This is a genomic window from Mariprofundus aestuarium (assembly GCF_002795805.1).
In the GTDB taxonomy this organism is placed as follows: domain Bacteria; phylum Pseudomonadota; class Zetaproteobacteria; order Mariprofundales; family Mariprofundaceae; genus Mariprofundus; species Mariprofundus aestuarium.
In genome coordinates, this window is record NZ_CP018799.1 from 826,374 (window position 1) to 941,716 (window position 115,343).

Genomic DNA, 115,343 nt, shown 5'->3' on the forward strand with positions numbered 1-115,343 from the left:
AGATAGGTCATGGCTTGGGCCCGGCGATTGCCGCTGGAAAGTTCACACTCAGCTTGCTTCTACCTATTCTGACAACACTGGGAACCTTTCTTCTTCTTTTTATATTGTTGAATAAGGCTTTCTGTGGTTGGCTCTGTCCACTGGGCTTCTTCCAGGAAGTCTTGGGTATGATCGGTCAGAAACTGCGGTTGAATCGCACCGAATCAATGGATCCAAAATTGGTAGATCGCATAAGGCCTGCCAAATGGCTGATGCTGGGTTTACTCGTCATTCTCCTTCCACTTGCTTCAGGCATGGGTTTTGTTGGTCATGAACTGGGTGATCCATTCTGCCAAATCTGTCCGAGCCGGATATTAACATCACTTTTTGCAGGCCAGCTCAATCAGCTCTATATCGACACCTCATCAACGGGTTATATGATTCTTTCCATTATTGCCGATCTGTTGTTTGGTTTGATTCTGGTGCTATCACTGACTATGCGTCAGCCCTTCTGTCGTATCTGCCCATTGCTGGCGATGCATGCACTGTTTAAGAAGGTTGGTCTGGTTAAGCTTGTGAAGAACTATACAAGTCGCTGTGATAAGTGCGGTCTTTGCGCCAAAGCCTGCCCAATGGATATTCGTGAGATTCATACATCCAAAGAGAAGGATATCCTCTTCTCAGACTGCACCCTCTGTGGACGTTGTGTGGAGTTCTGCCCGGATAAGGGTGTGATGGCACTGAAGTATGCGGTCATTCCAATTAAGGTTTCTGATCCGCAATATTTCAAAGAGCGCAACAAAGCACAGAAGAAGTGGGAGGGTAAACAGAAACCATCCCGCCGTGTCAAAAAGGAGTCGTAGTGGAGTTTCTACTCTCCGCTATGCTGACAACATTCATCATCGGCCTCTCATTTGGGGCCGGTGCATGTATGTTTACCTGTATCCCGACACTCGGTGTGATGCTGCTGGCTCAGGATATCGGTGCCAAAGAGACCTCATTGCAGACACTGCGTTTTAATCTCGGCCGTATGGCGGCCTATGCACTGCTTGCTGCTGTTTCAGGATTGGTTGGTGCTTCACTAGTGGGGCTGCTCGATATGAGTCACGCTAATCTGATCTTTGCTGCCATGTTGCTCTTCTCTGCTGTTTTGCTGTGGCGAAAGGGAAAGGTGGCAGGCTGCTCCTCTTCAGGGCAGACAAAGAGGCTCAGGGCAGGACTGTTCGGAATGGGTTTTGCGATGGGACTTCGTCCATGTGCACCGTTGGCTGGTGTGATGGCTGCAGCTGCCACGACGGGCTCGGGAGCTTATGGACTGCTGCTAGGTCTCTCCTTTGGTGCCGGTGCCATTGTCATCCCCCAGCTTGTCTTCGGTTATGGTCTGGGAAAAGCAGGTGGTGAAATACGCTCGCAACTTAGAGGCAGGCAGCAGCAGTTGGCCAGAATCGGCGCTTCAGTACTGGCCTTTGTTGGCATTAGCGTTGGTATGGGGTGGCTGTCGCTTTAATTCCACACCAACTGAGTCTGACTCCATTGGTTCGGCAACCTAACCTAATCTGGGGGCACAACTTGAACCTAGTCAATAACCTTCCAGTTTACTGATCATTGGTTCCAGCTGTTTTTCGAATTTTTGCCATACATTAGAACTGCCCTGATACATCTTTTTTCTGACCTGTTCATTAGAGGCTGTTGCAACGGCGCGACCGGAAAGGTGGAAGTCCATGCACTGCTCTTCCCAATCCAGACCGCAGTAGTCGAGCAGTTTACGTGTCTCATCTTCCTGAGCCTCGGTCAGAGTCTCGTAATTGATGTGATGGATGCGACCAGGGAAACGCTGTTCCCAGAAATCCATTAGACCCACATAGAGCTTGTAATACTCACTTACGTCATTGAGATCACAGGAGAAGCTGAGAGCGTCGCCACCAAAGAAGTGCTTGTAAGCGGACCAGCAGGTGGCTATCGCATCACGCTTGATATGGACGATGCGAGCTTCCGGCATGGCTTGCAGGATAAAGCCGATCCACCTGAAATTGATGGTGGTCTTGTCGATAATATAGCGCTCACTGACATTCAGGCTTTCCATCCAGGAGAGGTAGTGGTCGCGCAGGTTCTGTAACTGACCTGAGTCGACTCCGTATTCGTTCCAGTTAATGCTATTGATGCCGTGGTCCAGGGTGGCGACCTCGCCGGCGCCATAGACTTTGGAATGACTGGAGAGGATCTGCTCTACCAGTGTGGTACCTGAGCGTGGCATGCCGAGAATAAATAGCGGTGTGGATGCGTTATCCGTTTCGGGGCTCAGCTGTTGCGGCCTGCTCATCGAGAAGGCTGATTTGATCTGTCTGAACAGATCGCGGTCTTCGTCGAGTGAGTAGCCGGAGAGTACTTTGCGTAGCTGGTTTCCCTCCTTTAGATAGTCGAAGGATTGATCGATATTGCTCAGGTCTTCCTCAGCTTTAGCCAGACCAAAACAGAGGTGCATGCGTTGCGAATCTGTTAGTTCCTCGCATTCGTACAATTTGTTCATCTCGGCATATAAAAAAGCATCGCCCGATGCAAACGATACCAACTCTGCAAGTTGACGATGCGCCTCGGTGCTGTGGGGGCTGAGTTCGATCGTGCGGCTGAAGCTGGCGATGGCATCCTGTTTTCGACCGGTATCCAGCAGTGCACCGCCCAGATTATTATGGGCCTCAGCATAGTCGGGGTTCAAGGTGATGGCGGAATTGAGATTTGCAATGGCCTCCTCATAGCGGCCCAGTTCGATCAGTGCGCAGCCGAGGTTGTTGTAGGCTTTGATATAGTCGGATTTTATTTCAAGGGCTATGGTGAAGCTGTCTGCCGCCTCCTCATGTCGCTGAAGCTTGAGCAGGAATGCGCCCAGATTGTTGTAGCCTTCAGCAAAATCAGGGGAGATCAGCACCGCCTGACGGTAGCTATTCAGGGCCGCTTCATCTTCGCCAAGATTGGCTAGCGCATTACCCTGATTGAGGAATGCTTTAGCATAGTCGGGTTGGATTTGGATAGCACGTTCAGCGCAGTCCACCGCAGCGTGATAATCGCCGATAGTGTTGTAGGCAACAGAAAGGATGTTGTGAATCTGTGCGGTTTTCGGAAACTGTCTGGCCAGTTCGCTACCTTTTTTGATCAACTCATTCAGCTCTCCGTGGGCAAACAGCTGGGTTAGTTGTTGAATTTGTTCAGGGGATGGTTGTTTGAGTTTTGAGAAAAACATGGGGTAACTATAGCACTGGTTTTGATGGTGAGACTAGTGGCTATGTGTGGCATGAAATAAAAATAGTTGCAGGGTGTACGAGCGTACACCATACTGCGTGCATGGTGAATAAAGACCCTTTCTATCTCGGACGACTACAGGATTATTATGCGCTGCACAGGCTGATTCCCTCTTATGCGGAGATCGCCGCAATGGTGGGTGTGAGCAAGCAGGGGGCAGTGAAGTTTATCGACCGTATGATCTTTGCCGGTTACATCAATAAGGCTCCCGGTGGTCGCCTCTCTCCTGCCAATATGTTTTTCGCCCGCCCGCATGTCGGATGCGCACCTGCCGGTTTTGCCAGTCCGGCAACAGAGATTTTAGGTGATGCGATCACCATTGATGACTATCTGGTCGAACATCCATCGCAGACCGTGCTGGTTGAAGTCAGTGGTGAATCGATGATCAATGCCGGTATTCATGATGGCGATTTCCTGATTGTCGAGCGCAACACCAACCCGAATCTTGGCAAAATTGTTGTGGCCATTGTCGATGGTGATTTTACGATCAAATACCTGCGTTCGGGCAAGGAGGGGATGTACCTCGAACCTGCCAATGCCGACTTTCCGAATATCTATCCTGAAATGTCGCTCGATATCTATGGTGAGGTCGTCGGTCAGTTTCGTAAATTCTAACTAACTGTTCAGTTCGCAACTGACTTGTTCTCGAATAAATCAGCGGCAATCTGAACAGTTTCTTTCCATAAGGTTTAATCGTAAATGAAAATGGTGACCAACTGGCCCAACGCTATTGCACATATCGACTGCGATGCCTTTTACGCTTCCTGTGAGGCGGCGCGCAGGCCTGACTTGAAGGGAAGGCCGATCTGCGTGCTCTCCAGTCAGAATGCCATTGTCGTGGCGAAATCCTACGATGCCAAGGCACTTGGAATCACCACAGGTATGCCGGTGTGGGAGGCAAAAAAACTTGCTCCGCAGGCGGAGTTCCTCGCTGCTGATTTCCGTTATTATGGGCAGCTCTCGCATAAGCTGTTCTCCATTCTCAGGCGCTACAGTCCCGATATCGAGGTCTACTCGATTGATGAGGGGTTCATCGATATGAATGGTATCCGAACCCTGTGGCGCAAGCCGTTTCGCCAGCTTGCTGATGAGATCCGCCAGAGCGTTGAGCGTGAAGTAGGCATTACCGTTTCGGTTGGTATCAGTGTGACGCGTATACTGGCCAAGATGGCTTCGGAATCGAATAAGCCCAATGGAAGTACGGTGATTCCGGGCAAACGGATCGAACGATTTCTGGCTGATATTGCAGTCTCTGATATTCCGGGTATCGGCAGGAACCGTGCCGCTCTGCTGCATAAATTTAACATTCACACTGCGCTGCAGTTTATCCATATTGAAGAGAGTTTGATGCAGCGGCTTTTGGGCAGACATGGCTTGATTCTCAAGCAGGAGTTATCAGGAATCGCTGTGATGGGGTTGGAGGTCAATCCGCCACTACCGAAAAGCATTGCCCGTACTGCATCGATGGGAGAGGTGACGAAGTCTCGTCAGCTTGTGACCGCACATCTGAGTTATCACACTATGCGGCTGGTATCGGAACTGGTGGCGAAACAGCTGTTTACCCGCCGCATCCATGTTTTCCTGACCCTTTCTACGTTTGAAAAGCGTGGTGCCGATATCCGCCTTGATCTTCCGAGCAGCAGTTTGAGGCGGATTGCGGCAGCAGTGAAAGAGGGGTTTATAACGCTGTTCAGGGTAGACGAGAGCTACCGAGGCTGTGGCATCGTGGCGACCCATATCAGCCGCGCAGCCTCGGCTACGCCCGATCTCTTCGGGTTATCAAAGGAGGATAGCCGTCAGACCGAGTTGATGCTGACGGTCAACCGTATCAATAAACGTTACGGTGACTGCACAGTCTCTCTTGCCACTATCCAGACGGTAAAAGAGAAGAAACGCAGGGTTCGATTCTGCTATCCTTTATTTATTGCCTCTTGAGCAATCGTTCGACATTCAGAGCTGTGTTCTGCATCCATGTATATCCACTGTGTCATTTTAAGTGCCCATATAAGCCGACAGATAGATGGCTCGGCCTAAATAACTGAAAGATGCTATAATGAAAAAAATAGTTCTCCGAAACAGGGCTTACAGGAGGTCTCCTATGCATAAATTATTGTTTGTTTCCCTCTCTGCGCTACTGATGCTTGGCGTGAATTCCACTGTAATCGATCTGGCGCATGCCGGCATAACATCGGTTACACACAAAGTTGTGCGCAGCGACGGCTCTAAGGCCACGAAGGATGACAAGCACGAGTTCAACGGCGGAAGCAGTAATTTCTTTGAGCGCATCAACGAACCCAGCACCATGCTTGGGTGGGTGGAAAATGTGACGGAATCTGAGACCTACCAGGAGGCTTGGATTCGCCTCTATCTCGACTGGCCGGTTACAGTCAGGTCCATTGTTCTGCACAAGGCGAGCACCGGCTCCAAGAAGATCGGCGACGGCTGGGTCAAGCTTGAGGTGCAGACACTGAAGGGCAAATGGGTTGCTGTATTTGATCGCCAAGGAGCGGATGTGAAGAGTCCTGTGACGATCAGTAAGGAGCTGAGCGGTATTGGTCCCGTCAAGGGCGCACGGATCATGTTCCGGGCACCGACGATGATGACGGTCGGGCCGATCGACCTGAACTTCTAAGCTCTGCTTTATACGATTCTCAGCAAAGCTGGCGATGCCAGCTATCTGTTCGGCAAAGATTATCACTTGCGCTTTGGCGAACGCGTTTTACCATAACAGCCCGTTAACTCAGGAGGGGATTATGAGCGTTGCAGACGTGGTTGTGCAGATCAAAGAGGGGAAAATCCAGGCGGAAGCCAGCTTAACCGGTCTCAATTTTTCTAATCAGGATCTCTCCGGTGCCGATCTTTCCGGCGCTAACCTGCACGGTTGCAAGTTCAATGGGGCTACGCTGCATAATGTGAATTTCACTGGCGCCGATCTCGGGCATTGTAATTTTAGTGGTTCCGACATGAGCGGCTCTGACATCACCGGTGCAAATCTGGATGGTGCTGAGATGATTAATGTGAAGCAGGTTGGGGTCCGTATTGATCGCGATCGACTGATCGCCCGTGTCCGCAGTGGCTGGACGCTGGATGGTGTCGATCTTTCAGGTATGAATCTGGCAGGTGAGGATCTCCGTAACGCCAAGATCACCTACGCCAATATGCAGGGGTGTGATCTCGAAGGAGCAGATTTGCGTGGTGCTGTGCTCTATGAGACAGACCTCTCCTATGCAAACCTTAATGATGCAGACCTGCGCGGTGCGAGCCTGAAGCGGGCCAACCTGACAAAGGCCAGCCGAACGGGTGCAAAGATCAATATACGGGCGCTGAAAAAGGCCTTTATTGCGGGTAAAACTGCGTATCTGGATTAACTGGAAACATACCTTCAAAATATAATTGGGCGACGAGTGGTTCCTGAAGCCAAGAGGCTGCAGGGGTAGGGCGCCATTTCAATCTTTTTAAGCTATTGAAAGGGTAATGTTTGCAATTCTGCAGGTAGATCTGCTATTTGAGAATTGACTTGGCTTAAGAGGCTTAGGGCTAAGCGTAAGCAACAGAAGTCAATGACCATCTGGAAAAGCTGAAAGTGTGCTTGCTATTTCATGCTCTTTTCGCTAGAAACCGCGCCCGCTCGGAAGAGCAAATTCGCACACCGACCCAACTATTGTGCCCGCAAGGGTGAGGGACGGTGGAAGAAAATAACAATTGGAGAACTTAAATGTCTCAGTTTACTATGAAGCAACTGCTTGAAGCAGGCGTTCACTTTGGCCATCAGACCCGCCGTTGGAATCCAAAAATGGCACCGTATATTTTCGGTCAGCGTAATGGCATCCACATTATTGATCTGCAGAAAACTCTGCGTCTGGCCAACGAGGCCTACTCCTTCATGAACGCACTGGCAGCAGCCGGTGGCCGCGTACTGTTTGTCGGTACCAAGCGTCAGGCTCGTGATGCTGTGAAAGAAGAGTCACTGCGTGCTGGTCAGTTCTTTGTGAATCACCGCTGGCTGGGTGGTACGCTGACCAACTTCGCAACCGTTCAGCAGTCTGTTCGCAAGATGAAAGATCTGCAGCGTCAGAAGGAAGAGGGCGTGTTTGAGCTGTTGACCAAGAAAGAGGCCCTGGGACTGCAGCGTTCACTGGACAAGCTGGAGCGCTCACTCGGTGGTATCAAGGATATGGTTGAGCTGCCTGACTGCCTGTTTGTGGTTGATGTTCGTAAGGAAGAGCTGGCTGTGAAAGAAGCACAGAAGCTGGGTATCCCTGTTGTTGCTGTGGTAGATACCAACTGTAATCCGACCGGTATCGACTATGTTGTTCCGGGTAACGATGATGCAATCCGTGCTGTGCGCCTGTTCTGCAGCAAGATTGCCGATGCACTTCTTGAAGGTGCCGAGTCATGGCAGCTGGAAAACGCAGAAGATGGTGATGATGTTGTTGAGGCGATGGCTGTTGCTGCTGAAACAACTGCGGATGACGCAGCTGCGGCACAAGCATAATTAACTAAAAGATACGGAGATTATAGAATGGCTATTACCGCTGCAGATGTAAAAAAACTGCGTGATTTGAGCGGCGCAGGTATGATGGACTGCAAGAAAGCATTGACCGAAACCGATGGTGACATTGATGCTGCAGTTGATTTTCTGCGCAAGAAAGGTTTGGGCGCTGCCTCTAAAAAAGCTGGTCGTGTTGCTGCCGAAGGTATTGTGGTGTCGATTTCTGAAGGCAACGTAGGTGTTGTTCTGGAAGTAAATGCTGAGACTGACTTTGTAAGCAAAAACGATCAGTTTGTTGGTTTTGTGAGTGCTGTTGCCAAGCTGATTCTCGATAATAACCCGGCAGACCTAGATGCTTTGAAAGCTGCTGAGTATGATGGTGAGCACACTGTTGAGCAGGCGCTGTCGCAGCTGATTGCAACCATTGGTGAAAACATGAGTATTCGCCGCTTTGAGCGTGTCGAAGTCGACGGCATTGCTGCTGCGTATGTTCACGGTATCGGTAAGATTGGTGTGCTTCTGGGAATTGAGGGCGATGTTGATGCCGCTCTTGCTCGCGGTGTTGCGATGCATGTTGCAGCTGCCAATCCGCAGTTTATCTCCCGTGATGATGTCGATGCAGAGACTGTTGAACGTGAGCGTGCGGTACTGAGCGAACGCGCTATTGCCAGTGGTAAGCCTGAAGCGATTGTTGATAAGATCGTTGCCGGTCAGCTGAATAAGTTCTATTCAGACATCTGCCTGCTTGAGCAGGATTTCGTTATGGATACCGACCAGAAGGTTGGCAAGGCGCTAGGTGATGCCAAGGTTGTATCCATGGCACGCTTTGCACTTGGTGAAGGCATCGAGAAGAAAGAAGAAGACTTCGCTGCAGAAGTGGCTGCACAGATTCAAGGATAATTGATTGATGAGTGATACAAGTCGCGAAAGCATTAAGCATCACCCCTATAAACGGGTGATGCTTAAGCTTTCCGGCGAAGTATTGATGGGAAGTACGGCATTCGGCGTCGACCCTGACACCATCAACAGGTTGGCCAGAGAGATTATAGACGTTCAGAAGACCGGCGTTGAGCTTGCTATCGTGATCGGTGGCGGCAATATCTTTCGTGGCATGAGCGGTACGGCATCCGGTATGGATCGTGCCAGTGCTGACTACATGGGCATGCTGGCTACAGTGATGAACTCCATTGCCCTGCAGGATGCTATTGAGCGTAACGGCGCTACCGTGCGTGTTATCTCTGCGCTGCATATCCGTGAAATTGCCGAACCTTATATTCGCCGTCGTGCTGTTCGTCATCTTGAGAAAGGGCGAGTTCTTATCTTTGCTGCAGGTACGGGAAATCCATATTTCACCACTGATACGGCGGCCAGTCTTCGTGCTATGGAGATTCAGGCTGATGCAGTGCTCAAGGGTACTAAAGTGGATGGGGTTTACACATCCGATCCGGCTAAAGATCCTGATGCCAAACGTTACGATACACTTACATTTACTGAAGCATTGAACAAACGCCTTGGCGTAATGGATGCGACTGCCATGTCACTTTGTCGCGACAATCAAATGCCGATTGTAGTGTTTGATGTGACAAAGTCAGGTCAAATGCTGAAAGCTGTCTCCGGTGAGCCTGTAGGCACACTGGTTCAGGAGGGGTGAGCATGTTCAAAGATCTCGAAAGCAAAATGCAGAAATCGATTGTTGCGCTTAAGTCCGAGCTAGCAACAATTCGTACAGGGCGTGCTAATGCTTCTCTGCTCGATCATGTAAGGGTCTCCTATTATGGCTCTGAAGTACCGATGAGTCAGGTGGGTAACCTTTCTGTGCCTGAGCCGCGGATGCTGATGATCTCACCGTGGGATAAATCCCAGATCGCAGTCATTGAGAAGGCGATTCTGAAGTCCGATCTGGGGCTTACACCATCAAGTGATGGTGAAGTAGTTCGTATCATGTTACCTGAGTTGACTGAAGACCGTCGCAGGGATCTGGTGAAACAGGTGAAGACAGTTGGTGAGAAGGCGAAGGTTTCCGTTCGCAGCATTCGTCGTGCTGCCAATGATGATGTTAAACATCAGGTCAAGGATGAGGGACTGCCTGAAGACGAAAGTAAACGTCTGCAGGACCGGGTTCAGAAGATTACCGACAAATATATCGCAGAAGTTGATGAGATTATCGAGCACAAAGAAACTGAAATTCTGACTGTCTGATGTCTACATTCAAGCCGGTGACTAAGCCTGGGATTCCATACCATGTCGGCGTTGTCATGGACGGCAATGGTCGCTGGGCTAAATCCCATGGAAAGCCGCGCCTTGAAGGTCACCAGAAGGGTGCAGAGGTTGCCCGCAATATTGTGAAGTGGGCAAAAGAGCTGGGTGTTCGCCAGATCTCCCTTTATGCCTTTTCAACTGAAAACTGGAGTCGTCCAAAGCTGGAAGTACGCGGCCTTATGAGCCTCTTGGCAATGATGCTTCCGAGAAGTATTCCCGATATGATGGAGAATGGTGTTCGCTTTCTGGTGCTGGGGGATATTACACCTTTTCCAAAACGCGCTCGGAAAGCTGTTGAGAAAGCCTGCTCTGAGACAAAAAATAACACAGAGATAGACCTGATTCTTTGTCTTAACTATGGCGGTCAGCAGGAAGTTGTTGCCGGTGTTAAAGAGACAATAAAATGGCTTGCTACTCAGGTTGATGCTGAAAAAGCATTGGCCGAATTAACACCTGAAATATTCCGTTCGATGCTGTGGCGCCATGATCTGGCTCCGGTCGATCTTCTGATTCGCACTGGCGGAGAGCGCCGGATTTCAAACTTTCATCTCTGGGATGCAGCGTACGCTGAGCTCTACTTCTCAGATGTATTCTGGCCCGATTTCAGTAAACAGGATTTGCAGGCTGCGCTGGATGATTATGCTGTTCGTGAGCGGCGCTATGGTAAGACCAGCGAGCAGGTGACCCAATGAGTGAGTTGAGTAAACGTGTGGTTACGGCGCTTGTGCTGGTGGTGCTGGTGTGGGGCTGGTATTTCAATCTTCCTTCGCCATGGTTTGAAACAGTACTGGCTTTGATCGGTTGGGGTGCTACCTGTGAACTGATCCTGATGATGAAGCTGCGCTCTTCCTCAGTGTATATGGTCTCATCTCTGGTTGTATGGGTCGTTTTTCTGAAATCACCTCAAATCGCATGGCTGCTTCTGGCCTCTCTATTCTGGTTTGCAACATTTGTTACGGTATCTCGAAACCGGGAGGTTTCATTCGGTCACTTCTTTGCCTTTATCTGGCTTTTTTCATGGATCTACCTCTTTGCTCTGGCCATTTCCAATACGCATGACTCTGCAATCGGACAAGGGCTGGTGATCGGCGCCTGCCTTGCTGTCTGGGTGTCAGATAGTGCGGCATATTTTGTTGGTCGCGCGATTGGTAAGCGCAAACTGTGCCCTGCAATCAGTCCTGGAAAATCGATTGAGGGGCTTGTGGGCGGGTTGGTTTTTGCTGTTCCCGTTGCACTGATATGCTGGCTGACATGGGACGTATTGCCATTTGCTCTGGCTGGACTGCTTGCCATTGTTACTGTGCTTGCTGGCGTGCTTGGCGATCTCTCTGAGTCGGCTGTTAAGCGGCTGGCTGGAGTCAAGGATAGTGGACGATGGCTTCCGGGGCATGGAGGCATTCTTGATCGTATTGATGCAATTATCATGGCTGTGCCAGTTGCATGGTTGCTCTGGGGGGTGATGGCGTGAAGATGACCGTGCTTGGTGCCACTGGCTCCATAGGATGCAGTACGGCTGATGTGATGCTTCAGCATCCGGATAAGTTTTCCGCTTTTGCACTGGTAGGGCATCAAAACGATGAGAAAATGCTGCAACTGGCTGAATCGTTGCGCCCTGAGTGGGTGGTGATGACCGATGCAGCTGCGGCAGAACGGCTGAAAGGCCGTCTTCACGCCGGGGTGCGACTTGAAGCAGGAATGGATGCGGCAACTGAACTCGCTGCTGCACCTGAAACCGATATGGTGATGGCAGCCATGGTTGGGTCAGCAGGCCTGCCTGCAACACTGGCGGCCGTGCAAGCGGGTAAAAGAGTTGGTCTTGCCAATAAAGAGTGTCTAGTCACCGCGGGTAGAATCTTTATGGACGCTGCTCGGGTCTCAGGCGCAGAAGTAGTGCCGGTTGATTCGGAGCATGCTGCAGTGCACCAGTGTATGCAGGGCCATGATCACGGTTCTATCTCTCAGGTGATCCTTACCGCTTCCGGTGGTCCATTCAGGGACCGTGACCCTGCAACATTGCACAGCGTGACGCCGGAAGAGGCGATCGCGCACCCGAACTGGGATATGGGCGCGAAGATAAGTGTCGATTCTGCGACGATGATGAATAAGGCACTGGAACTGATTGAGGCGAGATGGTTGTTCAATCTGCCGCCGGAAAAGCTCTCCGCGATTATTCACCCGGAGAGTATCATTCATGCGATGGTGGAGTACCGTGATGGTTCAGTGCTGGCACAGTTAGCGATGCCTGATATGCGGATGCCAATCGCCTATGCGATGCAGGCCGAACCAAGACTCTCCTCAGGCATCCCTTGGCTTGACCTAGCGAAAAGCGGCAGCCTCCATTTTCAAGCCGTCGATTGTGAGCGCTTTCCTGCCATGCGACTGGTAAACGAAGTTATGCAAGGCGAGAACTCACTCTCTATTGCGCTTAACGCTGCCAATGAGGTGGCTAATGCCGCTTTTCGGGAGCGCCGCATCGGTTTTACCGATATTGTTACTACTGTCGAAAAGGTTCTTGATCGGGTGGAAAATATACCCGTGGGGCTATTGAGTGATGTATGGTTACATGATGAGTATGCCAGAAGAGTGGCAAATGAGGTGATCTCCTGATGGCAGAAATTCTGCATACAACGCTGGCTTTTGTTGTGGCGATTGCGCTGCTGATTGCAGTGCACGAGTACGGCCATTTCTCCATTGCCCGCAGGCTTGGCATCAAGGTGGAGAAGTTTTCCATCGGTTTTGGTCCCGCACTAATTTCCTGGCGCAGTCGTGATGGCGAGGTGCTTTATGTGGTTGCTGCCATTCCACTGGGCGGTTATGTGAAGATGCTGGGTGAGAATCCGGATGAGCCGGGAGATTTGTCGGAGGCCGATAGTGCAAGGGCATTTAACCGGCAGCCTATCTGGAAACGTGCAGCTGTCGCGGCAGCAGGGCCTGCCTATAACTTCGTGTTTGCAATTTTTGCCTACATGCTGGTGGCCTGGCTTGGCCAATCAGTGCTTCCACCTGTGGTTGGTTATGTAACACCGGCCTCAATTGCCGAGCAGGCCGGCTTACAGTCGGGTGATCGGGTTGTGAAGATAGGGAGTCGCGAAGTTCATTCGTGGCAGCAGATGGAGGAGTTGCTCAAGGGCCATGTCGGCGATTCGGTTACACTGAATGTAATCCGGAATGAGAGGGCTTTACCCCTTAATGTAAATATGCCCATCCAGAAGAAAGATGCACTACTGATTGATGTTGCCGATGAGGTGCTAGGCTTTAACCCGGGGCTGATTATTTCAATCGACGAGGTGATGAATTCGTCTGCAGCAGAGCGGGCCGGATTGCAGAAAGGCGACATTATTCAGCAAATTAACGGTATCACGATAGGTAATGTGAACCAGTTTATAACCCAGGTACAGGCGCATGCCGATGAAGATGTAAGTCTGGTTGTGAAACGAGATAGAACGGTGATGAGCCTCACCGTGATTCCAACTGCTGATTCGGAACAGAAGGGGCGCTTGGGCGTCCGCCTGGCATCAGAGTCGCTACATGGGACTGAACTCTATCGTATGGGTGTCTTTAAAGGGGTGCAGTATGGTTTTGTCAGGACTTGGGAGATGACGGCATTAACCCTTGGCGTGTTTGCCAAGATGGTGACATCAGCGATATCACCGGATAACCTCGGCGGACCGATAGCTATCGCCCAACTGGCAGGAAAAACTGCTGATCTGGGATTGGTCTACTTCTTGAGCTTTCTGGCTTTGATTTCAGTGAATCTCGGGGTATTAAATTTGTTGCCAATCCCTATTCTGGATGGTGGTCTTCTGGTGTACTTGGGGTTGGAGAAATTGAGGGGGAAGCCGCTATCATCACGTTTTCTGGAGATGACGCAGATAGTAGGGCTGGCACTGATCATTTCATTGATGGTGTTTGCGTTTTATAACGATCTTTCTCGTCTATTCAGGGGATAATATGTTTGGCATAAGGCAATTATTGTTGGGTTTAGGGCTGCTGCTGTCTGTTTTTTCAGTGACGGGTTTTGCTTTGGCTGATGAGGCCAATGGTCTCTCCTCTGTTGCAACAATTCTCTCCATTGATGTTCAGGGCAATCGTTTTGTGGAAAAGGAGATGGTGCTCTCCAAGATGAAAACCAGGAAGGGGCAAAGCCTGAATCGGAAGCAGTTGAGCCGCGATGTGCGGACTCTTCATAAATCCGGATATTTCTCTGATGTGAGTTTTAGTGGAACCAGAACAGAGAGGGGCATCCATCTGATTTGTCATGTAAAAGAATATCCATTGATTGCCAATCTGGCAATGGAGGGCAATGAAGAGCATACGACCAAAGACTTGCAACTTCGTATGAAGTTGAGGCCAGGCCGACTTTTTAGTCCCTTCAACAAGGAGTCGGACCTTAATACTCTTCGCAAAGGTTATTTGAAAGATGGTTTCTATCAGGTAGATGTAAAATTTATCGCGACACCACGGGATGATGGTCGCGTCGATGTGCTTATCAAAGTTCATGAGGGGGAGGTAACCCATATTCAGCGGATCCGTTTTGTCGGCAATAAGGTATTTAGTGATAACCGGTTGAGAAGTGAGATATCCTCCAGAGAATCAAGTGTTCGTAGCTGGATCAGTGATAGCGATGTGTTTGACCAGAAACGCTTTGGAGCCGATGCTCAGTTACTGCAACAGTTTTACCTGAATAACGGTTATCTTGATTTTCGGACTGAATCGACACAGCTCAATATGAGTGCCGATAAGAAGTCTTTCAACCTAGCCTTTAATGTCCATGAGGGTAAGCAGTACGCGACATCCAGCGTGGATATTCAGGGCGATCTGATGCCTGATAAAGAGACCCTTCTTGAGTTGCTTCAGATCGAGGCTGGCGAGATCTACTCCCACGAGGATATGCTGGCGACGATTGCAGCACTGACAGACAGAGTTGGTGATGAAGGGTATGCATTTGCGACGGTTACCCCTTTAATGAACCGCAAGCTTGATGAGAGTACGGTCTCTATTATCTTCGATGTTGAGAAAGGTGAAGAGGTATATGTTGAGCGGGTTGAAATTGTCGGGAATGAAAAAACTGAAGATGTGGTTGTACGCCGATTGTTAAAGCAGCACGAGGGAGCCAGATATTCAGGCTCACAGGTGCAGAAGAGTAAAGAAGGGGTGTTACGATCTAGTTTAGTTGAGGATGTTCGTGTCTCTTTTCCAAAAGGGGAATCCACAGGAAAGGTGAATATGAAGGTGGATCTGAAAGAGAAGAGAACTGGCTCGATCTCTGGTGGTATTGGTTACTCGCAACAGGAGAAGGTGATTTTCACTGCAAAGGTGGCTGAGCAGAATCTGTTTGGCAAGGGTTATCAGGCAAACCTGAATGGTACATACGGAAAAATAACTCAGAATATTACAGCAAGCCTTACTGATCCTTATCTGTTTGGGGATAATATATCGGGCTCAATTAATGCCCATAAAACTGCAACGGACCCTCTTACTACTACTACCTATAAAACCAGCAGTTTTGGTACAGGTGTCGGACTAGGGGTTCCACTGCTGGATCACCTGTCGTACGGGATAAGTTATCAGTATACTCAGACCGATCTTACTATTGTAGATCCAACTCTGGTAACCTCACTGCTTGTACAGGCACAGCAGGGAAAACAGACGACCGGAATGGTAACCCAGAGACTTACCTGGGATAATAGGGACAGGATGTTGGCTCCAACCGAAGGGCATTTGGAGCAGCTATCCGTCGGTGTCGCTGGCCTTGGTGGTCTTGATAAGTTTTATGAGGCATCCTTTGAAAGTCGCGCATATTTCTCTTTTGGTGATAAAAACCGTGTGACATTGAATCCTAATTTTACAGCAGGTATGATCAGTGGTTACTCGAATAGTGAGGTTCCTCTACAGCGCCGTTACTCATTGGGAGGCATGGGAACCGTACGAGGTTTTGATTCATTGGGAATATCACTGCGTGACCCGGTAACAGGTGAGGCCGTTGGCGGTGATAAGAAGGTTGTAGCATCGTTGAATATGTTTTTCCCACTCCCTCTGGTTGACACAACAGCCGGAGTTCGGGGTGTGGCTTTTGTGGACGCAGGAACTGTTTGGGGTTCTGTTTCTGCAACAGTTGGAGCTGCCACTGTGAATGTTACAGAACCATTTTCTTTATCACGGGTTCGTTCTTCGGCAGGGTTTGGTTTTGAATGGATGTCACCGGTTGGCCCGATAGGTATGGTCTGGGGTTTTCCTGTTCGTAAAAGAGCAGGTGATATTAAAAAAAGCTTTGAGTTTGTGTTAGGTGGATCTTTCTAGTTGAATATGAGGATGATAATTAAGGAGTTTTCAATGTGTAAAAAGGTAAATGTGCGGTCATTGCTGGTATCGATGGGAGCCGTATTTATTTTTGGTGTTTCCACGGCACAGGCTGAAGGCTTGAAGCTGGGTTATGTCGACGTGAAAAGTGCTATGGAAAACACGACTGATTATCAGCGCGGCATGAAGAGTTTGAAGGCTATGCAGGACCAGAAGGTGAAGGAACTGCAGACACTGGGCGGCAAGATTAGTCAGCAGGAGAAGGACCTTCTGGGGCAGTCGATGGCTATGTCGCCGGATCGATTGGCGCAGAAGCAGCAGGAGCTTAAGCTTATGCGTACAGAGTTTCAGCGTAAGCAGCAGGATGCTCAGGAAGCACTCTCTACAGAGCAGAACCGTATCCAAATGAATATCGGTGCAAAGTTCGAGAAGGTTGTGAAGAGTTATGGAAAGAAAGGCGCTTACGACATGATTATGCCAAGGCCGATGTTCCTCTATGTTGATCCAAAGCACGATATTACTGCTGATATCACCAAGCTTCTGGATGCGGAAAAGTAAGAGGCTATTTTGAAATCGATTAGCCTCTCTGATGCAGCCACGATTGTTGGTGGTGTGCTCAGTGGCCCGATCAAAGAGATGCCTGATCATCTGATCACCGGTGTAAATACGCTTTCGGATGCCTCTGCCGATGAAGCTTCATTCTTGTCGAACAAACGCTACAAGGGTGAACTTGATTCTACAGCCGCCGCTGCCGTACTTTTATCCTCCGATCAGGATGCTCCAGAGAACCTGGGTGTTATTCTTGTAAAGGATCCGTATCTTGCTTTTGCCAAGTTGCAGCGTTTTTTTCATCCTCGGGCAAAAGCCACGGGGCAGCGCCATGCTTCCGCAGTAATTGATGCAACATCGCAACTTGCTGCCGACGTGGATGTAGGTCCCAATGCTGTTATCGGGGCAGGTGTGAGTATCGGGGCAGGAACCATCATCGCTGCCGGTTGTGTGGTTGGTGACAATACAGAGATCGGGTCTGCCTGCACCCTTAATGCCAACAGTGTCGTTGCACATAACTGTATCCTCGGGAACAAGGTTATTCTGCAGCCAGGCGCAATTATCGGGGCCGATGGTTTTGGTTACGCATGGGCTGGAGACCAGTTCCTGAAAATCCCTCAGGTAGGACGGGTTATTCTTGGGGATGATGTTGAAATCGGTGCCAACGCCACGGTTGATCGCGGAGCTATAGGTGACACTGTGATAGAGCGTGGGGTGAAGCTTGATAATATGGTCCAGATTGCCCATAACGTTCACGTAGGCGCCTATACCGTCATGGCTAGTCAGGTTGGAATTTCTGGCTCCACAAAGGTTGGTAAAGGGTGTCAGTTTGGTGGTCAGAGTGGCTCTGCCGGTCACCTGGAAATCGGTGATGGCTGTAAGCTGGCCGGACAAAGTGGTGTGATTGGGGATCTTGAGGCGGGCGGTGTCTATGCAGGTACGCCAGCTATTCCGCATCGTTTATGGTTAAAGGCTTCAGCCCTGATGATCAAGCTTCCTAAGATTTGGAAGGCGCAGCAGAAATAAGCCCCCCCGTAGAGGGAGCAGTAAGTTATATTTTGGAGAGTGAAATGCCGGAATTAAATATTGAAGAAATCATGCAGCATCTGCCGCATCGGTACCCATTCCTGCTTATCGATCGTATTCTTGATTTCGAGAAAGAGAAGAGTATTCGCGCCCTGAAAAATGTGACGATCAATGAGCCCCAATTCACCGGTCACTTCCCAAATCATCCGGTCATGCCGGGCGTACTCCTCGTTGAAGCGATGGCGCAGGCTGGTGGCATGCTTGCTTTTCAGTCCGTTGAGGATGATCGCGAGTATCTGGTCTACTTCACCGGTATCGACGGTGTGAAATTCCGCAAACCAGTGCGCCCTGGCGATCAGGTGATTTTTGAACTGACCTGCCTGAGGCGCCGTGGTTTTCTGTGGAAGCTGCATGGTGAGGCCTTTGTTGACGGAAAACTCGTGTGCGAAGGCGATCTTACGGCAACACTGGTGCCGCAAGATAACGCATGAGCCCCGTGATTCATCCTACCGCGATCGTTGATGCCGGAGCGGAGCTGGGAGAAGGGGTTAGCATCGGACCTTATTCGATAGTTGGCCCGAACGTTAAGCTCGGAGATCACTGCGAGTTGATAAGCCATGCTGTCGTCACTGGAAACACCACAATGGGATCGGGTAATCGTGTGTTCTCATTCTCATCCATTGGCCAGATTCCTCAGGACTTGAAATTCCACGGTGAGCCTTCTGAGGTCATCATTGGTGACAACAATCAGATTCGTGAAAATGTGACCATCAATGCTGGCACTGAAGGTGGTGGCATGGTCACCCGTATCGGCAGCAATAACATGCTGATGGCTTACACTCATGTGGCTCACGACTGCATTCTCGGTAATAACATAGTACTGGCCAACTGCGCCACACTGGCAGGTCATGTTGAAGTGGACGATCAGGCGATCATTGGCGGGCTTTCCGCGATTCAGCAGTTTGTCCGTATTGGTAAGCTGGCTATGATCGGTGGGATGAGCGGTGTGACCAAGGATGTCGCTCCCTACTGCCTGCTGGCTGGTGGCTACCGTGCAAGCCTTTCCGGCCTGAATATTGTTGGTCTTAAGCGAAAGGGTTTTAATGCGACGCAGGTCAGCCGTCTGAAAGAGGTTTATCGTATTCTCCTTCAGGAGGGTGGTAAGCGAGATGAGCGACTGGCAGAGGCTGAGTTGCTGCTTGAAGATGGCGATGATGTGGCACGCGAGATTATCGACTTTGTGCGCACAGCCAAACGTGGGCTGATGACCCACGGCCGCGATTCTGAATAAGCGCCCTGTTTTAAAACGATGAAGAAGATCGGTCTGATCGCCGGATACGGTCACTTTCCACTGGAGCTTGCCCAGGCGCTGAGCCAGGCCGGGTATGAAGTACACACCGTTGCTGCACGCGAGGAAACCTTTCCTGAAATAGAAAAACTGACTGCTTCAACCTGCTGGCTTCATGTCGGCCAGATTGGCGGCATGATCAAGGCATTCAAGCGTGCCGGTGTAACGCAGGTGGTGATGGCGGGTAAGGTTCGCAAGCTACACCTGTTTCGCAATTTCCGACCTGACCTTACCGCGATGAAGGGGTTGATGCGCCTTAAAGACAAGCGTGATGACTCCATCCTTAATACAATTGCCGATCTTCTGCATGAAGGCGGACTAACCCTGATTGATCAGACCCAGTATGCAGGTCAGATGCTGGCCGGGGTTGGTCATCTGGCTGGACCGGTAGCGAAGAAACGGATGTCAGATATCGAGTTTGGATTCACGCAGGCCAAGGGTGTTGCGGGATTGGATATCGGTCAGACGATTGTGGTGCAGAAGCAGGCCGTACTGGCGGTTGAGGCGATTGAAGGAACCGATGAAGCGATTAAGCGTGGAGGATCTCTAGGCAGTGGTGAGGCGGCTGTCATCAAGGTGGCCAAGCCGAACCAGGACCTGCGCTTTGATGTGCCTGCTGTTGGTCCGGATACCCTGGAAACCATGAAAGCCTCAGGCTGTAATCTGCTGGCGGTTGAGGCAGGAAAAACCCTGATGATTGAGCGGCTGCGCTTTTTCGAGTTGGCCAGACAGTATGGTATCTCCGTCTATGGATACTCAGAAGATTGATCCTCCACACCTCGCTTCGAGTGTGATCTTGTGACCCAATGCTTTATCAGTGCTGGTGAAACATCGGGTGACCTGCATGCTGCGACCGTTGTTAAGGCCCTTAAAGCCCGCTTTCCAGATGTAGCTATTCATGGCGTAGCAGGTCCCCAGATGATTGCTCAGGGGTGTAAGCCGCTGCGTCACATGAGTGAGCTTAATGTGATGGGATTGGGTGATGTGCTGCGCTCACTTTCCAGAATCAAAGCGATAGAGACCTCTGTTCTGGATTGGTGCAGGGAACAGAAGCCCGATGTCGCCATATTGGTCGACTTTTCCAGTTTTCATATGCGACTGGGTCGCAAGCTTCGGGCACTCGGTATCCCTGTCGTCCATTTTATTGCTCCCAAGCTATGGGCGTGGGGCGGCTGGCGAGTCAGGAAACTGAAAAAATCACAGGACAGGCTGGCCTGTATCCTGCCATTTGAACCGGAGTGGTTTGAGACTCATGGTGTCGGTGATGTTCGCTATGTTGGTAATCCAAGTGCGGTGGGTTGTGCTGGTGGCTGGTCGATGGCAGAGCTTAAAGCAAAGCTCGAAGTCGGGGAGGGGCAACCGCTTCTTGCCCTGCTGCCGGGAAGTCGTCCACAGGAGCTGAGAATCCATGTTCCGATTCTGGCCGAGCTGCTGCAGCGTATTCGCAATGAAACCCCTCATGTAACCTGTGTGGTCCCGGTTGCACCCGGTGTAGATAGGGAGGTGCTTGAACCTCTCTTGCAGTTGGGGGCGAAACAGGTTGATCGCACTGCTGAGGGGTATGCGATGCGAGCTGACGCGGCTGTAGCCGTTTCGGGAACAGCTACGCTGGAGCTTGGCCTCTGGAATACGCCTACGGTGCTGGTTTATCGAGGTTCACCAATAATGGTCTTTCTGGCAAGAAAGCTTGTCAGCCTTCGCTGTGCGGGTCTGGCCAACATCATTCTCGGTGATCGTTTCGTGATGCCCGAACTGATTCAGGAACATTGTACCGTTGATAATATTATGGCCGAGCTTATGCCGCTTCTGCGCGATGAGCCTGCTGCCCAAAAACAGCGTGAGGCGTTCTCCGAGCTTCGCCGCATTTTAGGCGATAAACACGCCGCATCCGGTGTGGTCGAAATGGTAGAAGAGCTGCTCTGATTGTTTTTGCGCAGTTTATTTGGGCTGTGCCTGATATCTCTTTGTTAAATCTGCATCTGCCTGAATTTTGTTCTATAATGTCAATATAGGCACCTTCTAATGCTGGAGGGATATTGATACAGAAACGTACGCTTTTAGTGATTACAGTGGCTGCAGTAGCGGTCGCAGCCACAGTGTGGGTTTCGTTTCTGCAAAAAGAGCAGAAGCCTGAAGCACTAAATCTTGTCCTGGGGGTGGAGCTTAGTCTTCTCACCGCACCCGTATGGATAGCTGAATACAATGGGTACTTTCAGAAAAACAATCTGAACCTGGAAATTCGCGGATTCACTTCTGGAAAAGCATCACTGGCCGCAATGCTCAAAGGGGAGAGGCTGGATGTAATCACGGTTGCCCAGACCCCCATCATGTTTAACAGCTTCAAAACAGATAGCTTTGCAATTGTTGCAACCATGGTCACCTCCTATTCGGATATGAAGCTCATCGTAAATAGTGATAGCGGTATAAACAGCACCTTGGATCTTAAGGGAAAGAAGGTAGGGCTGACTAATGGTTCGACTGGCGAGTACTTCTTCTCACTGGTTCTGCTGGACTCAGCAGTGGAGCCATCAACAGTAGAGGTCATAGACATTGCACCATCAGGATTGCCACTTGCTCTGAAGGAGGGTCTTGTCGATGCAATTTGCACTTGGGAACCCCACGCCATCAACGCAAAAAGGCTTATTGGAGACAAGGCATCCGCACTGAAAACCTCGGACAAGCTCTATCGTGAGGACTTCTACTTCGTTGCCAACAAGCATGTTCTGGAAGTCTCGCCGCAAGCGTTCATCCGGTTTCTGAGTGCAATCGAAGAGGCTGAGGCATTCATCCACAGTAATAGGGAGGAAGCCAAGGGTATTGTATCCAAACGCCTGAATCTGGACAGGGTCTTTGTGGATGCCCTGTGGGATGAATTCAACTATCAACTCAGTCTGGATCAGACTGTTTTCCTCACATTAGAAGATGAGGCGAGGTGGGCTATTGCAAATGGGTTGACCGATGCCACTCAAATACCCAACTATCTCAATTATATTAATACGGGTCCCCTGAAGAAGGCGAATCCGGGTGCTGTTAAGATCTATTAACAAAACAGTACCACTTACTACCAGCTTCAGCTGGGGATGCGGACCTTTGGCATGCGCTCGAGGATGAGTTCCGTTTTCTCGTACATCCAGTCGGTACGGCGTCCATCATAGTAACGCGGGTTGGGTAGTATCGCGGCAAGGCGTGCAGCCTGCCATGGGGATAACATTGAAGCGGGAACGCCGTAGTGATGACGGGCGGCCGCTTCGGCACCATAGATGCCATTGCCCCATTCGGCATAATTAAGATAGAGCTCAAGAATACGATGTTTGGAGAGGGTGGCCTCTAACATTACCGTGATAATCGTCTCTTCAGCTTTGCGGAGCAGGGAGCGTTCACTGGAGAGAAACAGGTTCTTGGCAAGTTGCTGTGAAATCGTCGATCCACCAGCGGCAAAACGTCCTTTCTCAATGTTTTTCTCCAGCGCAAGCTGGATGCCCTCCCAGTCGAACCCACTGTGGTCTACAAAGGCGGCGTCTTCAGCGGCGATTACCGCGCGTTTGAGGTAAGGGGAGATACGGTTGTAAGCAACAGGTCGATGATTAAGAGATGCCTTCGGGTTCTTTGCTTGTTGGGTCTTCAGTGTTTGCTGCATGAATGCACTTGTCTCTGGGTTTTGACTTCGCCAATCAAGTAGCTGAGAGAATACCCAGAGATTCCAGCCAGCAAACAGGAATAGTACGGTAAGTAGCACGCGTTTTATCCAGCGGCGTTTGCTGGTGGAAGGGGGTAGAAGAGGTGCGGCTCTTTCCGGGGTGATCTGATCCTTCATGGTTGGTGAGATGTCCATCATGTCGGGTACTCTTCCTGTTTTTTACTATCTTCCTATGAGATGTGTCACAGTTTAAGCGTCCTGAGTAAGGAGCTGTACTTATAATATATGTAGAGCAATGAAATAAGGCCGGCTGTAAAGCCGGCCTTATAGTGGTGGATTCTCAGTAATTCTATATAAATCAGGCCTTCTTGATCCACATCTCATACATTGAAACGACCCACATGAAAGCGAATGCGATGGCCATGCCTGCGCCACCGATCATGACCAGCCAGGCAAAGGCCGGATCAAACTTAGTAAGCCACCATGAGGCAATATCAAGTACCTGTGAAACATAAGGCATGGCAATTGCGGATGCTTTTAGCCAGGTAGGAATTCCGGTTGTAAATGAAAAGATCAGGCCGACAAACATGAAGATGAAGGCGATACCGAAGAGGTGAATATGGGATACGCGAGTCAGCGATGCAAAGCTTGCCCCGTTGTCGGTTTCCGAAATATGTTTTACACTTTCATAGGTATTGAATTCGGGTAGTCCCATCTCTGCATTATGACAGGCGCTGCAAGTGTTTTCGAAGATAGGTTTGATGCTGTTGTTGAATGTTTCCTCATCCGCACCTTCGCGAGCCCACTTAATGATCTTGAATCGCTCCTCATCGGAGGCATTTTCCTTCATGGAGCCATTGAGTTTGTTTTCAATCAGAGAGCCGTTGCGATTGCCATAGTAGCTGTAGACGATGTCATCTACCGACAGGCCAATTTTTCCATCGGCCATGCCGTGGGTGAACAGAATCTGAGTGAATGCCATCATATAGCCGATACCGATAACGATCATGTAGCTGGTGAATAGCACCTTGACTGACGTGCTGATGTTCGTGAATTTCCAATTCTGCATGTGTTTGCTCCTTTTGCTGAAGGCGAGGATTTTAATTCCGACGACATAATATATGGTATTATAATATTAGCAATACATGAAATAATGAATAAAAAAATCGCAGGAGTGTTACTTTGCAGGAAGGGGCCTGTGGGAAGTGGGGTGGCTGGCTGATCTGTAACGTGTGGCCATGAAAAAACGAGGCAAGAGTTCAAATGTTTGTGAATAGTGGTGCTTGACCGGCTACCGCCATTATTGATAATGCGCGCCTGCTTTAAATCGTCTGGAGGTAAGCATGCAGCGACAATGGTTCGTGACATTGCAGAATCTTCCGGCGGCAGGCAGGGCCTGGGACGTCGAGGTGCCGAAAAAGTTGTTGCAGGACAGCGACTTCGGCGTGGTTGATGTGGTAGCCGGTTTGTGCGGAGATGTGTACTGGAGCCTGTTGCTTGAGCGCCAGGGTGATCTGTTTCACCTGACTGGTCAGTGGCGGGCAGAGATGCCGCGCCAGTGTTCCCGTTGTAATGCGGCGTTCAATTGGCAGGTAATCGGCCAGACTGAGCGTCAGTTTCAGCTTGGTCCGGAACCGGTTAATGAAGAGGGTGATAGTGGCTGTGAGTATATCGCAGCGCCCGGCGAGGTTAACCTGGTGGATGTGCTGCGTGAGGATATCTGGCTGGCATGGAAGGCCGATGTGATATGCAGTGAAACCTGCAAAGGCTTGTGTCAGGGTTGTGGAAACAATCTCAACACAGGTGTCTGCAAGTGTGAGCAGGATGATAGTGATCACCCGTTTGCCGCACTTCGCAATTTAAAGCTTGATGGTTAATTTTTCACCACTGGTGAAAGGAGAGTAAGATATGGCAGTTCCAAAGAGAAAAACAAGTACGTCCAAGCGTAATATGCGTCGTGCACACGACTTTATCGTTCCCGCTGGCATGAGTGTATGTCCTGAGTGCGGCGAAATGACTCGTCCACACCATGCATGCCCTCACTGCGGCACTTACAAAGGCCGCGAAGTAAAGACCTCCAGCGAAGACTAATAGACTCTTTTGTCAGCTATCAGCAGACCAAGTAGTTCCTTTGCCTGAACCTGATCACACGACCAGTGAAGGTGATCGGGATATTCGTATTCTGGTTGACGGTCATGGTGGTGACTCTGCACCCACCATGGTGCTCGATGCGTTGGAGATGGTTTTGTCTCCAAAATTCGCAGCGCAGTTTTCTGCTTCACTGGCGTTTGGCGTTGTTGGACAGGAGGAGGTGCTATCTCCTCTTTTGCGCGAGCGCGGCATAGAGAACCGGATATCCCTGGTTGCAGCGACTGATGTGATTGAGATGTGCGATTCACCATCGCATGCCCTGCGTCGCAAAAAGGATTCCTCGATTCATGTTGGTGCACGCTTGGTGCGCGACGGCTCTTGGGATGCGCTGGTATCCGCCGGTAATACCGGTGCTCTGATGGCGATCTCCAAGGTTGTTCTTAAAACACTTCCAGGTATTGACCGTCCGGCAATTGCTTCGATGATCCCTGCCGTGAATGACGGCTGTACGCTGATGCTTGATGCCGGTGCCAACTCTGAATGCACCTCCGACCACCTTATCCAGTTCGCAATCATGGGTTCCTGTTACATGCAGGCGACCGAAGGTTTGAGTGCTCCGCGTGTTGGACTGCTCAATATCGGCAGTGAAGATATCAAGGGGACCGATGTCATTAAGCTGACCTCAACCAAGCTTGCTGAGACTGATCTCAACTATATCGGCAATGTCGAAGGCACTGACCTGTTCGGCAACGATGTCGATGTGGTGGTCTGCGACGGCTTTGTGGGCAATGTGGCACTGAAGACTATGGAAGGCACAGCCCGTTTTCTGGCCAGTAGCATGAGAAAGGAGCTGACCAGCTCTCTGGTGTCCAAGGCCGGCGCACTGCTGGCGCGAAGTGCCCTGAACCGTTTCAAGGATCGAGTGAATCCGGGCAAGTACAACGGTGCACCATTGCTTGGCCTTAACGGAATTGTGGTGAAGAGCCATGGTGGCGCTGATGCTGAGGCCTTTGTCAGTGCGATTGCTGTGGCATGTAAAGAGGTTGATGCAAATCTTACCGATCGTATTACCCAGTCCGTACAGGAGATGGTTGAGGCATGAGTAATCCTTCTGTTCATATTACCGGCATCGGCGGTTATCTGCCTGAACGTATCATGACCAATGCCGATCTTGAAAAAATGGTGGATACCACGGACGAGTGGATCGCCGAGCGTACTGGCATTCGCCAGCGCCATATTATCGCAGAAGACCAGATGACCTCGGACCTTGCAGTCGAGGCAGCTAAAATCGCGCTGGCTGATGCAGGCATCACCATTGATGAGATTGATGCGCTGATTGTTGCGACTACTACACCTGACCTTATTTTTCCTTCTACGGCGACCGTGGTGCAGTCCAAGCTGGGTGGCAAGGATTTTCCGGCATGGGATATTCAGGCGGTATGCTCAGGTTTCGTTTACGGATTGGCCCAGGCCGAAGGTATGATGCGCGGTGGTATGTTCAAGCGTGTGTTGCTGATTGGTGCTGAGTCAATGTCCCGCATTGTAGACTGGACCGATCGTGGCACATGTATCCTATTCGGTGATGGTGCTGGTGCGGTAGTGCTTGAAGCGGGTGAGTCTGATGATGCTAATGGTTTGATCGGCTCGGTGCTGCATGCTGACGGCTCCTATCGCGACCTGTTAAAGGCGCATCACCCCCACGCTCCGATGACCCCTGAGATGCATCATGAGCCTGTCGATTTCAGGATTGATTCTGCTGGTGCTGCGGCAGTTGAGATGAAAGGCAACGAAGTCTTTCGTGTAGCAGTGACTAAGCTCGGCAGCGTGGTGAATGAGATTCTGGCGAAACACGAACTGAAAGATTCCGATATTGACTGGCTGGTTCCGCATCAGGCCAACATTCGCATTATTCAGGCGACGGCGAAGAAACTGAAGATGGATCTGAATCGTGTGGCACTGACGGTTGAAAAACACGGTAATACATCTTCTGCCAGTGTGCCTATGGCGCTGAATGATTTGTATGTTTCCGGTCGCCTTGAAAAAGGGCAGCTGATCCTGCTTGAGGCATTTGCAGGCGGTTTCGCCTGGGGCGCGAACCTCCTTCGCTGGTCAAAATAATTTTCTCTTAGGATTTTAACATGGCTGATTTTGTACTTCTTTTTCCCGGTCAGGGCTCTCAATCCAAAGGTATGCTCGATGCGTTTGACGGTATCGATATTGTAAAGCAGACCCTGGAAGAGGCATCCGATGCGCTTGGTTATGATATGGCTGCGCTGATTTGTGATGATGCCGAGAATAAGCTTGGTCAGACCGAATTTACCCAGCCAGCTCTTCTGACTGCCTCTACTGCCATGCTGCGACTATGGCGTGAGAAGGGTGGTGCAGAGCCAACGCAGGTGGCAGGCCACTCCCTTGGTGAGTACTCCGCACTGGTAGCAGCCGGTGTAATCGATTTCTCCGATGCAGTTCAGCTGGTTGCTTTCCGTGGCAGGGCAATGACTCAGGCAGTGCCTGCCGGTGTTGGCAGTATGGCTGCTATTCTTGGTCTAGCTGATGAGGTGATCGAGGAGCTCTGTCTCAACGCTTCAGATGAGAGCGACAAGGTATGGGCTGCGAACTACAACTGTCCGGGTCAGCTGGTGGTAGCAGGACATTCTGCTGCAGTTGATCGCCTGATGGTATTGGCCAAGGAGGCGGGTGCCAAACGTGCGCTGCCACTGGCAGTAAGTGCGCCATCACATACGCCGTTGATGCAACCTGCTGCCGATTCTATGGCAAAGCGTTTGCAGGAAGTTTCATTTAATGTGCCTGCCTGTCCGGTATGGGGCAATGCCAGTGCAACAACTGAAGTTGATGTGGAGAAGATCAGGGCAGCACTGGTTGCACAGTTGATCTCGCCTGTACGCTGGACAGAGACAGTTCAGAAACTGGCGGAAAATGGTATTACACGCGGCGTCGAAATGGGGCCGGGCAAGGTGCTGGCAGGGCTCGTCAAACGCATCGAACGTGATATGATTGTTGGAGTAACCGTGGGGCCGGATCAGATCGAAACCAGCATCAACCTGATTGCAGGGGAGTGAGGGAATCATGAGTGATAATAAAATTGCACTGGTAACAGGTGCCAGTCGTGGCATCGGTAATGTGGTTGCCAAACAGCTTGCAGCAGCCGGTTTTAATCTGGCGATCTGTGGTACGACGCAGGCTACTATCGACAAAGCCGCTGAAGAGATTCGTGCTGCAAGTGGCGTGGAGGTTCTGGCTAAGGCTGTCGATGTTTCCGATCGTGATCAGATGCAGGGTTTTGTGCAGGAAGCGGCCAAACATTTCGGCAGGCTCGATGTGTTGGTCAACAATGCCGGTATCACCAGAGACAACCTCTCCATGCGGATGAAGCCGGACGACTGGAGTGCAGTGATCGACACCAATCTCTCATCTGTATTCAATGCCATGCAGGCGGCACTCAAGCCGATGATGCGCGCGCGCGCTGGACGTATTATCAATATCTCATCCGTTGTGGCGGGTATGGGTAATCCGGGTCAGCTGAACTACTGTGCCAGTAAGGGTGGTGTAGAGGCGATGACCCGTTCACTGGCTCGCGAAGTGGGTTCGCGTGGCATTACGGTTAATGCTGTTGCACCGGGATTTATTGCTACCGATATGACCGCTGACCTGGGCGATGATGCGCATGCCAAGCTTACCGGGCAGATTCCACTGGGGCGCCTCGGACAACCGGAAGATATTGCTGCTGCAGTTGCTTTTTTAGCCAGCGATGCGGCCGGTTACATCACCGGTCAGGTGCTGCATGTAAATGGTGGCATGTACATGTAAATTTCTCTATCTTATGCAATAGCAGAGGGTAGAAAGGGGTTCAGACTTGTGCGGCTATGAACCTTATGATAGAAGCCGCATCTATTTTTTCGGGAGGACTTTATGTCTGCAGAAATCGAAGCTAAAATCATTAAAATCGTTTCCGATCAGCTGAATGTTGATGAGGAAGAAATCAACCCTGATTCATCATTCGTTGATGATCTGGGCGCTGACTCACTGGATACAGTAGAGCTGGTTATGGCATTTGAAGAAGAGTTCGGTGTTGAAATTCCAGACGAAGATGCTGAAGGCATCCAGAGTGTTCAGAACGCAATCGATTATATCGCTGCCAAAGCAGAATAAGATCCTATGACCAGACGCGTAGTCGTCACTGGTGTTGGGCTGGTTACTCCGCTCGGCACTGGTACTGATGTAACATGGAATAATCTTACTGCCGGTAAATCTGGCATCCGTCGTATCTCGCATTTCGATGCTGAAGCGACGGGTATGGCTTGTACCATTGCAGGTGAGGTTCCAGACTTCAATGTTGAAGCCTTCATCAACCGCAAGGATGCACGCAAAATGGATAAATTTATCCAGTTTGGCGTAGCCGCATCATTGATGGCGCTTGAGCAGTCGGGCTTGACCATTGATGAAACCAATGCTGAACGTGTCGGTGTCGCTGTCGGCGCTGGAATGGGCGGCTTGGTGACCATTGAGAATACCATGCGGGCCTATGAGGCCGGTGGAGCTCGCAAGATCTCCCCGTTCTTTATTCCGCAGACTATCATCAATATGACATCCGGCTGGGTGTCGATGTTGACCGGTGCCAAGGGTCCTAATACTGCAGCTGTAACGGCCTGTGCTACAGGAACACATGCTGTCGGTGATGCCTTTGAGATCATTGCACGCGGCGATGCCGATGCGATGGTAGCTGGTGGTACCGAAGCGGTAGTGTGTGAGCTGGCTATTGGTGGTTTCTCCGCTGCCCGGGCACTCTCCACACGTAATGACGAGCCAGAGCGTGCATCCCGTCCATGGGATAAGGATCGCGATGGTTTCGTGATGGGTGAGGGTGCAGGCGTGCTTGTACTCGAAGAGCTTGAGTCAGCCAAAGCACGCGGTGCTGTGATCCTTGCTGAAGTGATCGGTTATGGCATGAGTGGCGATGCTTACCATATGACCTCTCCATCTCCGGGTGGTGAAGGTGGCGGCCGTTGTATGAAGGCTGCGTTGAGCCGTGCCGGTATTAATCCGGAAGATGTGGATTATATCAATGCGCATGGCACATCCACACCTGCAGGTGACGTGGCTGAAACACAGGGGATCAAATCGGTGTTCGGCGATCATGCCAAAAAGCTGATGGTTTCTTCATCGAAATCGATGACAGGGCATCTGCTCGGTGCTGCCGGTGGTATTGAGGCTGCGTTCTCGGTGCTCGCTGTACATAACGGTGTGGTTCCACCAACGATTAACTTGGACAATCCTGATCCTGAATGTGATCTGGATTATGTGCCGCATGAAGCAAGAGACGCTAACATCAAGGTGGCTGTTTCCAACTCGTTCGGTTTCGGTGGCACCAACGCAACTGTAATCGTACGTAAGTTCGACTAAGTAGTTCAAGAGAATATCGACGTGATTTTCCGCGTCATATTGAATCAGGGCCGTAAGCTTTCAGCTTACGGCCTTTTTTCTGCATTTCCGGAACAATTCTCAGCTGTGCTTGAAGATCCTTCCGGTGTGGGCAGACAGTTCCTCGTTTCACAACACGGGCGATCCGTATCACTGGATCAGGGTGCTACTCCAGAACATGTGGATATGTTTTTTGACAGCTGGAAGCGGGTGGTTTCTGGAGCGCATGAAAACTCACCAGCCATCCAATGTCTTGTCTATGCTGCCTACGAAGCAGGCAGCCTGATTGAAGATCTTCCAGTCCCTAAAACAGATGTTCCAGGCCCGGTACTGTGGACACTCTACCCTACGTTCTCACTCTGCTTTGATGATGAGTTAATCTATTTGGCAGCCAGGGATGAATTAGCAGTGCAGTCGGTCCTGATGATGCTGGATGAAGTGGAAGGCTCACTTGCTTCGTTTGCCTCGCTGCAGATTTTGAAAAAACCCGCTGTAACTTCTTCACTCTCATATAAACAGGCTGTTGAACAGGTGAAAGAGTATATCGGGGCAGGCGATATCTTTCAGGCCAATATTGCCCGCTTCTGGTCCATGCCGTTTGAGCAGATAGATCTGGTCAGCCTCTACGATCAACTGCGCCGGGTGAACCCAGCACCATTCTCCTCGTTTGTCCGTATCGGCAGTGGGCGTGATGCGTTAACGCTGGTTTCGGCCTCGCCGGAGCGCTTGTTTCGCACATTTGCTGATGGTGAGGTGGATACAAGGCCCATTGCAGGCACCAGAAGGCGTGCTGAGGGCGATATGGACGAGTCGCTAAGGGCAGAGTTACTGTTGTCGGAAAAAGAGCGTGCAGAGCACATCATGCTCGTTGACCTGGAGCGTAACGATTTGGGGCGTGTCTGCGCCCCTGGCAGTGTTGAGGTGAATGAGCGCATGGTGATTGAGCAGTACGCCACTGTGCAGCATATCGTATCCAATGTGCGCGGTTTTCTGGAAGAGGGGAACGATGTCGTTGACCTGTTCAGGGCGATGTTTCCCGGTGGCACGATCACCGGTTGCCCCAAGGTGCGTTGCATGGAGATCATCCATGAACTGGAGAGCAATGCCCGAGGCCCTTACACAGGTGGGCTGGGTTATGTGGCATGGGATGGTTCATCCGATATGAACATCCTGATCCGCACCTTCTGGCACTATCAGGGCAAACTTAACTGGGCGGCTGGTGCTGGTATCGTCGCCGATTCTGATCCCGAACATGAACTGATCGAAACCGAACACAAAGCTGAAGGGTTGCTCAGGGCACTATCAGCTTAATAAACCTGTAAGAAATAGGGGGCATATGGCCCCAATCATGCTTATCTCTCTAGAATATTAATTTAATGTGAGAAACAGTGGAGACGCTGTTGTTGAGGTGTGCATGTGGAGTCCTTTTAAGCGAAAAATATCGGGCCCGGAACTGACCTTTTTGCCATCAGGGAAGAAGGTGACGGTTTTACCGGGTACGTCAGTGCTTGAAGCTGCCACACTCCATAAGGTGGACTTGAATCACTCCTGTGATGGAAATCTTGCCTGCAGTAGCTGTCATATCTATGTCCACGCCGGAGCGGAAAGTGCAATGCCACCATCTGGTGATGAAGATGAAATGCTTGATGCTGCTGAAGATGTGTTGCCGAACTCCCGACTGGGCTGCCAACTCAAGGTATATGAAAATATGACTGTAGAAATTCCGCCATCATCATGATCAAGGGGGTTAGAAAACAGAAAGCTTTGCTCCATTAAGACCATCCACTTTAAAGCAACGTAGATGTTGAAAGAAGCGGGTTAGTCGTCGAAACCGGCTGAGGCGTGGTTTTCGAAGCGGGTGTAGCGATGCACAAAGGTAAGCTTTACATCACCAATCGGACCTTGACGCTGCTTGGCGATAATGATTTCTGCTAGCCCCTCGTTCTCAGGTTTCTTGTTATAAACCTCATCACGATAGATGAACATGATCACGTCGGCATCCTGCTCGATCGCACCGGATTCACGCAGGTCGGACATCACAGGACGTTTGTCGGCACGTTGCTCAAGAGAGCGATTTAGCTGGGAGAGGGCGATGACTGCCACGTCCAGCTCCTTGGCAAGGCCCTTCAGTGATCGGGATATCTCGGAGACTTCCTGTGCTCTGTTCTCTGAATTGGAACGGCCGCTCATCAGCTGTATATAGTCAATCAGCACCATATCGAGGCCTTTGTTCTCGCGTTTAAGACGGCGGCATTTGGAGCGCAGCTCCATCACCGAGATGGCCGGGGTATCATCGATAAAGATCTTCGATTCTGCCAGTGAGCCACTTGCCGCAGCCAGCTTGCGCCAGTCATCCGAGGAGAAACGCCCTGTTCTTAAATGTTGCATGTCTACGCGAGCTTCACAGGCGAGCATACGCATGGCGATCTGCTGGCAGGACATTTCCAGCGAGAATACAGCGACCACGCCGGAGTTTTTGTCGCTCGAACGCATTGCAGCATTCTGGGCGAGGTTCATTGAGAAGGCGGTTTTACCCATACTTGGGCGGCCGGCGACAATAATCAGGTCGCCGCGCTGCATGCCTGAGGTTCTCTCGTCCAGATCATCAAACCCGGTTGAAACACCTGTGACCAACTGCTTGTTGGCATAACGCTCTTCAAGTTCTTTGTAGCTCTGTAGCATCAGGTCGCTCATGTTGCTGAAGGCAGGGCGTGAGCGGTTAAATTTCTCGGCAATGGCAAGGATGTTCTTTTCTGCACTATCGAGGTGTTCGTTGACCGCCAGTCCCGTCTCTTCATAAACGTCGCGGGAAACAGTGCTGCAGACAGAGAGAAGCTCGCGAAGCACAGAGCGTTCACGAACGAGATCGGCATAATGTTTTACATTGGCAGAAGTAGGCACGGCCATGACCAGATCGGCCAAGTAGGCTTCGCCACCACATGAGGCGAGTTCATCGCGCTGTTCGAGCTGATCCTTGATCGTCAACGCATCGACCGGCTGGCCGCGCGCTGATAACTCCTGAATTACATGAAAGACCCGTGCATTGGCATCAACATAGAAGTGTTCTGGCTGCAGTGTGCCTTCCAGACGCTCAAGTGCCTCGGGATCAAGCATAATTCCCCCGAGCACCGCCCGCTCAGCGTCATAGGCGTGAGGCGGGATGCGCTCTCTGAGCGTATCGGTGCGCAGGGGAATGGCTTGACTCAATGCTGTTCTGAAGTGACCTTGATAGTGAGCTCAGCAGTGACATCCGGGTGCAGACGTACACGGAACTGATGATCGCCAACTACCTTGATCTGGTCGTCCAGCAGGATGTTACGACGCTCAACAGGGGAGCCGCTTTCTGTCAGCAGTTCAGCCAGGTCATGGGTGCTGACGGAGCCGTACAGGTGCTTACCATCAGAGGTGGCACGTACGATTTCCAGAGTCAGAACAGAGAGCTTCTCAGCATCAGTCTTGGCAGTTGCCAGAACTTCATCCTGTTTTTTCTCGAGCTGTGCGCGGCGGCGCTCAAAAACACTGCGGTTTCCAGCAGTGGCAAGAGAAGCCTTACCATTAGGGATCAGGTAGTTGCGGCCATAACCAGGACGAACATTTACTTCATCGCCAACATTTCCCAGACCTTCTACACGTTCTAAAAGAATCAATTGCATTTTATCCTCCAGCAGCCGGAAATCTCCGGCGAAAATCAAACCAAATATCCATCAGGCCAACAATCACGAATGGTACGATCATTGCAGACCAGATGAGTAACATCAAATACATCAGGCCGATCGAGAAAGTCAGTCCTTTCGCTTTCAGCCAGCTGTGGGCAACTGCCACGCCCTGCGCCGCCAACAGACCGCCGGTAACGATCGCGGCATTGGCAACAAGGTATAACAGATCACCTGTAACAATAGACATTAACAGTATCAAAACGCTAAACAGATACGCCAATGTTTTGTCAAAACTCAGGGTGAGAAAATCTTCCTCATCACCCCGGTAAAAACCGTACTTTTTCGCCAAACGGCGGGCTAAACCTACATTACCCCACCAGGTCATCCACAGTGATAGTGCCAACAGGCCCGGTAACACTGCTACCATCGACTCCCTGAATAGCTGCATTGCCTGCATCTGTTCAGCCGGAATCGATGCCATATCCGCAAACAGCGGCTCCAGAAGCAGGTTAACCCAATCTCTAAGTCCTGCATCCTGTGTGCCCGCAGCTAGCAGTAATCCGAGAACCACCGCTATGCCAGTGCCGATGGCCACATACTGGGCACTTCGGCGTACGCCTTGGAGCTGCATCAAAACCGTTGCCGAAAGTGCTGGCAGCAGGCCGTAAAGCAACATGGTCACTAAACCTGCCGAAAGTGAAAAACCACTCAGGGCAGTGACTGCAATTGAAGCAATGGCTGCAACATGCAGAGCAAATCTCAATCCTCCGCCAAAGGTAATCAGTGCTACCAGTGCCGGAGTCATTAGATGCAGTGCCATACCCATCGTCATAACCAGCAGGGTTATGACTGGATGCAATCCCGGTATAACAACCGGAAACCACATTCCAAGCAGCATGATGGTCATCACTGCTGCACAGGAGAGCCGCCGGGTCAGAATGAAGCTGACCAGTGGCGGCATAGCCTGCGGGGTAGGTGGCTGATTATCCATCAGATCACCTTACGACCGACAATATCAATCGTGGTGTAGCGGGGTGAATGCCACCAGAGCCAGAATACGTGCGCGTTTGATCGCAGTAGTCAGGCTACGCTGATGCTTGGCACATGTACCTGTCACACGTGATGGCAGGATTTTGCAACGCTCGGTAATAAAGCCGCGCAGCATATCCGGGTCCTTGTGATCGATATTCAGGCTCGTGTCTGCACAGAACTTGCAGAATTTACGACGGCTCTGAAAACGGCCCTGTGGACGTGCACCCTGTGGGCGGCGCGGACGGTCGCCCTGCGGACGAGCTGGGCGGTCACCCTGTGGACGTTCAGTGCGCTGCGGGCGGTCGCCCTGAGCTGGTGCAGCAGTTGTTTTTACTTCTTCACTCATTGTTTTCTCCTAAATCTCTATCTCAGGTACTACTCTGTGATCTCTGTTGATTGTTCTACCAATCGACATGAATCCACCCAAAGTTCAACCTGTCCCCAGCAAGGTTCACCGTCCCTGCTGTAAAATCGTCTGCGTAAACCGCCTTCAACAACAATATGCTTGCCTTCAAGAGCCGAGATAATATTGCATATCTCTCCGGTTGCTCGAAGTGGCATGGGTTGTTGATCCTGAACCCCTGCACGGACCGGGCCCAGTTGCGGACGTGATGTTACCACTTCTGCAATCAGAGCCAGAGAACCATCCGGTGTCCAGCGTTTACGCAAATTGCGTAGCCGGCCCGAAACTCGGGCGCGGTTAAACTCAGGCGCTTGCGTCTGCTCCATCAGCAGGTGTGGCCTCAGCAACTTTCTCTTCAGCAACAGCTTCAACTACAGCCTCTTCAGCAGGGGCAGCAGCAGCGGCTTCTGCAGCAACGACTGCAGCAGCTTCAGCTTCAGCTTTCTCTTCAGCTGCAACTTCTTCACGCTTGGCAGCAGCCTGTGCGCGGCGCAGCAGTGGGGATGGGTTGTCAGAAAGTTCAGTCAGCGACGTGGTCAGGGAGCGGATAATGCGCTCCTCCAGGCTGATTGCATGTTCCAGAGTCTTGATTGCTTCGGCACTGCCGTCGGTTACCAGCAGCATGTAGTTTCCACGTTTACGGTTGGCAATAGTGTATGACAACGGACGTGAACCCCAGTTTTCGCGTTTAACGATGCGGCCACCGACTTTTTCGATTTTTTCGACCAGTGAGTCGGTCAGTGCTTCGGTGTTTTCCTGAGAGATATCAGGATTAACGATAAAAATAGTTTCGTAATACAAAACGGCGCTCCTCTCGGTGTACAAACGTACGCCCCGGTACGATAAGCGCGTCCGGAGCAAGGTATGTAGTTTGCATAGTTGCCCATGCAGTGGCGCCGCATCATAATCAGTCAAATCCCGATTGCAAGCATGTGTTGGCTGAAACGCATCTGCTGCGATATGCTGGCTTCTGTTTACTGGAGGTAGTAATGATGAACCTACTGATATTTCTTGTTATTGGTGCCACTGCAGGCTGGATTGCTGGCCAATTGATGAAAGGGGGCGGTTACGGCCTGATCAGCAATATGGTTATCGGCGTGCTCGGCGCTTTTCTCGGGAAGTTTCTGTTCGGTTATCTCGGCTTCTCTTTTGAGGGTCTGATCGGCACGCTGATTTCGGCTGTGCTTGGTGCTGTGATTCTTGTCTTTATTGTCAGTCTGATTAAAAAACGCTAAATCGTATAATCTAGCCACTCCTAGTAATTACCTGTAAAGCAAAGTGGAAGAGAAGGTATGCGCGAGCGAGGTTGCCATTCCATCGCTGCTCAAAGGCTGCTTGATGACATGCTTTCTCCTGAGTCTGACCCTCCCGCTCATGAATAATAACTGTGAGACTCCATCTTAATAGGTATCGGTATGCTATAATCACAATAGATACAGTTTATAACGATTTGAGATTCTTATTTACGGTTTCTGGGTAGAGGTAATTCAGACTGATCATTCAGGAGGTATGAATGAAATATATCCGCTTTTTTGAAGAGCTGGGCTTATCCGATGTCGCCATGGTTGGAGGAAAAAACGCCTCGCTGGGTGAGATGTACTGCCAGCTGACTGAGAAGGGGATAAAAATCCCCAATGGCTTCGCCACTACCGCCGATGCCTACTGGCACTATATTGAACATAATAATCTGACCGATGAAATTGCAACAACACTGAACGGACTTGATACGCATGATATGAAGAAACTGGCGGCATGCGGCCACCACCTTCGCTCTATCATTGCCCATGCTGAAATGCCGGACGACCTAGAGGCTGAAATTATTGAGGCCTATCAACGGCTGGCAAAGCAGTACAGTGAGCAGCCGCTGGCGGTCTCGGTGCGTTCATCGGCCACAGCCGAGGATCTTCCCGAAGCCTCCTTTGCCGGCCAGCAGGAGAGTTACCTCAATGTGCGCGGTTCAGCACATGTAGTAGAGCATGTTAAACAGGTCTATGCCTCACTGTTTACCAATCGCGCCATTTCCTATCGGGTCGATAAAAATTTCGACCATATGAAGGTGGCACTTTCAGCCGGCATTCAGAAGATGGTACGCAGCGATCTGGCATCGGCCGGTGTGATGTTCTCTATCGATACGGAAACCGGCTTTAACAATGCCGTGTTCATCACCGGTTCTTATGGGCTGGGTGAGAATGTGGTACAGGGTACGGTGCGCCCTGACGAGGCCTATGTCTTCAAACCACTGCTGAAGGAGGGGTACAGAGCGCTGCTTGGTCGCACACTGGGCGAGAAGGCGCAGAAGATGGTCTACTCCGAGTCGCTGAAACATCCGACCAAAAATGTGCATGTGCCGCTTGAGGATCAGCGTGTTTACTGCCTGACAGAGGATGAGCTGCTCACTTTGGCGAGATATGCGGTAATCATCGAGGAGCACTACTCGGAGTTGGCTGGGCATCTGCAACCGATGGATATTGAGTGGGCCAAGGATGGCAACACCGGTGAACTGTTTATTGTGCAGGCGAGGCCGGAAACCGTGCATTCCCAGCGTGACTACCATGTGATTGAGTTCTACAAGCTGAAAGAGATCTCCGCGATTCTTGCGCAGGGCAAAAGCGTGGGCGGCAAGATCGCCACAGGACGAGCACGCATCATCAAGGATGTATCCCAGATTGAGGAGCTGGAACCGGGTGAGGTACTGATTACCGATATGACCGATCCGGACTGGGAACCGATCATGAAGAGTGCGGCAGCAATCGTGACCAATCGGGGGGGGCGCACCTGCCATGCCGCTATCATCTCCCGCGAGCTGGGGTTGCCCGCTGTGGTAGGTACCGGCAGTGGTACTGAAACCATTACTGATGGTGACATGGTGACCGTCTCTTGTGCCGAAGGTGAGTGCGGCTATGTCTATGCGGGTGAACTTAAATTCAAGCTCAAGACTGTGAATGTGGGTGAAATGGCCCGACCAAAGACCAAGATTATGATGAATGTGGCGAGCCCTGATCGCGCCTTTGCCTTCAGTGCTACCCCCAATGATGGTGTGGGGCTTGCGCGACTGGAGTTCATTATCAACAACAGTATCGGCATCCACCCCAATACGGTTCTGGGGTTCGACAAGCTCATTGATGCCAAACTCAAACGGGAGATACGCAGCCGATCATCAGGTTACGATTCGCCGCTTGAGTTTTATGTGAAGAAGCTGGCTGAAGGCATTGCGACGATCGCGGCTGCCTTTTACCCCTCCAAGGTGATCTTCCGCATGTCGGATTTCAAATCAAATGAGTATGCCAACTTGCTTGGCGGCAAGGCATTCGAGCCTGTGGAGGAGAACCCGATGATCGGCTTCCGCGGGGCATCCCGCTACTATTCCGATGCCTTCAGGGATGCCTTTGTGCTGGAGTGCAGGGCTATGCGCCTGGTGCGCGACGAGAAGGGGCTGAAGAACGTCTGCCTGATGATTCCGTTTACCCGGACACCAGCCGAGGGGCAGAAGGTGCTCGATCTGATGGCTGAGCACGGGCTCAAGCGGGGGGAGGATGGATTGCAGATCTATATGATGTGCGAGATCCCGGCCAATGTGATTGCTGCCGATGCGTTCCTCGATATCTTCGACGGCTTCTCGATCGGCTCCAATGACCTGACCCAGCTCACCCTGGGCGTGGACCGCGACTCCGCACTGGTCGCCCATATTTTTGATGAGCGCGAGCCGGCCATCCTTGAGATGCTCAAAATGGCGATCGCCGCCTGCAAGCGGCGTGGCAAGTATATCGGCATCTGCGGGCAGGCACCGTCAGATTATCCTGAGATTGCAGATTTCCTTGTGCGCGAGGGAATCGAGTCGATGTCACTCAATCCCGATTCAGTGCTTGAAACGACGCTGCGTATCCTGGAGCTGGAGAAAAACCTGGGTCGCTAGCGGTCTGATCTGAGAACTGTATTATGACAGATATCGAAAATCCAATGGTTGAAGCGTGCAGGGCTGATGTCCCTGCGGAGCTGCTCAAACGTATCCATGAGGTTCCGACCGAAGAGGTGCTTGAGCAGCTGAGTACTTCTGAGCAGGGGCTCGATAACACCGAGGTGCGGGCTCGGCGCAAATGTTATGGCATCAACCGGTTGAGTGAAAAAAAGGAGATGCTTATTCTGCTGCAGTTTCTACTGCAGTTTCACAATCTCTTCTCCTACCTATTGCTGGCCGGCGCAGTACTCTCTTTTGTCAGTGAGCAGCTGGTGCAGGGTGAAGGCTCGCTCTATATCGCCTGGGCACTATTGGCTGTCACCCTGCTCAATGCCATCTTTACCTTTTTTCAGGAGCAGAAAGCTAAAAAGGCGATGAAGGCATTCAGAAACCTGATGACATCACAGGCTGTGGTTCTGAGGGGTGGCGAGCGTATGCAGATTGAATCCGAGCACCTTGTGCCGGGCGATATCGTGCTACTTGCCGAAGGCGATAGAGTAACCGCCGACGCACGCTTGATAGAGCAGAGCATGCTGAAGGTGGATCACTCCGCCCTTACCGGTGAGAGCGAACCGCAATTGAGAAGTCTCAAGGCTACCAGTGGCAATGTGTTGCGTAGCCGTAACATGGTTTTCAGCGGCACGCTGGTGCAGTCAGGTACAGGAACGGCGGTGGTCGTGGCAACAGGTGACCATACCCAGATCGGTAAAATTGCACGTGAGACCGGCGAGGTTGAGCAGAGTGCATCGCATCTGCAACGGCAGATTGCTCATTTTATCCGCACCATCTCCTATATCGCCATTAGTCTTGGTGTATCGTTCTTTCTGCTCGATTACCTGATGGCCCGCAATCCGTTGTGGGTCGATCTTGTGTTTGCCATCGGTATTATTGTTGCCAACGTACCGGAGGGGCTGCTGCCGACGGTAACCCTGACGCTCTCGCTTGCTGCCCAGCGCATGGCGAAGCTCAATGTCCTAGTGAAAAATATCGATGCGATCGAAACACTCGGCAGTCTCACTGTGATCTGTTCGGACAAGACCGGCACATTGACCGAAAACAATCTTCATGTACATGGCGTTTGCCTTAATGGCAGCTGGTACGATTTTGAGCGCAAGCAGGGTCTATTGTCGCTGGAACAGAAGCATGTGCACCTGCGCGATATTCCTGGCATGCAGGACTTTAATGACATTCTGGTACTCTGTAATAACAGTACACTCAACCGGGAAAAAAGCTTTGGTGATGCGACCGAACTTTGCTTAAAGGACTTTGTCGGTGCTTTCAGCAATGTCGGATATATTGAGGGGAATCAGCCGAGACTCCACGAGATTCCCTTCTCATCAGAGAGTCGTTTTATGGTGACGGTCCACAGCTATAATGACCACGCCCGTGCCTACCTCAAGGGGGCGAGTGAGGTGGTTCTGCAGATGTGTACACACTACTTCGAGGCGGGAGAGTCGCTTGAGCTGACTGATGATCTGCGTAGGCGACTGCTGGATCAGGATATAAGTTATGCTGCCCAGGGGTTCCGGGTGCTCGGTTGCGCGCTTAAAACGGTGGCCGATGAGCATGATGATCTTGAAAGAGGATTTTGCTATTACGGATTAGTGGTGATGCAGGATCCGCCGCGTCCGGAGGTGGCTGAGTCGGTGCGACTCTGCAAAGAGGCGGGCATCAGGGTGGTCGTGATTTCCGGAGATCAGGAGTCTACAGTCGAGCATATCGCGCGGCAGACCGGTATTGTCGAAGGAGAATCACCGGTAGTGGTGAATGGCACCGATCTTCCGGATATCAGTGATGAGAAGCTCAAGGAGATACTGCAGAGCCCTGAATTGATCTTTGCCCGCACGCTGCCGCGCGACAAGCTGCGTGTTGTTTCTCTGCTTAAGGAGATGGGAGAGGTGGTGGCTGTGACCGGCGATGGCGTGAATGATGCGCCGGCACTACGCAGGGCCGATGTCGGCATTGCTATGGGCCTTAGTGGCACCGAGGTGGCCAAAGAGGCTGCAGATATTGTGCTGCTGGATGATAATTTCACTTCAATCGTCAGCGCGATCAAGGCAGGGCGTGCGGCTTACGACAACATCAAGAGCTTTATTACCTATATCCTCACTAGTAACACCCCTGAGATCGTGCCATTTCTTCTCTTTATCCTGCTCGACTGGCCGCTGGCGCTGCCGGTGTTGCTGATTCTGGCGATTGATCTGGGTACGGACATGCTCCCGGCTATTGGATTGGGTATGGAAAAACCGGAGTCAGATATCATGCAGCGTCCTCCGCGTGATCCCTCTGCAAAGTTGCTGACATGGCGTATGATCGCCCGCTCCTACGGTTTTATCGGCCCCTTGCAGACTGCCTTCTCCTACCTGATCTTCTTCGATATCCTCTTCGCAGGCGGATGGGATTGGGGCGTTGATATTGCGGTCAACAGCCCGCTCTACATGCAGGCCATCACCGGTTTTTTCGCCACGATCATTATCACCCAGATGTTCAATGTTTTTGCCTGTCGCACCAGTAAGCTCTCTTCTTTCAGCAAGGGGCTGTTCAGCAACCGGGTGATTCTGATCGGTATTGCCAGTGAGGCTATGCTACTGGCAGTTATCGCGCTAACACCGGTCGGACAGAGAGTGTTTGGCACCGCACCGTTTGATCTGGCTTACCTACCAGTGATGGTGCTGTTTGGTGCTATCATTCTGGCCTGCGAGGAGCTGCGAAAATACCTGTATCGAACCCGTGGTCTCTTCGGGCTGGAGTAGCACTGCTGCATGTTAACAAATTTTAGAGGATAGATAGGCTGGCATTCTGACCATTATTTGAGGGAGTCTCGAATGAAAATTATCGAAACGGAGAGGGTGGAGCCTGAAGGGCTGTCGCATGATCCGAATATTATGAAGCGGATTTTATTCCATGAAGGTGAACTTCCGGGCTCCGTCCGGTTTTCCCATGCTCTCTTCAAGCCGGGCCAGAGAGCATCTGCACACCTTCACGAGGACCTGCATGAGATATTCTATATCCTGGTGGGTAGTGGGACGATAGTGATCAATGGTGAGCGCCATGGAATTAAAGGGGGCAGCTGCATTCGCATCGACCCGGGTGAAGAGCATGAGCTTATCAATTCAGGTCAGGAGGATCTGGCGGTGATCTATTTCGGACTGGAGGGCTGAAACAACAAACCCCGCCAGAAGGCGGGGTTTGTTGTTGAGCTTCTTAATAATCCTTTTTGTAGTTACCCAGAACGCAGTGTTTGGTAAATGTGCCGGCTTCGTTAGCACTCCAGTCGGCTTTTGGCGTCTCTTTCATCTTTTCGCACCACGCCTTGGTTCCCGGTTCCGGTGAACAGGCGGAGAGGGAGATCAGGGCAAGCAGGGCAAAAATAGCTGTAACAGTTTTTTTCATGGGTGTTCCTCCTGAAAATTGATGCTGTGATTAATCTAGAAGATGTTGGATCTCATCGAAACTCAATGCGGCAGGCAAGCGTGCGCCCAGCTGGGAGACCACGACACCTGCTGCATGTGAACCGAGATGGCCGGCTTTCTGCCAGGGGATGCCGTTGGTGATGCCGTAGAGGAGGCCAGCGGCATACATGTCGCCGGCACCTGTGGTATCGATTGCATCGACCTCAACCCCTTCAACAGGGAACGCTTCGCCCTCATGCATGATGATTGAGCCGTTCTTGCCGAGGGTGAGCGCGACATTTTCGCAGTGTTTGTGAATAGCGTGGGCGCAGTCGATAGGATCTTCCAGTCCAGTCAGTGCTTTGGCCTCCTCCTCGTTACAGAAGAGCAGGTCGACAGGGCCTTCGATCAGCTGCTGGAATTGATCCTTGAAGAGGTGGATCAGGAAAGGGTCGGAGACGGTCAGTGCCACCTTGACGTTATGTTTTATGGCATATTCAATCGCTTTGAGTGCAGCTGCTTTGGTGGAATCGCCGGCAAAGAGGTAACCCTCAACATAGAGGTATTTGGCTTTGGCGATCTCGCTCTCGACAATGTCATCCTCATCAAGGGAGGAGGAGATGCCGAGGTTGGTCAGCATGGTACGCTGTGCGTCGGGGGTAATCAGTACCACACAGGTGCCGCTCTGGCCTTCGGTCTGGGGTACCTCGATAGTGATGCCGAGCTTCCTCATTTCGTCCAGATACTGCTGGCCGAAACCGTCAGCGCCCGTTTTACAGGCGTAGGCTGATTTTCCACCCATATCGGCAATGCCGACAATGGTGTTGGCCGCAGAGCCACCGGAGCAGTAATTCACATTGTGATCGGCCAGTGCATCGAGAATCTCCTGCTGACGCTGTTCATCAACCAGTGTCATGATCCCCTTTTCAATGCCCATCTTCTCAAGGAATGCATCATCGCATTGTACCTGCATATCCATGATGGCATTGCCTACGCCGAAAACATCGTAACTCATCTGCTTCTCCCAATAAAAAAAGTGTGCGGCTTATCCTGCCACTGTGATCATTGAATACCACAATAAGAGGACACACTGCTGCAGGAATCAGTTAAGTTGATCACAAAACAACAATGCCGTGTCTTGGTAAGAGCTGTTTCAGGGTGTAGTCACGATGATAAACAGCTGCTTGATGAAACTGGTATACCTCATGATTTACAGCATCGTGGGAGCTGTTCAGTTTTTCAAAGCCTTTTTTCTGATTTTCCCAGGTCTCGGGGGAGTAGTCCAAAGCCTCATCTTGCGCAGATACAAATAGCTCATTATTCAGGATGGATTGCTTCCATGCCGCGATTCTTCCCTCTCGGTCTTTTTCCAGGCTGAGAATCTCAAAAACCTTCGCTTTAATATTGCCGAAGCTGATTTGGCCATGGGAGATGCCCGCTTTGCTCGCATACTCACTGAATGCAGTATGCAGTTTTTCACAGCCCTCCAGGAAGGTTTCGGGGTTATTTCTCCAGCCTGAATCCCGGCCGCTTTCCTTGTAGCTAAATCGCCACTTTAAGAAGGGGCGATCCGGATAGGTGCCTACGCCACCATGCCCTAAAGAACCTACAGATAACTGAGCACCATGGTTGGCTACTTTACGCCAGTTCTCTAATATAAAGTTAGGGGTATATTTATTCAGACATCGGGCGTACTTGTCGTTAATAACGGCCAGCATCTGCTGGTTTTTTACGTCGAATTCAAAGGACTCACCATCGACAGTATTATTTCTTGAGCTGACACCAGAGAAGCCGTAATGAGAAAAGGTATCTGCGTATACATGCGCTGTAATGCCCATCAGCACCAGACCATACTCATCCTTCACCGAGACGGCATGGTTGGTATGGTTTTTAACCATCGCCTGAACCAGTTTACTGTCTTTAACGCAAATCAGCCTTTCTGAAAGGGTGTCCCCTTCATTTCCGGGAAAAAAATGAAAGGGTATCCAGACCTTGCGCTGCTCTGTGTGATCTACGGCTGCATTTTTAATGGCTTCAGAATTGGTGTGTGCCGTTGCAGTGGTATGTAACATCCCACCATCCTGGTGTACTTCACTATGATTGGCTGTTGAGTCATCAACATACTGGGCAGCATAGGCAACTACCTTTGCATCTTTTACTTCCAGTCCGGCAGCCCTTGCCATCGCATAGGTTCCATAATAGTGCATGTCTTCCTGCATGATTTTCTCCCTGTTCCGGGGCAACCACCTTCATGTTGCTGCAAGTGAAAGCACAATCATGAAATTTGATGGCAAGGCTTGCTCACACTCCCCTGTGATATATTAATATAGTCCAAATATTGTGGATTGCTAATGGCTGCTTTCGAGCAAGCAGGGAGCTGCCTTCTCTTATTCGTGATCCTGCTGGAAGAGGGTGTTCATGCGGCGGATGATCTGGGGTAGCACGTTCATGCGGTTGCGATCCAGATGCAGGCGCAGGCGCGGCAGGTGATCAAAGCAGTGGTCATCCGACTTCGGCCACTGGAATACCTGATCGATTTCACCTTCACTCAGGATATCACTGAACTCCGCATTGAGCTGTGTTAACGCATCTTCGGAGAGCGGGTTGAAAATACGCAACAGCACCGCCTTACCAACATAACGGAAGCTGTGGTAATTAAGGTAGTAGTCACGGATATGGGCTGTTGCGGCTTCTATGCTGTCGGTATGGAAGAGCAGGTTATGATCATCGGAATCGATCAGCCCGTCCTTGACCAGTCGGCGTACCCAGGAACCCATGAATGGGCCCCAGAAGTCATCCCCGGGAGCTTCCAGAAGCACTACAGGTATCGGCGGATTGCGGCCGGTCTGCAGTAGCGTCAGCGTCTCAAATGCCTCATCCAGAGTGCCGAAGCCGCCCGGTGTGAGTACCACGGCATCGCTCTCCTTGAGGAAGAAGAGTTTGCGGGTAAAGAAGTACTGGCAGTAGAAGTGGCGCGGCGAGCCGGTCATGATCGGATTGGGCTGCTGCTCCATCGGCAGGTTGATATTGATCGCAAAGGAGTTCTGCTCCCCGGCACCTTCATTGGCAGCCTGCATCATGCCGCCGCCACCACCGGTAATGATCATGAAACCCTCATCCCTGAGTGCTGCGGCGCACTGCATGGTCTGGATGTAGCGGGGGTGGTCGGTTTTTGTTCGGGCTGAGCCGAATACGCTGACCTTGCGAAGCGCCTGATAAGGCTGAAATACATCCAGACCTTTGCGCAGTTCACCCATTGTTTTTGCCAGCATCTTCACATCGGCATTGCTGTAGCCATCGGAAACTAGCCGCAGTGCTTCTACAAGAATCGCCCGTTTATAGGGTGAATCGTGGGCATAATCGGCGATTAGCTTACGGGCATGTTCGTGAACTTCCTCTGGAAGCCCCTCCAGCCCCGAAGGGTCGGTCAGTTCTGAGTTCAAAGCTTCTCTCGCCTGTGCTTACTTGGCAGCGTCGATAACGATGTCGATGCGCCGGTTCATGGCGCGGCCCTGCGGAAACTCGTTGCTGGCAATCGGGCGCACCTCGCCGTAACCGAGTGCCTTCAGCCGGCCAGCGTCGGTGCCGGCTGAGATCAGGAAGTCCCGCACCGCTTCGGCCCGTTTCAGGGAGAGTACCTGATTTGGTTTCACATCACCCTGATCATCGGTGTGACCCTCAATGCGGACGGTCCTGTCGGCGTAGGCCTCCAATGCCAATTTCAGGCGTGCCAGGAGATCATTCTGCTGTGGATCAATCTTGCTGCTGCCGGAAGGGAACTGCAGCGCGATCATACGGATCAGCAGTGAGCCATCGAGGTTAACGAAGATATCAGCATCACCTTTTTTGAACTGGGAGCGTAGCTGTGCCTGGCGTTTTTTCTCATAGGTTTCCCGCTCCAGCTTGGCGCGGAACACCTCTTTCATATCGGTAATCTGGCTTCGCTGCGCATCGGTCTGACTATTTAGCTTGCTCTGCAGTTCTTCCTCAAACTGAATTTTCAGTCGTACTGCATCATCGGCACGTGCCTTGCGTTCAGTCTCCAGTGCGGTTTTTAATCCCTGCACAGCAGCGATTAGCTCTTTCGGGGAGTGGCTGACCAGAAGCACGCTCTCGGGGGTCTGCATATCAAGGGTACGGGCCAGATTCTGGCGGAACTCCCGCTCCCTGATGACGATCTCCTCAAAGCTGCTGCTACTCTTGCGCCACAGCTTCACCTGTTCACTGATGAGCTGGGCTTCAATCGCCAGGTAATAGGCCTCAGTCGAATGGGCAGGTGGTGTCGAGTCGAAGCCGTCGATATAACCGCGCAGTGCGGCCAGCTGCTCATTGGCTGCCTTGTAGGTAACAGGAGCATATCGTTTTGCGCCGCTGGAGGAGGCTTTTGAGATTGCCCTGGCAGTTAATACGGAGAGCTGCGAATAATTGGCGTTCAGGGCCTCCCTGTAGGCGGCCTTAGCTGCTGCTGCATGCTCCTGGGTCTTGTTCAGTTCGCCGCGTTCACGCGTCATGATCACCTGATCCAGTAACCTTTCTGCTTCGGCAAGCTGCTGTTGCGGAGCAAGGCTGGTCTCTTCGTGTGTGGAGGTTGCAACGATATCCTCAACGGACTTGGCCTCTCTGCGCAGCTCGATCAAGTTACGGAACTGCGCCTGAAAACCCGCTGCCGTCACTCTGGCTTCGGCCAGCATCTCTTCAGTTCTTTTCAGTGCCGCGGCTGCCTCCTCATCCTTTTGCGTTTCGGAAGCGAGCATGGCCGCCCCCAGATAGGCTTCGACGCGTGAGGTGGTCAGGGGTGCATATTTGTGCAGGCCGCTGGCTTTGAAGGCGCTGATCTCCTGCTCAATCGAATGGATGGTGCCGGCCTGCGAATAGAGCGGAAAGGCCAGTAACAGGAGGGTGATGAGCGGGAGAAAGTGCCTTTTATTATCCAAGATTCAACATCCTTTCCAGAGAGAGCTTCGCCCAGCGCTGCTGCTGCCGGGGAACCCTGATCTGGTTTGTGATTTCACCATTTTTAATTGAGCTGAGTGCGGCGCAGAGGTGTTGCGGATCGGTACGAAACATCGTTGAGCACATGCAGACCATCGGTGAGAGGAACCAGGTCGGTTTGTCCGGGAACTGCAACCGCAGGCGGTTGACCAGGTTCAGTTCGGTGGCGATGGCGAACGATGTACCTGCTGGGGCCTCGGCCACATGTTTGATAATCATCTCGGTAGAGCCGACGAAATCAGCGGTTTCACACACCTCACGTGAGCATTCAGGGTGGGCGAGTATCTCGATACCATCATGGTTTTTGCGCATCGTATCGGCATGTTCGGGTTTGAAGAGCTGATGCACCGAGCAGAAACCTTTCCAGAGGATAAGGCGCGCATTTTCAATCGCTTCAGGACTATTACCACCAAGTGGCAGTTCGGGATCCCAGACAATCATCTGGGAATCGGGCACACCCATCACGACAGCGGTGTTCTCGCCTAGGTGCTGGTCGGGGAAGAAGAGGATCTTTTCACGGTTTCCCCAGCTCCACTCCAGAATCCTGCGCGCATTGCCCGAGGTGCAGACGATGCCGCCATGTTCGCCGCAGAAGGATTTAAGTGAAGCGGTGGAGTTGATATAGGTCACCGGTGTAACACACTCATCCGGATTGATGACAGAAGAGAGCTCATCCCAGCAACGGCTGACCTGCTCATCATTTGCCATGTCAGCCATCGAACAGCCTGCGGCAAGATCGGGCAGGATCACCGTCTGCGCATCGCTGGTTAAGATATCAGCGGTTTCTGCCATGAAGTGGACGCCGCAGAAGATGATGTAAGGGGCATCAGTTTCTGCTGCCTTTTGGGCAAGCTTTAGTGAATCACCGGATACATCAGCAAAGGCAAATACCTCTTCGCGCTGATAGTGGTGGCCCAGAATCAGTACCTGGTCACCGAGTTCGGCTTTCAGTGCTTTGATCTGTTCAATAATATCTGTTTCAGGGGTGTCGTATAGCTGCTTGAGCAGCGCCTGTGTAGTCATTGCCAAAGTTTCCGGCTGCACTCATTGGATGTCAAACTTTCTACGAAAGGGTTGTTGATAGACGTGCATCGGATGCCGGCTGCGGTTACGCTTCGCCTAAGACCTGACTGGAGAGTATTTATGCCTGCTTATCGTTCCCGCACATCCACCCATGGCCGTAATATGGCCGGTGCCCGTTCACTCTGGCGCGCCACTGGTATGAAGGATGGTGATTTTGAAAAGCCGATTATCGCCGTGGTCAACTCATTCACCCAGTTTGTTCCGGGTCATGTGCACCTCAAAGACATGGGGCAGCTGGTAGCGCGCGAGATTGAAGCGGCCGGTGGCGTAGCCAAGGAGTTCAATACCATCGCCATTGATGACGGTATCGCTATGGGCCATGGTGGTATGCTCTACTCCTTGCCAAGTCGCGACCTGATTGCCGATTCGGTGGAGTATATGTGTAACGCCCATACGGCTGATGCGATGGTCTGCATCTCCAACTGTGACAAGATCACACCGGGCATGCTGATGGCAGCACTGCGGTTGAACATCCCGGCGGTGTTTGTATCCGGTGGCCCGATGGAGGCCGGTAAAATCACCCTCAATAACCGTGAGGTACATCTGGACCTGGTCGATGCCATGGTAATGGCTGCTGATCCGAATGAGTCTGATGAAGATGTGGCTGCGGTTGAACGCTCCGCCTGTCCGACTTGTGGTTCATGCTCCGGCATGTTTACCGCCAACTCCATGAACTGTCTGGCTGAAGCACTGGGTCTGGCACTGCCTGGCAATGGCTCTCTGCTGGCAACGCATGGTGACCGTCGTGAACTGTTCCTTAAAGCCGGCCGTCTGATTGTTGAGAATGCCCGCACCTGGTACGAGAACGATGATGCATCGGTGCTGCCACGTTCGGTTGCCACCTTTGAGGCGTTTGAAAATGCGATGGCTCTCGATATCGCCATGGGCGGTTCAACCAATACCGTTCTGCATCTGCTGGCCTGTGCGCAGGAGGCCGGTGTTGATTTCACCATGGCCGATATCGACCGCATGAGCCGCAAGGTTCCCAACCTCTGCAAGGTTGCACCCGCTGTGCAGCACTACCATATGGAGGATGTACATCGTGCAGGTGGCGTGGTCGGTATCCTTGCCGAGCTGGACAGGGCAGGGCTGATTCACCGTCATGTGCCGACCGTACATGCCACCACACTCGGTAACGCGCTTGATGCATGGGATGTGATGAAACCGGAGAACGAGGAGGCGCGTCATCTCTATCGCGCTGCTCCCGGCGGCATCCCGACACAGGAGGCCTTCTCGCAGTCCGAGCGTTATAAAACACTGGATACCGATCGTGAGGCCGGTTGTATCCGAGATCTTGAACATGCCTATTCAAAAGAGGGCGGCATTGCGGTGCTCTACGGCAATATTGCCGAACGTGGCTGCATTGTAAAAACAGCTGGTGTGGATGAGTCGATCTGGAAGTTCACAGGGCGTGCGCGTGTGTTTGAATCACAGGACGATTCGGTTACAGCTATCCTCAACGATAAAATCGTTGCCGGAGATATTGTTATTATCCGTTATGAAGGCCCTAAAGGTGGCCCTGGCATGCAGGAGATGCTCTATCCGACCTCCTACCTTAAATCCAAAGGTATGGGCAAGGCATGCGCCCTGCTGACCGATGGTCGTTTCTCAGGTGGTACCTCGGGACTCTCTATCGGCCATGCCTCCCCTGAGGCTGCTGAGGGTGGTGCGATCGGTCTGGTGCAAGATGGCGATAGCATCGAAATCGATATCCCGAATCGTTCGGTTCATTTGGCAATATCAGAAGATGAGCTTGCAAGCCGTCGTGCAGCGATGGAAGCCAAGGGTGCAGATGCCTGGAAACCGCTCAATCGCGAACGCCCAGTCTCTAAAGCCCTGTTGGCCTATGCCGCGCTTACTACTTCAGCCGATAAAGGTGCCGTTCGTAATCTCGATCAGCTTAAGTAATCGCTGAAAAGACTTAATTATCCGCATATATAAGCCCCCTGCGAAAGCAGGGGGCCTTTTACTTTTGTGTTGCATGGATAAGGGGTGAGAGATGTAGCACCGGATTGGATGCGATGAGGCGATTCAGAAGATTGTCTTTCCGTTAATCCTGGATTTGATTCGCGGATGTTCGGGGGGCATGCCTTCGACAGGGAAAGCGGTGGACTTAGGGGTTCGAATTACGATAGTTCGCACGAGCAAAGTTACCCCAAAAAATATCATGCGATATCAGCAGGCTTGAAAATCAATCGAGCCCAGCCTTTTTGATGTGTACAGGGGATGGAGGGACAATTGTCCGAAAGCAATTCCGGCATGGATATTAAGAAGCAATCATTCGAACAGGTGGATGACGATCCGGCATCTTATCTCGATTCTCTCATCGCTCAGTTTGAAGATGACTCCAATGCGCATTTCGCAAATGAAATCGACCAGCTGCAATCAACAGCCGATGGTGAGATTGGGCTGATCAAACAGGCCGTGTTGGAGCCTGAAAAATCCTCATCGCAAAACCCGCCCCTTGATAAGGCAGGCGACCTTGGCAAATCTCTTCTGGTCGGCATGGTAGTTGTAGCCGTACTCGGCGTTGGTCTATGGCTGGCTTTCAGAGGCGACGATAAGGCACAGACAATCATTGCGACTGGTCAGCCGGTTACAACGGCGACCGAGCATGCGGCAGCCCAACCAGTTCCACCTCAACCAGCAGCCATTCCCGTGGTCAAAGAACCTATAACCACACAACTGAAAACGGTCGTGCCGGAGCCAAGTGAGCCTCCTCTGTCCGCTGCAGAGCAGCAGGCGGAGGTCAAAACAGAGGCGGCGGCTGATTCTGACACTATACAGCATCCGGGGGCAGATTTGGCCTCACGCAAGGTCACTGCGCCTAAGTCTGGTCAATCTGGCAAGGTATGGGCGGTCAATTTGACATCCGTTTCCACGTTGGCCTCAGCTGGAGAGATAGAGGAAGACCTCAATAGCAGGGGAGTTACGACTGAGGTGAAACGGGTCACGGTTGGCGGGAAGTTGTTTTATCGCATACGTATTCCCGGTTTTGGTAGCAGGGAGGAAGCCGAACAGGTTCGCTTGCCGTTCCTGAAGGAGAGGGAGTTCAGTAGTGCCTGGGTAGAGGACTACCGCGTAGAGGTTCTGCCGTCAGAGTAACAGCTACTGCATTCGGGATCAGGCCTGCCTACCATAGAGGTGTTTTCAGTGTTTTCCTTCAATAATGATGTTGCGCGGGGTTACTACTCGCTCACAAAAAACATGAACGCTCACGCTGTAACCGTTCTCTTCCAGATAGACCGTCATATCCATGATTAGCCACAGCTCCAGCACTCGTTTGAAGCATTGGCGTAATAGCTGCAGGCGCATCACCTCGTGCTGGCGTTTGTAGGCTCTAGCCTCCCACTCACTCCAGTCTAGGTCTGCGGGCAGGGTTAACCCTTCTCGCTCGGCCAGTTTCTGGCAGTAGACTTTAAATCCTTCTTTTAACCATGCTTTGGGAACGGGGGTGAAGCTGTGGTAAGCAGCACTGCCACTAAGTTCCTGCCATAGTTGTTGGAAACCCAGTTTCCAAGCCATATCCCGGTTTCGTTGTTCGATCTCGTTGTTGTGGGCGGTGACGGTTTCATTCACAGCCAGGCGCAGTGCCTCCCTGGATAACTTCAGTTTCAGCCCGGAAATAAAGGGTGTGTAGTTTTTATCCCGGCCAAGGTGGTAACAGCATGGCACGATGCTGAAGCTCGGCACGCCTGTTTCGATGATCCGACGAACCAGCTCTCGGTGGAGATCACCACAGGCATGCAGTGCAATGGCATGATGATCGCTCAGGTATGGATCGACCCGGTCATGCAGTACATCCACCTTTCTGAACTGCTGGTTTACGTGGTGTTTGCCGGCAAGTTTCGTTCCGGCCTCCACCAATTGAGGGTTCTGTTCAAGTGTAGTGACCGGTTGCTGCCACTCTCTCGAGAGCAGCCTCCCAAGGTAACCCTTGCCGCCACACCACTCGGTGATGGCCCGATGCGGGTTCTCTATCGATTCATAGAGCGAAGTGATCTGCTGCCACTTTCTGCCGGGAATGCCACTATAGAGGCGTGGCTCGATCTCACTTTGCTGGTTCTGTGTTGTTGCCGGCAGCAACACCAGTGATGGAATCACGGATAGTTGTGGAATATAAGCGGATATGAGTGTGATGAGTGCTTCGTTGTCGGATGTGTAGTGGCTCAGAGTAGCCTCATCCAAATTCAGAAGCGCACGGGTAAGCTCCGGGTGGTCGCTGCACCACCCCGGCCGGAGCTCCTTGAACGGATGCGGTTGCCAGAGTGGTTGGGTTTCAACAAGGAGTTGATCCAGCAGTTTCAGGTGACTCTTATATGACATATGCGGCCCATGTTAGGCCTGAGTAGCTATCTTTCCATGCTTTGATTGCCTTTTTAGAGCGATGTATCCCCCAGGTTGCGCAGCGTTGTTCTTGCAGGTTGGAACTGGCTAGCATTGCGCGGAATAGAACTTTCTGGTGGTAGGAGCGTGTATGCAGAACAAGGATTTCGTGAACGGACTGCTTGATTTTATAAAGAGATCCCCAACACCGTTTCATGCTGTGCAAACCATGGTTGAGATGCTGGAGTATGCCGGCTTCAAGCGGCTGAGTGAAAAAGAGGCGTGGGGACTGAAAGGGGGGCAGGGTAGTGAGTCCTGCTTTGTTACACGCAATGACTCATCGATTATCGCATTCCGCTTAAACCAGCCACTGCTTGAACATGGCATCCATATGGTGGGAGCCCATACCGACAGCCCGTGCCTGAAGGTGAAGCCCAATCCTGAAATTACCAGCGGTGGCTACCTGCAGCTTGGCGTTGAAGTGTATGGCGGTGCTCTGCTCAACCCCTGGTTCGATCGTGACCTCTCACTGGCCGGGCGCGTCAGCTACCTGGATGAGAAGGGAGAGGTGGCACACCGGTTGATAGACTGGGAAAAAGCGATAGCGGTAATTCCAAGTCTGGCGATTCATCTTGATCGTGAGGCCAATGAGAATCGCAAGATCAACAAACAGACCGACCTGCCACCGCTATTGATGAAGCTGCCTGAAAACAGCGATGAACAAGTTGTGGGTTTCAGTGCAATGCTGCTGGAGATGGTCAATGGTCAGATAGCCGGTGATGGTGCTAAAGCCGTGAAGGTACTCGACTATGAGTTGAGCTTTTATGACGTTCAGGCGCCCGCAATCATTGGTCTGGAGGGTGATTTTATCGCCAGTGCCAGACTGGATAACCTGCTGAGCTGTTATACCGGCCTGATGGCCCTGATCGATCATAAAGGCCAACAGAACGCGCTGCTTGTATGCAATGACCATGAAGAGGTCGGCAGTGTCTCGGCTTCCGGAGCACAGGGGAACTTCCTGAAATCCGTACTGTCGCGTTTGTGTGACAGTGATGAAAGCTTCTCGCGCACGATGGCATCCAGCATGATGATTTCAGCCGATAATGCACACGCCATACACCCCAATTTTGCTGACAGGCATGAGCCCAACCATGGCCCTATCATTAATGGGGGACCCGTGATCAAGGTCAATGCCAACCAGCGTTATGCTACCAACAGTGAAAGCGGAGCCATGTTCAGACACTGGTGCGAGTTGGCCGCTGTGCCGGTGCAGTCGTTCGTGGTGCGCTCCGACATGGCCTGTGGTAGTACAATCGGCCCGATTACAGCCAATGAACTGGGTGTATCTACTGTTGATGTGGGTGTTCCGACATTTGCCATGCATTCAGTTCGTGAACTGGCTGGCCGTCTGGATGCATATTACCTTTACCGTGTGTTGAACCACTATTTTAACTAAAGCACCTGATTATGCCGGAGGATAACTATCGGCACTCTGAAAACCTGCAGTAAAAACGGGGGCTGTCTCTTCTCCCCTGCGGAAAAAAGTTCCCAATCCGGAGGGAACTTTTTTCCGCAGGGCAAAAAGCTCCACGCTCATCAAACATCTTAACATATTGATATTATAGTGTTTTAGTGTGAATTTCTGGTTGGCCGAAAACTTGCGAAAGTGATCCCATGCAACTAAATTAGCAGGGGGTAGGGTTATGCGACTTGGTTCTATTATTTCGGGTAAGCAGAGGTCTCAGAACAGGATCGGTGGTATAAGCCATATTCCAACGATGAAGAACAGAGCCGATTACCTCGAGACTCCTTTCAATCATCCTGAATATTCAATTAATGAAATGATTGTTATGACAGGGGCTATCCCTCTTTTTGATAAAATCGAAAGTGAGCAGATCGGAGTCATTGCCGCGCATATGAAAACCGTTCATCTGGATGCGAATCAGCAGCTTTTTGCCGAGGGTGAAAAGAGCGACTACATCTGCTTTATCGTTTCCGGCACCGTTGATGTTGTTAAGCAGTCACAAACTGGTTTGCCTGTTTCTGTTTCAACACTTTCCCGTGGCCGCAGTATTGGTGAGATGGCACTGATTGATGCCTTCCCTCGCTCTGCCAGTGTCATTGCCCGGACCCCATGTACCCTGCTGAAGATAACGCGTGAAAGTTTCGATAAGATTTTAGAGGAGCGTCCCCGTGCAGGGGTTTCATTCATGAGGGCCCTCTCTCAGGGGCTTAGTTTGCATCTGCGCAGAACATCGGGACAGTTTGCAGATGCGTACGAATCGACAGGATTGGCTTCTGCTCATTCTGACACGAAAGAGGCGGCAACGAGAGTCGCTAATAAAACAACGAAACTTATTGATCTTATCATCAACAGAAAACCTTCGAACCTGGTCCCGCTGGTCAGGCAGTATACCTGACAGATGATATCAAAATACTGATGCATATTGAGAATATTTGGCAGGATGACGGCAGTGGCCTCCACAGGAGGTATATAGGTAATCTCTCTATGTATGATGTTCTAGAAGCAACCATAGAGCTACAGGAACACCGCCGGTTCGATTCCCTTCACTATATCATTGAAGACTACACAAGTGCTACGAATGCCCCATTTGAGTCCAGGAGCATGAAGGACTTTGGTAGTGTTGTTGAGCTTAGATCCAGAGCAAGGAGTGCTTTAAAGGTCGCAATTGTCAGCCGCAACTCACCGGAATCTACCGCTGCAGCGCACACTTTCTGTGAACAGATGAATAAATCTCATTATAAGTGCCAGGTCTTTCACTCTTTTGCCGAAGCACAAACTTGGGCAGCTGGATCATAGCTTCCACAACAGCAGAGAACGGTCATGCGTTGTTCAATGGATGTGGGGGAAATGTAAAACACTTAGTTAGCTGTCTCTGTTTTTCTCCAGCAGGGTTTTGACTGCAGCAAAATCCTGATCCATCAAGCTGGCATCGGCAGCGGGGGAGAAGAGCTTGGCAAGCTCACTGCCTAGTGGCAGGAGAGCCCCGTTTTTCTCGGCAGCAGCCACTACGAACTGCATATCCTTGGCCATGTGCTTGAAGGGGAACTGCGCTGGATAACTGCCCGTCTTGAACATCTCCTCCTTGAGCTGGAACAGTGTGCAGGCCAGAGGACCTGAAGCCACGGCATCAATCAGGGTTTCAGTCGCCAGTCCAGAGGATTCAGCCAGATGCAAGGCCTCAGCCATCCCCTCCATCATAATGCCCAGCAACAGGTTGATCGCCAGCTTCATGCTGGAGCCGCTGCCGACGGGGCCGCAATAGATTACCTTCTTGCCCATGCTGAGAAGCAGGGGCTCCTGATTTCGAACAACCTCTTCCGGGCCACCGGCAAGGATGACCAGAGTACCCAACTCGGCAGGTGCTTTTGAGCCGGAGACTGGTGCATCAATCAGGGTCAGACCATGTTCAGCAAGCTTCTCTGCCCACTCCCTGGAGCAGTGTGCAGGTACGGTGCTCATGTTGATTAGGACCTTGCCTTCACACTCACCGGCCAACAGGCCTTCATCACCATACAGAACCTCATCGACAGCCTCCTGGCCGGTCAGCATCAGGATGATGATATCCGAGGCATCGGCCACCAGAGATGGCTTGCACGCAAACAGTGCACCGGCCTCACATAGCGTCTCAGTTTTTTCAGAGCTACGGTTGTAAACGGTAAGCGGATGACCAGCTTTAAGAATATTGGCGGCCATGGCCTGCCCCATGATGCCGATGCCGATAAATCCGATGCACTGTGTCATGTTCAATCCCCTGTATGAAATCCGGGCAGTATACTTTTTAAGCGTGCCCAAGTAATTCCCTCAGTTCCAAGGGTAAGGTGAATGATCATGGAAGGTGCTGCTGGCCACACCGTAGAGGCTGCATCAGCTCCTCACGCCGGGGATGTTTATTCTAAGCCCGCTATTGGTTTCTTCTCAGGAAAGAGATCAGGTTATCCAGATCGGCCCCTGTAATACCCTTGAATTTCATCTTGGTGCGAGCATCCGGTTTTCCTGAAACCTGCTTGACTGCATCCGATGTATTCTGGCTAAGCCAAGTATTCAGGTTGGCTTTATCCCATTTCCAGTTGCCGGAGCTCAAGGTGTCGCTGTATTTGAATCCATCCATGGTGCCAGCCTTGCGATTAAACACGCCTTTTAGGCCCGGTCCGAATTTCTTATCAGTCGAAGTAACGTTGTGGCAGGTGGCGCACTTCTTCATGGCCACCGCTTTGCCTGCAGCAGGGTCACCACGGGCAATCACTGTGACTTTTCTCAGTTTCGTATTCGCCGCATTACCGGCGGCATCTGAAACATCATATGTCAGGGTATAGGTTCCGGGCTCGGAAGTATTGACTGAACCCGCCTTTTTGATGCTTGTTGAGATGTTGCCATCAGTCCCATCCATTGCCGTGGCTCCTGCATCAACGTAACGCATATCCTCGGTCACGGATGCTGACGCGGCGCCATTGAGCGTAATGACGGGAGGAGTTGTGTCGACACCACGAATAACTGTCACGAACCGGGAGACGCTTTTAGCCCTGTTTCCGGCTTTGTCACTGACACTATAGGTGATCATGTAGGTGGCAGGACGTGATGTGTTAACCTCACCTTTGATGCTAATGCGACGCGTAAGGTTGCCATCGACCATGTCCCACGCCGTAGCTCCAGGGTCTGAATACTCCTCCCCCTCATTGATGGAGACGGACGCACTACCTTTGAGTTTAATCACAGGAGCCCTGGTATCGGCCTTGGTGACAGGCTTGGGAGCGGGTTCTGGTTCAGCTACGGGCTCAGAAACGGGTTCGGCTACTGTCTCGGTGACGGGCTCTGTCACAGGTGTTGGCGCAGGTTCGACAGCAGGCTGTGATGCCGGTGCAGCTGCAGGCTCAGAAACGGCTTCAACCACCCTCACAAACCTGAAAACGGCTGCTGCTGCATTACCTGCAGCATCACTGACATTATAGGCCACGGCATAGGTGCCGGGCTTGGCACTATCCAACGTGGTTACTGTGCGAATCTGGGACGAGATATCGCCATCCACATCATCAACTGCCTGGGCACCAGCCTCAACATAGTTACCACCAACCTGGATCGTGACGGTGTCAGCGCCGATAAGCTTGATAACGGGTGGTGTCGTGTCCGGTTTTGCAGCGATGCCGCTGGTTGGCGCAGCAAACATCAATAAAGCAGATACGACTGTAACAAATACTTTTCCCATTAGCTTTCCCCCTTTTTCCATCATCTATTTATAGATAATACTGAAAAAATGTCAAATACAGTACTATGATCGGTCAGCGAAATAGGGGCTGAAAATAGAATGACGGGGCTAACCCTTGGTGACCTGGTTGCGCCCGTTATGTTTGGATTGGTAGAGCGCTTCATCGGCAGCCTTGAATGTTGAGGCGTGATCCGTCCCCGGCTCATGTTCGGCAATACCGAAGCTGGCGGTAATGTCGATGTTTCCAACACTAGTTTTAAAGGATTTCATCTCAATGGAGTGGCGCAGGATTTCGGCTATGCGGAAGCTGTCTTCCATTCCAGTGTCGGGGAAGACGATACAGAACTCTTCACCTCCAATCCTTGCAGTGAGATCACTACTTCGGGCGCACACTCCAAGCAATTGCGAGATCTGTGTAAGTACTTCATCGCCGACATCGTGGCCGTGGGTGTCGTTGATTTTTTTGAAATGATCAATATCAATGACTAGGAAGCTGAATCTGGATTGCCCAAGTGATTTCAGATATTCAGCCAGAGCTCTGCGGTTGGCCATGCCTGTTAAGGGGTCGTTTCGGGCTTCGGATTCAGCCTGCTCAAGCTGTCTGGATAGTGCGGATAGTTTTTCAACCTGACCCTGAATGGTATTTTGTAATTTTGTACTGGCACTGCTCAGCTTATTACCTGCTGTCAGGATACCTTCACGCGCCTTTTGCAGCATCTCTTTTGCCTGATCAACATCATCGGGCAGTTCCTGCTCCAGCAGTGTTCTTGCCTGCTTTAACTCGGGAGATTCCTCTCCCGCCTCTGCGAGAATATCGGAAATCGCATTGATTGAAGGGGTGAAGGCATCGACAAGTTTTTGCAGTTCTCTCCGCAAGCCTGCATTGCTCTTCAGGTGTTTCTGAAGCAGTTGTTGAAGGTGGCGTGCACATTTTTGCAGGGAGTCGCCTCTTTGCGCTTTGCTGCCAATCATTTCACAGCTGCTGTCGAGCAGAGCATGGGTGGTTGGGATCTCCTGCTGGGCCTGCATAATCAGCTGCCGCCTCTGTTGTACATGCGTCTCCACGGCTACTCTGGCATCCGCTGAAATAGTGCCGCTGCTGGTGAGGCGAAGCAGAGGGGCGTGCTCAGTATCCAGCATTTTTGCAAATTGTTGGCTGATCCAGATGTAGGTGTCGTGAGGGATGCCGGGTGCCTGCCTGATCTGCTCCAAGGTAACAATCATACGACTTGTTGTAGAGCGAAGAGTTACATCATCAGGCATTGCGGCAAGCAGTGCTGGACGCACCGTGTCCATGTCGTCCAGCAGCTGGTTTAATAGTTCAATCTGGCTCACTGAATCTTCTCTGAAGTTAGCAGGTACCTATTGGCAGCCATAGCTTTCCCCGCAAAGCCGAGGCCGTTAAAAACGATGCGCTGCGTCATGTTCAATCCCCTGTTAGAAACGATTTAGCAGATCATAAATCGTTATGTTTGAATGTGTCATCTAAAAATTAAATATGATAACACCTGACACTAATGTACAGACAATGAAATAGGGCAGGGCCATGTAAACCATGCGACCGTAACCCAGGCGTATGCGTGGGGCGATTGCGGACATGAGAAGGAACAGAAAAGCTGCCTGGCCATTGGGGGTGGACATGCTTGGAATTCCGGTTCCCATCACCACTGCTACGGATTGAGCATCGAAAATTTCACGTGTTATCAGGCCCTGATCCAGAAGCAACTTTATTTGATCCATGTAAATCGTTGCGACAAATACATTGTCACTGATCGCGGATAAAAAGCCATTGGTGAGGAATACCATAAAGATCTGTTGTCGGCCTTCCAGTCCAAGCACCCACTGCATGACCGGCTCGAACATCGACTGACTCTGTATCATAGCCACCAATACATAAAATATGACCAGCAGTGCCGCGAAGGGAAGCCCCGGTGTGAAGGCTTCTGCGATTTTATGTTCATCTGTTACGCCGGTCATTGCAGATGCAAGGATGATAACGGCCAAACCGATAAGGCCAATTTCCGCAAGATGCATTGAGAGTGCAGCTACCATCAGTGCCGCTATGACCGCCTGAAAAATCATCACCAGTCGATGCCCTTTTGTGGTGGCTTCGCGTAGTTTCCTATCTTCATCAGCCAAGATCTGTCTGACATTAACCGGTAGCTCTGCACCATAATTAAACCAGCGAAACCTCTCAATCACCAGACAGGTTAATATGCCGGCAAGCAGTGTGGGAATGGTGGCTGGTGAGACATGTGAGATGAAAGCCATGAAATCCCATCCGGCTTCACTTCCTATAACCAGGTTCTCCGGTTCTCCTACCAGGGTGCAGACGCCGCCGATGGCAGTACCAATGGCACCGTGCATCAGCAGACCACGCAGGAATGCCCGAAAATTATCCAAATCTTCACGATGCAGTTCATCGATGTGCCCATCATCCGGATCCGGATCATCGTGATAGCCTACTTTTGAGATTACTTTTTCGTATACATCATAAAAGCTTGTGGCAATGGCAATGAGTATTGCCAATATGGTGAGTGCATCAAGGAACGCAGACATGATGGCCACAACAGAGATCGTGAAAACATTCAGCACGATACGCGACTGAATACCCAGCAATATATGATTGATCAAACGGAACAGCACATCACGGAGAAAGTGAACACCAGCCACCATAAAGATGACGAGCAATATCACAGGCAGGCCATGTTCAACCTGCTCATAAACCCTATGCGTATCCGTCAGGTGCAGGAGAAGAGCCTGAATTGCGAGCAGGCCACCAGGTTGCAGGGGGAAGCATTTCAGCGCCATTGCCAAGGTTCCAATGAACTCGATGAGAATGAACCAGGAGGTGAGCCAGGGACCAACAGTGAAATAAAGCAGTACGTTCAGTGCGAGACAAAACAGAACAACCTTTTTGTACCAGAGTGGTGTGCGGCCAAGGAAGAGGTGCAGGGGGGTGGAGGCAAGCTGGTGTACGGGGGGTGAAGCAAGTTCGGTGCTGCTCATTTATTTCTCCATTATTCACTTGCTGCGGCATACTAAAGAAAGAAATAATTTCATAAAGGGTTAAACGCAAGGTGATGAGTTACTTCCAATCCCATTCTTGCATCATGCGAAAAAGTCGATGCTCCTGTGTTACGAATTTTGTAAAGGGGCGCTAGAGCAGCCTACCCATAGAGACCATCACTAGCATTAGAATTTGGATGTTAGTGAAATATCCAGTCCGGGTACGGGCCTGTTTCTTTGTGCGCTCATTAACAGTTGCATGTAGAGAGCGGCATCTACAGCAATAGATTCATTTTCCCAGCCAATGCCTAACGAAGGGGCAACCGGAAATATAGCTTTTTTGCTGAGGTCAGAGACGTTACCCATCTTTATTTTTAGAGGGGCCAGCAAGCCAAATCGATATTGCAGTGAGTCTCCGATATACTCGAAACCGGCACGGGCTATCTGCATGTTCATTTTATAATTTCCGTAGTTGCCAAACATCATTTGGTAATCAAATGAAAAAATCATATCGGGGCTGTAGCGCCACTGTGTGCCAATCGTCAGATCTCTGGGGAATGATGTTTGCAACACCTTGTTCTGCACGGTTCCATTTTGATAAACGGTCTTGATCGCAACATCCAGTTTTGTGTTTATATCATTCAGGTTGAAGGCAAAGGTAAGGTCATCACTGTAGAAATACTTTCCACCCACGTGAAATGCATATGTGGACGCCTTTGTTGTGCTGATCTTATATTGGCCCGGATTATCTGCAGTTACGCCGCAAAAAAAGGTTTTGCAATCAATTCGGGAAACAGCAACACCAAAGCTCCAGTCTGCATCTTCTTCAGGCATAACTGCCCAGGTAAGGCGGTAATCTTTGGTTTTTGATTCAATCGTGCCGTTAAAGTCACCGGGTAAATCAGGAAGCGCAAAACGAAGGAATACGCTCTCTAAATCATTTGCTGTATATGCCCCTGTAGCTTTCACGTGCAGCCGGGTTATCCAGGATAGTGCAATAGAGGATTTAAGCCCTGCAAACCTTAACCATTCGCCTGTAAGTGCTACTCCAGCAAAGTTTACGGGTATCATTTTTGCATTGAGTTGTCCTGAAATAGAAGCCTGATTTTCTGTCAGTTCAGCAAGCCCAGCCGGGTTCCAGTAAACAGAGTATATATCGTTTACTCCAGCGCTTACTGCGCCACTTAATGCCTTAGATTTAGAGCCGACACCAAGTAAAAGGTCACTTCCTTCAACATCAAAGGTTTGTGCAGCCATTGCAGTGCTGGAAGATAACAGTATTAGAAGAGCCAGAATTAGCTGATATGCCTGTTCCGAGTATTTTAAACATGTTCGGTTACGGTAGTGTTTTTTCGATGTTTTGGACAAGCTAAACATGTATCTCCCTCATTACGTGAAAGCTGATTGTGTGTGTATGATTGTTGCAGGTCAATGACCATAGGGACGCTGTAGTTGCATATGAAATTAGGGTCGGGGCGGACTGCTGGCTGCTAAAATGGTGCTGGCAGTTCAAACTCCAGTCGTTCACGGCTAACGGGGTGGGTAAAACACAAGCGCTGAGCGTGCAGCATCAGTCGCTCACCCGCCTGGCCATAGAGCGCATCTCCCACAATCGCCGCATTCAACCCATCCTTGTGCGAAGCGTGAACACGCAACTGATGCGTGCGTCCTGTTTGTGGATAAAACCAGATGCGGGTTGTTTCACCCTCATGGTTTAAAACCCGCCAACAGGTTTTTGCGGCTTTTCCGGATTCAAAGCAGACCATCTGCCGTGGCGTATCATAAAGGTCAACGCAGAGTGGCAGGTTTATCTCCCCCTCAAGCTGATCAGGCGAGAGCCTTCTGGTTAAGATCGCCTCATAACGTTTTTCCACATCACGTTGTATAAACTGCCTCTGCAGAAACTTGTTTGCCTTCAGATTTTTTGCCACAAGCAATAGGCCCGAAGTAGCCATATCTAGGCGGTGCACAAGTCTTAGTTCCGGGTTTTCCGGGTAGCGTTGCAACAGACGGTTATAAACACAATCCTTAACCTGTTTTCCCGGCGCTGACAGCAGTCCGGAGGGTTTGTTGACCACTAGCAGGCTTTCATCTTCATAAACAACAGCCGGTTCAGACAGATCAATCTCCTGAGCGTGATCGGGTTCTGGCTCAACACCCAGGCCGTCTAACATAAATGGTAATATCGGCCGGCATTTGCCCCGGCATGCAGGGTAGTAGTGTGCATGATGTCTGACCCCGGTAGAGGGTGAAGCTCCCCACCAGAATTCGCCCAGTGCTAATGGTTGCAGCCGGTGTTTCCTCGCATAGTGAATCAGTTTGGGGCCGGCGCAATCACCGGCTCCTGCCGGTGGCATGGCATCAAAGAAGTGGGTGATGGGTTGCTGTTCACCTGAGAAACTGTGCAGCTGGTAGGTCGCAAACAGAATTTTATGCAGCTGACGTGACTTCTCTGCGCGGCGCTCCTTGATCTCTTGAATATGCCGTTCAACCTGATCCAGCTGCTGCAGCAACAGCTGCAGCTTCTCCTGCCACTGGAGCGAGGCATTTGTAAATTCACGTTTATGATGCTGACTGGCCAGGGCAAGGGTGGCCATCTGCCTTTGTCGCTCGGAATCAGACAAACCAGTCAGTTCTTGCAGGGCCAGTCGCTGCTGTTTGCGACCTGCCTTTGCATCCCTGTGCTGCTGTTTCAGTTCAGTCAGCGCCAAATCACGTTGCTGCTGCAGCTGTGAGATTTGCTGCATAAGATCAGACCGCTGTTTAGAGGTTTCCACTCTTTGCAGCTGTGCAGTCAGCTCTGCCAATTGATCATTACCTGCATATAAATAATTCGCGTGCTCAGCCAGTTCAAAGAGCTGCGGCACAAAGCCCGGCAGCTGCCACTGCCCGCTTATCATGCCGGAAAACGCACTTAAAAAACCGATGCGCCCAGCGGAATCCCGCACCACCAGCACGCCAAACATCTTTCCGTGCTGTGAGAAGTCTCGTAGTCCATGCTGGTCGCCGGAGAGCTTTTCCTGAAGCATAAGGCAGGCCTGTTGAGCCAGAGGGTGTGGTATGTTCGAAAATGGGCTGGGCATCAGCGTGGGGATCTCATCTGCCGTCGGGCAGGTGGGAAAATAGGTAATCAGATCATTCGCCGCGGTTTGCTGCATGCTATCCACCAAACCCACTCTCTTTTAAGACCATCACTTGCAGAACTTCCACCCTTTAAAAATTTCACCGAAATCTATTCACTGGCAGCTGGGGGAGAGAATAAACCGGCGGGGCAGTATACTGATTAAGAGACTCCAGGTAAGTCACCACAGAAAATAATAATTCATATACTGCTCCTGACTTTTATGGAACAGTTGATATATGGAAGAAGATGGAGATAAGAAAGTCTATCACACGCCACACCTGAAGCAGGTGATTGTCTGCATCAATCATCGCGTCAGCCCCAGCCAGCCCTCCTGCGGCGGTAGAGGTGGCGGTGAGGTTCTGGCGGAGAGGATTGAACAGGAGATCGCAGCCAAGGGGTGGGATATCGGGGTGAAACGATTTCACTGCCTGGGGCGCTGTCATCAGGGACCAGTCCTGAAGCTGGCGCCTGGTGGGCAATTTATCTGTGAGGTCGTACCAGAGAAGTTGGAAGAGGCATTGCTGGAGATCGAGCGATTCTCAACGCCAGTAGAGTGAACGGCATAGCGACTACCAGGTTGGCTTTCTGGTAGAAACGGTCCCTTCACTACAGAGCACCCTCCTTAATTTGCACAGTTCGCACCGTTCAATAAAGAATTCGTGATGTTCAGGGTAAACGGCGCCGGGATAATCGTCCAGATGTTTTATCGGGCACCACTGTGATTCAATCTGCTCCAGTGAGTTGGCATGACGCAATGAACAGTTGTATTCAAAGCGCAGAAGCTGACGTCCCAGCTTGCCAAAAACTGTAAATTCACCTGCGAATCCACTCGCCTTCATCTTGTCTGTTGCCTGCTGCATGGACATGCGGTGCAGTCCGAGCAGCGGCGCCATGACATAATCAAACGAAAGAATGACCAGGGACTGGGCCAGAACCGACAGGCCAGAGGTGATAAAGTATGCAAATATCAACAGGACCCTGAGAATATTATTGGCAGGGAGCCTTGCCTCAGTTGAGATGCGCGTGAGCAGTACAGAGGTGGCAACACTCAGGCCGTTGGCATAGCCGCAATAAGCGCAATGAAATTTGGCCGTGTATGAAAGGCCTGGAAGAAGGTGGCGATCAATGACAATGTAGTGCTTCAACTCAATCCGCTCCACCGACAACAGCGGGCAGATAAGCAGGTTGTATAGCAGCTTGATGCAGACGATATGGAAAAAGATGTATACGGGAATCATGATGTACATGGCAAGTGCGGGGGGGATTATTCTCAGCAGGCCGATGCGTTGCAGGTGGCTGGTGAATATAGGGTTCCTCTTTATGAACCACGCTTTAATATTGTTTATCATCTATTCTCCGAAGCAACATACTTCATATACTGTCTCGCGCCCTATTGTAATACCCTGTTTGAGGGGGGAGTAGAACATCAGGCGCCAACGCATGCAATTAAATCGCAAAAGCTTTCAAAGCAACAGAGGCTTGTTCAGCCTGTCTCGAGCTTTTATGGTCGTTGCATTAGCAGGTAGCGCAGTTGAAAGTTAGATTTTTACGTTTCTTAACAGCTTGCCGACATGGTGCCTGAACTCAACGATATTCAGAGGTTTAGGGGTTACCATGCTGTTCTTCAGCTCAACCTCTTTTGAGAGTAACGATTTGTCGTATCCGGTCATGAATATCACTGGAATATCCGGGTGGCTTTTGCGGATATATCCAACCATCTCCGGGCCGCTTAGTTTCGGCATTACAACGTCGGTAAGGATCAGGTCGATGCTGGCGCTCTGCTGCTTAAACAGCTCTAACCCCTCTCTTCCATTAGGCGCACTAAAAGAGCGGTAACCCATGCTTTCAACAATCTCGCAGCAGGTTTCGCAAAGCGTGGGCTCATCATCGACAATCAGGATGCCTTGACCCTGTCCGTGGTGCTCTTCAATCGCCCCATTGACTGTTTCTATGATGGGGGCCTCAATCAGTGGGAAATAGAGGTGGAACTCACTACCGCGATCCAACTGGCTGGTGACGTCGATGATGGCATTATGCGTCTGCATCGCACCATAGATCATGGCGAGGCCGAGGCCGCTTCCTTTACCAACCTCTTTGGTGGTGTAAAAGGGCTCAAAAATGAGCTCGACCTGCTCTTCTGAGATCCCATGACCATTATCGCGAACGGTGACCTGGGCGTAGTTGTCAATGTCAGCGTGGTGCGGATGAAAGCGACGGAAGCTATCATTCGACTCGAAGGGCTGGATGGCGATATGAATGTGGGGGTTGTTGCTGTCAGCGACCGCATCTTTAGCATTACTGAGTAGATTCATGAGAATCTGGTCCAACTGGGTGCTGTCCCCCCAGATCGGTAGCAGCTCATTGCTGAAGTCGGCTGTCAGTTCAATGTTCTCCGGAATGCCAGCTTGTATAAGCTTCAGCGCATTCTGCATGTGATTACATAGCTCGATCTCATGCATCTGAACAGGACCCTTGCGGGCATAGGTAAGCAATTGGGAGATCAGGCCGGCGGCTTTGAAGCTGAGTTTTTCGACATTTTCGATGTTTTTGATCGCATCAGGTGAATTATTGCTCTTGATCTTGGCCAGATAGAGGTTGCCGGTCATGCCAGCGAGCAGGTTGTTAAAATCGTGGGCAATGCCGCCGACCAGTGTGCCGAGTGATTCCATCTTCTGCGACTGGCGCAGTTGATCCTCAAGCAGGTTCTGTTTGCTCATGTTCTGCTGTATAGCCACGAAATGGGTGATTTTACCATCGGAGACGATCGGGGCAATGCTCATCAGGACCGGATAATGGCTGCCGTCTTTCCTGCGATTGGTGAGTGCACCTTCCCAAGGGTCGCCGCTGAGGATCGTTTTCCATAATTCCTGGTAAAATGACTCCGATTGCATGCCGCTGTTAACAATATCCTTCGGCATGCTTCCGACTGCTTCATCGATGCTGTAGCCGGTGGCTTCACTGAATGCGGGATTCACATACTCTAGGATACCGTCGCGGTTGCAAATCAAAATCGCTTCACCTGCCTGATCTATCGCTTGTGAAAGCTTTTGCAGTGATGCTTCGCGACTGGAGATCTCCCTGATCATGGAGTTGAAGTCCGTGGTGAGTGAATTGATCTCTTCATACGGAGATGGCATGGCCTGTTGCGAGTAGTCGCCTTCGGTTGCCTTTTTCACCACCTTCGCAAGATCGGAGATTGGCGAAAGCAGATGCCTAGTAAAGAGCAGGCTGATGAGGCCAAAGAGGATATGCAGTAGAAAAACTATAATGGTCAGGGTTTTCAGGGCTGAGAGAATCGGCGCCATAATAGCGTTGGAGGGAATCTCGGAGATGATGCCCCATTTCAAGCCATCTACCAGGGTCGCAATGCCAAACACATCTTTCTCTTCAAACCCCCGATAGATATCGGGGCGTTTCCAGCCACTACCAGAAAGCAGGCTACGTACGATCTCTTTATTCGATAAAAGGTCGCCTGTCAGGTGGTGCGTTTCGGGGCCATGGATGAGTAGGCTGCCCCGGCTGTCTACAAGGTAAATCTTCGAATCATGTTCGGGAAGTGCACCTCTTGTCACATTCCAGAACTCGGCAATATTCACTGTTCCAAGAAGCACGCCAACAGGTTTACTCTGTTTCATGATGGGGACTGAAATAAGAAATTCGTAATGGTTGTCTGAAAGTTTAACAGGTGCCCCAAGAAAGCTTCGACCATGCATTGGCACAGCAAACTCAGCCATATCATTACGTATACTTGAGAAGGTGTGGTCACCTTGTTTTGAACCAGTAATGAAGCGGGCATGACTGTCATAAATAGCGATGCTGTTAAGCATCGGCTCACGCCCGGAGGCCCTCTCAATTATTCCGTTGAGTTGCTCAAGGTTCTGTTGTTCGGACCAGACGATTCCTATCGGGTCGGCATTGGTGATCAGGACTGACACCAGACGATTCGTTTCCAAGGCAAGGCGGGTCTCTATTTCATTATGAAACACCTCTTCACTGAGCATCGCCCGCTCAAGTAGCAACGCGTGGGCCTGCTGGCCGAGCCATGGCGAAAGTGCAATCGCAGGCAGCACGGAGGCCACCATGATCAGGCCATACCATGCGATCCGTAGCGGATATTTTTTACGTTGCGACAATCAATCTCCGCTTACTGTTTTTCGGATGCTTTCAGGATAAACCGTTGATCGGTGTACTCAGCAAGATTATCGGGGATATCTTTCCATAACCCCATCTCCACCATGACATCGGCCATTGCGCGTACGCGTTCATCGCTGGGAATCATATCGGAATAATCGATCCAGTCCGGGGGATCGGTGAGCACCTGTTCAAATACTGCTGCACTGGATCCGGTATAATCCTCGCCCATCACAGCCGCCTGATGTGGATTACCCTCGATATAAAGACCTCCCTTCTTAAGTGCAGAGATCAGTTCCTGAGCCTGATTCGGGTGCTGCTCGATAAAAGCGTTTGAGGCGAGGAAAACGTGATCGAGATGATCCTTCCAGATTTTCGGTGAGATCGAAGCCATCCAGCCGACACCAAGTGCTATTGATTTGTTGCCCTCAGGTTCACCAACCACAAAACCATCGATCTCGCCACGTTGCAGCGAGTTGATCATGTCACGCGGTGGCATACCGACCACCTTCACATCGCTGTAGGGAACAGCATGCTGCTTCAGAGCCAGGTAGAGCAGCACATGATGCTGTGAATAGATATGCGGTACGGCTATTACCGTGTTTTTACCTTTCAGTTCTGCAATGCTCTTGTGTTTGGTGGAGAGGACAAAGCCGTTGCCGTTGCGGTCTGCCATCAACACGATCTTGGCAGGGACACCATCACGAATCATCTTCATCGCCAGTGGCGAGAGAATAAAGGTGCCAGCCATCTTGCCTGTTTTCATGTCGTTGACCACGTCGTCCCAGACATGGTTCTGTACTGTTTTAAGGCGGAAGCTACTCAGGTCGTTCTGATACATATTCTCTACAACCGCCAGTGATAGGTGACCACCGCAGATCAGTCGTCCGATCTTAACCTCTGGTTTGACCTCAGCTGCTTTGTCGGCATTGCTGCAACCAGCGAGAAGAGCGAGCATGAGTGCCAATATCGTCGTGAAGCTTTGAAGCCTGCTTCCAAGTGGAATCTTCATGATGTGCCCCCTTATCGCAATTGACAGCAATTGTGATATCAATATCCATATGTCGAAGGTTTTTTTAGCAATTTTCCAGAATTGCTATTCAATGTTTCAAAGCGAAAGCGATATGCTCTTTGCTTGGAGAACCAACACATTCTGCCTCTATATGTTTTATTTTCAAATAGCCTAAGCTTCGCAGTATCCCGCATGACGCTGGGCAAGGCTATTGGGCCGGGTTTAGAGCGTTGGGATGAGGTGTTGAAATAATGAAAGAAGTTACAATTTCAAAAGAGCCGATTGAACTGAATAAGCTTTTGAAGTTTGAAGCTCTGGTTGCCAGTGGTGGCGAGGCAAATCAGGTGATCGTTGAAGGGTTGGTTCGGGTCAATGGAGAGGTCGAGACCCGGAAAAGAAAAAAGATTGTTTCAGGCGATATCGTAGAGTTCAATGACGAGAAAATCTGCATTCAGCTGAGTGAGTAGGGCGTGTTTCTCACCGTTGGTTTATATGGAGTGTTAAGTGATTAAGTATCAGGCTGAATTTGAAGGTTATATCAGGGATATCGGGGTTGGCCCCGCCGATAAGGTGGCAGCCTCTGTGAAATCCTCTGTTGCATCATTGAATAGCGTTTCAAAGCATCTGGGGATCAATATTGATACCAAAACCCTTGGCTCGAATAGTGATATAGATGAACTCGCTGAACGGCTAAGCAAGATGGGAAGAATATCGACGAAGAACATCAAGCATTACCGCTCAGCTATGCTGCAATATGTGAATATGGTGAATGGTAAATGACGAGGTTGCCGAAATAATGAAGTGGCTGTTGATTATCGTTGGGGTGTTACTGGTTGCCGGGCTGGTTGCTTTTATTGCGATGGCGATTCAGTCACACAAAAGCCCCGAAAGCTTGGGTCTGCAAAATGGCCTGCTGCGCTCCTGTCCTGCTTCACCTAACTGTGTCTGTAGTGAAGAGCATAGTCAGGGTAGTGAAGAGCATGCCATTGGGCCAATCAAGGCAAATGATGGGGGTTGGAAGAGGTTAACAACCATTATCACGGAGCAGGGGGGGGAGATTCAGAAAAATGATGGCAGCTACCTGCATGCAACGTTCACCACTCCCGTGTTTCGTTATGTTGACGATGTTGAGTTGCGCCTGGATGAGGGGAGCGGCCTGATTCATATTCGCTCTGCTTCAAGGGTGGGCCGATCCGACTTTAGCGTTAACCGTAACCGGATCGAGCGCCTCAAGAAGGCTTTGTAAAACCGGCAGCTCTGCTGCTGCAAGCAGACTCACTCCGTCGTTGTGACCTCTACGCTGTTGGATGGTGTGGACGAACCACCTCTGTTTCTTGCGATAACCCGATAATGCCACACTCCGGCGCTAGGGCGATCACTGAAAAGCGGGAGCTTGGCGACGGGTTCACCATGATGAATAGTCGGGATTGCATCGGAGATATTCGTGGCAACGGTTTTCCAGGTTTCACTGTTTTTTTGTTTGCGCTGTATATCATAAGAGAGGGCTCCGCTTGAGCCTTGCCAGCTGATAGCAATCGGCGATTGAATCGCCAGCAGGATTGGGGCTTCTGGCACCGCTTCCGGTGGAACAGGTAGGCCCTGAATAGCGAATGCACCTTCTCTCATTGTGCGAATAATGGCCGCTTCTTCGGCCGGTTTGGTGGAGGGGAATCCAGGGTAGTGCAGTGAGTCACTCGCACCATTAAAATCATTATGATAGTAGAATCCACCGCGTTCTGTGCGGAAACGGAGCGACCATGCGAGGCAGCCAGCGGCATCGGAGTCGATGGTGCGCTGGATAATATCGCTGACATTGGATTTCTCTGAGGGGTTAAACTCGCCGTAAAAATAGGCCTTGCCGACTTTTGCAGCCTGCTCTGCAAAGACAGTAAACTCCCGGTCAGTATAGTGGGTGGTAACCACATCGATATTTTCATCCTGCAGCGAAACAGCAGGGGTGCTTTTGTGGCCGCCATCGATGAGAAGATGATTCGCATCATGGTTTTTGATATGCGCCGCCATCTCACTGATCCAGCCGGGGCTGGCCTTGTCGATCTCATTGCCCAGCTCCCAGGCCATGATGGTCGGATCATCCTTGTAGACAATTCCGGTGATCGTATTTTTGCGATTCATCAGCCAACTCACGAACTGTTTAAAATCTGATTTGGCCTTTGTGTCGTTCCAGAAGTCACCCGTCCCGGAAAGAGCCGCCCATTCGGCATAACCACCAAACCATGCCCAGTTATCCACCAGTGGAATGATCACCCTGATACCCTCGGCCTCTGCAATGGCCAGTCCGCGATCCATATCCCTGAACAGCTCCTCATTATAGCGGATCTGGCCGGATGCATCGGCATATATATGTGCCAGATCTCCTGCAAGGTTTTTGCCGCCTTCGACAGAAAATGTGTAGGAGCGGAATACCTGCCCGCCCATGCGGCGGACAGCTCTGGCTGCATCGCGCTGTTCAAATGCTGTAACCCGGTGCCATTTTTCTCCAACCTCTCCGGCACGATCCTCCAGTATGAAATAGTTGGGGATATTGACCGACACAAAACGGAACGGTTTGTTGCCATCAAGCAGTGTGCTGCCATTGCGACTGATAAAGTTCTCAAAAGCCATGGCATGATTGGCTGGAGCTAGCAGTAACAGTGCGGCGAAAGCCAGAAAGGTTGTCATGACCTTATGGTTTGGTCTATTGAAGAGAGCGTTGAGCATCATGTTTTTATTATGGCTGTATATTTGAGGGCTGTCTATTGGATTGGGAAGTTTTCAGGCTTCATGACCTGGCCGGGCACTGTCTGAATTACCTGGAATAGCCCTGTTGGTCAGCAGGTAGATTCCTGCCCGCAAAACGATAAACTACGCTTCCGATACACTTGGGAGATTTCCATGGAACAGATTCAGATTGGCACACCACTATCCCCATCGGCAACACGTGTGATGTTGCTCGGTTCAGGGGAGCTGGGCAAAGAGGTTGCTATTGAGTTGCAGCGGCTCGGTGTTGAGGTGATTGCTGTTGATAGCTATGCCAATGCGCCTGCCATGCAGGTGGCTCACCGCTCACATGTGGTGAATATGCTTGATGGTGTCGTCCTGCGTAGCCTGATTGAAGCAGAGAAGCCGAACCTGATTGTACCGGAGGTCGAAGCCATTGCTACCGATACGCTGGCGGAACTGGAGGGTGAGGGATTCAATGTGATTCCTACAGCCCGTGCGACGCAGTTGACGATGAATCGTGAGGGTATTCGAAGGCTTGCAGCGGAAACACTGGAGCTGAAAACCTCTCCCTACCGTTTTGCAGCAACACAGGAAGAGTTCGAGGCGGCTGTTGAGTGCATAGGTAAACCGTGTGTCGTTAAACCGATCATGAGCTCTTCGGGCAAAGGTCAGTCGGTGATCCGTCAATCATCCGATATCCAGAGAGCTTGGGATTATGCCCAGGAAGGGGGGAGAGCGGGTAAGGGCAAGGTCATTGTCGAAGGTTTTATCGACTTTGATTATGAAATCACCCTGCTGACTATTCGCCATCGCGATGGCACATCGTTCTGCCTGCCCATTGGACATCTGCAGGTCGATGGCGATTACCGCGAATCATGGCAGCCACAGGCCATGTCCGATGCCGCACTTAAAGCATCTCAATATATTGCTACCAGGGTTACAGATGCTTTGGGTGGATATGGACTTTTCGGTGTCGAGCTGTTCATCAAGGGGGATGAGGCGATCTTCAGTGAGGTGTCACCGCGCCCGCATGATACTGGACTGGTAACGTTAATTTCACAGGATATCTCCGAATTCGCTCTGCATGCACGTGCGATTCTGGGTCTGCCGATCCCTAACATTCAACAGCACGGCCCCGCAGCCTCCTGCCCGGTTGTGGTCGATGGTGACTCCACCCAGGTTGGTTTTGGCGGCCTTGAACAGGCTCTGGCTGCCCCTGATACGCAGATCCGCCTGTTCGGCAAACCTGAGGTGCATGGCAAACGCCGCATGGCAGTGGCGCTGGCGCGTGGATCAAACATTGAAGAGGCACGCCTGAAGGCGGTGGCAGCAGCGGGCAGCATCACGATCTCATTATAAAAAGTCTTCCTGAACCCCTCTAGCAGTTAGCTAGAGGGGGATAAGTCCCTTTTCTTAGCGGATGAACTGGATATCCAGTGTGCGCATATAGGTGTGCAGCCCGGCATCCTGAACAGGGAAGACAAAGGCATCCTGATCCGATTCGTTGTGGTGGGAGTGCCACCAGCCCGGCGGTGTGACAAAGACGGTGTTGGTCGCCCACATCGCCTTTACCGGGTCAATAATGTCGCCATTCTCATCCACCTTCTGGCCGATCAACGTGTAGGTGTCCGGCCCTGAAAAGACAGCCAGATCAAGTGCGACGGATTGATGGCGATGCGGTTTCTGAACCTCGCCTTTAGGCAGCAGGTTAAACAGTGACCACATGGTATGGGTCATGGTTTTGGTTTTGGCTGAGTCATGGTTGCCGAGAATGATGCCGATACGGTTACGTTTCTCACGCAGGGCAGGTTCACGAAGCTTTTCAACTGCATCACACATATATTCCTTAGAGTAAAAAGCAGGTTTGAACATCGGCTTGCTCGGAGTAACACCCATGTACTGAAGCAGTGGTGCGTCATGACTCCAGTAGAGGGCACTATCCTCATCAGCGTAGTGGGTGACCCCCTCATTGTATGGCAAGGTGAAGGCATCGCCCTGTTTCCAGTTAATTGTACCTTCTGCAGTTTTAGTGCGACCTGCACCGCGTAGGACAAAGTAGACTTCTGAGGTTGCAGCTATCGATGTTGCAATCTTCTCATTGGCACAGATGCGGATGTAACTGGCCAGCAGATTGGGGGCGGTGGCCAGGTAAGGGGTCTCGAGTTCTCTGGAAAGATCGAGTGCAATGACGCGCGTTTCACCCTGCTCATGCAAGGAAGCAGGAAAGGGCTGAATCGGCACATCATTCAGATCGGGTGTGGCTGCTGATGAGTACTCCCAACTTACCACCTGCTGTTGCCACTGTTTGTTAACGGTATCCATCTGCTTTGCCCCTCTGTTTCAAAATCAAACCAGTCACTTCGTTCCGGCACAGCTCAATGCTGAGTACATTTGCTGCTTCACGCAATAATCCGGTTGTTTCGCAGGGATAGGAGATAGGGGAAGAGGCCTGGCACTGTACTCTGCCGCGGCTATTAGTCAGCTGCGATACAGTCACGGTTATAGATGCGGTACTGCTGCTTGCCAGAGGTTTTTGCCAGATACATCGCCGTGTCGGCCTTCTTAACCAGTTCATCGGCATTCTGACTGTCATCCGGTCCAATGGCGATACCGATACTGCAGCCAATGTCGCATGCGATCTCAGCAGCCATGGTCGGTGTGCTGAAGCATTTCAGGATTTTATCGGCTACCTGAACCATGTCTTCGAGATCAATCAGGTTTTCAAGAATGATGATAAATTCATCACCGCCAACGCGGGCCACTGTGTCAGCACTGCGAACCAGCTCACCCAACCTATTGGCAATTTCAATCAGCAGTGCATCACCGACATCGTGGCCAAAGTTATCATTAATCGCCTTGAATCCGTCAATATCAATAAACATCAGCCCGACCTTATATTTATCGCGGATCGCATGCGCCAGTGCATGCTCCAGCCGGTCGGTGAAGAGGGTACGGTTCGGTAGCCCGGTCAACTGATCGTGGTGGGCCATGTGGGATAGCCGCTGCTCGATATTTTTCTGCTCGGAGATGTCGTAAAAGATGCTGACGAAGTTGCTGATTTCACCTGCATCATTGCGTACTGCGGTTATTGAGAGCCATTCGGGATAGACTTCACCGTTTTTACGCTTGTTCCAGATCTCACCAGCCCACATTCCTTCACTGTGTAGTGTGCTCCACATCTTACGGTAGAAATCTACCGTTTGGCGACCGGAGGAGAGGATGCGCGGGTTATTTCCGATCACTTCCTCACGGCTATAGCCGGTAATGTCGCAGAAGGCCGGATTAACCAGTACGATATTGGCCTTGTCATCACAGACTAGGATGGCATTGGAGTCACTCTCCATCACCTTGGCGGCCAGGCGCAGGTCTCGCTCCGTGCGTTTCTGGCGCGTGATATCACGACCTGCATGGACGATCTGGCAGGCCGCGTTTTCCCCTTGCTGCATGATGGTCACTGTAATCAGCACAGGTATTTTGTGGCCCGACTTATGGAGAAATTCGCGTTCAATGCTTTTGATCTCCCCGTTCTTGGCTAGCTGTTTCTCCTCTTCGGGAGTCAGTTCAATGTCACCACTGATCAGGCTTTCCAGAGGGGTTCCTGTTAGCTCCTCCAGTTCATGGCCAAGTGTTGTTAGTGCGGCCGGGTTGGCGAACTCGATTTTGTACTCTGTATCGGTAACGAAGAGCATTTCACCCATGGAGCTCATAATGGTTTCGAAATATTCACGCGACACGGTGGAGCGTTTCAGGGCATCGGTCATGTGGTTGAAGGATTCACCGAGTTTTCCAATTTCTGTACGGGTTAACAGGTTCACTCTGGTGTTCAGGTCACCCTCTGCAATATCAGTTGCCGCCTCTGTAAGGTGCTCGAGCGGACCTAGAATCTGTCTGCGAATGAAGAGGGAGAGCAGCAGGCCGATCACAAATGCGACGGAGAGCCCGTAGAAAATTGTATCTGAGCGCGCCTGTTCGATACGCTCCTGAGCATGGGCTACGGAGGTGGTGATTCGCAGCACTCCGCGAACCTTTGAAGCGTCATATCCGTGGCAACTCATGCACTCGTCACCTGCGTTGATCGGTAGCAGGAAGGTGAGCTCTCCAGTTGCCTCATTCAGCTCATTGAACTGTTGACCATTCACAACCTTGGCAAATGACGTGGCGTCAATATCAGTAACCTTGCGTGGGGATCTCAGGGGGCGACTGAAAAGCTCACTCTCCAGGTGGGCATTGACGTTATTCAGGGTTTGACCATCCAGAAATGCTTCTGTCTGGTCCTTGCGAAGCACCTGTACGGTGAGTAGCTCCGGGCTTTCGGAGATGCGGTCAAGCCAGTCGATGGCATAAGAGGCGTTGCCGGAGAGCATCAGCGTTTGCAGGCTGTTGGAGAGGCCATCAGCCATGAAAGAGGCGCGCTCTACCTCCTCCTGATAAATCGACTCCTGCTGTTCAGTGAACAGCAGGTACTGGCTGACTGCAAATGTAGCCAGAAGCAACACTATCAGTGTTAGCTGAAAGCGTGTGTTCAGTCTGTTAAACCATTTGACCCTGAGTTTTTTGGGCTCGGTGTTTTTCAGCTTCCCACCCCTTAATTAACGATGTTTTATCCTATAGTTACTATCGGTGATTAACCACTAAACATGAGTGAAATGTTTCACATTGCACTACAGGAAACGTTGATGAATTCCGCATTTCCGTGAAAAATAACGAATGTTCTGCCAAACCGGACTCTAGCAAATGACTGAAGCGACCCCTGTTTCTGTAGTGGGCGAAGATTGATTATGGTTTATACACCCAAGCATCTTTGATGCCATACTGTGAGTCCAGCTTCTCTTTATAGGTTTCCGCCGCTGCCTGATCGGAAAAGCCGCTGATACGGATGCGGTACTTCAGTGTTTTATCGATGTAAAAGGGGCTTATCTCAGCCGGAACACCGAGTGCATTTAGGCGTGTCTTCTCCTGGGTCGCCGCCTCTTTATCATCCATCGACATCAGGTTTACCGCCCAGCCCGTAGGCTCACTGGCTGCTACTGGCGCTGAAGTTTCAGGTTTTTCGACAGGGGTATCGGCAGTCACGGGTGCGGTCGCCATGCCAAATTTTGAGTCGATGCGGCTGGCCTGCATCTGAAGCGAATCACCGAGAAACTCCTGCCTGGCTTCCAGTGCGGTTATGCGCCGTTCAAGTTGCTGCTTGAGTTCAAGGTGACGTTGCTCGTTCAGCTCCGCCTGCATCTCCAGCGCCACCTTCTCCTGCTTCCACGTGGATGAGCCTGAATCTGAAAAATTGAGCAGGATGGCTGCCGAGGAGAGCAGGATGGCTGCGATGGAAAGAACAGTAGCGAGTGTGCTGCTCCCTCCTTTGCCGGGGACTTCTGCCTCCGGTTCGGAGGCAGTTACTTTTTCGAATTCGGGTTCCGGTTCGTTGTGCGCAGGAGTGCCAAGATCCAGGGGCGGTTGAGGTGAGATGTCTGAATCATCAGCAGTATCATGCGGGTTTTCAGAAGCTGATTCTTCCGTGTCATCAAAATCGATAGCCACACCCTGCAGCGATGTTTCACTGGCATATGGCGTCGACCAGGTGAAGGTGTCATCAGCACTGAGATTGTCGGGACTGGATTCCAGACCTTTGTCCGTTTTGTCACTCATCGCCAACTCTCCTGAATATATCTTGCTCATATGCTATCCAAACACGAGGCAACCGCGAACAGGTTTTAAAAGGCCTTAACTGCCTGTGTTGATCGATTCCTTCATCTCGGCTACGCCGGTTTCACCCACCCAGCCACTGCTGGCATCGGGGAAAGCATCGGCATAAGGGAGGTAGGGCTTGATATCGAGTACGGGTGTTCCATCAAGCATGTCGTGGCCCTGAATGTGCAGGGTGCGGCCCTCTACCTTGATGAGACGCACAGCCGAAAGACCAATACTGTTGGGGCGGTGGGGGGCGCGGGTGGCAAACAGGCCTCGTTTGACTTTCGGGCCGCGCGGCGGTGTGACCATGGTGTTCCAGCCCTGATTCAGGTGCATCCAGTAGATCACCCAGATATGCGAGAAACCATCAAGGTCCTTCACGGCCAGATCCAGATTCAGTCCGGTTACAAGCTCAATCGTGGCTTCCTGAGCATCATCCAGAGAGGGCTGGCGCGGTACGGCAAAACGTTCGCGATAACTGCTATGCACCACGCCGATCGGCTGCATGCTGATCTCAATGGGTTCACGGCCTGTATGCTTGAAATCATCCGTGTAATTTTTTGCTGGTGTACCTTTTGCCGGTTTGCGCCCCCAACTCTGCTCAGGCGGGGAGGCTGGTTTCTCTTTGCTCATGCAGTCTCAGACTCCTGCTGACGAACCACCAGCTTATCATCCTCGCAATCAATGACAGCAACACCACCCTTTTGCAGGGCACCAAACAGGATCGCATCGGCCAGAGGCTTCTTGATCTTCTCCTGAATCAGACGCGCCATTGGGCGTGCTCCCATCATTGGGTCGTGGCCATTGTGAGCAAGCCAGCGTTTGGCGCTATCAGAAACCACAATCTCAACCTTTCGCTCCTGAAGCTGCATCTCCAGTTCAATCAGCATTTTGTCTACTACATGCAGGATGATCTCCTCGCCGAGTGGGGCGAAGCCGATGATGGAGTCCAGTCGGTTACGGAATTCTGGCGTGAAGATACGTTTGATCGCCGCCTCATCCTTACCTTGTTGTGGTTCAGGGTTGAAGCCGATGCTGCCCTGCTGCATCTCAAATGCGCCTGCATTGCTGGTCATGATCAGTACGACATGGCGGAAATCAGCCTTGCGACCATTATTGTCAGTCAGTGTGCCGTGATCCATCACCTGCAGCAGCAGGTTGAAAAGATCTGGATGTGCTTTCTCGATCTCATCAAGCAGCAGTACGGCATGCGGGTTTTTACTGATCGCTTCGGTAAGCAGGCCACCCTGGTCAAAACCGACATAGCCCGGAGGTGCACCAATAAGGCGGGATACCGTATGTGATTCCATGTATTCAGACATATCAAAACGGATCAGCTCTACACCCATGATACGGGCAAGCTGACGTGCCACCTCGGTTTTACCGACACCGGTCGGACCGCTGAACAGGAACGAGCCGATCGGCTTCTCAGGGTGCGACAGTCCGGCACGCGAGAGTTTGATACTGGCGGAGAGCATATCGATTGCCTTGTCCTGACCGAATACAGACAGTTTCAGGTCACGGTCGAGGTTGGCCAGCCGTTTTTTATCCGAGGAAGAGACCTGCTGTTGCGGGATGCGGGCAATCGATGCGATCATCGATTCGATATCATGCACATTGATCTGTTTGCGCCGTTTCTCCTCGGGACGCACACGCATGGCTGCTCCGGCTTCATCGAGCACATCAATAGCGGAGTCGGGAAGCTGACGCTCGCTCAGGTGGCGCTTGGCAAGTTTGGCGGCCTGCTCAATGGCAGCCTGGCTGTAGCGCACGCTGTGGTGCTCCTCAAGCCGTGATTTTAATCCTTTAAGAATTTCAATGGTTTCTCCAACACTTGGTTCAGGAATATCAATTTTCTGAAAACGACGGGCCAGCGCCCGGTCTTTCTCAAAGAGGTTGCGGAACTCCTGATAGGTGGTGGCGCCGATACAGCGCAATTCACCATTGGCCAGTGCTGGCTTTAGAAGGTTGGACGCATCCATGGTGCCGCCGCTGGCAGCACCAGCACCGATAATGGTGTGAATCTCATCGATAAAGAGGATGGCGTGATCCTCACGTTCAAGCGCGCTGAGTACAGCCTTCAGCCGCTCCTCGAAATCACCACGGTATTTGGTGCCGGCAAGCAGCGCGCCCATATCCAGTGCATAGATTGTGGCATTGCGAATCACATCTGATGTTTCACCGGCTTCAATTCTCAGCGCCAGACCTTCGGCAATGGCCGTTTTTCCGACACCAGCCTCGCCGACCAGAAGGGGATTGTTTTTGCGTCGCCGGCAGAGAATCTGTACGCAGCGGCCGAGCTCTACTTTGCGACCGATCAGAGGGTCGATTTTTCCTTCCTGAGCCCGTTTTGAAAGGTTGATGCAGTAACGCTGTAGGGGGGAAGCATTGGGTTCGGCCTGTTCATGCTCAATAGCCGGTGCCTCAGTGCCCGGCTCTCCCTCGCGGGACTCATCGCTGAACGCCCCGTGGGCCATGAAACTGACGACATCCAGACGGGTGATGCCCATACGGTTGAGATAATGAACAGCGTGCGAATCTTTCTCAGAGAAAATGGCAACCAGTACGTGTCCACCGGTCACTTCGCGTTTGCCAGATGCCTGTACATGCATCACGGCGCGCTGAATGACGCGCTGAAGGCCGATGCTGGCGGTGGTTTCACCGCTATCAACAGGAAGGGTGGCTATGTTATCCTGAATGAAGGTAGCCAGTTCCAGCCGTAGTTTTTCAATGTCAGCACGGCAACCGAGCAGCACGCCCAGCGCGTTCGGATTATCCAGCAGGCCGAGAAGAAGGTGTTCGACAGTGACGAACTCATTCCTTCGAATATGTGCATGATGGAATGTTTCGTTCAGTGTCTCTTCCAGCTCTTCACTCAGTATTCCCATGGTCACATCCTTGATCCATTTTACGATCCCACTGTCGGCATCACCTGTTGCTGCACTCTTGTTACTGCAATATCGGTGCCAATTTGATCAGCTAAATCGAAACAGCCGTAATATTAGTATAGCACGGAGTTATTCGTCCGGCTCCCGTTCCGTCAGGCAACGTAGAGGATGCCCTGCAGTACGGCTGGCTGTTTCAACCTGGTGGATCTTGGTTTCCGCAATATCGCGTGGAAACACACCACATACGGCACTGCCCTGATGGTGGATCTGCAACATTAGGGTGTTGGCCATCTCTTCCGATTTATGGAAGAAGCGGATCATAATATCAACCACAAACTCCATCGGGGTAAAATCGTCATTGAGCATAACCACACGAAACATAGGGGGACGTTGCAGTTGAGGTTCAACTGTTTCTGCCTCAGTCTTAGGGATGATTTCCGGCATTTGAATATTGCTCATGGCAGCGATGTTAGCGGGCTGGAAGATTCTTCCAAGAGATATACTTTATCGGTCTGTCTCTGGGGATACTCTGACAAGAGGAGCGAGAAGATGGCTGAACTGAAATGCATCCTGTGGGATGTTGATGGAACACTGGCAGATACCGAGCGTGACGGGCATCGCGTAGCCTTCAATATGGCTTTTGGCGAGGCAGGGCATAAGCGCGAATGGGATGTGCCGACCTATGGCGAACTGCTTGCGGTAACTGGCGGTAAGGAGCGCATCCGCTTTGATATTGATCGCGGCGATATGCACGAGATGCCCTATGATGAGATTGCCGGCCTGCATGCGCGCAAAACCGCACATTACGAAACACTGATTGCCGAGGGTCGTATTCCGCTGCGTCCGGGTGTGCGTCGTCTGCTGGAAGAGGCCTATGAGGCGGGTATTACATTGGGTGTCTCCACCACCACAACACCTTCAGCACTGGATGCACTGATTGAACACTCACTCGGGCCTGAGTGGTTCGACCGTTTTGCGGTCCTTGCGGCGGGCGACATTGTGCCGGCCAAGAAGCCGGCACCTGATATCTATAACTATGCCATGGAACAGCTTGGCGTAAGCCCTGAGAACACACTGGCACTCGAAGATTCCGAGAACGGCTGGAGATCAGCCCATGCAGCCGGATTGAAATGCGTCGTGACGGTGAACGATTATACCCGCGACCACGATTTCAGTGGCGCCGATCTGGTTGTCTCCGAGCTGGGGGAGCCGGATGGTGATGCTGTTGAGGTGCTGCAGGATCTGCACACCCTCGATGTACACCATGTGAAGCTGAGTCATCTGAAAGCGATCATGCATGACTGATCTGATCAGCCTTTTTGATACCCACTGCCATGTCGATTTTTCACATTTCGACGATGATCGCGATGCCATGTTTGAACGCATGGCGGCAGCGGGTGTCGAAGGCTGCATCGTGGTGGCTGTTGATTTCGATCATATCGCAAGTTTGAGAGCTTTGGCCGAAGAGCGGGATAATGTCTGGTTCAGTGTTGGCATTCACCCCAACCACGAGGTGGATGTGGAGCCTACTGTCGAAATGCTGTGTCAGCTGGCCGATCATCCGCGCTGTGTAGCGATTGGTGAAACCGGCATGGACTTCTTTCGCCACCATGTGGATCCCGAGGTTCAGGAGCAGCGTTTTCGCACCCATATCCGTGCTGCTAGGGTGCTGAATAAACCGGTAATTGTGCATAATCGCGATGCCGATGCGGAGACCATACGCGTTCTGCGCGAAGAGAATATCTCCGAATGCGGTGGTGTCATGCACTGCTTTTCAGCGGATGTGGCAACTGCCAATGCCGCCATCGACATGGGCATGTCGATCTCCTTTTCCGGCAATGTCACCTTCAAGCGCAACGATGAACTGCGAGCTGTTGCGGCCCAAGTTCCAGATGACCTGCTACTGGTGGAGACTGATTCGCCGTATCTGGCTCCCATGCCATTTCGCGGTAAACGCAACGAGCCTGCTTATGTTCGCCATGTCGGTGAGTGCATCGCCGAGGTGCGCGGTCTAAAACTTGCCGAACTAGCCGCCCAAACCACGCGCAACGCCAGGGTACGCTTCCGCCTCTGATCTGTTATTCCGTTTTCCACCTCCAGATGAAACTTCCCTGGTAACAGGCCCAATTTAGCTCTCTCTCCCTATATTTATTGCAGTTTGAGGGTGGGGGGTGGGTGAGCTATACTGATAGTAGGCAGCTCTTTTTTGAGAGTGCCGTTCGGCTACTGCTCATAGGAGGAATATATTATGGAGACCTTTCCTTTTGAGCAACTCAAGGGCCAACCACAACTTAACAGAGTCTTAAGTCGCTGGCCGAAAGCGCCGAAATCGATCGAAGAGACGGGGCTAAGACACTCATTTATTGTTGATCTGGTAATCAAACATATCTACACGCTGGAAGAGTTTACGCTGGAAGATGTGGTCGATCGGGTGAAGTTGCCGACCACGATTGTCGATGGGGTTCTCGAGGAGATTCAGCACAATAAGTTGATCGAGGTAAAGGGCTCATCCGGGCTTGGCAGGCTCTCCAATCATTATGTGATGACCGATCTCGGTACCAGTCGCGCAAAGGGGTTAATCGAAATATCACATTATATCGGTCCCGCTCCTGTGTCGCTTGAGGCCTATCGCCGGATGATTGAGCTGCAGCCGGTTAAAAATATCAAGGTGAAAGAGTCTGATGTGGAGGGTGCATTTTCCCACATGATTCTTACCAGTGATATGCTGGCCCAACTTGGCCCGGCAGTGAATTCAGGCTGTGCACTGTTCCTCTACGGCCCTCCCGGTAATGGAAAAACTTCGATTGCCGAAACGATTGCGCGCATGATGCCGGATCGGGTCTACATTCCCTATGCGGTGCTGGTCGATGACGATGTGATCATACTTTACGACCCGGTAACCCATGTGGCCGTAGATAAGGAGGATTCGTACAGTGAAGAGAATGAGCTGATTAAGCACGCTTTTCCCGATACCCGCTGGCTGGAGATTGAACGCCCGATTGTGATGACCGGAGGCGAACTTGATCTCGACATGCTTGATCTTGAGTTTAATCCAATCACCCATTTCTATCAGGCTCCGTTACAGATGAAGGCCAATAACGGCATCTTCATCGTTGACGATTTCGGTCGCCAGCGGATGGATCCGCAGGACCTGCTCAATCGCTGGATTGTACCGCTCGAACGGCACACTGATTTTCTCTCGCTACAGAGCGGTATAAAGTTCGAGATTCCTTTTGATCAGCTGGTGGTGTTCGCTACCAATATTGAGCCTAAGAAGCTGGTGGATGAAGCGTTTTTGCGTCGTATTCGCTACAAGATCAAGGTCGATCACCCGGCCGAGCATGAGTTTGAACAGATTTTCAGGGGTGTGTGCGAGCTCAATGGTATTGAGTATCGGCAGGAGATGGTCACGTTCCTGTTGGAGAATTTCTATCGTCTTTCGGGAAGGCCCCTGAATGCCTGTCATCCTCGCGATCTGATCAGTCATATTATCGACGATGCGGATTATCACTGTTATGAGCCGAGGTTGACGGAAGCGAACCTGACCACGGCATGGAAAACCTACTTCGTAGAGCTGTAGGCGATTTGCAGGGCGGTTGAGCTCCGAAGAAGCGAGCTGCTGTGAACCAGGTGGATCGCATAACAGTAGAGCTGCCCCATTCAGAATTATATCCAGTTTGAGAGTGGGGGAGCAGTGCACTATACTGGTAGTAGTTCACGTTATGTTTGACTGTGCCGTTCGGCTTATTTGTGCATCGATGAAAATGCTGTCCGGTTGCCGCTCTTGTTCCGGAGGTGTTTATGGAAAGGCTTCTTGGTGATCAACTCAAGGACAAACATCTACTTACCGACGACCAGCTGAAACAGGCGCTCGAGCGCCAGCGACTGCACGGTGGACGCCTCGGTACTAATCTTGTCGCACTCGGATTTTTAAGCGAAGATCAACTGGGTTCATTCTTCCATCGCAAGCCACTCTCGCCGCAGTCGGTCGAAGAGACGGGCCTCCGCCTCTCTTTTATCATCGATCTGGTGACCAAGCACCTCTTTACCCTTGGCGAGTTCACACTGCATGATGTGGTCGAAAGAGTGAAACTGCCGACGCCGATCATCGATGAGGTACTGGAGGAGATCCAGCGCAACCATATGGTCGAGGTGAAGGGGTCATCCGGCTCATCGGGGTTTGGCCGAATGTCCTATCGTTATATTCTGACCGATCGCGGTAAAGCCCGTGCGCAGGAGTTGATTGGAATTTCACGTTATGTCGGACCTGCCCCTGTGCCGCTGCATGCTTATCGTCGCATGATTGAGGTGCAGACGGTCAAAAACATTCTGGTGAAGGAGTCATCTGTGCTGGAGGCCTTTTCACACCTGATCGTTGGTGGTGAGCTGCTAACCCGTCTTGGTCCCGCGATCAGCTCAGGTCGCGCACTGTTTCTCTACGGTCCTCCGGGAAACGGTAAAACGGCTATCGCCGAAACCATTGCCAGGGTGATGCCGGAGACAGTCTATATCCCTTATGCAGTGCTGGTCGATGATGATGTGATCATGCTTTACGATCCGGTGACCCATGAGGCCGTGAATCAGGAGGGTTCGGTTGCGGCCGAAAACGAACTGATCAAACGCGATCTTCCCGATTCCCGCTGGCTTGAGATCAAGAGGCCGATTGTGATGGCCGGAGGCGAACTCGATCTCGGCATGCTTGATCTTGAGTTCAATGATATCTCCCGCTTTTATCAGGCGCCGCTGCAGATGAAGGCCAATAATGGCATCTTCATTATTGACGATTTCGGCCGCCAGCAGATGGATCCTCAGGATCTTCTCAATCGCTGGATTGTACCGCTTGAACGTCACACTGATTTTCTCTCGCTGCAGAGCGGCATGAAATTTGAAATTCCGTTCGATCAGCTGGTGATCTTCTCCACCAATCTTGAACCGAAGAAACTGGTGGACGAGGCATTCCTGCGCCGTATCCGCTATAAGATCAAAATTGATCACCCGAGTGAGGATGAGTTCGAACGGATTTTTCGGGCGGTATGCGAATCCAATGAGGTCGAATACCGAAAGGAGATGGTCGATTTCCTGATGGAGCGCTTTTACCGTCGCTCAGGAAGACCATTGAATGCCTGCCATCCGCGCGATTTGATCGATCACATCATTGATGATGCGCACTACCACTGTTATCAGCCGGAGTTGACCGAAGCGAGTCTAACCGCTGCGTGGGAAACCTATTTCGTAGAGCTTTAGGCGAGATATGGATGGGGTTTGTTCGCACATAAACAGATAGGTGTGACCCGGGTGGTAATCCTACTGTTATTAAAAATATGATCTGGTCTATGGGGCTTTTTCCAGAGGTTCTCTTGGCTGAAGCTGAAAGGTTGATAAATTTTGATATGTAAGCTATAGATTCCAAAGGTATGGAAGGAAGAGGGGCTATGTTTGACTCAATGAGTGGAGATGATGCAAAAACCGCACTGAATTTTCTTTTTTCAGCAGCGCTCGATATTGAGGTGGAAACGGACCATAAGCAGTTCATTGAAAAGGTTCTGTTTCATGCAAGGAAAATATTTAATGCATCGGCTGGCAGCATCGCATTGATTGATGGCGACCACCTGCAATTCATGACACTTCAGAATGATGAAATTGACATCAGCCAACTTATTGGAAGTCATCACAGGATTCCTCTCCGTAAAGACAGCATTGCCGGCTATGTCGCGCTTACAGGAGAAATGCTTCATATCAATGATCCATACAACCTGCCAGAAGGTGTTCCATACCGGTTCAATTCAGCCGTTGATAAGAAGACTGGATTCAGAACCGAAGCAATCCTTGCTGTTCCATTGCGTCACCCCGCTGAAGGTGTGATCGGAACACTCGAAATTTTGAATCCAAGGGACAAGATATTCCATGAACTAAATATCGGTATTGCCAAGGGTTTTTCATCTATTGCATCTGCAAACATCGTCAGTAAACGCCTTCAGGGGTCGCTGAAGAGAGCCTACCTGGAAACGCTGGTCCGTCTGGGACTTGCCGCTGAATATAAGGACGAAGACACATTCCAGCATATTCAGAGAATCAGACATTCATCCAAGATCATTGCACGCCAGCTTGGTTTTTCTGAGGAGGAGCAGGATAACATCTTTCATGCATCAGCCATGCATGACGTTGGCAAGGTGAGTATCCCGGATGGGATACTGAACAAGAAAGGAAAACTCGATGCAGAAGAGTGGAAAATCATTCAATCCCACCCGGAAAAGGGCGCATCAATACTGGCAGGTTCCGATACAAAGATACTCCAGATGAGTGAGGAGATCTCCAGGTATCACCATGAAAAGTGGAATGGCAAGGGATACCCCGAAGGGCTGAAGGAGGAGCAGATTCCACTTACTGCCAGAATTGTTGCGGTTACCGATGTGTTTGATGCACTTGTGCAGGAGAGACCCTACAAAAAAGCCTGGCCTTTACAGGACGCGCTTGACCTGATTCAGAGAGAACGAGGCGAGCACTTTGATCCCATGGTTGTGGATGCTTTTTTTGCCTGTAAGAATGAGATTGTTAATGTTCAGCGGGTCAATGGGACGATTTTTGAATAGCTATCAGCAATATTCCTGAGCTATTTAACGGCGAAAACCTGAATGGGTTGTGATTTGCCGTGCACATGGGTTTCAGGCATTGCTTCTATAGTGATTGTTCCCTCAGTTGCCTTGGCAACATCTTCACTGATAAGGATATCCGTGCCCCATTTTTTGTTCAGTCCCTCGATGCGTGAGGCCATGTTCACCGTGTCGCCGATCACGGTGAATTCCATGCGCTCCTGACTGCCCACACTACCAGCTACCATTTTTCCGCAGTGGATACCCATGCCGATTCTGAGCGGGTGTTTTCCCGCGTCCTCCTGAGTGATGTTGAATTCGTGCAGCGCAGCCCGCATTTTCAATGCTGCCTGAACTGCGTGATTAATATGATCCGGCTGAGGGGTAAGAACGCCGAAAACAGCCAGCAGACTGTCGCCACCAAATTTATTGATCCAGCCGCCTTCCTCCTTGATGGTAGGTTCAACAACAGAGAAGTACTGATTGAGTATGCTGACGACCTCCTCTGCTGACATCTTTTCAGACATGGCAGTGAAATCACGGATGTCCGCAAACAGGACGCTGGCATGGACCTCCTTGCTGTCGAAGCTGGTACCGTTTTGCATGACATCATCTGCCAGCTCTTTTGCCATGTAGCGTCCGAACGCATCACGCAGTCGTTCACGCTCCATCAACTCCTTTACCATCCTGTTAAAGCGCCTGTAGATGTCGGAAAACTCATCACTTGTCCTCTCCAGCAAGGTGATGTTGAGGTTGCCCTCCTCAACTTTGGTCATGGCATCGGAGAGTTCGGAGACCGAGTCACCGGCCTCATCTGCCATGCGCAGGAAGATCATCAGCGACATAAGGAAGCCCACGGCCACAATCAGCAGCATCCAGCCGACCATGCCGGGGATAAAGCCAAGCGCGTCCTCGTATCCGAGTTGCAGCAGGAAGTGGCGAATATCGATGAGCATGGTGGTGCCCAGAATAATCATCGGAGGCAGCACAACAAAAGTTGATACAAACAGCAGCTTGCGCCGCATATTGAGCGGAATAATGCGTTTGCGCTGTTCGGGCGAAAGTTCACCACACTGTTCATGAGCCAGAGAGACGATGTGGAACATGAGCCCGCCGACGGCATAGTATTCGAAGATGGCGTGTGCGATGCCCATCATGAGAGCAACCATAAGGGCGACGAGTGCTTGCCACAGTTCTACGCCAAAACCCATGAAGAGGTTGCCGATGAGTGTCATCAGCGAGAAAGCCACGGCAAATGCCGGTGCTTGATATAGGAGGATGCGCCGAACTGAATAGATCTGAAAATTCTTTGCCTGAATTGTTGCCTCTATGACGATATCGGCATCAAGCTGGTCAGAGTCTGTTTCTAAAAAGAGCCGGATCGGACGAAAGTCGCGGCGCAGAACAACCCGCCCAGCGGCATACATGCCCAAGCCTCCTGCAGGCAAGATCAGGAGTATGCCCAATAGCTGCTGATAGCTTGTCAGGGCTAACCCGAAATAGAAGAGCAGAGTACCCATGCTGACCGGCCAGAACGCACCTGCAATACAGATGGCTCGAAGCTCTTGATAGACCTCATCGCCCCCCATGCCTGTGTAACTGATATTAAAAGGCCAAAAGAAACGCAATAAATTGTTCATGAAAAGCCCCTTCCTAGTAACTTTCCCTTTTCTAGCATTTATTGTAACACAAAATCTTAATGGTTGTTAAGTTTCAAGAGCCAGCCTAATGCATTGGTACGTAACAGCTAATGCCTGAATTTGGGGCTTACTCCGTTTTCTGCTATAAATTGAAAATGGTGGCTCAGCAGTTCCAGCTCGACCATTAGGAGAGCAGTACAGGTATTTGTTTTAAGTCGATAATACTTGCTGCTGGAGGGCGGGGGTTATGATTTTCAGAATTAAACCATTCTCTTTACAAAAAAATGGATTAAGAGCCGTTGTGCTGATGCCACTGGCAGCTCTGCTGATCTTCTCAGCCTGTGCGAAGCAGGAACCGCCTGCCAAGCCGATGCTTCCTGTACCGGAAGTTGCGGCAAGGGATCTTAAACTGATCGAGTCCCTTCCCGAAAATAAACTTACATTTAACGATATCAGGCCAGTACTGGAGAAACGCTGCATCGTCTGTCACGGCTGTTACGACGCCCCATGCCAGCTCAAGCTTACCTCATTCGAAGGTATAGAGCGGGGTGCGAATAAACTGAAGGTGTATAACAAGAAGCGCTTTACCCTTCAGAAGCCGACACGCCTCTTTATTGATGCCAACTCAAAAGATGAGTGGCGCGAAAAGCAGTTTTTCAGTGTGCTCAATGAAAGCGGAGGAGACCCCAGAGATAACCTCAAAAACTCGCTGATTTACCAGATGCTGAATCTGAAACGGGAGAACCCTTTTCCAGAGAGCGGCAAACTCCCTCAGGATTATGAGAACCCCAAGGATGGCAAGGATCCTAGGAACCTAGATGTTAGTCTGGATCGTGCGCAGCAGTGCACCAGACTTGAAGCTTTCGGTGACTTTTCCAAGGATCATAAGAGCTGGGGTATGCCTTTCGCGGTTCCGAACCTTTCCGAAAATGAGTACAGGCAGCTGGTGCAGTGGCTGGCTCAGGGGGCGAAGTTTTCTGAGAGGGAAAAGGTGTCTTCAGCAGCAGTCCAGATTGAGGAATGGGAAGGTTTTTTTAACGGCTCTGGAGTTGAAAAGAGAGGGGATATTCTCAAAAGAAAGCTTGTCAGCCGCTATATCTATGAACATCTGGTGCTTGGACACCTCCATTTCAAAGGAGCGCCGGAGCGGGAGTTTTTCCGGCTGGTACGATCCACCTCTAAACCTGGAGAGCCGATAGAAGAAATTCCATCGGTTCGTCCTTACGACCAACCAATGGTCAACAATGTTAAAGTCGACACGTTCTATTATCGCCTTCGCCCTTACAGGGCGAGTATCGTGGATAAGAGTCATATTGTTTATGAGCTTTCAGATGCGCGCATGAAGAGGTACAAAGAACTTTTCCTGGGTGCTGATTATAAAGTGACAGAACTACCAGCCTATAATTCTGCCGAATCTTTGGATAAGTTTAAGAACTTTGTCATCAGGATGAAAAAGCTGTTCGGGTTTTATGAAAATCACATGATTACCCCTTTTAAGGTGTTTGAAAAAATCCCTGCCAGATCGCGCTATCAGTTTCTGCTCGATGATGCCCGCTTCTTTATCAACGGTTTTATCAAGGGGCCGGTATGCCGCGGGCTGGGTGCACTCAGTTCCATTGAGGACCACTTCTGGGTCTTTTTCCTTAAACCTGAAAATCCTCCTGACTATAAACAACATGGCCTGGATGAGGCCTTTATCGCCAGTAATGATACGTTATTGCACCTGCCGACTGAACTGGGGAATACCCACCGTCTGTTTACCGCCTGGCTAAAGTACTGGCCGAAGGAGCAGGCGTATATGCAGGCCAAACTGGACTACTACACACCGAATGAAAACAGGGCGACACCTGAGTTTCCCCTTCCTGTTAAGAGAGCCTTGGATGAGTTTGTCTGGGATGGCATCAATCCGACTGGTGCCACCATAAACAGGAATTCCGCGTTGACCGTATTCCGCCATCTCGACAGTGCTTCGGTTCATTATGGTCTGATAGGCGATGAGCCGGAAACTGCATGGATGATTGATTATCCGGTGTTTGAGCGACTGCACTACCTGCTGGTGGCTGGATACAACACCTTCGGCACACTCGGTCATCAGGCGTCGGCACGACTTTACATGGACTTTCTGCGTATGGAGGGCGAGGACAATTTCCTTTTCTTCCTGCCAGTGGATAAGCGCAAGGAGCTCTATGAGTCGTGGCACAATGTGGATCGCAGCAGCACTCGTAAGATCAGCAGGAAAACCAGTGCATGGCTGGATGTGGAGTCGGTCTCAGGATATAAGACGAAGTCTGAGCAGCATGAGCTTTATGCGCTGCTCAGGGAGCATGTCGTATTCAGATCTCCGGATTCAGAAGACCTGAATCGCTGTAACAAGGAGGAGTGTTTCTCTTCGCCCAGTGACCGGGCAATGCAGAAGCTGGCCGATATGAAAGGAAAGTATTCGAAAGAGGGGAGGGATCTTTATCCTCTGCGTTATTTCCCGGCACTCTCTTATGTTCGAATCGGTGACGAATCCTATACGGTTATCTACAACAAATCGTACAAGTTGTACGAAAAAGACTCCTTCACCAAGGAGGTGAATGATCGTACGGAGAGCGACATGAGTGGTGATACTCTCACCGTGACAAGAGGTCTGGCTGGTGCCTATCCCAACTTCTTCTTCAATGTCCCGCCAGAGAGGCTGGATGAATTCATCGCTGCTTGTGAGAGCCTTCAGTATAAGGAAGAGGGTTTTGAGGAGCTGGTAAATGACTACGGAATCAGGCGCACCAATCCGAAATTCTGGGAAATGGCAGATTGGTTTAAGCAACAGCACGAAACGGCACAGCCTGTAGAGTCAGGTATTCTGGATCTGAGCCGGTACGTGGATCCTGCTTAAGAGGAGCCTGAAGCAACATTGATAGCTTTGCTAACGGGTTTTTGGTGTTTATTAAGCTGATTTTCTTATGCTTCACAGGAGTGCCGGCTGGACGTCGCTGGAGACCCGCTCTTGTGCTATACTGGATCTGTTAAGGCAAAATGTGATGTGCGGTTAACTATCAACCATATCATCGTCTTTATTGAATATGGTTGACGACTTAATTTCTTGAGTAAACTGCTCTATGTTTTAGCTGAACAGTAAGTGTCTTGCTGGGAAAGGGGTGATGAAGTGCATGCAGAGGCCCATGGTGTTCGAAAGCTGACAGTTAGTATCTTCCTATACGCATTTTCTCTTATTTTAGCCTCAACTCCAGCGGTTGCGGCACAATCATTAGAGAGTGTTTCTTTGCAGCTTGAGTGGAAATATCAGTTTGAATTCGCCGGGTTCATCATGGCAAAAGAGAAAGGCTTCTATGAAAAGGCTGGCCTTGATGTTGAACTGATTGAGTACGAAGCTGGCATTGATGCTGTCGAACATGTACTCACTGGAAAAAGCAACTACGCCATTCATAACTCCAGTGTTGTTATAGATAATGGGAAGCTCGAGCCTATTATTCTCCTAGCTACATACTTCCAGCAGTCACCGCTCGTTTTCGTTACATCCAAAGAGATAAAGTCACCCAGTGACCTGATAGGGAAAACGATCATGGGTACAAAGGATGAGCTTAAATACAGCTCGCTGGCGCTTCTTCTGGACCATTTTTATGTCAACAAAAATAACGCGAGTTTCTTGGGCCACAGTTTCAATATTGACGATTTCATTCAACATAAAGTGGATGCGATGACTGCATTTCGAACGAATCAGCTTTACCAGCTTGATCAGCTGAATGTACCTTATAATGTCATAGACCCGGCTGACTACGGTTTTGTCATGAGTGCGGTCAACCTGTTCACCTCTTACTCTGAAGCACTGAATCATTCCGAAAGAACGCGTAAATTTATCGATGCATCCAATAAGGGGTGGGAATATGCCTTGGCGCACACGGAAGAGACCATTGCGATTATATATGAAAAATACTCAAAATTAAAAAGCATTGAAGCACTGGCCTATGAGGCAGATATAACCAGGGAAATGATGCTTCTGGACTTTTTTGAAATTGGAGCGACCAATAAAGAGCTGGCTTTGCGGGCAGTGAAGCAGTTCAAACACAGTGGTTTGCTCTCGGCACAGCAGGAGCCAGGCACATTCCTGTTTGATGAGGTTTTGCGCGAATTTGGCCGCAGTGCAATATTTACTGATAAACAAAAGCTCTACCTGCAGGATAAAAAGGTCATCAATATGTGTGTGGATCCAGACTGGATGCCCTTTGAAAGCATTCAAGATGGGGTGCACATCGGCATTGTGGCCGAGGTGTTTGATTTATTTAGGGCCCAGCTTCCGATACCCATCAAGTTGATACCAACCAAGAGCTGGCATGACTCCATTACAAAGGCAAAGCAGCGCAAGTGCGACATCTTCTCTCTGGCTTCATCTACGCCTGAGCGAACTGAATATATGGATTTTACTACGCCATATATCGACCTCCCTATCGTTATGGCCACGACAATGGATAAATTTTTTATCAATGATATTGCAGAGGTCCTAGATGAAAAACTGGGTGTGGTGAAAGGCTATGCGGTTGCTGAAAAGCTGAGAGGTAAATATGAAAACATAAACATTGTTGAGGTGGACTCCATTACCGATGGACTGGAGCGGGTGGCCAGTGGTGAGTTGTTTGGCCACATTGATAATTTAATGACGATTGCCGCATCGATCCAAAAGGATTTCACCGGTATTTTAAAGGTTTCGTCGCGTCTTGATGAAGGGGTGCAGTTGGCTGTAGGAACCCGCAATGATGAACCGATCTTGAGAGGGATATTCCAGAAATTAGTCGGTAATATCGATAGCGATACTCAGCAGGGAATTTTTAATAAGTGGGTATCGGTTAAGCAGGAGGTGGTAGCCGATTATACGTTCCTATGGAAGTTCTTTGCTGGTTTTTCCCTTTTAGCCCTAGGGTTCATCTATCACTTCAGAAGACTGAGTCGGCTAAACGATCAGCTGGTTATCATATCAAACACTGACAAGTTGTCCGGGCTCTATAATCGGGTGAAAATGGATTCAGTGCTCATTGAGCAAAAAGCCAATGTGGACAGGTATGGACAAGGTGTGTCACTTATCCTGATAGACATCGACTTCTTTAAAGAGATCAATGATACCTACGGCCATTCAGTGGGTGATGCAGTGCTGGTTGGATTTTCTGAGCTTATGAGAAGTAACGTACGTGCAACTGATTATGTTGGGCGCTGGGGGGGAGAAGAGTTCCTTATTGTCTGCCCTAATACTGGTGTGAACGATGCCTATAAACTGGCTGACAAGTTGCTCAAAAAGGTGCGTGATTGCACATTCGAGGGGGGCAGCAAGATTACTATTAGCGCAGGTATAGCGGGCTTCTCAAAAGAGACGAGCATCAAGGATATTTTGATCCATGTAGATACGGCACTTTATCAATCCAAGCAGGCGGGCCGCAATCAGATATCCACGTATAAATAAAGATCTGTTTTTTCGGACAGTGCCCTTTGCCATAGTTTTATGATACTGACTTGCGTGTTTCATTCAGAGCTGGTTCATCGAAGAGAGAAGTACTTACCGTTGCAAAGCAAATGGATGTGATCCGTATGATCTGCTATGTTTTATCATGGTAGGCCGGAGCACTTTTGTTCCATTGATTATACCATGCGAGGGTAGCCCCTATGAGTGAACTTTCAGCATCAAAAATGCATCAGGGTGTAAAAATCCTTCATGATCCGATACGCAACAAGAGCACTGCGTTTACCGATGCTGAGCGCGATGCCCTGAAGCTGCGTGGACTGCTGCCACCACGCATTCACTCACTAGCAGAGCAGGAGATGCGGGTGCTTGGCGCTATCCGCAGCAAAGTGAACGACCTGGAACGCTACCTCTACCTGATTGGGTTGCAGGATCGTAATGAAACCCTTTTCTACCGTGTGCTCATGAACCATATCGAGGAGATGATGCCGCTGGTCTACACGCCCACTGTGGGCAAGGCGTGTCAGGAGTTCGGCCATATCTACCGGATTCCCCGCGGACTCTATATTGGACCCTCTGATCGCGGCCATATTCGCGAGGTGCTTGATAATTGGCCGCATAAAAATGCCCGCATCATCGTGGTGACCGATGGTGAACGGATACTCGGTCTTGGTGACCTTGGAGCAAATGGTATGGGTATTCCGATTGGAAAACTCTCTTTGTACACTGCATGCGCAGGCATCCATCCGACACAGTGTCTGCCGGTCATGCTGGATGTCGGTACCAATAATGAAGAGCTGCTGAATGATCCCCTCTATAATGGTGTGGAGCGGCGGCGTATTCGGGGGGAGCAATACGATGCATTGGTCGATGAATTTATAACTGCTGCACAGGATATGTTCCCCGGTGTACTGATTCAGCTGGAGGATTTCGGTAATGCCAATGCCTTCAGGCTTCTGCAGCAGTATCGCCAGAAAACATGCCTCTTCGACGATGATATTCAGGGCACAGGTGCAGTTGCGCTGGCCGGGATTATCTCAGCACTGCGCATCACAGGAGGAGAGCTCTCTGATCAACGCTTGCTCTTTCTAGGAGCTGGAGAAGCCGGCATCGGTATCGCTGATACGGTGGTCGCCGCACTGGTCGATGAAGGAATGTCCGTTGAAAAAGCCCGTCAGCACTGCTGGTTCGTGGATTCAAAAGGGTTGGTGGTGAGCGATCGTGGAGAGATATCCGCCTCCAAACGCCCTTATGCCCACAAGCATGCAGCTGCCGGCAGTTTTATTGAAGCGGTGAAGGCACTGCAACCCACTGCAATCATTGGTGTTTCCGGCCAAGCCGGGGCGTTTAGCCGAGAAGTGATTGAAGTCATGGGCGAGATCAACCAGCGGCCGATAATTTTTGCCCTCTCCAACCCCACTTCCAAAGCTGAATGCAGCGCTGAGCAGGCCTATGATTGGAGCCAGGGGCAGGCAATATTTGCAAGTGGTAGCCCGTTTGAACCTGTTGAAAGGGGAAGCCGAACGTTTGTGCCCGGACAGGGAAATAACGCCTATATTTTCCCAGGTGTGGGTTTGGGGGCTGTGGCAAGCCGTGCCCGTCGGGTTACAGATGAAATGTTCCTGAGAGCGGCCCGTACCTTGGCCGAGCAGGTTACCGACCAGGATCTCGAACTGGGGCGTATCTATCCGTCCCTATCCCGGATTCGGGATGTGTCAGCACTGATAGCGCGTGATGTTGCAGCCATTGCCTACAGTCAAGGGCTCAGTGACCGGGAAGAACCAGAAGATATTATGGCTGACATCGAGTCACAGATGTTCCAACCGGTTTATCCGCATTATGCCTGATTCCAGTGATTCCAGAGCTGCCCCGAGTCGGCTGGATTCCTCTCATTTGTGAACCCATTGAGTCAAACAGGGTGGGATCAGCGAGCAGGGCTTCAGTTTGAAGGCTAACTCCGTTCACTTGATACGAGTTCTCAAGACAATATTTGATCGTTCGATCTATTGGGTTTTGCTACCCTGCTTCTTTATTGCTTTGGTGGTTCTATTACCTGATTTTTCACAGTTTGAAATTGATACGGATGAAGGGATACAGGTGATATTGGCCCAGCTCTATCATCAGGGTTACACCTTTTTTTCGCAGGTAAAATACGACCATTTTCCATTTTTCAGTGTGATGTTAACCGGTTGGTTCAATCTCTTTGGCTACCAGCTTCAGGTGGGCCGCATGATGATCACACTTTTTGTAGCCCTGCTGTTATGGTGCCTGGTTCTATTGATTCAACAGCGGGCGGGTTGGCTGGCCGCGTTTACAGCATCTCTGCTGCTTCTGCTTGATGGTCAATTTCTTCTGATGTCCGCCTCGCTGATGCAGTCACTACCATTTATTGCTCTGGGGCTGGCCTCTCTGTTGGCTATTCGACGAAGTGGCCCTTTGCAGGTCGGGTCAGTGGCTGTTTACGTTTCAGCTGCACTCATGGCTATGGCAGTTATGGTTAAACTGTTTGCGGTCCTTATGGTTCCTGCGATGCTAGTAGAGCTGGCTAGGCGCCCACATGGTGGCCAACTTGTTTTGGCTTGGCTTGCAGGCGTACTGTTCGTGCTGTTGCTCTGCACATGGATGATTGCCCCGGCACTTTATGATCCTGCCCTGTTGCATGAGAACATTCGCTATCTGCTTCTGCACCATGTGCAACCGAAGCAGTGGATGCCCGATTTAACGCTACTGCACCTCTTGGCGAAGAAGATTCTCTATTTCCCCATACTGGTGCTGGCCATCATTGCTATGCTGCGCATGTACGGCTCACTAAGGTTGAACACACACACCGACTCCCAAGTGAATTCGAAGCGTGGCATACCGTTTGATCTGTTTCCTCTGATCTGGCTGTTATGTGTGCTCGTTGCACTGCTGTTTATGCACCCGGTCTGGTACCACTACTCTCCCATGCTGCTGGTACCACTGGTGTGGCTGGCTGCGTTGAGCGTGGGTGCTTTTGTCGGCAAGCAACATCGGGATGGTACCTTCGATGGCTGGCTTCGCCAAGGCGTGAGGGTCATGTTATGGGCACTGATTCTGCTACTCCCTATAATGATCCCTATGCGTGGTGAGCAAATCAATACCCAGCTTGTAGAAGCAGGGAGTGCACTGGATGAACAACTTCTCACTGCTATAAAGCAACATGGCGAATCGCCTTGCAGTATGGTGACAGATCGCCCTATCTACCCATTTATTGCAGGCTGTAGCGTACCAGCGGACCATGCGGTGGTTTCGGAGAAGATGTTGCAGTCGGGATTGCAGAGTGAGGATGCCTATCTCAGGGCAATAGATCTCCACCACCCACAACTGGTGTTACTAGCCCGTTACTCGCAACTGAAGCAAAACCTTCCCTCTGAACTGAAACAGCGTGGTTACAGGCGGATTTACATAAGCGAAAAGGCATGGCTTTATACCAGAGATCCGGATTGAGAGTAAAATGTGACCTGTCTGCTGGAATTCTATCGGGTTGAACTGCTGATTTCGTTCAGAAACACCTCACCGTAGCGGGCGAGTTTGCCTTGGCCGACACCGGAGATATCGAGGAACTGCCCTTCGCTGGCCGGTTTGACGACCGCCATCTCTGTGAGGGTTTTATCCGGGAAGATGACGTAGGGCGGCACGTTCTGCTCCTTGGCCAGCCGGGCGCGCAGGGCGCGCAGCGCTTCGAAGAGTTGCTGATCCTGTGATGAGAGATCCGATACGGCCGCCGAAAGTTTCTTCTTTTTAACTTTCGCTTTGTGAAGACCGCGCAGCATCACCGTTTGCGGGGTTTCACTCTTCTTGAGCAGTGGCCAAGCCTTCTGGGTCAGTTTCAGAACACCATAACCTTCTGCATCGGTGGCGAGATAGCCGTGAGCGATCAGCTGGCGGAATATGCCACGCCATTCAATCGCCGTGTGTTCATGGCCGATATCGAAGGTGGATAGCTTGTCATGACTGCTTCGCTCAATGCGCTCACTGCTTTTCCCGGTTAATACATCGATCACATACTGGGCACCATATCGCTCACCTGTTCGATAGACGCAGGAGAGTGCTTTTTGGGTGGCAATGGTGGCATCCCATGTCTGCGGTGGATTCATGCAGTTATCGCAGTTGCCGCACGGTTGATTGGTTGTTTCGCCGAAATAGGTGAGTAGGGCGATGCGGCGGCAGCTGGTTAGCTCGCATAAGCCCAGCATGGCATCGGTTTTCTGGTGCATCACCCGTTTGAACTTTTCTTCGGCATCACTGTTTTCAGTGAACAGGCGAAGCCCCACGACATCTCTTAATCCGTAACTCATCCATGCATCCGCAGGTTTGCCGTCACGTCCTGCACGCCCTGTCTCCTGATAATAGGCTTCGATATTCTTCGGTAGGTTCATATGCGCAACAAAGCGCACGTCAGGCTTGTCGATACCCATGCCGAAAGCGATGGTCGCGACGATGATCAGGCCATCCTCGCGCAGGAACCGCTGCTGATTCTCCTGTCTGCTCTCCTGTCCAAGTCCTGCATGGTAGGGGAGCGCTGTTCGCCCTTTGGTGTTTAGCCATTGGGATATTGTATCTACACTTTTGCGTGTCTGGCAGTAGATGATACCCGCGTCATCGGGGTGATTCTCCTCGATAAAACGCCACAGCTCCTCGCGGCTGTTGCCACTCTCGCTGATGGCATAGTGGATGTTTGGGCGATCGAAGCTGTTGACGAAGAGAGAGGCGTGATCCAGAGCCAGTTGCTCAATGATTTCACTGCGCGTTCGCGCATCGGCCGTGGCCGTGAGCGCAATGCGTGGAACTGCTGGAAAACGTTCGTGCAGCATGCAAAGTTGCTGGTACTCTTTGCGGAAGTCGTGCCCCCATTGCGACACACAGTGCGCCTCATCAATGGCGAAAAGAGCAATTTCAGTGCGATCCAGAAGTGACAGTGTGGCCGAGTTTAGCAGGCGTTCGGGGGCGAGATAGAGCAGGTCGAGTTCGCCAGCCAGTAGTTGCGCTTCGATGTCGCGCTGTGCGCTGGGCGAAAGCGTGGAGTTGAGGAAAGCTGCGCGAATACCGAGCTGGGTCATTGCATCGACCTGATCCTGCATCAGTGCGATCAGTGGCGAGATGACAATGCCACAGCCTGCACGGATCAGGGCAGGGATTTGGTAGCAGATCGATTTTCCGCCGCCGGTCGGCATCAGTGTCAGTACGTCATTTCCGTCGATCAGAGCAGTAATGATGTCGGCTTGATGGTGGCGGAAGTTCTCGTAGCCGAAGGTTGATTTCAGGATGTTTTGGGCACGTTGCATGGCCGTTGATTATCCACAATTACCGATTCGATGGAATCAGTTTGGAAAAACGGTAAGATGCGCCGATGTTCACAGGAATTATTCAGGACGTTGGTGCCATAGCGGGTATCCGGCGCGAACCTGAGCAGACTCACATGGTATTCAAGACGGTGTTGGAGATGGCTAACTGGCAACTGGGCGACTCAGTCGCCTGTAACGGCTGCTGCCTGACGATCACAGAATTTCCGCAAGATCATGCCTTTGCTGCCACGCTGTCTCAAGAGTCGCTAAACCTGACTATCTTTTCGGATGCGGCAGAAGGTGATGCGATCAATCTGGAGCCCGCGCTGCGCATGGGTGATGCACTGGGCGGGCATATGGTGACCGGCCATGTTGACGGCGTTGGTGTCGTCAAATCGGTAAAGGCGGTTGGCGAACATCGCGAACTTACCTTTAGATTGCCCAAAAGCCTGGCTCGCTATGTGGTGAAAAAAGGGTCGGTGGCAATCAACGGGGTAAGCCTTACGGTGAACCTTGTGGATGGTTGCGACTTTACCGTTAACCTGATTCCCCATACCTTGTCGCACACCAATCTGGGGGGCCTCAAAGCGGGCGCTGAAGTGAACATCGAAACAGATATGTATGGTCGTTATGTAGAGCGACTGATGCAATTTCAAACGGAGAATTCATGACACTGGCTACAACCGAAGAGTTGCTTGACGAGCTGCGTGCAGGACGCATGATCATTCTCGCTGACGATGAAGATCGCGAGAACGAGGGTGATCTGGTCATGGCTGCGGAGTGGGTGACACCTGAAGCGATCAACTTCATGGCCACCCATGGTCGCGGACTGATCTGCCTAGCGCTCACACAGGAGCAGACCGATCGTTTGCAGCTGCCACTGATGGTCTCCAACACCAACTCCAAGTTCAAAACCAACTTTACGATCTCGATCGAGGCTGCTGAGGGTGTAACCACTGGTATCTCTGCCCATGACCGGGCTCATACGATTCGTACTGCCATTGCCGATGGCTCCCGGGCAGAAGATATCCATACGCCGGGCCATGTCTTTCCGCTGGTTGGACGTGACGGGGGGCTGCTGGTTCGTGCTGGCCATACCGAGGCGAGCATTGATCTGGCTCGGCTTGCGGGGCTCAAGCCTGCTGGTGTGATCTGCGAAATCATGAATGATGACGGTACCATGGCGCGCATGCCGGAGTTGAAAAAATTTGCCAAGAAACACAATCTGAAGGTTGGGTCTATTGCTGATGTGATCAGCCATCGCCTACAGCACGATTCATTAGTCAGGCGCGAGGTGGAGGTGCGTATGCCGACCGAGTTCGGCGAATTCCGCATGATCGGATACAGCAATGCGGTCGACAAGACCGAGCATGTGGCGTTGGTGATGGGTGAGCCGGATGCGGAACGTCCGTGTCTGGTTCGCGTTCACTCCGAGTGCCTGACCGGTGACGTTTTTGCATCACGCCGCTGTGACTGCGGTTCGCAGCTGCATGCTGCGATGCGGCAGGTAGCTGAAGCCGGAGAGGGGGTGGTTCTCTACCTCAGGCAGGAAGGGCGCGGCATCGGGCTTTTGAACAAGCTTAAGGCATACAACCTGCAGGATGCCGGTCACGATACGGTATCGGCCAATGAGAAACTTGGTTTTAAAGCGGACCTGCGCGATTATGGCATCGGTGCACAGATTCTGCGCGACCTTGGGCTGCGTAAGCTTAGTCTGTTGACCAATAACCCGAAGAAGATCGTAGCACTTGACGGTTACGGGCTTGAGGTTAGCGAGCGCGTGCAGCTGCAGAGTAGCCCACATAAGGATAACATAGCCTATCTGACCACCAAAAAAGAGAAGATGGGACATATGCTGAACATGAAGGATGAAACAAATGAGTCTTGATGCGCCACATCTGGCTGGCAATGTTGATGCTACGGGGTTGACCGTAGGCATTGTTGTCAGCCGTTTTAATAACGACATTACCGAGGCGCTGCTATCGGGTGCGGTTTCCGCATTGAAAGAGCACGGTGGCCGTGATGAGGATATGACTATTGTGTATGTTCCGGGCGCATTTGAGATCGGTACGATCGCTGCAAAAATGGCCGACACGGGTCGCTTTGATGCGATTGTTTGCCTGGGTTGTGTTATTCGCGGCGATACGGCCCACTTTGACTATGTCTGTCAGGGTGCAATGGATGCCATTGGCAAGGTCGCTCAGCGTGGTGATGTTGGGGTGGGTAACGGCGTATTGACGCTTGATACGCATGAACAGGCGCTGGAACGTATCGGCGGCGCACATGGGCATAAGGGTGAAGAAGCTGCTTTAACAGCGGTTGAAGTTGTTCGACAGTTGCAGGCTCTGGAGGTTTAATGGCAAATCGTCATATGGCGCGTGAATCTGCGCTGGAAACACTTTATGCATGGGGCTCTGGCGAAAAGGATGGCGGTGCGATCCCAGATCTGATTGCCAGTCGCTTGCAGCATGAAGAGCGCGCCGATCAGGATGAAAACTACCTGCGTGAATTGGTGTATGGAGTTACTGATCATGTCGATGCGCTCGATGAAGTGATCAAAACAGCGGTGCGGGGCAGAAGCCTGCGTTCAGTGGCTCAGCTTGAGATTAATGTGATTCGTCTGGCTGTCTGGGAGATGCAGAATCGTCTGGAGATTCCTTACCGTGTGATTATCAACGAAGCGCTGGAGTTGACCCGTGATTATGCAGGTGAATCTCCACGCGGCTTTATCAATGGTGTGCTTGATAATCTGGCAAAACAGCTTCGCCCGGCTGAAATGGGCAATAAATAACACTACGCCATAATCTGAGTAGCCCCAGGTTGCTTTCGACCGATAAATAACCAATTGCTTATGTTATACGCGATGCCAGTGCTGTGTCAGACTGCGGCAATGGTTTCCAATGGCTTGAAAGATAGGGTTCGCGCCAAAGCGAAGGAGTGCGGTTTTGCGCTCTGTCATGTGACCCGTCCCGAAGTAGGGGGGCAGCATGCCGATGCACTGCAGCGTTGGAGTGATGCTGGCATGCAGGGCGATATGGTATGGATGGCGGAAGAGATGCGTATGCAGCGACGCAAATCACCTGAAACCATGCTGCAGGGCGTTAACAGTGTCATCACTGTGGCGATGCATTATACACCACCGGATTATTCGCTGGATGAGGCAGATGCGCAGAAGCTCTGCGGCGTGATTAGCGCTTATGCTCATGGCGACGATTACCATGATATTATGAAAAAACGGCTGAAGGCTCTGGCGCTTGAACTGGATGCGATGCTGGGAGTTCACGATCAGCGGGTTTTCGTTGATACCGCCCCTGTACTCGAGCATGCGCTTGCCGCATCAGCCGGCTTAGGCTGGCAGGGTAAGCATACACTTACGATTCAGAGGCAGCTGGGTTCATGGTTTCTGCTCGGCGAGATATTCACCACGGCCGAATTTGAGCCGGATCAACCGGCAATTAACCACTGCGGTAGCTGCACAGCCTGCATCGATATCTGTCCGACAAGGGCGATCGTTGCTCCTTACGTGGTCGATGCGCGTCGCTGTATCTCCTACCTGACGATTGAGTTTGATGATTTTATCCCGGCAGAGTTTCGCCCGTTGATGGGTAACCGTATCTACGGCTGTGATGACTGCCAGATGGTCTGTCCGTGGAACGCACATGCCACCAAAGATAAGGATGCTGTTGTTGATCTCCTTATGCCAAAAGGGGAGAATAATCTTCCCGACCTTGCTAGTCTGCTCCTGCTCGACGAAGAGGCGTTCCGGATTCGGTTCCGGAAATCACCGATCAAGCGAACAAAGCGGCGTGGTTTACTGCGTAATGTCTGCATTGCTATGGGCAATTCAGGCAATGTGCACTGTATCCCCGCACTGCTGGATGCCCTGAATGATGGGGAGTCATTGATCCGGGGACATGCGGCCTGGGCCTTGGCAAGGTTAACCGATCAGGGCAATCGTGAGAGGGTTCTGGCCGCGCTGAACCTTCTGTCTGAGCAGGAAAACGATCCGGCTGTTCTGCATGAGTTCATGTCGGCAATTCAAGGTATAAGGGAAGAGTCATGAGTACACCTAAAGCATTTATTTTCGACCTCGACGGTACACTGGTGGATGCATTGCCCGATATTCAGGCCAATGCCAACCGCGCACTGGAGTCGCTTGGCTACGAGCTGCGTTTAAGCCTTAAGGATACACAGCCGCATGTCGGTGGCGGGGCACATAAGCTGGCCTCCAATGTGTTGGGCCTTCCAATGGAGCATGATGAGACCATGGCGCTCTACCACGCTTTTGCCGATATCTATGAGCAGCATCCGGCCGAATTTGGCAAACCTTTTCCCGGCGTAATGCATGTGCTTGATACACTCAAAGCCAAGGGGATTCCCATCTCCTGCGTGACTGCAAAACCGGCGAAGGCGCGCATTAAGGTGCTGGACCAGATGGGGCTTACTCCTTACCTCACCCTGGCACTTTCGCCGGAGGATGGCTTCGCCAAGAAGCCTGCGCCGGATATGTTGTATGAGTGCTGCCGGGCGATGGGTGTTGAGCCTTCCGAAACTGTGATGGTGGGTGATACGCGCTTTGATGTTGAGGCTGGCTTTAACGCTGGATGCATGGCCGTTGCATTTGCCGAGCACGGCTATCAGGACGTGCCTGCGGAGTATGCTGATCGTGTCGTCTCCCTGCCTGACTTTACAGACCTTCTAAAACTGCTTGATGACTAAAGTCAGCGGCATCTACGCCATACTTCCTGCTGATCTGGAGATGGCAGATCTTCTCTCGAAAGCCGAGGCGGCTTTAAAGGGTGGTGTCCGCATCCTCCAGTTTCGTGACAAAAAACAGGGGTACAAACGGGCAATCAAGCGGGCTAAAGCGCTGCGTGAACTTACGCATCGTTATGAGGCGATGTTGTTCATCAACGATTCGGCAAATCTGGCTGTCGCTGCCGGCGCCGATGGTGTGCATCTGGGGCGTGATGATCTCTCTGATCTGGCTGAGCTCAGGAGTCAGATCGGTGAGCGCCTGATTGTCGGGGTGACCTGCCGGGCTGATGTGGCATACGCCAAAGCTGTGCTCAATGATGGCGCTGATTACGTCTCCTTTGGTGCAGTTTGGGCTACGACAACCAAGCCTGAGGTGCCGCCGTTAGGTCTTGCCCGTCTGGCCAAGACCCGTCAATTGCTTCCCGATGCGAATATCTGCGCCATTGGCGGTATCACGGCTGATAATGTGGTGCAGGTCAAAGCGGCCGGCGCTGACTGTGCAGCTGTGATTTCAGGGCTGTTTGCCGATGAAGATATTGAGTCGAAGGCACGGTTGCTGACTGAGATGTGGAAGCTGGCGTGACTGGAGAGGGGGTGAGACAAGTCTGCCTGACCATCGGTGGATCCGACTCCTGCGGTGGAGCCGGGATTCAGGCTGACCTCAGTGTTTTCGAGGCGCTTGGGGTGCATGGTTGCTCCGCGACCACCGCACTGACAGCGCAGAATCCAAAGTTTATTAGCCGCATTGAACCTGTGTCGTTGGCACAGCTGGATGCCGAAATTCACGCCGTTTTCGATTACTATGATGTGGCTGTGGTGAAAACCGGCATGTTGCTTGATGCTGAACATGTGGCTGTTGTCTCCGCGCTGCTGCATCAATTACATAAAGGAATGCTTGTTGTTGATCCGGTAATGATCTCCAGTAGTGGCAGGGCCCTGCTCGATCAAGGTGGCGTGGATGCGCTGAACCATGCCCTGCTTCCGCTGGCAACACTGGTGACACCTAATCTTGATGAGGCTGCTGTGCTTCTGGGTGGAGCAGTTGTCGACCCCGGTGAGGCTGCAAAGAGACTGGTCGATCAACTGGGTTGTGCAGTGCTGCTTAAAGGCGGTCATGGGGAAAGGGATGAGCTTCTCGATCTGTTGTGTGGCCTGGATGGAGAGATTACCCCGTTCTCACATGCCAGACAGCCGTGGAGTGAGTCTCAATCTCACGGGACTGGCTGCCGACTTGCATCGGCGATTGCAGCGAAGCTTTCGCTAGAAGAATCGCTCACCGTTGCTGTCGCTCAAGGGGTCGCTTTCCTGCAAGGCAGCTAGTCTCATAACATATTGGAATTAAAAGGAAAATACGAAAAAGCTTTATTTTTTCAGGTATGACGCTATACTGCCCCACCATTTTGCCTGGAGGCTCCGATGATTAAGCTTTATTCCGACCCGCACTGCCCCAACTCGCACCGTACCCGTATCGTTCTGGCTGAAAAAGAACTGCCGGTTGATACTGAAGAGCTGGAGTCGGAGAACCTTCCTGCAGATTTCATGAAGATCAATCCGTACGGCAAGCTGCCAACGGTTATCGACCGCGATATCGTTTTCTTCGAGTCGGCAGTTGTTAATGAGTACCTTGATGAGCGTTATCCGCATCCGCCTCTTAAGCCGGGTTCACCAGCTGAACGCGCTCAGATGCGACTGGCTGTCCTGCAGCTGGAGCGTGAGCTCTATGTTCTTTACGAAGAGTGCCAGAACGGACGCAAAAAGAAGGACGCAGTGAAGAAGCTGGATGTCTATTTCGATTCAATGAATGCTTACCTTGGCCGTACAGAATATTTCATTGGTGAGCAGTACACACTTGCCGATGTGACACTTGCACCGATTTTATGGCGTCTGCCATCTGTCGGTGTCGATACTTCCAAGTGGACGCATCTTGAAGCCTATATGGATCGTCTTTTCGAACGCTCTGCTTTTGAGCGCTCACTATCCGAGCACGAGCAGATGCTTCGCGATCTCTGATTACAGTCGGGACAGCGCATCAAGTAGAGAGCCCTGCTTGTGTCAGAGCATCCGGCTGCTCGGTTTGACCGGAACATCTTTATCCGAATAGATAAAGCTGCTCACTGAATTTTGCGCGTAATGCTTTTCTACAGGTGCTTTTCGAACTCTGGTGCGGGTAGAGAGCTTTGCCTCGACAATGGCAAAGCCGATGGTTATCGCTCGGGATCCTCGGCCGCTTTTATCCCCGACCACTTTTTCCAAAGTGGTCGGGGATATCTATTTCCAAGGTGGTAATGAAAGGTGGTTGCATCTGCAGTCTTCGCGCTTTCCATGTCGCAGTTTTCCCCGATGTGCATGCTCTTGCTAATCAATCCCCATATTTAACAGCCTGTTGCACCCGTAAAGGTTGGCGCTGTAAATAGTTGACATCATCAATGTTTTTGCAAATCATTCACCTTCTTCGCCTGCTGTATAGGTTTTGAAATTGGTGAAGGGGCACTATGAATTTATTGTGTAATCGTATGATCGCTCCTAGCCTGCTGGTCCCCGCTGGTACGTTCCTGTATTGGTGGAAGAGATAAGCCTGTTTCTTCAATAAAGAGTGATGGAGATATCTTGAGTGTTTGAAGTGCTTCACAAAGGCCATTCCTCTTACGGGCCAGCTACTGAGTTTGTTCGCGAGAATTTTCATCGCACCTACGGAGCGGATGTCCGCACCTTTATGCCTAATTTCATTCGCATCAAAGATCGCCATGATCATACCAAGGCGGTGGTGGGTTACCGCGACGCTGCAGATGGTCCGCTCTATCTCGAGAAATATATGGATGAGCCGATTGAGCTTGCGATTTCACGCTATCTGGCTACCCCTGTTGATCGCTCGGAGATTGTCGAAGTGGGAAATCTGGCTGAGGCGAGGCCGGGCGATGCGCGCTTGGCGATCATCGGTGCTACCTCCTTTTTTCATACTGCCGGTTTCCGCTGGGTGGCTTTCACCGGCGTAACTCGCCTGCGTAATGCCTTTGTGCGGCTGGGTATGTCGCCTAAACAGCTGCTCGAAGCCGATCAACGGCGCCTGCCTGAGGAGGAGGTGAAGCAATGGGGTCGCTATTACGACGATGGTGATCCGGTGATCTGCTTTGGCTCGATTCAGGAGGGGCATGATAACCTGCAGGAGTTATGGGCCGCATTACGGGATACCTGGGCCGCTGCTGAAGAAGAGGGTGAAAAGATTGCCAGGATTAAGAAATACACATGAGCCGGGTGATCGAAGCGATAGGACGCTTTGCCGCTGATTCACCGGATCGAATCGCCATTGAGAGCGGTTTCCCCTCTACACTTGTAAGTTACGCAACCCTCTCCTCTCATATCACTGTCCTGACAGATGAACTTCGCAGCCACAATGTCTCCACATTGGCGCTGGCTGGCGATAATGGTGCTGGCTGGGTGGTGATGGATCTGGGCTGCCTGAATGCCGGGATTCCGGTGATTCCCGTCCCTCATTTTTTTTCCCCGACTCAAGTTGCCCATCTGTTTCATGCTGCAGGAGTCGACGGCGTTCTTACAGATAGTCCCGAGTCGATCCGCAAACTCTGCGAACAGATGAAGCTACCTCATATCGAAGCGAAAGAGATTACCCTTGGTTTTCTATCGCTTTATCTTTTTGTGCTGCCTGAATCTAAAACGCAACTGCCTGAGGATTGCAGCAAGGTGACCTTCACCTCTGGCTCAACAGGGGAACCCAAAGGCGCGGTGCTGACACAGCAGGCGATGGAGCAGGTGGCTTCATCACTGGCAGAGGTGACCGGTGCCAGGTGCGATGATCGACATCTGTCTCTGCTTCCTTATGCAACACTTCTGGAGAACATCGGTGGCCTCTATGCGCCTTTTCTGGTCGGGGCGACAATCTGTTCGCCGGGGCTCGCTGCCGTTGGTTTAAGCGGATCTTCAGGGTTGGATGTGAACCGCTTTATGGGCATGCTGATCATCACGAAAGCGACTACATGTATTATGATTCCGCAGATGCTGCATGCGCTGGTGGCTGCTGTTGAGGCGGGCGCACCAAAGCCTGAAACGCTGCGCTATATCGCTGTCGGTGGCGCGCCGGTTTCTACCCACCTACTGGAGCGAGCCGAAAAACTAGGGCTTCCAGTGTATGAAGGGTATGGCCTCTCCGAGGCGGCCAGCGTGGTTGCCGTGAACAGTGAGGGTGTGAAAAGGGCTGGCAGTGTCGGCAAGCTTCTGCCACATGTAGAGCTCTCCTTTGCCGGCGACGGCGAGATTCTTGTTGGAGGGAGTCTGTTTAAGGGGTATCTCGGCGAACCAGGTTTTACCGGAAAACAGTGGCCGACCGGTGACATAGGTCATATAGATGAGGAGGGGTTTCTTTATCTTACAGGCCGCAAGAAACATATCTTTATCACCGCTTTTGGCCGTAACGTTTCACCGGAATGGGTGGAGCGTGAACTCTCTATTGAGCCTGCGGTTGCACAGTGCTGCGTGTTCGGCGAGGCGCGTCCGTTCAATGTGGCGGTGATCGTGGCGCGCAGTGGAGTTGGTGAAGAGGTTATCAGAACGGCCGTGAATGCAGCCAATGGAAGATTGCCCGATTATGCCCGTGTATCCAGCTGGCTGATTGCTGATGAGCCTTTTAGTATTGAAGGTGGTCTCTGGACGGGTACCGGAAGACCACGCCGTAAACAGATTTATGCATTTTATGAAGAGGCTGTCGAAGCCCTCTATAAGGAGTCCTGAATGGCATTTTACGATGAACTGACTGCAGCAACAGAGGTTGACCGCAACAGTCTGATCTCCATCCCCTTTATCCAGATGGGAGCAGCTGGAAAGCTTTCGCTGGAGAGCTATATCGCATTTCTGACGCAAGCATACCACCATGTGAAGCATACCACGCCGCTGTTGATGGCAACCGGCGGTCGACTGCCTGGGCGGCTGGAGTGGCTGCGCGAGGCAGTTGGTGAATATATTGAAGAGGAGATGGGGCACCAGGAGTGGATCCTGAACGATATCGAGGCTTGTGGCGGCGATAAGGAGGCCGTACGCACCGGTATGCCTCACCCTGCTACCGAGCTAATGGTGGCCTACGCCTACGATACGGTCTACCGTAATAATCCTGTTGGATTCTTCGGCATGGTGTTGGTGCTGGAGGGGACAAGCGTATCACTGGCCACGCATGCGGCCGGCAATATCGAGAAGAGCCTGGGCTTACCGAAAAAGTCGTTCTCCTACCTTAATTCCCACGGTTCACTTGATGTCAGCCATGTCGATTTTTATGAGAAACTGATGAATCGCCTCGACCATGAGGAGGACAGGCAGGCTGTAGTTCACTGCGCCAAAATGTTCTACAAGCTGTATGGCGATATCTTTCGTGCTCTGCCAATGATCGCGCTGGAGGAAAGCTGATGGATATCAGAGATAAACGGGTCGTACTGACCGGCGCCGGTGGCGGCATGGGAAGCATCCTGGCCTCAGAGCTGGCCAAGCGTGGCGCCAAGCTTGCGTTGGTCGATGCCAATGCCGAGGCGCTGGAGAGGGTTGCCGCCGGGATCGTGGATGCGCACACCGTTACTGGTGACCTCTCATCCGCATCAGGGTGTCAGGCCGTGGCCGGGCAGTGCAGCGAGTTGCTCGGCGGCATTGATCTGCTGATCAATCTGGCTGGCTTGAACAGCTTTGCCGCCTTTGAGGATGAGAGTGCGGAGAAGATCGAGCTTATGATGCATGTGAACCTGCTTGCCCCGATGTGGCTGGCTCGCGCCTTTCTTCCCACCATGCTTGACCAGAATTCGGGCCGCATTGTCAATGTGGGCTCCATCTTCGGCTCGATCGGTTTTGCCTATTTCGCAACCTATTCAGCCACCAAGTTCGGTCTGCGCGGTTTCTCCGAAGCGCTGCGTCGTGAATTGGTCGACTCCGGAGTGAGTGTGACCTATGTTGCGCCTCGAGCGGTAAAAACACCGATGAACACAGGCCCTGTAGTACGTATGGGCAAAGCGACCGGTATGAATATGGATGAACCTGAAGCGGTGGTTGAAAAGATTATCGCGTCGATTGAGAATGATCGTAAGGATGTTTATCTCGGTTTCCCCGAATCCCTGTTTGTCCGCATCAACGGCTTGCTTCCGAGAATCGTCGACGGGTCGCTTGCAGCCAAGGATCGGATTGCACGTAAATTTGCCAAAGGAGAGAAGTAACATATGAAGATGAATAGGCTTTTTTCGACAGTTGCTGTGGCCCTGTCGCTTTCACTGACATCGGGTATTGCTGTGGCTGATGAGGTCGATGATGGCGTGCGTGGATTGCAGGCCGAGTGGGCTATCGCCAACTATAAGACAGCAGAGAATGATAAAGAAGCGGCATTCAAGGCGCTGGTAGATAAGGCTGCAGCGCTGAATGCCAAATATGCGGATCGTCCTGAACCGAAGATATGGGAAGCCATTATCCGCGCTGGATACGCAGGTGCGATGGGTGGCATGTCTTCGATGTTTAATGCCATGCCACAGATGGAGAAGGGGCGTGACCTGCTGCTTGAGGCGGAAAAGATCGATGCTAACGTCATGAATGGTTCCGTTTATACGACGCTGGGCAGCTTCTACTACATGGTGCCGGGTGGTTTTGTCGGATTTGGTGATGATGACAAGGCAGAGGCTTATCTGACAAAAGCGATTGAGATTGCACCGGATGATATGGATGCCAACTACTTTGCCGGTGACTTCTGGCTGGAGGAGAAGAAGTACAAAAAGGCAATTCCATACCTTGAGAAGGTGCTGAGTCTGCCTGCTGTCGAAGGTCGTCCGATTTATTCGGAAGGTCGCAAGGGTGAAGCGGCAGCCAAGCTGGCGATCGCTAAGAAGAAGGCCCACTAAAGGCAGTTAACGCTGCAGAATATTTGCGTGGCTTGAATGCGCTGGAAAGCGGGTGGCGATTGCCGCCCGCTTTTTTTATATGGTAATGGATTGATCCCTAGTGGCTGGCAGGCTTCAGACTGATTGAACTCAGATGGCCAAATGGCGCAATATTTTGGCTGGAAGCGGTGGTATGCTTGGCCTGTTTGTCGGCAATGACCGCGGCATAGTGAAATCGAGCGTGGTTGTTAAAATCCATCAAATGATTGTTGTGAAAGGGTTTTTGCACTATAATCAGTACATGAAAGAAAAAAGTGCAGCAGCAAATAAACGTCGACCTCTTGTTCTGAAAATCAAGGATGGTACTACCAAGCCCATCTACTGCGACGACCACCCTGAGGGTCGGGCTACATTCAGGTGCCTGAAATGCGGTCACTTATTCTGTGAAGCGTGCGTCGGCGGAGAAGACGGTGATAAAACCTACTGCATCAATTGCAAGGGCTTCTATGAACAGGATGAGAAGCGACGTCAGGCGCAAGAGAAGAAGGCAGTTGCCGCTCCATCATTAAAAAAAGCCGAGTTGACACTTGCTGCACTGGGGGTAGGGGTGTCTCTTGCCTTGGGTTATTATGTGTATGAAAACAGCAAGGATCCTGTCATCAACAGGGGTGGTTTGAGTGTGGAAGAGACGGAAATGGTGCAGGATGCCAATCGCTTGGTAAGTGAAACCGATCGCCTCGTGCGTGAGGGTATCATTGAGTCCGAACGTTTGCTTGCTACACCAGTGGAGTCGCTTGGGGATGAGTATGAATAACAGGGAATCAGGCTTCACACTGATCGAGGTTACCATTGCCATGTCTATTATTGGCATACTTGCGTCTATTTCTGTACCGTCCTATCGTATTTTCAAACAGAATTCTGAGTTGACGATAGCAGAAACCAATCTTCGCAACGGGCTTAATTATTTTGCTGCAGGAATGGAGTACCACCCCGCTACTGGGTCGCTTGGCGAATTGGTTACTCAGGGCTACCTTCCAAATATTCCCAATGATCCATGGACATCGAAAAGCCCGGTGGTTACCAGCACCGAAGAGGTGGGTGACTGGTTTTACTCAAATGACGGGCAGGAATTGGTTCTCTATGCTTTGAGTGGAAGAGGAAAAGAAATCAGAGTGCCCAGCCTTGGCAATACAGCACCTGGAGCAGCTGGAGCTGGAGCTGGAGCTGGAGCTGGAGCTGGAGCTGGAGCTGGAGCTGGAGCTGGAGCTGGAGCTGGAGCTGGAGCTGGAGCTGGAGCTGGAGCTGGAGCTTTGACTCCAGCGCAAACAGCCATGCAGGTTCAAATAGATGCTGCTCAAGCTATACTGAATGCTGCAAACACACAGATGACATCCCTACAGGATACATTGGCTCAGGCTCAGGCCGCTCTTGCGGCTGCTAAGGGAAAGGCTAAAGCAGAGAAGAAGGCGGTGAAGAATGCACAAAAGGCCATCAAAGCATTCAGTAAAACCCTCAGTAGTGCACAGGCCGCTGTCACTTCCCTTCAGGCTCAATATGATGGACTGCCACCAGCATAACTGATCTGAAATTATTGTCCTGCATCCTTGCCAGATAGTGTCATGGCAAAGATGCGCCATATCCCATTAATTTTTCGAGGTCACTATGCATAAAATGATTCTGATTCTAGTCGCGCTCTTTGGGCTCTCCGGTTGTGTTGTTGGTGCCGTGGTTGGAACCGCTGTCGATGTTGCCGTTGAGGTGGTTAAGGTGCCGTTTAAGGTGGGTGGTGCCGTGGTTGATGCGGTCAGTGACGATGAAGAGGATGAGGTGAAAGCCGACGAGGCTGATGCGGCCGAAGAGGCTGCCCAGATATCAGGCGATTGAGCCACGCTGGATAAAGGCTTCTTTTTCAATTTTGTGCATCTTCTTGATTTTTATTTCCATTTTCAGTGCATCCGAATGCGTTCCGATCCTCTCTGAGAAAACCAGCTGAAGAGGCCCTTTACCGCGTAGGAATTTTGCCCCTTTGCCTTCGCTGTGCTCACTGAATCTGCGTGTCACGTCGGTGGTGATGCCGGTATAGAGCTGACCACCGCTGCAGCGGATCAGGTAGAGGTGCCAAGTGCCTAGTTTATCCGGCACTCTCCAGCTCCTCTCCGGCTTCCATCCACGCCTCTTCGGTCTCCTGCAGTCTCACTTCAACCTGCCTGTGTTCAATGGTGAGTAATTTCAACCTTTCGGCTCCACTGCCCTCATACAGGGCAGGGTCAGCGAGTTCACTATCCAGTTCATCTTTGCGTTCGTGCAGCTTCTCAAGTTCGGCCTCAAGTTTTTTCAGTCGGTTGCGCAGTGGCTGCAGTGCTTTGCGCTGTTCAGCTTTGAGCCGTCGGTCATCCTTTCGCGATGGCTGTGCAGGGCTCTTCTCCTCTGCATCTTCATCACGCAGCTCCAATAGCCATTTTGAATAATCGTCCAGATCGCCGTCAAAGGGGCTTACTGAGCCGTTTGAAACCAGCATCAGCGAATCGCAAACGGTGCGTAGGAGGTGTCGGTCATGTGAGACAAGGATCATTGCCCCTTCAAAACTCTGCAAGGCCATATTCAATGCGTGGCGCATTTCGAGGTCGAGGTGGTTGGTCGGCTCATCAAGCAGCAGCAGGTTTGGCTGCTGATACACCAGCATGGCCAGAACCAGTCGCGCTTTTTCGCCACCAGAGAAGGGGCCGACAGGCGCCAGTGACATATCATCCCTGAAATCGAAACCGCCAAGGAATTTTCTGGCCTCTTTCTCCTGTAGTTGGCCATCCAGCAGGCGAAGATGCTGCAGAGGTGAGAGTTCATTGTGTAGCTGCTCAAGCTGGTGCTGGGCAAAATAACCGATGGATAGATTCCTGGCCCTCTCGCAATTCCCTTTTTGCGCCGGGATCTCCCCAGCCAGCAGTTTGATCAGTGTCGACTTGCCCTCGCCATTGGGGCCAAGCAGGCCGATGCGCTCTCCCGGCAGCAAGTTGAAAGAGACGTTGGAGAGTATCGTGGTTTTGCCATATCCGGCGCTTGCCCGGGTCAGTCGTAGCAGTGGGTTGGGAACCGCGCCCGGATGGGTGAAGGCAAAGGAGAAGGGGGAGTCGACATGGGCTGGAGCAATCAGTTGCATCCGCTCCAGTGCCTTGATGCGACTCTGTGCCTGGGTGGCTTTGGTCGCTTTGGCTTTGAAGCGGTTGATGAAGCTGGTCATGTGGGCAATCTGTTTCTGCTGTTTCTCATAACCGGCTTGCTGCAGTGCCAGCTTCTCTGCCCTGATGTGCTCAAATGCCGAGTAGTTACCAGAATAAAGCGTGAGGACCTCATGCTCAACATGGCCAATTTTATTGACGCAGCGATCGAGGAAGTCGCGGTCGTGCGAAATAAGCAGCATCGCCCCGCGATAATTTTTTAACCACTTCTCCAGCCAAACAACCGCCTCCAGGTCGAGGTGGTTGGTTGGTTCATCTAGCAGAAGAAGGTCAGAACGACACATCAGTGCATGGGCAAGATTCAGGCGCATGCGCCATCCGCCTGAGAAGTCGGAGACCAGCTTGTCCTCTGTACCTACTGCGAAACCCAAACCGTGCATCAGTCGGGCAGCACGGGCACGCGCTGAATACCCGTCGACTGCAGCCAGTTTTTCATGCAGTTCCGCGACCTTGATGCCGTTATGCTGC

The 115,343-nt window shown here is 51.3% G+C and carries 109 protein-coding genes and 1 pseudogene (2 of these 110 cut by a window edge); 73 read left to right on the forward strand and 37 right to left on the reverse strand.

All coding sequences use genetic code 11. The features are described from left to right. Both Ga0123461_RS04135 and Ga0123461_RS04140 read left to right on the forward strand, forming a co-directional pair. Positions 1-842, forward strand: partial view of a 4Fe-4S binding protein gene (locus Ga0123461_RS04135; RefSeq protein WP_100277168.1) — the 3' portion only. The gene continues 190 nt to the left of window position 1, outside the view; the window shows 842 of its 1,032 coding nt (coding positions 191-1,032); its start codon lies off the left edge, out of view; the stop codon is at positions 840-842. After that, positions 842-1,486 (forward strand): urease accessory protein UreH domain-containing protein, encoded by a 645-nt coding sequence (locus Ga0123461_RS04140; protein WP_100277169.1) that lies wholly within the window; start codon positions 842-844, stop codon positions 1,484-1,486. The genes Ga0123461_RS04135 and Ga0123461_RS04140 overlap by 1 nt, the downstream gene beginning before the upstream one ends. Before the next feature lie 72 nt (positions 1,487-1,558). Here Ga0123461_RS04140 and Ga0123461_RS04145 read toward each other — a convergent pair whose 3' ends face one another. Continuing rightward, positions 1,559-3,214, reverse strand: a complete 1,656-nt coding sequence (locus Ga0123461_RS04145) for a tetratricopeptide repeat-containing sulfotransferase family protein (protein ID WP_100277170.1) — start codon at positions 3,212-3,214, stop codon at positions 1,559-1,561. Positions 3,215-3,315: 101 nt separating this feature from the next. Between Ga0123461_RS04145 and Ga0123461_RS04150 the strand changes: the two genes are divergently transcribed. The 20 genes from Ga0123461_RS04150 to Ga0123461_RS04245 all read left to right on the forward strand — a co-directional run bounded on the left by Ga0123461_RS04150 (position 3,316) and on the right by Ga0123461_RS04245 (position 22,291). Continuing rightward, positions 3,316-3,888 carry a LexA family protein gene (locus tag Ga0123461_RS04150; RefSeq protein WP_100277171.1) on the forward strand — a complete coding sequence of 191 codons (573 nt, stop codon included), beginning with the start codon at positions 3,316-3,318 and terminating at the stop codon, positions 3,886-3,888. An 84-nt stretch (positions 3,889-3,972) separates the two neighbouring features. Then, a complete protein-coding gene (locus Ga0123461_RS04155; protein WP_232710356.1) occupies positions 3,973-5,208 on the forward strand; it encodes a DNA polymerase Y family protein in 1,236 nt (411 codons plus the stop codon). Between the two features lie 163 nt (positions 5,209-5,371). Further along, a complete protein-coding gene (locus Ga0123461_RS04160; RefSeq protein ID WP_100277172.1) occupies positions 5,372-5,905 on the forward strand; it encodes a hypothetical protein in 534 nt (177 codons plus the stop codon). Positions 5,906-6,026: 121 nt separating this feature from the next. After that, positions 6,027-6,641, forward strand: a complete 615-nt coding sequence (locus Ga0123461_RS04165) for a pentapeptide repeat-containing protein (protein ID WP_198507119.1) — start codon at positions 6,027-6,029, stop codon at positions 6,639-6,641. Between the two features lie 347 nt (positions 6,642-6,988). Further along, positions 6,989-7,768, forward strand: a complete 780-nt coding sequence (gene rpsB / locus Ga0123461_RS04170; protein WP_100277174.1) for a 30S ribosomal protein S2 — start codon at positions 6,989-6,991, stop codon at positions 7,766-7,768. Between the two features lie 27 nt (positions 7,769-7,795). Then, entirely contained in the window at positions 7,796-8,665 is an 870-nt protein-coding gene (tsf, locus tag Ga0123461_RS04175) for a translation elongation factor Ts (protein ID WP_100277175.1), read from the forward strand. 7 nt (positions 8,666-8,672) lie between these two features. Then, entirely contained in the window at positions 8,673-9,416 is a 744-nt protein-coding gene (pyrH, locus tag Ga0123461_RS04180; protein ID WP_100277176.1) for a UMP kinase, read from the forward strand. A 2-nt stretch (positions 9,417-9,418) separates the two neighbouring features. Next, entirely contained in the window at positions 9,419-9,964 is a 546-nt protein-coding gene (frr, locus tag Ga0123461_RS04185) for a ribosome recycling factor (protein ID WP_100277177.1), read from the forward strand. Beyond that, on the forward strand, positions 9,964-10,716 hold the full coding sequence (gene uppS, locus Ga0123461_RS04190; protein WP_100277178.1) for a polyprenyl diphosphate synthase: 753 nt from the start codon (positions 9,964-9,966) through the stop codon (positions 10,714-10,716). Before frr ends, uppS begins: the two co-directional genes overlap by 1 nt. Then, a complete protein-coding gene (locus Ga0123461_RS04195; RefSeq protein ID WP_100277179.1) occupies positions 10,713-11,492 on the forward strand; it encodes a phosphatidate cytidylyltransferase in 780 nt (259 codons plus the stop codon). The genes uppS and Ga0123461_RS04195 overlap by 4 nt, the downstream gene beginning before the upstream one ends. A 2-nt stretch (positions 11,493-11,494) precedes the next feature. Beyond that, complete coding sequence (gene dxr / locus Ga0123461_RS04200) at positions 11,495-12,631, forward strand: 1-deoxy-D-xylulose-5-phosphate reductoisomerase (RefSeq protein ID WP_100277180.1); 1,137 nt, start codon at positions 11,495-11,497, stop codon at positions 12,629-12,631. Then, complete coding sequence (rseP, locus tag Ga0123461_RS04205; RefSeq protein ID WP_100277181.1) at positions 12,631-13,974, forward strand: RIP metalloprotease RseP; 1,344 nt, start codon at positions 12,631-12,633, stop codon at positions 13,972-13,974. The genes dxr and rseP overlap by 1 nt, the downstream gene beginning before the upstream one ends. 1 nt (position 13,975) lies before the next feature. After that, complete coding sequence (gene bamA, locus Ga0123461_RS04210) at positions 13,976-16,324, forward strand: outer membrane protein assembly factor BamA (protein WP_100277182.1); 2,349 nt, start codon at positions 13,976-13,978, stop codon at positions 16,322-16,324. 33 nt (positions 16,325-16,357) lie between these two features. After that, entirely contained in the window at positions 16,358-16,882 is a 525-nt protein-coding gene (locus Ga0123461_RS04215; RefSeq protein WP_100277183.1) for an OmpH/Skp family outer membrane protein, read from the forward strand. Between the two features lie 9 nt (positions 16,883-16,891). Continuing rightward, positions 16,892-17,899, forward strand: coding sequence for a UDP-3-O-(3-hydroxymyristoyl)glucosamine N-acyltransferase (lpxD, locus tag Ga0123461_RS04220; RefSeq protein ID WP_100277184.1), 1,008 nt, complete (start codon positions 16,892-16,894; stop codon positions 17,897-17,899). A 44-nt stretch (positions 17,900-17,943) separates the two neighbouring features. Further along, entirely contained in the window at positions 17,944-18,390 is a 447-nt protein-coding gene (fabZ, locus tag Ga0123461_RS04225) for a 3-hydroxyacyl-ACP dehydratase FabZ (protein WP_100277185.1), read from the forward strand. Next, entirely contained in the window at positions 18,387-19,190 is an 804-nt protein-coding gene (gene lpxA, locus Ga0123461_RS04230; RefSeq protein ID WP_100277186.1) for an acyl-ACP--UDP-N-acetylglucosamine O-acyltransferase, read from the forward strand. The genes fabZ and lpxA overlap by 4 nt, the downstream gene beginning before the upstream one ends. A gap of 18 nt (positions 19,191-19,208) precedes the next feature. Next, positions 19,209-20,015, forward strand: coding sequence for an LpxI family protein (locus Ga0123461_RS04235; protein ID WP_100277187.1), 807 nt, complete (start codon positions 19,209-19,211; stop codon positions 20,013-20,015). 30 nt (positions 20,016-20,045) lie between these two features. Beyond that, positions 20,046-21,170: a lipid-A-disaccharide synthase gene (gene lpxB, locus Ga0123461_RS04240; RefSeq protein ID WP_100277188.1), complete on the forward strand. Its 1,125-nt coding sequence runs from the start codon at positions 20,046-20,048 to the stop codon at positions 21,168-21,170. Between the two features lie 113 nt (positions 21,171-21,283). After that, a complete protein-coding gene (locus tag Ga0123461_RS04245) occupies positions 21,284-22,291 on the forward strand; it encodes an ABC transporter substrate-binding protein (RefSeq protein ID WP_157819218.1) in 1,008 nt (335 codons plus the stop codon). A 26-nt stretch (positions 22,292-22,317) separates the two neighbouring features. On the opposite strand, the gene mtgA is transcribed toward Ga0123461_RS04245, so the two are convergent. Together mtgA and Ga0123461_RS04255 are read right to left on the reverse strand one after the other, a co-directional pair. After that, entirely contained in the window at positions 22,318-23,082 is a 765-nt protein-coding gene (gene mtgA / locus Ga0123461_RS04250) for a monofunctional biosynthetic peptidoglycan transglycosylase (protein ID WP_232710357.1), read from the reverse strand. A 160-nt stretch (positions 23,083-23,242) separates the two neighbouring features. Further along, positions 23,243-23,953, reverse strand: coding sequence for an elongation factor-1 alpha (locus Ga0123461_RS04255; RefSeq protein ID WP_100277190.1), 711 nt, complete (start codon positions 23,951-23,953; stop codon positions 23,243-23,245). A gap of 274 nt (positions 23,954-24,227) precedes the next feature. Here Ga0123461_RS04255 and Ga0123461_RS04260 point away from each other — a divergent pair, with 274 nt between their 5' ends. The 10 genes from Ga0123461_RS04260 (at position 24,228) to Ga0123461_RS04305 (ending at position 32,152) form a co-directional block, all read left to right on the forward strand. After that, the gene (locus Ga0123461_RS04260) at positions 24,228-24,761 is read left to right on the forward strand and encodes a YceD family protein (RefSeq protein ID WP_100277191.1); all 534 of its coding nucleotides are present in this window, start codon (positions 24,228-24,230) and stop codon (positions 24,759-24,761) included. Between the two features lie 31 nt (positions 24,762-24,792). Then, on the forward strand, positions 24,793-24,975 hold the full coding sequence (rpmF, locus tag Ga0123461_RS04265; RefSeq protein WP_100277192.1) for a 50S ribosomal protein L32: 183 nt from the start codon (positions 24,793-24,795) through the stop codon (positions 24,973-24,975). Positions 24,976-25,015: 40 nt separating this feature from the next. Continuing rightward, positions 25,016-26,077 carry a phosphate acyltransferase PlsX gene (gene plsX, locus Ga0123461_RS04270; protein ID WP_232710358.1) on the forward strand — a complete coding sequence of 354 codons (1,062 nt, stop codon included), beginning with the start codon at positions 25,016-25,018 and terminating at the stop codon, positions 26,075-26,077. Next, on the forward strand, positions 26,074-27,093 hold the full coding sequence (locus Ga0123461_RS04275; protein ID WP_100277193.1) for a beta-ketoacyl-ACP synthase III: 1,020 nt from the start codon (positions 26,074-26,076) through the stop codon (positions 27,091-27,093). Before plsX ends, Ga0123461_RS04275 begins: the two co-directional genes overlap by 4 nt. A gap of 20 nt (positions 27,094-27,113) precedes the next feature. Next, the gene (gene fabD / locus Ga0123461_RS04280) at positions 27,114-28,055 is read left to right on the forward strand and encodes an ACP S-malonyltransferase (protein WP_100277194.1); all 942 of its coding nucleotides are present in this window, start codon (positions 27,114-27,116) and stop codon (positions 28,053-28,055) included. Positions 28,056-28,062: 7 nt separating this feature from the next. Continuing rightward, positions 28,063-28,803 carry a 3-oxoacyl-ACP reductase FabG gene (fabG, locus tag Ga0123461_RS04285; protein WP_100277195.1) on the forward strand — a complete coding sequence of 247 codons (741 nt, stop codon included), beginning with the start codon at positions 28,063-28,065 and terminating at the stop codon, positions 28,801-28,803. A 102-nt stretch (positions 28,804-28,905) separates the two neighbouring features. Next, the gene (acpP, locus tag Ga0123461_RS04290; protein ID WP_100265686.1) at positions 28,906-29,145 is read left to right on the forward strand and encodes an acyl carrier protein; all 240 of its coding nucleotides are present in this window, start codon (positions 28,906-28,908) and stop codon (positions 29,143-29,145) included. 6 nt (positions 29,146-29,151) lie between these two features. Continuing rightward, the gene (gene fabF, locus Ga0123461_RS04295; protein ID WP_100277196.1) at positions 29,152-30,396 is read left to right on the forward strand and encodes a beta-ketoacyl-ACP synthase II; all 1,245 of its coding nucleotides are present in this window, start codon (positions 29,152-29,154) and stop codon (positions 30,394-30,396) included. A gap of 21 nt (positions 30,397-30,417) precedes the next feature. Further along, positions 30,418-31,725: an anthranilate synthase component I family protein gene (locus Ga0123461_RS04300; RefSeq protein ID WP_100277197.1), complete on the forward strand. Its 1,308-nt coding sequence runs from the start codon at positions 30,418-30,420 to the stop codon at positions 31,723-31,725. Between the two features lie 67 nt (positions 31,726-31,792). Then, on the forward strand, positions 31,793-32,152 hold the full coding sequence (locus Ga0123461_RS04305; protein ID WP_157819219.1) for a 2Fe-2S iron-sulfur cluster-binding protein: 360 nt from the start codon (positions 31,793-31,795) through the stop codon (positions 32,150-32,152). An 80-nt stretch (positions 32,153-32,232) separates the two neighbouring features. On the opposite strand, the gene dnaB is transcribed toward Ga0123461_RS04305, so the two are convergent. Genes dnaB through rpsF form a run of 6 tightly spaced genes read right to left on the reverse strand, consistent with a single transcriptional unit; the run spans position 32,233 to position 36,306 of the window. Further along, positions 32,233-33,621: a replicative DNA helicase gene (gene dnaB / locus Ga0123461_RS04310; RefSeq protein WP_100277199.1), complete on the reverse strand. Its 1,389-nt coding sequence runs from the start codon at positions 33,619-33,621 to the stop codon at positions 32,233-32,235. Continuing rightward, positions 33,618-34,067 (reverse strand): 50S ribosomal protein L9, encoded by a 450-nt coding sequence (rplI, locus tag Ga0123461_RS04315; protein ID WP_100277200.1) that lies wholly within the window; start codon positions 34,065-34,067, stop codon positions 33,618-33,620. The genes dnaB and rplI overlap by 4 nt, the downstream gene beginning before the upstream one ends. Position 34,068: 1 nt before the next feature. Then, a complete protein-coding gene (locus tag Ga0123461_RS04320; RefSeq protein WP_100277201.1) occupies positions 34,069-35,061 on the reverse strand; it encodes a DUF2232 domain-containing protein in 993 nt (330 codons plus the stop codon). Positions 35,062-35,085: 24 nt separating this feature from the next. Beyond that, complete coding sequence (rpsR, locus tag Ga0123461_RS12775) at positions 35,086-35,448, reverse strand: 30S ribosomal protein S18 (RefSeq protein WP_100277202.1); 363 nt, start codon at positions 35,446-35,448, stop codon at positions 35,086-35,088. A 29-nt stretch (positions 35,449-35,477) separates the two neighbouring features. Further along, positions 35,478-35,831 (reverse strand): hypothetical protein, encoded by a 354-nt coding sequence (locus Ga0123461_RS04330; RefSeq protein WP_100277203.1) that lies wholly within the window; start codon positions 35,829-35,831, stop codon positions 35,478-35,480. Further along, positions 35,809-36,306, reverse strand: coding sequence for a 30S ribosomal protein S6 (gene rpsF / locus Ga0123461_RS04335; RefSeq protein ID WP_100277204.1), 498 nt, complete (start codon positions 36,304-36,306; stop codon positions 35,809-35,811). The genes Ga0123461_RS04330 and rpsF overlap by 23 nt, the downstream gene beginning before the upstream one ends. 188 nt (positions 36,307-36,494) lie before the next feature. Here rpsF and Ga0123461_RS04340 point away from each other — a divergent pair, with 188 nt between their 5' ends. From Ga0123461_RS04340 to Ga0123461_RS04355, 4 genes are all read left to right on the forward strand, one after another. Continuing rightward, on the forward strand, positions 36,495-36,740 hold the full coding sequence (locus Ga0123461_RS04340; RefSeq protein WP_232710359.1) for a GlsB/YeaQ/YmgE family stress response membrane protein: 246 nt from the start codon (positions 36,495-36,497) through the stop codon (positions 36,738-36,740). 278 nt (positions 36,741-37,018) lie between these two features. Next, on the forward strand, positions 37,019-39,418 hold the full coding sequence (gene ppsA, locus Ga0123461_RS04345) for a phosphoenolpyruvate synthase (RefSeq protein ID WP_100277205.1): 2,400 nt from the start codon (positions 37,019-37,021) through the stop codon (positions 39,416-39,418). A gap of 23 nt (positions 39,419-39,441) precedes the next feature. Then, positions 39,442-42,213 (forward strand): cation-translocating P-type ATPase, encoded by a 2,772-nt coding sequence (locus tag Ga0123461_RS04350; RefSeq protein WP_100277206.1) that lies wholly within the window; start codon positions 39,442-39,444, stop codon positions 42,211-42,213. Between the two features lie 72 nt (positions 42,214-42,285). After that, on the forward strand, positions 42,286-42,621 hold the full coding sequence (locus Ga0123461_RS04355) for a cupin domain-containing protein (RefSeq protein ID WP_100277207.1): 336 nt from the start codon (positions 42,286-42,288) through the stop codon (positions 42,619-42,621). A 43-nt stretch (positions 42,622-42,664) separates the two neighbouring features. Here the strand turns inward: Ga0123461_RS04355 and Ga0123461_RS04360 are convergent, their stop codons facing one another. From Ga0123461_RS04360 to nadA, 6 genes are all read right to left on the reverse strand, one after another. After that, positions 42,665-42,853 carry a DUF3012 domain-containing protein gene (locus Ga0123461_RS04360; protein ID WP_100277208.1) on the reverse strand — a complete coding sequence of 63 codons (189 nt, stop codon included), beginning with the start codon at positions 42,851-42,853 and terminating at the stop codon, positions 42,665-42,667. A gap of 30 nt (positions 42,854-42,883) precedes the next feature. Next, a complete protein-coding gene (locus Ga0123461_RS04365; RefSeq protein WP_100277209.1) occupies positions 42,884-43,867 on the reverse strand; it encodes an adenosine kinase in 984 nt (327 codons plus the stop codon). A gap of 100 nt (positions 43,868-43,967) precedes the next feature. Continuing rightward, positions 43,968-45,071 (reverse strand): DUF6765 family protein, encoded by a 1,104-nt coding sequence (locus Ga0123461_RS04370; protein ID WP_100277210.1) that lies wholly within the window; start codon positions 45,069-45,071, stop codon positions 43,968-43,970. Positions 45,072-45,239: 168 nt separating this feature from the next. Next, positions 45,240-46,295: an LOG family protein gene (locus Ga0123461_RS04375; RefSeq protein WP_232710360.1), complete on the reverse strand. Its 1,056-nt coding sequence runs from the start codon at positions 46,293-46,295 to the stop codon at positions 45,240-45,242. An 18-nt stretch (positions 46,296-46,313) separates the two neighbouring features. After that, on the reverse strand, positions 46,314-47,786 hold the full coding sequence (locus Ga0123461_RS04380) for an OmpA family protein (protein WP_100277211.1): 1,473 nt from the start codon (positions 47,784-47,786) through the stop codon (positions 46,314-46,316). Then, entirely contained in the window at positions 47,779-48,867 is a 1,089-nt protein-coding gene (nadA, locus tag Ga0123461_RS04385) for a quinolinate synthase NadA (RefSeq protein WP_100277212.1), read from the reverse strand. Before nadA ends, Ga0123461_RS04380 begins: the two co-directional genes overlap by 8 nt. A gap of 120 nt (positions 48,868-48,987) precedes the next feature. On the opposite strand from nadA, the gene ilvD reads away from it, so the two are divergent. Next, a complete protein-coding gene (gene ilvD / locus Ga0123461_RS04390; RefSeq protein ID WP_100277213.1) occupies positions 48,988-50,835 on the forward strand; it encodes a dihydroxy-acid dehydratase in 1,848 nt (615 codons plus the stop codon). 330 nt (positions 50,836-51,165) lie between these two features. Continuing rightward, positions 51,166-52,032 carry an SPOR domain-containing protein gene (locus tag Ga0123461_RS04395; RefSeq protein WP_157819220.1) on the forward strand — a complete coding sequence of 289 codons (867 nt, stop codon included), beginning with the start codon at positions 51,166-51,168 and terminating at the stop codon, positions 52,030-52,032. A 45-nt stretch (positions 52,033-52,077) separates the two neighbouring features. Here Ga0123461_RS04395 and Ga0123461_RS04400 read toward each other — a convergent pair whose 3' ends face one another. Beyond that, positions 52,078-53,253, reverse strand: coding sequence for a methyltransferase (locus tag Ga0123461_RS04400; RefSeq protein WP_100277215.1), 1,176 nt, complete (start codon positions 53,251-53,253; stop codon positions 52,078-52,080). A 151-nt stretch (positions 53,254-53,404) separates the two neighbouring features. On the opposite strand from Ga0123461_RS04400, the gene Ga0123461_RS04405 reads away from it, so the two are divergent. Both Ga0123461_RS04405 and Ga0123461_RS04410 read left to right on the forward strand, forming a co-directional pair. After that, entirely contained in the window at positions 53,405-54,709 is a 1,305-nt protein-coding gene (locus tag Ga0123461_RS04405; RefSeq protein WP_232710361.1) for a M18 family aminopeptidase, read from the forward strand. 247 nt (positions 54,710-54,956) lie between these two features. Further along, entirely contained in the window at positions 54,957-55,673 is a 717-nt protein-coding gene (locus Ga0123461_RS04410) for a cyclic nucleotide-binding domain-containing protein (RefSeq protein ID WP_100277217.1), read from the forward strand. A 467-nt stretch (positions 55,674-56,140) separates the two neighbouring features. On the opposite strand, the gene Ga0123461_RS04420 is transcribed toward Ga0123461_RS04410, so the two are convergent. The 6 genes from Ga0123461_RS04420 to Ga0123461_RS04445 all read right to left on the reverse strand — a co-directional run bounded on the left by Ga0123461_RS04420 (position 56,141) and on the right by Ga0123461_RS04445 (position 64,645). Continuing rightward, positions 56,141-57,019 (reverse strand): NAD(P)-dependent oxidoreductase, encoded by an 879-nt coding sequence (locus Ga0123461_RS04420; RefSeq protein ID WP_100277219.1) that lies wholly within the window; start codon positions 57,017-57,019, stop codon positions 56,141-56,143. A 160-nt stretch (positions 57,020-57,179) separates the two neighbouring features. Continuing rightward, a complete protein-coding gene (locus tag Ga0123461_RS04425; RefSeq protein ID WP_198507120.1) occupies positions 57,180-58,478 on the reverse strand; it encodes an immunoglobulin-like domain-containing protein in 1,299 nt (432 codons plus the stop codon). Positions 58,479-58,586: 108 nt separating this feature from the next. After that, a complete protein-coding gene (locus Ga0123461_RS04430; protein WP_100277221.1) occupies positions 58,587-59,813 on the reverse strand; it encodes a GGDEF domain-containing protein in 1,227 nt (408 codons plus the stop codon). A gap of 150 nt (positions 59,814-59,963) precedes the next feature. After that, positions 59,964-61,487, reverse strand: coding sequence for a Na(+)/H(+) antiporter NhaB (locus tag Ga0123461_RS04435; RefSeq protein WP_100277222.1), 1,524 nt, complete (start codon positions 61,485-61,487; stop codon positions 59,964-59,966). Positions 61,488-61,673: 186 nt separating this feature from the next. After that, positions 61,674-62,744, reverse strand: a complete 1,071-nt coding sequence (locus Ga0123461_RS04440; protein ID WP_157819221.1) for a PorV/PorQ family protein — start codon at positions 62,742-62,744, stop codon at positions 61,674-61,676. 233 nt (positions 62,745-62,977) lie between these two features. Then, a complete protein-coding gene (locus Ga0123461_RS04445) occupies positions 62,978-64,645 on the reverse strand; it encodes an RluA family pseudouridine synthase (protein ID WP_100278679.1) in 1,668 nt (555 codons plus the stop codon). A gap of 202 nt (positions 64,646-64,847) precedes the next feature. Between Ga0123461_RS04445 and Ga0123461_RS04450 the strand changes: the two genes are divergently transcribed. Continuing rightward, positions 64,848-65,168: a (2Fe-2S) ferredoxin domain-containing protein gene (locus tag Ga0123461_RS04450; RefSeq protein WP_100277224.1), complete on the forward strand. Its 321-nt coding sequence runs from the start codon at positions 64,848-64,850 to the stop codon at positions 65,166-65,168. Between the two features lie 12 nt (positions 65,169-65,180). On the opposite strand, the gene Ga0123461_RS04455 is transcribed toward Ga0123461_RS04450, so the two are convergent. The 3 genes from Ga0123461_RS04455 to Ga0123461_RS04465 all read right to left on the reverse strand — a co-directional run bounded on the left by Ga0123461_RS04455 (position 65,181) and on the right by Ga0123461_RS04465 (position 69,754). Next, the gene (locus Ga0123461_RS04455) at positions 65,181-65,960 is read right to left on the reverse strand and encodes a hypothetical protein (protein ID WP_100277225.1); all 780 of its coding nucleotides are present in this window, start codon (positions 65,958-65,960) and stop codon (positions 65,181-65,183) included. Between the two features lie 189 nt (positions 65,961-66,149). Further along, complete coding sequence (locus Ga0123461_RS04460) at positions 66,150-68,744, reverse strand: hybrid sensor histidine kinase/response regulator (protein WP_100277226.1); 2,595 nt, start codon at positions 68,742-68,744, stop codon at positions 66,150-66,152. Between the two features lie 11 nt (positions 68,745-68,755). After that, positions 68,756-69,754: an ABC transporter substrate-binding protein gene (locus tag Ga0123461_RS04465; RefSeq protein ID WP_100277227.1), complete on the reverse strand. Its 999-nt coding sequence runs from the start codon at positions 69,752-69,754 to the stop codon at positions 68,756-68,758. Between the two features lie 251 nt (positions 69,755-70,005). On the opposite strand from Ga0123461_RS04465, the gene Ga0123461_RS04470 reads away from it, so the two are divergent. The 3 genes from Ga0123461_RS04470 to Ga0123461_RS04480 are packed head-to-tail and all read left to right on the forward strand — an operon-like array spanning position 70,006 to position 71,000. Next, complete coding sequence (locus tag Ga0123461_RS04470; RefSeq protein ID WP_100277228.1) at positions 70,006-70,221, forward strand: RNA-binding S4 domain-containing protein; 216 nt, start codon at positions 70,006-70,008, stop codon at positions 70,219-70,221. 37 nt (positions 70,222-70,258) lie between these two features. After that, on the forward strand, positions 70,259-70,534 hold the full coding sequence (locus tag Ga0123461_RS04475) for a hypothetical protein (protein WP_100277229.1): 276 nt from the start codon (positions 70,259-70,261) through the stop codon (positions 70,532-70,534). Beyond that, the gene (locus Ga0123461_RS04480; RefSeq protein WP_232710363.1) at positions 70,524-71,000 is read left to right on the forward strand and encodes a DUF1499 domain-containing protein; all 477 of its coding nucleotides are present in this window, start codon (positions 70,524-70,526) and stop codon (positions 70,998-71,000) included. Before Ga0123461_RS04475 ends, Ga0123461_RS04480 begins: the two co-directional genes overlap by 11 nt. A 29-nt stretch (positions 71,001-71,029) precedes the next feature. On the opposite strand, the gene Ga0123461_RS04485 is transcribed toward Ga0123461_RS04480, so the two are convergent. Continuing rightward, positions 71,030-72,433, reverse strand: a complete 1,404-nt coding sequence (locus Ga0123461_RS04485; protein WP_157819222.1) for a hypothetical protein — start codon at positions 72,431-72,433, stop codon at positions 71,030-71,032. A gap of 213 nt (positions 72,434-72,646) precedes the next feature. On the opposite strand from Ga0123461_RS04485, the gene purT reads away from it, so the two are divergent. Next, complete coding sequence (gene purT, locus Ga0123461_RS04490) at positions 72,647-73,834, forward strand: formate-dependent phosphoribosylglycinamide formyltransferase (RefSeq protein ID WP_100277231.1); 1,188 nt, start codon at positions 72,647-72,649, stop codon at positions 73,832-73,834. A gap of 54 nt (positions 73,835-73,888) precedes the next feature. On the opposite strand, the gene Ga0123461_RS04495 is transcribed toward purT, so the two are convergent. The 6 genes from Ga0123461_RS04495 to clpS form a co-directional block, all read right to left on the reverse strand. Next, a complete protein-coding gene (locus Ga0123461_RS04495; RefSeq protein WP_100277232.1) occupies positions 73,889-74,797 on the reverse strand; it encodes a cupin domain-containing protein in 909 nt (302 codons plus the stop codon). A gap of 152 nt (positions 74,798-74,949) precedes the next feature. Then, the gene (locus tag Ga0123461_RS04500; protein ID WP_157819223.1) at positions 74,950-76,968 is read right to left on the reverse strand and encodes a diguanylate cyclase domain-containing protein; all 2,019 of its coding nucleotides are present in this window, start codon (positions 76,966-76,968) and stop codon (positions 74,950-74,952) included. A 283-nt stretch (positions 76,969-77,251) separates the two neighbouring features. Further along, entirely contained in the window at positions 77,252-78,118 is an 867-nt protein-coding gene (locus Ga0123461_RS04505) for an SPOR domain-containing protein (protein ID WP_157819224.1), read from the reverse strand. A 75-nt stretch (positions 78,119-78,193) separates the two neighbouring features. Beyond that, a complete protein-coding gene (gene tsaA / locus Ga0123461_RS04510; RefSeq protein ID WP_100277235.1) occupies positions 78,194-78,793 on the reverse strand; it encodes a tRNA (N6-threonylcarbamoyladenosine(37)-N6)-methyltransferase TrmO in 600 nt (199 codons plus the stop codon). Beyond that, positions 78,790-81,048: an ATP-dependent Clp protease ATP-binding subunit ClpA gene (gene clpA, locus Ga0123461_RS04515; RefSeq protein WP_100277236.1), complete on the reverse strand. Its 2,259-nt coding sequence runs from the start codon at positions 81,046-81,048 to the stop codon at positions 78,790-78,792. The genes tsaA and clpA overlap by 4 nt, the downstream gene beginning before the upstream one ends. A 129-nt stretch (positions 81,049-81,177) precedes the next feature. Then, positions 81,178-81,507, reverse strand: a complete 330-nt coding sequence (gene clpS / locus Ga0123461_RS04520; protein ID WP_198507121.1) for an ATP-dependent Clp protease adapter ClpS — start codon at positions 81,505-81,507, stop codon at positions 81,178-81,180. A 90-nt stretch (positions 81,508-81,597) separates the two neighbouring features. Between clpS and Ga0123461_RS04525 the strand changes: the two genes are divergently transcribed. The 5 genes from Ga0123461_RS04525 to Ga0123461_RS04545 all read left to right on the forward strand — a co-directional run bounded on the left by Ga0123461_RS04525 (position 81,598) and on the right by Ga0123461_RS04545 (position 87,638). Then, entirely contained in the window at positions 81,598-82,353 is a 756-nt protein-coding gene (locus Ga0123461_RS04525) for an HAD-IA family hydrolase (protein ID WP_100277237.1), read from the forward strand. After that, positions 82,346-83,122 carry a TatD family hydrolase gene (locus Ga0123461_RS04530; RefSeq protein WP_100277238.1) on the forward strand — a complete coding sequence of 259 codons (777 nt, stop codon included), beginning with the start codon at positions 82,346-82,348 and terminating at the stop codon, positions 83,120-83,122. Before Ga0123461_RS04525 ends, Ga0123461_RS04530 begins: the two co-directional genes overlap by 8 nt. A gap of 174 nt (positions 83,123-83,296) precedes the next feature. Continuing rightward, complete coding sequence (locus Ga0123461_RS04535; protein ID WP_100277239.1) at positions 83,297-84,628, forward strand: P-loop NTPase family protein; 1,332 nt, start codon at positions 83,297-83,299, stop codon at positions 84,626-84,628. A gap of 221 nt (positions 84,629-84,849) precedes the next feature. Then, entirely contained in the window at positions 84,850-86,292 is a 1,443-nt protein-coding gene (locus Ga0123461_RS04540; protein WP_100277240.1) for a P-loop NTPase family protein, read from the forward strand. A gap of 188 nt (positions 86,293-86,480) precedes the next feature. Further along, complete coding sequence (locus tag Ga0123461_RS04545; protein WP_198507122.1) at positions 86,481-87,638, forward strand: HD-GYP domain-containing protein; 1,158 nt, start codon at positions 86,481-86,483, stop codon at positions 87,636-87,638. A gap of 20 nt (positions 87,639-87,658) precedes the next feature. Here the strand turns inward: Ga0123461_RS04545 and Ga0123461_RS04550 are convergent, their stop codons facing one another. Further along, positions 87,659-89,278, reverse strand: coding sequence for an adenylate/guanylate cyclase domain-containing protein (locus Ga0123461_RS04550; RefSeq protein WP_100277242.1), 1,620 nt, complete (start codon positions 89,276-89,278; stop codon positions 87,659-87,661). A 247-nt stretch (positions 89,279-89,525) separates the two neighbouring features. Here Ga0123461_RS04550 and Ga0123461_RS04555 point away from each other — a divergent pair, with 247 nt between their 5' ends. The 4 genes from Ga0123461_RS04555 (at position 89,526) to Ga0123461_RS04570 (ending at position 98,195) form a co-directional block, all read left to right on the forward strand. Next, the gene (locus Ga0123461_RS04555) at positions 89,526-92,156 is read left to right on the forward strand and encodes a fatty acid cis/trans isomerase (RefSeq protein WP_100277243.1); all 2,631 of its coding nucleotides are present in this window, start codon (positions 89,526-89,528) and stop codon (positions 92,154-92,156) included. Between the two features lie 270 nt (positions 92,157-92,426). Beyond that, positions 92,427-94,730: a diguanylate cyclase gene (locus Ga0123461_RS04560; protein WP_100277244.1), complete on the forward strand. Its 2,304-nt coding sequence runs from the start codon at positions 92,427-92,429 to the stop codon at positions 94,728-94,730. Positions 94,731-94,930: 200 nt separating this feature from the next. Beyond that, positions 94,931-96,574, forward strand: coding sequence for an NAD-dependent malic enzyme (locus Ga0123461_RS04565; protein WP_100277245.1), 1,644 nt, complete (start codon positions 94,931-94,933; stop codon positions 96,572-96,574). Positions 96,575-96,767: 193 nt separating this feature from the next. Continuing rightward, entirely contained in the window at positions 96,768-98,195 is a 1,428-nt protein-coding gene (locus tag Ga0123461_RS04570) for a hypothetical protein (RefSeq protein WP_157819225.1), read from the forward strand. Between the two features lie 29 nt (positions 98,196-98,224). Here Ga0123461_RS04570 and recQ read toward each other — a convergent pair whose 3' ends face one another. Beyond that, the gene (gene recQ / locus Ga0123461_RS04575) at positions 98,225-100,033 is read right to left on the reverse strand and encodes a DNA helicase RecQ (protein WP_100277247.1); all 1,809 of its coding nucleotides are present in this window, start codon (positions 100,031-100,033) and stop codon (positions 98,225-98,227) included. 65 nt (positions 100,034-100,098) lie between these two features. Here recQ and Ga0123461_RS04580 point away from each other — a divergent pair, with 65 nt between their 5' ends. The 9 genes from Ga0123461_RS04580 (at position 100,099) to Ga0123461_RS04620 (ending at position 106,801) form a co-directional block, all read left to right on the forward strand. Then, a complete protein-coding gene (locus tag Ga0123461_RS04580) occupies positions 100,099-100,704 on the forward strand; it encodes a riboflavin synthase (RefSeq protein WP_100277248.1) in 606 nt (201 codons plus the stop codon). Beyond that, positions 100,701-101,921 (forward strand): bifunctional 3,4-dihydroxy-2-butanone-4-phosphate synthase/GTP cyclohydrolase II, encoded by a 1,221-nt coding sequence (locus Ga0123461_RS04585; RefSeq protein WP_100277249.1) that lies wholly within the window; start codon positions 100,701-100,703, stop codon positions 101,919-101,921. The genes Ga0123461_RS04580 and Ga0123461_RS04585 overlap by 4 nt, the downstream gene beginning before the upstream one ends. Beyond that, a complete protein-coding gene (ribH, locus tag Ga0123461_RS04590; RefSeq protein ID WP_100277250.1) occupies positions 101,911-102,390 on the forward strand; it encodes a 6,7-dimethyl-8-ribityllumazine synthase in 480 nt (159 codons plus the stop codon). The genes Ga0123461_RS04585 and ribH overlap by 11 nt, the downstream gene beginning before the upstream one ends. Further along, positions 102,390-102,824, forward strand: coding sequence for a transcription antitermination factor NusB (nusB, locus tag Ga0123461_RS04595; RefSeq protein WP_100277251.1), 435 nt, complete (start codon positions 102,390-102,392; stop codon positions 102,822-102,824). Before ribH ends, nusB begins: the two co-directional genes overlap by 1 nt. A 99-nt stretch (positions 102,825-102,923) precedes the next feature. Further along, entirely contained in the window at positions 102,924-104,096 is a 1,173-nt protein-coding gene (gene queG, locus Ga0123461_RS04600; protein WP_100277252.1) for a tRNA epoxyqueuosine(34) reductase QueG, read from the forward strand. Beyond that, positions 104,093-104,752, forward strand: a complete 660-nt coding sequence (locus Ga0123461_RS04605) for an HAD family hydrolase (protein ID WP_100277253.1) — start codon at positions 104,093-104,095, stop codon at positions 104,750-104,752. Before queG ends, Ga0123461_RS04605 begins: the two co-directional genes overlap by 4 nt. After that, on the forward strand, positions 104,745-105,374 hold the full coding sequence (gene thiE / locus Ga0123461_RS04610) for a thiamine phosphate synthase (protein ID WP_100277254.1): 630 nt from the start codon (positions 104,745-104,747) through the stop codon (positions 105,372-105,374). The genes Ga0123461_RS04605 and thiE overlap by 8 nt, the downstream gene beginning before the upstream one ends. An 11-nt stretch (positions 105,375-105,385) precedes the next feature. Further along, positions 105,386-106,111: a bifunctional hydroxymethylpyrimidine kinase/phosphomethylpyrimidine kinase gene (gene thiD, locus Ga0123461_RS04615; protein WP_232710368.1), complete on the forward strand. Its 726-nt coding sequence runs from the start codon at positions 105,386-105,388 to the stop codon at positions 106,109-106,111. A gap of 96 nt (positions 106,112-106,207) precedes the next feature. Next, on the forward strand, positions 106,208-106,801 hold the full coding sequence (locus Ga0123461_RS04620) for a glutathione S-transferase N-terminal domain-containing protein (protein ID WP_100277256.1): 594 nt from the start codon (positions 106,208-106,210) through the stop codon (positions 106,799-106,801). A gap of 42 nt (positions 106,802-106,843) precedes the next feature. Here the strand turns inward: Ga0123461_RS04620 and Ga0123461_RS12310 are convergent, their stop codons facing one another. Beyond that, entirely contained in the window at positions 106,844-107,044 is a 201-nt protein-coding gene (locus Ga0123461_RS12310) for a hypothetical protein (RefSeq protein ID WP_157819226.1), read from the reverse strand. A 358-nt stretch (positions 107,045-107,402) separates the two neighbouring features. Between Ga0123461_RS12310 and Ga0123461_RS04625 the strand changes: the two genes are divergently transcribed. The 10 genes and pseudogenes from Ga0123461_RS04625 to Ga0123461_RS04660 all read left to right on the forward strand — a co-directional run bounded on the left by Ga0123461_RS04625 (position 107,403) and on the right by Ga0123461_RS04660 (position 113,526). Beyond that, positions 107,403-108,038 (forward strand): thermostable hemolysin, encoded by a 636-nt coding sequence (locus tag Ga0123461_RS04625; protein ID WP_100277257.1) that lies wholly within the window; start codon positions 107,403-107,405, stop codon positions 108,036-108,038. Continuing rightward, the gene (locus Ga0123461_RS04630; protein ID WP_100277258.1) at positions 108,035-109,534 is read left to right on the forward strand and encodes an AMP-binding protein; all 1,500 of its coding nucleotides are present in this window, start codon (positions 108,035-108,037) and stop codon (positions 109,532-109,534) included. Before Ga0123461_RS04625 ends, Ga0123461_RS04630 begins: the two co-directional genes overlap by 4 nt. Further along, the gene (locus tag Ga0123461_RS04635; RefSeq protein ID WP_100277259.1) at positions 109,535-110,200 is read left to right on the forward strand and encodes a TenA family transcriptional regulator; all 666 of its coding nucleotides are present in this window, start codon (positions 109,535-109,537) and stop codon (positions 110,198-110,200) included. It abuts the gene before it with no gap. Continuing rightward, entirely contained in the window at positions 110,200-110,991 is a 792-nt protein-coding gene (locus Ga0123461_RS04640; protein ID WP_100277260.1) for an SDR family oxidoreductase, read from the forward strand. Before Ga0123461_RS04635 ends, Ga0123461_RS04640 begins: the two co-directional genes overlap by 1 nt. 9 nt (positions 110,992-111,000) lie before the next feature. Then, positions 111,001-111,663 carry a tetratricopeptide repeat protein gene (locus tag Ga0123461_RS04645; RefSeq protein WP_198507157.1) on the forward strand — a complete coding sequence of 221 codons (663 nt, stop codon included), beginning with the start codon at positions 111,001-111,003 and terminating at the stop codon, positions 111,661-111,663. A 133-nt stretch (positions 111,664-111,796) separates the two neighbouring features. Beyond that, positions 111,797-112,456, forward strand: coding sequence for a B-box zinc finger protein (locus tag Ga0123461_RS04650; RefSeq protein WP_100277262.1), 660 nt, complete (start codon positions 111,797-111,799; stop codon positions 112,454-112,456). Beyond that, positions 112,449-112,499 (forward strand): annotated as a pseudogene (locus tag Ga0123461_RS12780) (prepilin-type N-terminal cleavage/methylation domain-containing protein); the annotation flags it as partial. The gene Ga0123461_RS04650 and the pseudogene Ga0123461_RS12780, both read left to right, overlap by 8 nt. 325 nt (positions 112,500-112,824) lie before the next feature. Beyond that, positions 112,825-112,956 carry a hypothetical protein gene (locus Ga0123461_RS12690; protein WP_257790597.1) on the forward strand — a complete coding sequence of 44 codons (132 nt, stop codon included), beginning with the start codon at positions 112,825-112,827 and terminating at the stop codon, positions 112,954-112,956. Positions 112,957-113,027: 71 nt separating this feature from the next. Next, positions 113,028-113,219, forward strand: a complete 192-nt coding sequence (locus tag Ga0123461_RS12545) for a hypothetical protein (protein ID WP_232710371.1) — start codon at positions 113,028-113,030, stop codon at positions 113,217-113,219. 85 nt (positions 113,220-113,304) lie between these two features. Next, positions 113,305-113,526, forward strand: a complete 222-nt coding sequence (locus Ga0123461_RS04660; RefSeq protein ID WP_100277264.1) for an NF038104 family lipoprotein — start codon at positions 113,305-113,307, stop codon at positions 113,524-113,526. Here Ga0123461_RS04660 and Ga0123461_RS04665 read toward each other — a convergent pair. Then, positions 113,515-113,784, reverse strand: a complete 270-nt coding sequence (locus tag Ga0123461_RS04665; protein WP_100277265.1) for a GIY-YIG nuclease family protein — start codon at positions 113,782-113,784, stop codon at positions 113,515-113,517. The two genes, Ga0123461_RS04660 and Ga0123461_RS04665, sit on opposite strands and share 12 nt — an antisense overlap. Further along, positions 113,774-115,343 carry the 3' portion of an ATP-binding cassette domain-containing protein gene (locus Ga0123461_RS04670; RefSeq protein WP_100277266.1) on the reverse strand. The gene runs 308 nt beyond the window's last position, so 1,570 of the gene's 1,878 nt are visible here — the last part of the coding sequence; the start codon falls outside the window, past its right edge — the gene reads right to left on this strand; its stop codon occupies positions 113,774-113,776. Before Ga0123461_RS04670 ends, Ga0123461_RS04665 begins: the two co-directional genes overlap by 11 nt.

Excerpts from the sequence above, each read along its gene's own strand:
- Ga0123461_RS04145 (WP_100277170.1), bottom strand. The coding sequence starts at position 3,214 with ATGTTTTTCTCAAAACTCAAACAACCATCCCCTGAACAAATTCAACAA.
- Ga0123461_RS04150 (WP_100277171.1), top strand. The coding sequence starts at position 3,316 with ATGGTGAATAAAGACCCTTTCTATCTCGGACGACTACAGGATTATTAT.
- Ga0123461_RS04155 (WP_232710356.1), top strand. The coding sequence starts at position 3,973 with ATGAAAATGGTGACCAACTGGCCCAACGCTATTGCACATATCGACTGC.
- Ga0123461_RS04160 (WP_100277172.1), top strand. The coding sequence starts at position 5,372 with ATGCATAAATTATTGTTTGTTTCCCTCTCTGCGCTACTGATGCTTGGC.
- Ga0123461_RS04165 (WP_198507119.1), top strand. The coding sequence starts at position 6,027 with ATGAGCGTTGCAGACGTGGTTGTGCAGATCAAAGAGGGGAAAATCCAG.
- rpsB (WP_100277174.1), top strand. The coding sequence starts at position 6,989 with ATGTCTCAGTTTACTATGAAGCAACTGCTTGAAGCAGGCGTTCACTTT.
- tsf (WP_100277175.1), top strand. The coding sequence starts at position 7,796 with ATGGCTATTACCGCTGCAGATGTAAAAAAACTGCGTGATTTGAGCGGC.
- pyrH (WP_100277176.1), top strand. The coding sequence starts at position 8,673 with ATGAGTGATACAAGTCGCGAAAGCATTAAGCATCACCCCTATAAACGG.
- frr (WP_100277177.1), top strand. The coding sequence starts at position 9,419 with ATGTTCAAAGATCTCGAAAGCAAAATGCAGAAATCGATTGTTGCGCTT.
- uppS (WP_100277178.1), top strand. The coding sequence starts at position 9,964 with ATGTCTACATTCAAGCCGGTGACTAAGCCTGGGATTCCATACCATGTC.
- Ga0123461_RS04195 (WP_100277179.1), top strand. The coding sequence starts at position 10,713 with ATGAGTGAGTTGAGTAAACGTGTGGTTACGGCGCTTGTGCTGGTGGTG.
- dxr (WP_100277180.1), top strand. The coding sequence starts at position 11,495 with ATGACCGTGCTTGGTGCCACTGGCTCCATAGGATGCAGTACGGCTGAT.
- rseP (WP_100277181.1), top strand. The coding sequence starts at position 12,631 with ATGGCAGAAATTCTGCATACAACGCTGGCTTTTGTTGTGGCGATTGCG.
- bamA (WP_100277182.1), top strand. The coding sequence starts at position 13,976 with ATGTTTGGCATAAGGCAATTATTGTTGGGTTTAGGGCTGCTGCTGTCT.
- Ga0123461_RS04215 (WP_100277183.1), top strand. The coding sequence starts at position 16,358 with ATGTGTAAAAAGGTAAATGTGCGGTCATTGCTGGTATCGATGGGAGCC.
- fabZ (WP_100277185.1), top strand. The coding sequence starts at position 17,944 with ATGCCGGAATTAAATATTGAAGAAATCATGCAGCATCTGCCGCATCGG.
- lpxA (WP_100277186.1), top strand. The coding sequence starts at position 18,387 with ATGAGCCCCGTGATTCATCCTACCGCGATCGTTGATGCCGGAGCGGAG.
- Ga0123461_RS04235 (WP_100277187.1), top strand. The coding sequence starts at position 19,209 with ATGAAGAAGATCGGTCTGATCGCCGGATACGGTCACTTTCCACTGGAG.
- mtgA (WP_232710357.1), bottom strand. The coding sequence starts at position 23,082 with ATGATGGACATCTCACCAACCATGAAGGATCAGATCACCCCGGAAAGA.
- Ga0123461_RS04255 (WP_100277190.1), bottom strand. The coding sequence starts at position 23,953 with ATGCAGAATTGGAAATTCACGAACATCAGCACGTCAGTCAAGGTGCTA.
- Ga0123461_RS04260 (WP_100277191.1), top strand. The coding sequence starts at position 24,228 with ATGCAGCGACAATGGTTCGTGACATTGCAGAATCTTCCGGCGGCAGGC.
- rpmF (WP_100277192.1), top strand. The coding sequence starts at position 24,793 with ATGGCAGTTCCAAAGAGAAAAACAAGTACGTCCAAGCGTAATATGCGT.
- Ga0123461_RS04275 (WP_100277193.1), top strand. The coding sequence starts at position 26,074 with ATGAGTAATCCTTCTGTTCATATTACCGGCATCGGCGGTTATCTGCCT.
- fabD (WP_100277194.1), top strand. The coding sequence starts at position 27,114 with ATGGCTGATTTTGTACTTCTTTTTCCCGGTCAGGGCTCTCAATCCAAA.
- fabG (WP_100277195.1), top strand. The coding sequence starts at position 28,063 with ATGAGTGATAATAAAATTGCACTGGTAACAGGTGCCAGTCGTGGCATC.
- acpP (WP_100265686.1), top strand. The coding sequence starts at position 28,906 with ATGTCTGCAGAAATCGAAGCTAAAATCATTAAAATCGTTTCCGATCAG.
- fabF (WP_100277196.1), top strand. The coding sequence starts at position 29,152 with ATGACCAGACGCGTAGTCGTCACTGGTGTTGGGCTGGTTACTCCGCTC.
- rplI (WP_100277200.1), bottom strand. The coding sequence starts at position 34,067 with ATGCAATTGATTCTTTTAGAACGTGTAGAAGGTCTGGGAAATGTTGGC.
- Ga0123461_RS04320 (WP_100277201.1), bottom strand. The coding sequence starts at position 35,061 with ATGGATAATCAGCCACCTACCCCGCAGGCTATGCCGCCACTGGTCAGC.
- rpsR (WP_100277202.1), bottom strand. The coding sequence starts at position 35,448 with ATGAGTGAAGAAGTAAAAACAACTGCTGCACCAGCTCAGGGCGACCGC.
- Ga0123461_RS04330 (WP_100277203.1), bottom strand. The coding sequence starts at position 35,831 with ATGGAGCAGACGCAAGCGCCTGAGTTTAACCGCGCCCGAGTTTCGGGC.
- Ga0123461_RS04340 (WP_232710359.1), top strand. The coding sequence starts at position 36,495 with ATGATGAACCTACTGATATTTCTTGTTATTGGTGCCACTGCAGGCTGG.
- ppsA (WP_100277205.1), top strand. The coding sequence starts at position 37,019 with ATGAAATATATCCGCTTTTTTGAAGAGCTGGGCTTATCCGATGTCGCC.
- Ga0123461_RS04350 (WP_100277206.1), top strand. The coding sequence starts at position 39,442 with ATGACAGATATCGAAAATCCAATGGTTGAAGCGTGCAGGGCTGATGTC.
- Ga0123461_RS04355 (WP_100277207.1), top strand. The coding sequence starts at position 42,286 with ATGAAAATTATCGAAACGGAGAGGGTGGAGCCTGAAGGGCTGTCGCAT.
- Ga0123461_RS04360 (WP_100277208.1), bottom strand. The coding sequence starts at position 42,853 with ATGAAAAAAACTGTTACAGCTATTTTTGCCCTGCTTGCCCTGATCTCC.
- Ga0123461_RS04365 (WP_100277209.1), bottom strand. The coding sequence starts at position 43,867 with ATGAGTTACGATGTTTTCGGCGTAGGCAATGCCATCATGGATATGCAG.
- Ga0123461_RS04370 (WP_100277210.1), bottom strand. The coding sequence starts at position 45,071 with ATGCAGGAAGACATGCACTATTATGGAACCTATGCGATGGCAAGGGCT.
- nadA (WP_100277212.1), bottom strand. The coding sequence starts at position 48,867 with ATGACTACACAGGCGCTGCTCAAGCAGCTATACGACACCCCTGAAACA.
- ilvD (WP_100277213.1), top strand. The coding sequence starts at position 48,988 with ATGCCTGCTTATCGTTCCCGCACATCCACCCATGGCCGTAATATGGCC.
- Ga0123461_RS04400 (WP_100277215.1), bottom strand. The coding sequence starts at position 53,253 with ATGTCATATAAGAGTCACCTGAAACTGCTGGATCAACTCCTTGTTGAA.
- Ga0123461_RS04405 (WP_232710361.1), top strand. The coding sequence starts at position 53,405 with ATGCAGAACAAGGATTTCGTGAACGGACTGCTTGATTTTATAAAGAGA.
- Ga0123461_RS04410 (WP_100277217.1), top strand. The coding sequence starts at position 54,957 with ATGCGACTTGGTTCTATTATTTCGGGTAAGCAGAGGTCTCAGAACAGG.
- Ga0123461_RS04420 (WP_100277219.1), bottom strand. The coding sequence starts at position 57,019 with ATGACACAGTGCATCGGATTTATCGGCATCGGCATCATGGGGCAGGCC.
- Ga0123461_RS04425 (WP_198507120.1), bottom strand. The coding sequence starts at position 58,478 with ATGGGAAAAGTATTTGTTACAGTCGTATCTGCTTTATTGATGTTTGCT.
- Ga0123461_RS04435 (WP_100277222.1), bottom strand. The coding sequence starts at position 61,487 with ATGAGCAGCACCGAACTTGCTTCACCCCCCGTACACCAGCTTGCCTCC.
- Ga0123461_RS04440 (WP_157819221.1), bottom strand. The coding sequence starts at position 62,744 with ATGGCTGCACAAACCTTTGATGTTGAAGGAAGTGACCTTTTACTTGGT.
- Ga0123461_RS04445 (WP_100278679.1), bottom strand. The coding sequence starts at position 64,645 with ATGCAGCAAACCGCGGCGAATGATCTGATTACCTATTTTCCCACCTGC.
- Ga0123461_RS04450 (WP_100277224.1), top strand. The coding sequence starts at position 64,848 with ATGGAAGAAGATGGAGATAAGAAAGTCTATCACACGCCACACCTGAAG.
- Ga0123461_RS04455 (WP_100277225.1), bottom strand. The coding sequence starts at position 65,960 with ATGATAAACAATATTAAAGCGTGGTTCATAAAGAGGAACCCTATATTC.
- Ga0123461_RS04465 (WP_100277227.1), bottom strand. The coding sequence starts at position 69,754 with ATGAAGATTCCACTTGGAAGCAGGCTTCAAAGCTTCACGACGATATTG.
- Ga0123461_RS04470 (WP_100277228.1), top strand. The coding sequence starts at position 70,006 with ATGAAAGAAGTTACAATTTCAAAAGAGCCGATTGAACTGAATAAGCTT.
- Ga0123461_RS04480 (WP_232710363.1), top strand. The coding sequence starts at position 70,524 with ATGGTAAATGACGAGGTTGCCGAAATAATGAAGTGGCTGTTGATTATC.
- Ga0123461_RS04485 (WP_157819222.1), bottom strand. The coding sequence starts at position 72,433 with ATGACAACCTTTCTGGCTTTCGCCGCACTGTTACTGCTAGCTCCAGCC.
- purT (WP_100277231.1), top strand. The coding sequence starts at position 72,647 with ATGGAACAGATTCAGATTGGCACACCACTATCCCCATCGGCAACACGT.
- Ga0123461_RS04495 (WP_100277232.1), bottom strand. The coding sequence starts at position 74,797 with ATGGATACCGTTAACAAACAGTGGCAACAGCAGGTGGTAAGTTGGGAG.
- Ga0123461_RS04505 (WP_157819224.1), bottom strand. The coding sequence starts at position 78,118 with ATGAGTGACAAAACGGACAAAGGTCTGGAATCCAGTCCCGACAATCTC.
- tsaA (WP_100277235.1), bottom strand. The coding sequence starts at position 78,793 with ATGAGCAAAGAGAAACCAGCCTCCCCGCCTGAGCAGAGTTGGGGGCGC.
- clpA (WP_100277236.1), bottom strand. The coding sequence starts at position 81,048 with ATGGGAATACTGAGTGAAGAGCTGGAAGAGACACTGAACGAAACATTC.
- clpS (WP_198507121.1), bottom strand. The coding sequence starts at position 81,507 with ATGAGCAATATTCAAATGCCGGAAATCATCCCTAAGACTGAGGCAGAA.
- Ga0123461_RS04525 (WP_100277237.1), top strand. The coding sequence starts at position 81,598 with ATGGCTGAACTGAAATGCATCCTGTGGGATGTTGATGGAACACTGGCA.
- Ga0123461_RS04530 (WP_100277238.1), top strand. The coding sequence starts at position 82,346 with ATGACTGATCTGATCAGCCTTTTTGATACCCACTGCCATGTCGATTTT.
- Ga0123461_RS04535 (WP_100277239.1), top strand. The coding sequence starts at position 83,297 with ATGGAGACCTTTCCTTTTGAGCAACTCAAGGGCCAACCACAACTTAAC.
- Ga0123461_RS04540 (WP_100277240.1), top strand. The coding sequence starts at position 84,850 with ATGGAAAGGCTTCTTGGTGATCAACTCAAGGACAAACATCTACTTACC.
- Ga0123461_RS04545 (WP_198507122.1), top strand. The coding sequence starts at position 86,481 with ATGTTTGACTCAATGAGTGGAGATGATGCAAAAACCGCACTGAATTTT.
- Ga0123461_RS04550 (WP_100277242.1), bottom strand. The coding sequence starts at position 89,278 with ATGAACAATTTATTGCGTTTCTTTTGGCCTTTTAATATCAGTTACACA.
- Ga0123461_RS04555 (WP_100277243.1), top strand. The coding sequence starts at position 89,526 with ATGATTTTCAGAATTAAACCATTCTCTTTACAAAAAAATGGATTAAGA.
- Ga0123461_RS04565 (WP_100277245.1), top strand. The coding sequence starts at position 94,931 with ATGAGTGAACTTTCAGCATCAAAAATGCATCAGGGTGTAAAAATCCTT.
- recQ (WP_100277247.1), bottom strand. The coding sequence starts at position 100,033 with ATGCAACGTGCCCAAAACATCCTGAAATCAACCTTCGGCTACGAGAAC.
- Ga0123461_RS04580 (WP_100277248.1), top strand. The coding sequence starts at position 100,099 with ATGTTCACAGGAATTATTCAGGACGTTGGTGCCATAGCGGGTATCCGG.
- Ga0123461_RS04585 (WP_100277249.1), top strand. The coding sequence starts at position 100,701 with ATGACACTGGCTACAACCGAAGAGTTGCTTGACGAGCTGCGTGCAGGA.
- ribH (WP_100277250.1), top strand. The coding sequence starts at position 101,911 with ATGAGTCTTGATGCGCCACATCTGGCTGGCAATGTTGATGCTACGGGG.
- nusB (WP_100277251.1), top strand. The coding sequence starts at position 102,390 with ATGGCAAATCGTCATATGGCGCGTGAATCTGCGCTGGAAACACTTTAT.
- queG (WP_100277252.1), top strand. The coding sequence starts at position 102,924 with ATGGTTTCCAATGGCTTGAAAGATAGGGTTCGCGCCAAAGCGAAGGAG.
- Ga0123461_RS04605 (WP_100277253.1), top strand. The coding sequence starts at position 104,093 with ATGAGTACACCTAAAGCATTTATTTTCGACCTCGACGGTACACTGGTG.
- thiE (WP_100277254.1), top strand. The coding sequence starts at position 104,745 with ATGACTAAAGTCAGCGGCATCTACGCCATACTTCCTGCTGATCTGGAG.
- Ga0123461_RS04620 (WP_100277256.1), top strand. The coding sequence starts at position 106,208 with ATGATTAAGCTTTATTCCGACCCGCACTGCCCCAACTCGCACCGTACC.
- Ga0123461_RS04630 (WP_100277258.1), top strand. The coding sequence starts at position 108,035 with ATGAGCCGGGTGATCGAAGCGATAGGACGCTTTGCCGCTGATTCACCG.
- Ga0123461_RS04635 (WP_100277259.1), top strand. The coding sequence starts at position 109,535 with ATGGCATTTTACGATGAACTGACTGCAGCAACAGAGGTTGACCGCAAC.
- Ga0123461_RS04640 (WP_100277260.1), top strand. The coding sequence starts at position 110,200 with ATGGATATCAGAGATAAACGGGTCGTACTGACCGGCGCCGGTGGCGGC.
- Ga0123461_RS04645 (WP_198507157.1), top strand. The coding sequence starts at position 111,001 with ATGAATAGGCTTTTTTCGACAGTTGCTGTGGCCCTGTCGCTTTCACTG.
- Ga0123461_RS04650 (WP_100277262.1), top strand. The coding sequence starts at position 111,797 with ATGGCCAAATGGCGCAATATTTTGGCTGGAAGCGGTGGTATGCTTGGC.
- Ga0123461_RS12545 (WP_232710371.1), top strand. The coding sequence starts at position 113,028 with ATGACATCCCTACAGGATACATTGGCTCAGGCTCAGGCCGCTCTTGCG.
- Ga0123461_RS04660 (WP_100277264.1), top strand. The coding sequence starts at position 113,305 with ATGCATAAAATGATTCTGATTCTAGTCGCGCTCTTTGGGCTCTCCGGT.